General features: G+C 70.7%; 93 protein-coding genes and 2 tRNA genes (1 of these 95 running past the window's edge). 19 read left to right on the top strand and 76 right to left on the bottom strand.

Going from position 1 to position 110,627, the window contains the following annotated elements; genetic code table 11:
- Positions 1-162: 162 nt before the first annotated feature.
- The 3 genes from ACFV8T_RS05080 to ACFV8T_RS05070 all read right to left on the bottom strand — a co-directional run bounded on the left by ACFV8T_RS05080 (position 163) and on the right by ACFV8T_RS05070 (position 2,275).
- Complete coding sequence (locus tag ACFV8T_RS05080) at positions 163-402, bottom strand: DUF6243 family protein (protein ID WP_385324651.1); 240 nt, start codon at positions 400-402, stop codon at positions 163-165.
- A gap of 195 nt (positions 403-597) precedes the next feature.
- The gene (locus ACFV8T_RS05075) at positions 598-801 is read right to left on the bottom strand and encodes a hypothetical protein (RefSeq protein WP_385324648.1); all 204 of its coding nucleotides are present in this window, start codon (positions 799-801) and stop codon (positions 598-600) included.
- A 91-nt stretch (positions 802-892) separates the two neighbouring features.
- The gene (locus ACFV8T_RS05070; RefSeq protein WP_385324645.1) at positions 893-2,275 is read right to left on the bottom strand and encodes a glycine--tRNA ligase; all 1,383 of its coding nucleotides are present in this window, start codon (positions 2,273-2,275) and stop codon (positions 893-895) included.
- Between the two features lie 209 nt (positions 2,276-2,484).
- Between ACFV8T_RS05070 and ACFV8T_RS05065 the strand changes: the two genes are divergently transcribed.
- The 4 genes from ACFV8T_RS05065 to ACFV8T_RS05050 all read left to right on the top strand — a co-directional run bounded on the left by ACFV8T_RS05065 (position 2,485) and on the right by ACFV8T_RS05050 (position 5,655).
- Positions 2,485-3,438, top strand: a complete 954-nt coding sequence (locus tag ACFV8T_RS05065; RefSeq protein WP_385324644.1) for a metal ABC transporter substrate-binding protein — start codon at positions 2,485-2,487, stop codon at positions 3,436-3,438.
- 38 nt (positions 3,439-3,476) lie between these two features.
- Complete coding sequence (locus ACFV8T_RS05060) at positions 3,477-4,259, top strand: metal ABC transporter ATP-binding protein (protein ID WP_385324642.1); 783 nt, start codon at positions 3,477-3,479, stop codon at positions 4,257-4,259.
- A 2-nt stretch (positions 4,260-4,261) separates the two neighbouring features.
- Positions 4,262-5,155: a metal ABC transporter permease gene (locus ACFV8T_RS05055; protein ID WP_385324640.1), complete on the top strand. Its 894-nt coding sequence runs from the start codon at positions 4,262-4,264 to the stop codon at positions 5,153-5,155.
- Positions 5,156-5,220: 65 nt separating this feature from the next.
- Positions 5,221-5,655 (top strand): Fur family transcriptional regulator, encoded by a 435-nt coding sequence (locus ACFV8T_RS05050; protein WP_385324638.1) that lies wholly within the window; start codon positions 5,221-5,223, stop codon positions 5,653-5,655.
- Positions 5,656-5,688: 33 nt separating this feature from the next.
- Here ACFV8T_RS05050 and ACFV8T_RS05045 read toward each other — a convergent pair whose 3' ends face one another.
- The 4 genes from ACFV8T_RS05045 to leuA all read right to left on the bottom strand — a co-directional run bounded on the left by ACFV8T_RS05045 (position 5,689) and on the right by leuA (position 10,042).
- Positions 5,689-6,510 (bottom strand): isoprenyl transferase, encoded by an 822-nt coding sequence (locus tag ACFV8T_RS05045; RefSeq protein ID WP_385324636.1) that lies wholly within the window; start codon positions 6,508-6,510, stop codon positions 5,689-5,691.
- Positions 6,511-6,545: 35 nt separating this feature from the next.
- Entirely contained in the window at positions 6,546-7,292 is a 747-nt protein-coding gene (gene recO / locus ACFV8T_RS05040; RefSeq protein WP_072483560.1) for a DNA repair protein RecO, read from the bottom strand.
- 44 nt (positions 7,293-7,336) lie between these two features.
- Positions 7,337-8,014, bottom strand: coding sequence for a TerB family tellurite resistance protein (locus ACFV8T_RS05035; RefSeq protein ID WP_385324633.1), 678 nt, complete (start codon positions 8,012-8,014; stop codon positions 7,337-7,339).
- 240 nt (positions 8,015-8,254) lie between these two features.
- Positions 8,255-10,042: a 2-isopropylmalate synthase gene (gene leuA, locus ACFV8T_RS05030; RefSeq protein WP_385324630.1), complete on the bottom strand. Its 1,788-nt coding sequence runs from the start codon at positions 10,040-10,042 to the stop codon at positions 8,255-8,257.
- Between the two features lie 294 nt (positions 10,043-10,336).
- Here leuA and ACFV8T_RS05025 point away from each other — a divergent pair, with 294 nt between their 5' ends.
- Together ACFV8T_RS05025 and ACFV8T_RS05020 are read left to right on the top strand one after the other, a co-directional pair.
- The gene (locus ACFV8T_RS05025) at positions 10,337-11,413 is read left to right on the top strand and encodes a M4 family metallopeptidase (protein ID WP_385324627.1); all 1,077 of its coding nucleotides are present in this window, start codon (positions 10,337-10,339) and stop codon (positions 11,411-11,413) included.
- Between the two features lie 32 nt (positions 11,414-11,445).
- Complete coding sequence (locus tag ACFV8T_RS05020) at positions 11,446-11,712, top strand: protealysin inhibitor emfourin (protein WP_385324625.1); 267 nt, start codon at positions 11,446-11,448, stop codon at positions 11,710-11,712.
- Positions 11,713-11,789: 77 nt separating this feature from the next.
- Here ACFV8T_RS05020 and era read toward each other — a convergent pair whose 3' ends face one another.
- The 9 genes from era to ACFV8T_RS04975 all read right to left on the bottom strand — a co-directional run bounded on the left by era (position 11,790) and on the right by ACFV8T_RS04975 (position 20,348).
- Entirely contained in the window at positions 11,790-12,764 is a 975-nt protein-coding gene (gene era, locus ACFV8T_RS05015; RefSeq protein ID WP_385324623.1) for a GTPase Era, read from the bottom strand.
- A 62-nt stretch (positions 12,765-12,826) separates the two neighbouring features.
- Entirely contained in the window at positions 12,827-13,771 is a 945-nt protein-coding gene (locus ACFV8T_RS05010; protein WP_385324793.1) for a WxL protein peptidoglycan domain-containing protein, read from the bottom strand.
- An 83-nt stretch (positions 13,772-13,854) separates the two neighbouring features.
- Positions 13,855-15,210, bottom strand: coding sequence for a beta-xylosidase (locus ACFV8T_RS05005; protein ID WP_385324791.1), 1,356 nt, complete (start codon positions 15,208-15,210; stop codon positions 13,855-13,857).
- A gap of 241 nt (positions 15,211-15,451) precedes the next feature.
- Complete coding sequence (locus ACFV8T_RS05000) at positions 15,452-15,805, bottom strand: cytidine deaminase (RefSeq protein ID WP_072483567.1); 354 nt, start codon at positions 15,803-15,805, stop codon at positions 15,452-15,454.
- Positions 15,806-15,903: 98 nt separating this feature from the next.
- On the bottom strand, positions 15,904-16,257 hold the full coding sequence (locus tag ACFV8T_RS04995; protein WP_385324620.1) for an MmcQ/YjbR family DNA-binding protein: 354 nt from the start codon (positions 16,255-16,257) through the stop codon (positions 15,904-15,906).
- The gene (locus ACFV8T_RS04990) at positions 16,254-17,546 is read right to left on the bottom strand and encodes a hemolysin family protein (protein WP_385324617.1); all 1,293 of its coding nucleotides are present in this window, start codon (positions 17,544-17,546) and stop codon (positions 16,254-16,256) included. The genes ACFV8T_RS04995 and ACFV8T_RS04990 overlap by 4 nt, the downstream gene beginning before the upstream one ends.
- Complete coding sequence (gene ybeY, locus ACFV8T_RS04985; protein ID WP_072483570.1) at positions 17,543-18,040, bottom strand: rRNA maturation RNase YbeY; 498 nt, start codon at positions 18,038-18,040, stop codon at positions 17,543-17,545. The genes ACFV8T_RS04990 and ybeY overlap by 4 nt, the downstream gene beginning before the upstream one ends.
- Positions 18,041-18,052: 12 nt before the next feature.
- Positions 18,053-19,081, bottom strand: a complete 1,029-nt coding sequence (locus tag ACFV8T_RS04980; protein ID WP_385324614.1) for a PhoH family protein — start codon at positions 19,079-19,081, stop codon at positions 18,053-18,055.
- A 142-nt stretch (positions 19,082-19,223) separates the two neighbouring features.
- The gene (locus ACFV8T_RS04975) at positions 19,224-20,348 is read right to left on the bottom strand and encodes a carbohydrate kinase family protein (RefSeq protein ID WP_385324613.1); all 1,125 of its coding nucleotides are present in this window, start codon (positions 20,346-20,348) and stop codon (positions 19,224-19,226) included.
- 338 nt (positions 20,349-20,686) lie between these two features.
- Here ACFV8T_RS04975 and ACFV8T_RS04970 point away from each other — a divergent pair, with 338 nt between their 5' ends.
- On the top strand, positions 20,687-22,042 hold the full coding sequence (locus ACFV8T_RS04970) for an MFS transporter (protein ID WP_385324610.1): 1,356 nt from the start codon (positions 20,687-20,689) through the stop codon (positions 22,040-22,042).
- On the opposite strand, the gene ACFV8T_RS04965 is transcribed toward ACFV8T_RS04970, so the two are convergent.
- From ACFV8T_RS04965 to hrcA, 9 genes are all read right to left on the bottom strand, one after another.
- Positions 22,006-22,998 carry an adenosine deaminase gene (locus tag ACFV8T_RS04965; RefSeq protein WP_385324607.1) on the bottom strand — a complete coding sequence of 331 codons (993 nt, stop codon included), beginning with the start codon at positions 22,996-22,998 and terminating at the stop codon, positions 22,006-22,008. The two genes, ACFV8T_RS04970 and ACFV8T_RS04965, sit on opposite strands and share 37 nt — an antisense overlap.
- Before the next feature lie 48 nt (positions 22,999-23,046).
- Positions 23,047-23,955, bottom strand: a complete 909-nt coding sequence (locus ACFV8T_RS04960; protein ID WP_385324604.1) for a ribonuclease Z — start codon at positions 23,953-23,955, stop codon at positions 23,047-23,049.
- Between the two features lie 18 nt (positions 23,956-23,973).
- A complete protein-coding gene (locus ACFV8T_RS04955; protein WP_266419408.1) occupies positions 23,974-24,333 on the bottom strand; it encodes a histidine triad nucleotide-binding protein in 360 nt (119 codons plus the stop codon).
- A 217-nt stretch (positions 24,334-24,550) separates the two neighbouring features.
- Entirely contained in the window at positions 24,551-27,787 is a 3,237-nt protein-coding gene (locus ACFV8T_RS04950) for a S41 family peptidase (RefSeq protein WP_385324601.1), read from the bottom strand.
- Positions 27,788-27,867: 80 nt separating this feature from the next.
- Positions 27,868-28,353: a hypothetical protein gene (locus ACFV8T_RS04945; RefSeq protein ID WP_385324599.1), complete on the bottom strand. Its 486-nt coding sequence runs from the start codon at positions 28,351-28,353 to the stop codon at positions 27,868-27,870.
- 159 nt (positions 28,354-28,512) lie between these two features.
- Entirely contained in the window at positions 28,513-29,259 is a 747-nt protein-coding gene (locus tag ACFV8T_RS04940; RefSeq protein ID WP_385324596.1) for a 16S rRNA (uracil(1498)-N(3))-methyltransferase, read from the bottom strand.
- Entirely contained in the window at positions 29,256-30,332 is a 1,077-nt protein-coding gene (locus ACFV8T_RS04935) for a nitronate monooxygenase (protein WP_385324594.1), read from the bottom strand. The genes ACFV8T_RS04940 and ACFV8T_RS04935 overlap by 4 nt, the downstream gene beginning before the upstream one ends.
- 124 nt (positions 30,333-30,456) lie before the next feature.
- Positions 30,457-31,593, bottom strand: coding sequence for a molecular chaperone DnaJ (gene dnaJ / locus ACFV8T_RS04930; RefSeq protein WP_385324592.1), 1,137 nt, complete (start codon positions 31,591-31,593; stop codon positions 30,457-30,459).
- Positions 31,594-32,610, bottom strand: coding sequence for a heat-inducible transcriptional repressor HrcA (gene hrcA / locus ACFV8T_RS04925; RefSeq protein ID WP_266419393.1), 1,017 nt, complete (start codon positions 32,608-32,610; stop codon positions 31,594-31,596).
- Positions 32,611-32,808: 198 nt separating this feature from the next.
- On the opposite strand from hrcA, the gene ACFV8T_RS04920 reads away from it, so the two are divergent.
- Positions 32,809-33,531, top strand: coding sequence for an MBL fold metallo-hydrolase (locus ACFV8T_RS04920; protein WP_385324589.1), 723 nt, complete (start codon positions 32,809-32,811; stop codon positions 33,529-33,531).
- Between the two features lie 189 nt (positions 33,532-33,720).
- Entirely contained in the window at positions 33,721-34,542 is an 822-nt protein-coding gene (locus tag ACFV8T_RS04915) for a DUF3097 domain-containing protein (protein WP_385324586.1), read from the top strand.
- Positions 34,543-34,578: 36 nt separating this feature from the next.
- Here the strand turns inward: ACFV8T_RS04915 and hemW are convergent, their stop codons facing one another.
- From hemW to lepA, 4 genes are all read right to left on the bottom strand, one after another.
- A complete protein-coding gene (gene hemW, locus ACFV8T_RS04910) occupies positions 34,579-35,817 on the bottom strand; it encodes a radical SAM family heme chaperone HemW (protein ID WP_385324584.1) in 1,239 nt (412 codons plus the stop codon).
- Between the two features lie 72 nt (positions 35,818-35,889).
- The gene (locus ACFV8T_RS04905) at positions 35,890-37,815 is read right to left on the bottom strand and encodes a SpoIIE family protein phosphatase (protein WP_385324787.1); all 1,926 of its coding nucleotides are present in this window, start codon (positions 37,813-37,815) and stop codon (positions 35,890-35,892) included.
- A 210-nt stretch (positions 37,816-38,025) separates the two neighbouring features.
- Positions 38,026-39,915 (bottom strand): AMP-dependent synthetase/ligase, encoded by a 1,890-nt coding sequence (locus tag ACFV8T_RS04900; RefSeq protein WP_385324582.1) that lies wholly within the window; start codon positions 39,913-39,915, stop codon positions 38,026-38,028.
- 339 nt (positions 39,916-40,254) lie between these two features.
- The gene (lepA, locus tag ACFV8T_RS04895; RefSeq protein WP_385324579.1) at positions 40,255-42,129 is read right to left on the bottom strand and encodes a translation elongation factor 4; all 1,875 of its coding nucleotides are present in this window, start codon (positions 42,127-42,129) and stop codon (positions 40,255-40,257) included.
- A 215-nt stretch (positions 42,130-42,344) separates the two neighbouring features.
- Here lepA and rpsT point away from each other — a divergent pair, with 215 nt between their 5' ends.
- Positions 42,345-42,611 (top strand): 30S ribosomal protein S20, encoded by a 267-nt coding sequence (gene rpsT / locus ACFV8T_RS04890; RefSeq protein ID WP_124717766.1) that lies wholly within the window; start codon positions 42,345-42,347, stop codon positions 42,609-42,611.
- A gap of 342 nt (positions 42,612-42,953) precedes the next feature.
- On the opposite strand, the gene holA is transcribed toward rpsT, so the two are convergent.
- A complete protein-coding gene (gene holA, locus ACFV8T_RS04885) occupies positions 42,954-43,940 on the bottom strand; it encodes a DNA polymerase III subunit delta (protein ID WP_385324575.1) in 987 nt (328 codons plus the stop codon).
- 144 nt (positions 43,941-44,084) lie between these two features.
- Here holA and ACFV8T_RS04880 point away from each other — a divergent pair, with 144 nt between their 5' ends.
- Complete coding sequence (locus tag ACFV8T_RS04880; protein ID WP_385324572.1) at positions 44,085-44,330, top strand: hypothetical protein; 246 nt, start codon at positions 44,085-44,087, stop codon at positions 44,328-44,330.
- A gap of 128 nt (positions 44,331-44,458) precedes the next feature.
- Here ACFV8T_RS04880 and ACFV8T_RS04875 read toward each other — a convergent pair whose 3' ends face one another.
- From ACFV8T_RS04875 to ACFV8T_RS04835, 9 genes are all read right to left on the bottom strand, one after another.
- On the bottom strand, positions 44,459-45,343 hold the full coding sequence (locus tag ACFV8T_RS04875; RefSeq protein WP_385324569.1) for a YceI family protein: 885 nt from the start codon (positions 45,341-45,343) through the stop codon (positions 44,459-44,461).
- Positions 45,344-45,659: 316 nt separating this feature from the next.
- Entirely contained in the window at positions 45,660-48,278 is a 2,619-nt protein-coding gene (locus tag ACFV8T_RS04870) for a ComEC/Rec2 family competence protein (RefSeq protein WP_385324566.1), read from the bottom strand.
- Positions 48,275-48,730, bottom strand: a complete 456-nt coding sequence (locus ACFV8T_RS04865) for a helix-hairpin-helix domain-containing protein (RefSeq protein ID WP_385324563.1) — start codon at positions 48,728-48,730, stop codon at positions 48,275-48,277. Before ACFV8T_RS04865 ends, ACFV8T_RS04870 begins: the two co-directional genes overlap by 4 nt.
- An 863-nt stretch (positions 48,731-49,593) precedes the next feature.
- Entirely contained in the window at positions 49,594-50,439 is an 846-nt protein-coding gene (locus ACFV8T_RS04860; RefSeq protein WP_385324560.1) for a DegV family protein, read from the bottom strand.
- Positions 50,440-50,547: 108 nt separating this feature from the next.
- On the bottom strand, positions 50,548-51,273 hold the full coding sequence (locus tag ACFV8T_RS04855) for a hypothetical protein (protein WP_385324558.1): 726 nt from the start codon (positions 51,271-51,273) through the stop codon (positions 50,548-50,550).
- A gap of 162 nt (positions 51,274-51,435) precedes the next feature.
- Positions 51,436-54,309, bottom strand: coding sequence for a leucine--tRNA ligase (gene leuS, locus ACFV8T_RS04850; protein WP_385324555.1), 2,874 nt, complete (start codon positions 54,307-54,309; stop codon positions 51,436-51,438).
- Positions 54,310-54,689: 380 nt separating this feature from the next.
- A tRNA-Ala gene (locus tag ACFV8T_RS04845) sits at positions 54,690-54,762 on the bottom strand.
- Between the two features lie 141 nt (positions 54,763-54,903).
- Entirely contained in the window at positions 54,904-55,137 is a 234-nt protein-coding gene (locus ACFV8T_RS04840; protein ID WP_015608461.1) for a hypothetical protein, read from the bottom strand.
- A 292-nt stretch (positions 55,138-55,429) separates the two neighbouring features.
- The gene (locus ACFV8T_RS04835) at positions 55,430-56,881 is read right to left on the bottom strand and encodes an MFS transporter (RefSeq protein ID WP_385324552.1); all 1,452 of its coding nucleotides are present in this window, start codon (positions 56,879-56,881) and stop codon (positions 55,430-55,432) included.
- Positions 56,882-56,983: 102 nt separating this feature from the next.
- On the opposite strand from ACFV8T_RS04835, the gene ACFV8T_RS04830 reads away from it, so the two are divergent.
- On the top strand, positions 56,984-57,859 hold the full coding sequence (locus tag ACFV8T_RS04830; protein ID WP_385324549.1) for a helix-turn-helix transcriptional regulator: 876 nt from the start codon (positions 56,984-56,986) through the stop codon (positions 57,857-57,859).
- A gap of 42 nt (positions 57,860-57,901) precedes the next feature.
- Here the strand turns inward: ACFV8T_RS04830 and ACFV8T_RS04825 are convergent.
- From ACFV8T_RS04825 to ACFV8T_RS04795, 7 genes are all read right to left on the bottom strand, one after another.
- Positions 57,902-57,974: transfer RNA gene (locus ACFV8T_RS04825), tRNA-Ala, on the bottom strand.
- Positions 57,975-58,079: 105 nt separating this feature from the next.
- Positions 58,080-58,733 (bottom strand): histidine phosphatase family protein, encoded by a 654-nt coding sequence (locus ACFV8T_RS04820; RefSeq protein ID WP_385324784.1) that lies wholly within the window; start codon positions 58,731-58,733, stop codon positions 58,080-58,082.
- Positions 58,730-59,161 carry a ribosome silencing factor gene (rsfS, locus tag ACFV8T_RS04815; RefSeq protein WP_093542624.1) on the bottom strand — a complete coding sequence of 144 codons (432 nt, stop codon included), beginning with the start codon at positions 59,159-59,161 and terminating at the stop codon, positions 58,730-58,732. Before rsfS ends, ACFV8T_RS04820 begins: the two co-directional genes overlap by 4 nt.
- Before the next feature lie 114 nt (positions 59,162-59,275).
- Complete coding sequence (locus ACFV8T_RS04810; RefSeq protein WP_385324546.1) at positions 59,276-61,051, bottom strand: LCP family protein; 1,776 nt, start codon at positions 61,049-61,051, stop codon at positions 59,276-59,278.
- 19 nt (positions 61,052-61,070) lie between these two features.
- Entirely contained in the window at positions 61,071-61,688 is a 618-nt protein-coding gene (nadD, locus tag ACFV8T_RS04805) for a nicotinate-nucleotide adenylyltransferase (protein ID WP_124717753.1), read from the bottom strand.
- 38 nt (positions 61,689-61,726) lie between these two features.
- The gene (locus ACFV8T_RS04800) at positions 61,727-61,891 is read right to left on the bottom strand and encodes a hypothetical protein (protein ID WP_177328009.1); all 165 of its coding nucleotides are present in this window, start codon (positions 61,889-61,891) and stop codon (positions 61,727-61,729) included.
- 84 nt (positions 61,892-61,975) lie between these two features.
- Entirely contained in the window at positions 61,976-62,125 is a 150-nt protein-coding gene (locus ACFV8T_RS04795; RefSeq protein ID WP_385324543.1) for a hypothetical protein, read from the bottom strand.
- Positions 62,126-62,236: 111 nt separating this feature from the next.
- Here ACFV8T_RS04795 and ACFV8T_RS04790 point away from each other — a divergent pair, with 111 nt between their 5' ends.
- Positions 62,237-63,382 carry a M48 family metallopeptidase gene (locus ACFV8T_RS04790; protein ID WP_385324541.1) on the top strand — a complete coding sequence of 382 codons (1,146 nt, stop codon included), beginning with the start codon at positions 62,237-62,239 and terminating at the stop codon, positions 63,380-63,382.
- Here ACFV8T_RS04790 and ACFV8T_RS04785 read toward each other — a convergent pair.
- The 5 genes from ACFV8T_RS04785 to proB form a co-directional block, all read right to left on the bottom strand.
- Positions 63,294-64,436 (bottom strand): hypothetical protein, encoded by a 1,143-nt coding sequence (locus ACFV8T_RS04785; protein ID WP_385324539.1) that lies wholly within the window; start codon positions 64,434-64,436, stop codon positions 63,294-63,296. The two genes, ACFV8T_RS04790 and ACFV8T_RS04785, sit on opposite strands and share 89 nt — an antisense overlap.
- Positions 64,437-64,828: 392 nt before the next feature.
- Complete coding sequence (locus ACFV8T_RS04780) at positions 64,829-65,428, bottom strand: hypothetical protein (protein ID WP_385324537.1); 600 nt, start codon at positions 65,426-65,428, stop codon at positions 64,829-64,831.
- Between the two features lie 68 nt (positions 65,429-65,496).
- A complete protein-coding gene (locus ACFV8T_RS04775) occupies positions 65,497-66,780 on the bottom strand; it encodes a glutamate-5-semialdehyde dehydrogenase (RefSeq protein WP_385324535.1) in 1,284 nt (427 codons plus the stop codon).
- Positions 66,781-66,911: 131 nt separating this feature from the next.
- Positions 66,912-67,412, bottom strand: a complete 501-nt coding sequence (locus tag ACFV8T_RS04770; RefSeq protein WP_385324533.1) for a hypothetical protein — start codon at positions 67,410-67,412, stop codon at positions 66,912-66,914.
- Between the two features lie 144 nt (positions 67,413-67,556).
- Positions 67,557-68,642 (bottom strand): glutamate 5-kinase, encoded by a 1,086-nt coding sequence (gene proB, locus ACFV8T_RS04765; RefSeq protein ID WP_385324782.1) that lies wholly within the window; start codon positions 68,640-68,642, stop codon positions 67,557-67,559.
- 442 nt (positions 68,643-69,084) lie between these two features.
- On the opposite strand from proB, the gene ACFV8T_RS04760 reads away from it, so the two are divergent.
- A complete protein-coding gene (locus ACFV8T_RS04760; protein ID WP_385324530.1) occupies positions 69,085-71,124 on the top strand; it encodes a glycosyltransferase family 2 protein in 2,040 nt (679 codons plus the stop codon).
- A gap of 86 nt (positions 71,125-71,210) precedes the next feature.
- Positions 71,211-71,810 (top strand): dTDP-4-dehydrorhamnose 3,5-epimerase, encoded by a 600-nt coding sequence (gene rfbC / locus ACFV8T_RS04755; RefSeq protein ID WP_385324528.1) that lies wholly within the window; start codon positions 71,211-71,213, stop codon positions 71,808-71,810.
- A gap of 67 nt (positions 71,811-71,877) precedes the next feature.
- On the opposite strand, the gene ACFV8T_RS04750 is transcribed toward rfbC, so the two are convergent.
- The 23 genes from ACFV8T_RS04750 to ACFV8T_RS04640 all read right to left on the bottom strand — a co-directional run bounded on the left by ACFV8T_RS04750 (position 71,878) and on the right by ACFV8T_RS04640 (position 102,604).
- Complete coding sequence (locus ACFV8T_RS04750; protein WP_266419318.1) at positions 71,878-72,672, bottom strand: class I SAM-dependent methyltransferase; 795 nt, start codon at positions 72,670-72,672, stop codon at positions 71,878-71,880.
- Positions 72,673-72,828: 156 nt separating this feature from the next.
- Positions 72,829-73,713 carry a dTDP-4-dehydrorhamnose reductase gene (gene rfbD, locus ACFV8T_RS04745; RefSeq protein ID WP_385324525.1) on the bottom strand — a complete coding sequence of 295 codons (885 nt, stop codon included), beginning with the start codon at positions 73,711-73,713 and terminating at the stop codon, positions 72,829-72,831.
- Complete coding sequence (gene rfbB, locus ACFV8T_RS04740; RefSeq protein ID WP_266419312.1) at positions 73,710-74,696, bottom strand: dTDP-glucose 4,6-dehydratase; 987 nt, start codon at positions 74,694-74,696, stop codon at positions 73,710-73,712. Before rfbB ends, rfbD begins: the two co-directional genes overlap by 4 nt.
- Complete coding sequence (locus tag ACFV8T_RS04735) at positions 74,693-75,763, bottom strand: glucose-1-phosphate thymidylyltransferase (protein ID WP_072483610.1); 1,071 nt, start codon at positions 75,761-75,763, stop codon at positions 74,693-74,695. The genes rfbB and ACFV8T_RS04735 overlap by 4 nt, the downstream gene beginning before the upstream one ends.
- Positions 75,764-75,899: 136 nt before the next feature.
- On the bottom strand, positions 75,900-77,126 hold the full coding sequence (locus tag ACFV8T_RS04730) for a glycosyltransferase family 2 protein (protein WP_385324523.1): 1,227 nt from the start codon (positions 77,124-77,126) through the stop codon (positions 75,900-75,902).
- 142 nt (positions 77,127-77,268) lie between these two features.
- A complete protein-coding gene (locus ACFV8T_RS04725; protein ID WP_385324779.1) occupies positions 77,269-79,299 on the bottom strand; it encodes a hypothetical protein in 2,031 nt (676 codons plus the stop codon).
- A 147-nt stretch (positions 79,300-79,446) separates the two neighbouring features.
- Entirely contained in the window at positions 79,447-80,946 is a 1,500-nt protein-coding gene (locus tag ACFV8T_RS04720; protein WP_385324520.1) for a D-ribitol-5-phosphate cytidylyltransferase, read from the bottom strand.
- Positions 80,947-81,222: 276 nt separating this feature from the next.
- Complete coding sequence (gene obgE, locus ACFV8T_RS04715) at positions 81,223-82,659, bottom strand: GTPase ObgE (protein ID WP_385324517.1); 1,437 nt, start codon at positions 82,657-82,659, stop codon at positions 81,223-81,225.
- 178 nt (positions 82,660-82,837) lie between these two features.
- A complete protein-coding gene (gene rpmA / locus ACFV8T_RS04710; protein ID WP_018103204.1) occupies positions 82,838-83,095 on the bottom strand; it encodes a 50S ribosomal protein L27 in 258 nt (85 codons plus the stop codon).
- A gap of 14 nt (positions 83,096-83,109) precedes the next feature.
- Positions 83,110-83,430: a 50S ribosomal protein L21 gene (gene rplU / locus ACFV8T_RS04705; protein WP_030921216.1), complete on the bottom strand. Its 321-nt coding sequence runs from the start codon at positions 83,428-83,430 to the stop codon at positions 83,110-83,112.
- A gap of 361 nt (positions 83,431-83,791) precedes the next feature.
- Complete coding sequence (locus ACFV8T_RS04700; protein ID WP_385324514.1) at positions 83,792-87,673, bottom strand: ribonuclease E/G; 3,882 nt, start codon at positions 87,671-87,673, stop codon at positions 83,792-83,794.
- A gap of 231 nt (positions 87,674-87,904) precedes the next feature.
- A complete protein-coding gene (locus ACFV8T_RS04695; protein ID WP_385324512.1) occupies positions 87,905-88,687 on the bottom strand; it encodes a TIGR03936 family radical SAM-associated protein in 783 nt (260 codons plus the stop codon).
- Between the two features lie 122 nt (positions 88,688-88,809).
- Positions 88,810-90,000 (bottom strand): hypothetical protein, encoded by a 1,191-nt coding sequence (locus ACFV8T_RS04690; RefSeq protein WP_385324777.1) that lies wholly within the window; start codon positions 89,998-90,000, stop codon positions 88,810-88,812.
- An 88-nt stretch (positions 90,001-90,088) separates the two neighbouring features.
- Positions 90,089-92,014, bottom strand: a complete 1,926-nt coding sequence (locus ACFV8T_RS04685; RefSeq protein ID WP_385324510.1) for a TIGR03960 family B12-binding radical SAM protein — start codon at positions 92,012-92,014, stop codon at positions 90,089-90,091.
- 70 nt (positions 92,015-92,084) lie between these two features.
- A complete protein-coding gene (locus ACFV8T_RS04680) occupies positions 92,085-93,605 on the bottom strand; it encodes a CHAD domain-containing protein (RefSeq protein WP_385324507.1) in 1,521 nt (506 codons plus the stop codon).
- A 51-nt stretch (positions 93,606-93,656) separates the two neighbouring features.
- Positions 93,657-94,847, bottom strand: a complete 1,191-nt coding sequence (gene rodA / locus ACFV8T_RS04675; RefSeq protein ID WP_385324504.1) for a rod shape-determining protein RodA — start codon at positions 94,845-94,847, stop codon at positions 93,657-93,659.
- A complete protein-coding gene (mrdA, locus tag ACFV8T_RS04670) occupies positions 94,847-97,012 on the bottom strand; it encodes a penicillin-binding protein 2 (RefSeq protein WP_385324502.1) in 2,166 nt (721 codons plus the stop codon). Before mrdA ends, rodA begins: the two co-directional genes overlap by 1 nt.
- Before the next feature lie 61 nt (positions 97,013-97,073).
- A complete protein-coding gene (mreD, locus tag ACFV8T_RS04665; protein WP_385324500.1) occupies positions 97,074-97,736 on the bottom strand; it encodes a rod shape-determining protein MreD in 663 nt (220 codons plus the stop codon).
- An 11-nt stretch (positions 97,737-97,747) separates the two neighbouring features.
- A complete protein-coding gene (mreC, locus tag ACFV8T_RS04660) occupies positions 97,748-98,800 on the bottom strand; it encodes a rod shape-determining protein MreC (protein ID WP_385324497.1) in 1,053 nt (350 codons plus the stop codon).
- Between the two features lie 99 nt (positions 98,801-98,899).
- Complete coding sequence (locus ACFV8T_RS04655) at positions 98,900-99,919, bottom strand: rod shape-determining protein (RefSeq protein WP_277326176.1); 1,020 nt, start codon at positions 99,917-99,919, stop codon at positions 98,900-98,902.
- A gap of 288 nt (positions 99,920-100,207) precedes the next feature.
- On the bottom strand, positions 100,208-100,621 hold the full coding sequence (gene ndk, locus ACFV8T_RS04650; RefSeq protein WP_266419280.1) for a nucleoside-diphosphate kinase: 414 nt from the start codon (positions 100,619-100,621) through the stop codon (positions 100,208-100,210).
- A gap of 96 nt (positions 100,622-100,717) precedes the next feature.
- On the bottom strand, positions 100,718-101,077 hold the full coding sequence (locus ACFV8T_RS04645; protein WP_385324494.1) for a DUF4233 domain-containing protein: 360 nt from the start codon (positions 101,075-101,077) through the stop codon (positions 100,718-100,720).
- Between the two features lie 3 nt (positions 101,078-101,080).
- Entirely contained in the window at positions 101,081-102,604 is a 1,524-nt protein-coding gene (locus ACFV8T_RS04640; protein WP_385324491.1) for a bifunctional folylpolyglutamate synthase/dihydrofolate synthase, read from the bottom strand.
- 116 nt (positions 102,605-102,720) lie between these two features.
- Here ACFV8T_RS04640 and ACFV8T_RS04635 point away from each other — a divergent pair, with 116 nt between their 5' ends.
- The 3 genes from ACFV8T_RS04635 to ACFV8T_RS04625 all read left to right on the top strand — a co-directional run bounded on the left by ACFV8T_RS04635 (position 102,721) and on the right by ACFV8T_RS04625 (position 106,218).
- The gene (locus ACFV8T_RS04635) at positions 102,721-103,437 is read left to right on the top strand and encodes a response regulator transcription factor (protein WP_385324489.1); all 717 of its coding nucleotides are present in this window, start codon (positions 102,721-102,723) and stop codon (positions 103,435-103,437) included.
- A 202-nt stretch (positions 103,438-103,639) separates the two neighbouring features.
- Positions 103,640-104,815: a non-hydrolyzing UDP-N-acetylglucosamine 2-epimerase gene (gene wecB, locus ACFV8T_RS04630; protein ID WP_385324488.1), complete on the top strand. Its 1,176-nt coding sequence runs from the start codon at positions 103,640-103,642 to the stop codon at positions 104,813-104,815.
- A 32-nt stretch (positions 104,816-104,847) separates the two neighbouring features.
- Positions 104,848-106,218 (top strand): glycosyltransferase family 2 protein, encoded by a 1,371-nt coding sequence (locus tag ACFV8T_RS04625; RefSeq protein ID WP_385324485.1) that lies wholly within the window; start codon positions 104,848-104,850, stop codon positions 106,216-106,218.
- Positions 106,219-106,291: 73 nt separating this feature from the next.
- Here the strand turns inward: ACFV8T_RS04625 and ACFV8T_RS04620 are convergent, their stop codons facing one another.
- Positions 106,292-108,940 (bottom strand): valine--tRNA ligase, encoded by a 2,649-nt coding sequence (locus ACFV8T_RS04620; protein WP_385324482.1) that lies wholly within the window; start codon positions 108,938-108,940, stop codon positions 106,292-106,294.
- A gap of 140 nt (positions 108,941-109,080) precedes the next feature.
- On the opposite strand from ACFV8T_RS04620, the gene ACFV8T_RS04615 reads away from it, so the two are divergent.
- Complete coding sequence (locus tag ACFV8T_RS04615) at positions 109,081-110,124, top strand: hypothetical protein (RefSeq protein ID WP_385324480.1); 1,044 nt, start codon at positions 109,081-109,083, stop codon at positions 110,122-110,124.
- A gap of 72 nt (positions 110,125-110,196) precedes the next feature.
- Here the strand turns inward: ACFV8T_RS04615 and clpX are convergent, their stop codons facing one another.
- Positions 110,197-110,627, bottom strand: the final stretch of a protein-coding gene (gene clpX, locus ACFV8T_RS04610) for an ATP-dependent Clp protease ATP-binding subunit ClpX (protein WP_072483632.1). The gene runs 868 nt beyond the window's last position; only the last 431 of its 1,299 coding nucleotides appear in the window; its start codon lies beyond the right edge, outside the window — the gene reads right to left on this strand; the stop codon is at positions 110,197-110,199.

Below are 110,627 nucleotides of genomic sequence, written 5' to 3'. Positions count from 1 at the left end.
AGTGGACGAACCAGTCGGCCGACGAGCCCTCGACATAGCGGACGGGCAGGTCGCGGGGGGGGGGGAAGGTCTCGACCCGCAGCTGCGGCCCGCCTCCCGCCCCCCCCCCCCCCTACCCCCTCCCCCCCCCCCCCCCACGGTCGTACGGGTGGTGAGGGGACGTCAGCTCTGCGCCGGGGCGTCCCGCTCGGTCGCGTCCGGCTGCGCGGCGTCGTCCGGCGAGGACTCCGGGGCGGTACCCGACAGCGCGCGCTCACGCATCCTGCGCAGCAGCTCCTGCCTCTGGTCGGCCGCCGCCTTGCGGTCGGCGTCGCGCGCAGGGCCGGCGCCCTGCTGCTCGGCGCGGGACAGCTTCTTGCGCTGTCCGCCCACACCGAGCAGGTTGTTACGGCTCTTGGCCACGGCGTTCTCCGGTTCGTAGTGCGAAGTGAGGTCTCAAGCGACCTGGAATCGGTCCGGTGGGCGGCGGGTGGTCCGGCCCGCCGCGCTCTCACTCGTAGATCTGGAAGAACGAAGACATGCCGGAACCGTACCGCGGCCCGGCGGGCCTCCGCACCAGCTTTTCGGCCGGTCGCGTGCCGTGCCCCGCGCCGGGCCTCAGGACGCCGGGTCCACCGTCGCCCGGTGGGCCTCGGCGAGATGCTCCCCGGCCTTGAGCCAGGGCAGGAACTGCACCTGTTCGCTCCAGCCGCAGGTGTCGCAGCTCAGCTGCCGCCGCACCCCCGACTTCCGTACGTGGACGATGTGTTCACGGCCGTGCTGGTCCCATCTCCTGACCTTGCTGGTGGTCATGGACGGCATCGGGGCCTCCTGGGTGGGGGGTGCCCAGTGTGCAACGAAGCCCCCGGTTCCGTACGGGGAACCGGGGGCTTCGTCCAGCGGACTCGGTGGATCAGCAGCCGAGCAGGCGGGCGCCGAGGTAGGCCTGGATCTGGTCCAGGGAGACGCGCTCCTGCTTCATGGTGTCGCGCTCGCGCACGGTCACCGCGTTGTCGTCGAGGGTGTCGAAGTCGACGGTGACGCAGAACGGCGTACCGATCTCGTCCTGACGGCGGTAGCGGCGGCCGATGGCGCCCGCGTCGTCGAACTCGATGTTCCAGTTCTTCCGCAGGTCGGCCGCGAGGCCCTTGGCCTTCGGCGACAGCTGCGGGTTCCGGGACAGCGGCAGGACGGCGACCTTGACCGGCGCCAGGCGCGGGTCGAGACGCATCACGGTGCGCTTCTCCATGACGCCCTTGGCGTTGGGCGCCTCGTCCTCGATGTAGGCGTCGAGGAGGAAGGCGAGCATCGCGCGGCCGACACCGGCCGCCGGCTCGATGACGTACGGGGTCCAGCGCTCGCCGGCCTCCTGGTCGAAGAACACCAGGTCGGTGCCCGAGGCCTTGGAGTGCGCCTTGAGGTCGTAGTCCGTGCGGTTGGCGACGCCCTCCAGCTCACCCCACTCGCTGCCGCCGAAGCGGAAGCGGTACTCGATGTCGGCGGTGCGCTTGGAGTAGTGGGAGAGCTTCTCCGCCGGGTGCTCGTACCAGCGCATGTTCTCCTCGCGCATGCCGAGCTCCGTGTACCAGTTCCAGCGCTGGTCCATCCAGTACTGCTGCCACTCCTCGTCCTCGCCCGGCTTGACGAAGAACTCCATCTCCATCTGCTCGAACTCGCGGGTGCGGAAGATGAAGTTGCCCGGGGTGATCTCGTTGCGGAACGACTTGCCCATCTGGGCGATGCCGAACGGCGGCTTCTTGCGCGAGGTCTGCAGCACCTGGCCGAAGTTGGTGAAGATGCCCTGGGCGGTCTCGGGACGCAGGTAGGCAACCGAGCCGGAGTCCTGGGTCGGGCCGAGGTGGGTGGAGAGCAGACCCGAGAACTGCTTGGGCTCGGTGAAGGTGCCCTTGTTGCCGCAGTTGGGGCAGTTGAGCTCGGCGAGGCCGTTCACGGGCGGCTTGCCGTGCTTCTCCTCGTACGCCTCCTCCAGGTGGTCGGCGCGGAAGCGCTTGTGGCAGGAGGTGCACTCGGTCAGCGGGTCGCTGAACGTGGCGACGTGGCCGGAGGCGACCCAGACCTCGGGGGCGAGGATGACCGACGAGTCGAGACCGACCACGTCCTCGCGCGAAGTGACCATGTAGCGCCACCACTGGCGCTTGAGGTTCTCCTTCATCTCGACGCCCAGCGGCCCGTAGTCCCAGGCGGCCTTCTGGCCTCCGTAGATCTCACTGCACGGGTAGACGAAGCCACGGCGCTTGCTCAGGCTGACGATGGAGTCGATCTTGTCGGCGGCCACGGTGCTCTCTTCATTACGACGACGAAAACTGGACAGGGGATGGCGCGAAGCGCCTCGGTGGGGGGTGGTGATCAGGAGACGACGGGCGAATGCTTCAGATTACCGGCGGGCACGCCCCCTGGATCAAATCGATACCGGCGGCGTCGGTCGGGAAGTCATCTCATCAGCCTTGTTGACAATCGTTTCCAGTTTTGTTGAAAATGACTGTCATGAACGTCAGCCGCCTCATACCCACCGCCGCCGTCGCCGGAGCAGTCGCCCTCGGCCTCACCGCGCTCACCGCCTGCTCCTCCTCGGACGCCGCGGACCACAAGAACGGCGACAAACTGGACGTGGTGGCCTCGTTCTATCCGATGCAGTTCCTGGCCGAGCAGATAGGCGGGAAGCATGTCTCCGTCACCACGCTGACCAGGCCGGGCCTGGAGCCGCACGACCTGGAGCTCAGCCCGCGGCAGATCGGCGGGCTCACCGACGCCGACTTCGTCCTGTACCTCAAGGGCATCCAGCCCGCCGTGGACGACGCCATCGAGCAGTCCGGCGCGAAGGATGTCGTCGACGCCTCGAAGCTCACCACGCTGGAGGACCACGGCACCGAGACCGGCGGCGACGAGCACGGCCACGAGCACCACGGCGACGAGGCCGGGGCCGACCCCCACATCTGGCTGGACCCGGTGAAGTACGCCGAGGTCGCCAAGGGCGTGGGCGCGTCCCTGGAGAAGACCGACCCCGACCACGCCGCGGACTACCGGAAGAACACGGACGCGCTGGTCACCAAGCTCGACGGCCTGAACACGGCGTACGCGAACGGGCTGAAGAACACCGCCACCAAGACGTTCATCACCACCCACTCCGCCTTCGGGTACCTCGCCGAGCGCTACGGCCTCACCCAGGAGGGCATCGCCGGCGTCGACCCCGAGGCCGAGCCCAGCCCCGCCCGGATCAACGAGATCCACACCGTCGCGGAGAAGAACAAGGTCACCACCGTATTCTTCGAGACGCTCGCCAGCGACAAAACCGCGAGGACCCTCGCCAAGGACACCGGCCTGAAGACCGACGTCCTGGACCCGCTCGAAGGAATCACGGGCAAGTCCAAGGGCACCGACTACATCGAGGTCATGCAGTCCAACCTCGCCGCCCTCCAGAAGGCGCTCGGCGCGAAGTGACCCCCGCAACACCCGCCACAGCAGCATCGGAGGCACTCATGCCCGAGACCGGGAGCACCACGACCGACCCCGTGATAGCCCTGCGGGGCGCCACCGCCACGCTCGGCGCGCGTCCCGTGCTGCGCGGCATCGACCTGACCGTCCACCGCGGCGAGGTCGCCGCCCTGCTCGGCGCCAACGGCTCGGGCAAGTCGACCGCCGTACGCTCCGTCATCGGCCAGGTCCCGCTCACCGGCGGCTCCGTCGAACTGTTCGGCACCCCGCTGCGCCGCTTCCGCGACTGGGCACGCATCGGTTACGTACCCCAGCGCACCACGGCGGCCGGCGGCGTCCCCGCCACGATCCGCGAGGTCGTCACCTCCGGTCGGCTCTCCCGCACCAGGCTGGGCCTGCTCCGCAAGGCCGACCGGGCCGCCGTCGACCGGGCCATCGAGCTCGTCGGCCTCGCCGACCGGGCCAAGGACTCGGTGGACGCGCTCTCCGGCGGACAGCACCAGCGGGTGCTGATCGCCCGCGCGCTGGCCGCCGAACCCGAGCTGCTGATCATGGACGAGCCGATGGCCGGCGTCGACCTGGCCAGCCAGGAGATCCTGGCCGCGACCCTGCGCGAGCAGGTCGCGGCCGGCACCACGGTGCTGCTCGTGCTGCATGAGCTCGGCCCGCTGGAGCCGCTGATCGACCGCGCGATCGTGCTGCGCGACGGCTGTGTGATGCACGACGGGCCGCCACCGAAGGCGCTGGGCCAGCACGCCCTGCCCGGACACGACCACGTACACCCCCACGCGGCCTCCGAGCCCGTCCGGACGGGACTGCTGAGCTGATCATGGAATTCCTCAATCCGCCCTTCATGCAGCGGGCCCTGCTCGCCGCCGTGCTCGTCGGCGTCATCGCCCCCGCCGTCGGCATCTACCTCGTCCAGCGCCGCCAGGCCCTGATGGGCGACGGCATCGGCCATATCGCGATGACCGGTGTCGGTCTCGGCTTCCTGCTCTCCACCAGCCCGGTCTGGATGGCCACGGCGGTCGCCGTCGCCGGCGCCGTCGTGATGGAGCTGATCCGCTGGTACGGACGCACCCGCGGCGACATCGCGCTGGCCATGCTGTTCTACGGCGGCATGGCGGGCGGTGTGCTGCTGATCAACCTCTCCGACACCGGCTCCAACGCCAACCTCACCTCGTACCTCTTCGGCTCCCTGTCCACGGTCTCCTCCGAGGACATCACCTCGATCTGCGTGCTGGCCGCCTTCGTGCTGCTGGTGACGCTGGGGCTGCGCCGCCAGCTGTTCGCGGTCAGCCAGGACGAGGAGTTCGCCCGGGTCACCGGGCTGCCGGTGCGCGCGCTGAATCTGCTGGTCGCCGTGACGGCTGCGGTGACCGTCACCGTCGCGATGCGGGTCGTCGGGCTGCTGCTGGTCAGCGCGCTGATGGTGGTGCCGGTCGCGGCCGCGCAGCAGATCTCCAGGTCCTTCAGGGTGACGTTCGTGCTTTCGGTCGTCATCGGCACGGCGGTGACCCTGGCCGGCACCGTGACCTCGTACTACCAGGACGTCCCGCCCGGCGCGACGATCGTGCTGCTGGCCATCGCGGTCTTCATCGCCCTGACGCTGCTGGCGACCCCGCTGGCCAGAAACCGCGCACGCCGGAGCGAAGCGGCGTCCGAGGAGTGCACTCTGGAGGTACCGGCCTCCCGTCCGGCCCCGGACGCGCTCCGGGTTTGACCGCGACGGCCGGACGGGCTGGCACAATGGCCCGACACAGGTACGGGCGACACGAGGAGGCTGCTGTGGCGACGGCGCCGATCAGTGGAACGAACGCGGCCCCGGTACGCGGCCGGTCGACCCGGCAGCGGGCGGCGGTGGCGGCGGCGCTCGACGAGGTGGACGAGTTCCGCAGCGCCCAGGAGCTGCACGACGTGCTCAAGCACCGCGGTGACTCGGTCGGGCTGACCACCGTCTACCGCACCCTCCAGTCCCTCGCCGACGCCGGCGAGGTCGACGTGCTGCGCACCACGGACGGCGAGTCCGTGTACCGGCGCTGCTCGACCGGGGACCACCACCACCATCTGGTGTGCCGGATGTGCGGCAAGGCCGTGGAGGTCGAGGGCCCCGCGGTGGAGCAGTGGGCGGAGACCATCGCCACTCAGCACGGGTATGTGAACGTGGCCCATACGGTGGAGATCTTCGGTACGTGCGCGGAGTGCGCGGGCGCGAAGAAGTGAGGTCCGGGGGCGCTGCCCCCGGACCCCCCTCGCTCAGCCCGTCGGCTCCTGCGCCGCCTCCACCGCACCGCCGAAGCGCCGGTCCCGCTGGGCGAACTCCAGGCAGGCCCGCCACAGGTCGCGGCGGTCGAAGTCCGGCCAGAGCACGTCCTGGAAGACCATCTCGGCGTAGGCGCTCTGCCAGATCAGATAGTTGGACGTGCGCTGCTCCCCGCTGGGGCGGACGAAGAGGTCGACGTCCGGCATGTCCGGGTAGTAGATGTACTTCGCGAAGGTCTTCTCGTTGACCTTGGACGGGTCCAGCTTCCCGGCCGCGACGTCCTGCGCGATGCGCTGCGCGGCGTCGGCGATCTCGGCCCGGCCGCCGTAGTTGACGCAGAAGTACAGCGTCATCCTGTCGTTGTCCTTGGTCTGCTCCTGGGCGACCTGGAGCTCCTGGACCACGGACTTCCACAGCTTGGGCATGCGGCCCACCCAGCGGATGCGGATGCCCAGCTCGTCCATCTCGTCGCGGCGGCGGCGGATGACGTCCCGGTTGAAGTTCATCAGGAACTTCACTTCCTCCGGGGACCGCTTCCAGTTCTCGGTGGAGAACGCGTACAGCGAGAGGTTCTTGACGCCCATCTCGATGCAGCCCTTGAGCACGTCCATGACGACGCCCTCGCCGACCTTGTGACCCTCGGTGCGCGGCAGGCCGCGTTCCTTGGCCCAGCGGCCGTTCCCGTCCATCACGACGGCCACGTGCTTGGGCACCAGCTCGCCGGGGATCTTCGGGGGCGTGGCACCGGAGGGGTGCGGCTCCGGAGTCTTGTAGTCGCGCCGGTTACGGCTGCCGAGCATCCCGCGTACTGCCATGAACTGTCTCGCTCCCTGTGCCTGATCCGCCTGTGTCACTTCTCTACGTACCGCAGTGAGCGCAGCCCGCGCTCCAGGTGCCAGTGCAGATAGGCGGACACCAGTCCGCTCCCCTCCCTGACATGACGCGCCTCGCACGCGTCCGCCGTCTCCCAGTCACCGCTGAGCAGTGCGCTCAGCAGGGTGACGGCCTCAGCCGAGGGTACGACGCTGCCGGGCACCCGGCAGTCGCCGCATATGACGCCGCCCGCCGCGACGGAGAAGAACCGGTTCGGTCCGGGCATTCCGCACTTGGCGCAGTCCTCGAAGCTGGGTGCGTAGCCGTTGACGGCCAGCGAGCGCAGCAGGAACGCGTCGAGGATGAGATGCGGCTCGTGCTCGCCGCGGGCGAGGGTGCGCAGCCCGCCGACGAGCAGCAGGTACTGCTGGACCGCGGGCTCGCCCTCGTGGTCGGTGAACCGCTCGGCGGTCTCCAGCATCGCGGTGCCCGCGGTGTAGCGGGCGTAGTCGGTGACGATGCCGCCGCCGTACGGGGCGATCGTCTCGCTCTGGGTGCAGAGCGGCAGTCCGCGGCCGATCAGTTCGCTGCCGCGGGCGAAGAACTGCACGTCGACGTGGGAGAAGGGTTCCAGCCGCGCCCCGAACTTGGACTTCGTGCGCCGCACCCCGCGCGCGACGGCGCGTACCCGGCCGTGGCCGCGGGTCAGGATCGTGATGATCCGGTCGGCCTCGCCCAGCTTCTGCGTGCGCAGCACCACGCCGTCGTCCCGGAACAAGCTCATACGACCATTGTCCGGTACGGGAAGGGCCGGCGGGGCCGGGGCCGTCAGGAGGGGGTGCGCGCGGCCTCGGCGAGCAGTCGGGCCGTGTCCTGGGCGCAGAGCTGCAGCGCGCCGCCGACGGTGGTCAGCACCTCGCGCTCCGCCGGTCCGTACGGGCCGTCGGCGAGCGCGATCCTGGCGCCCTGAAGCAGGATCGATTCGCGTCCGGCGGGGGCCAGATGCGGGGCCAGGGGTTCCAGCGCCTCGTGCAGTTCGATGGAGAGGGCCGCTCCGCAGGCCTCGGCCGCGAGGTCGAAGGCGGAGCCGTGGCCGGTGTCGGCGGCGAGGACCTCGACGACGGTGCAGAGCTGTTCCTCGGTGCAGTCGTCGAACCCGGCACCGCGCACGGTGGCGGCCGCGGCCTCCAGCACCGTGCGGGAGGTGGTGCCGCCGGCCGCGAGGACGCCGAGCGTGACGGTGTGGACGGCGTCCCGGAGCATGGCGGAGAGCCGGGTGGTGGTGGGGTGGTCGAGCGCATCGGTGCCGAAGTGCTCCCGGCAGGCGGCGCATTCGACGACCGGGCCGGCGGTGCCGCGCGCCAGCATCGGCACGCCGAGCACCACGAACCGCCGGCGGCCGGTGAGACGGCGGTAGTTGCGGTCGCCGCCGCAGCCGGGGCAGAAGAACTCCCCGTCGCCGACGGGGTCCCAGACGGTGCGGATGCCGCAGATACGCAGCTTCATGGCGCGTTGTCCCAGGGCTGACCGCACGTCGCACACCTCCGTAACTCCCCCGTAGCCCTAAGGGCACGGGAGGTGCCCCCTCCGGCAACATTGCCGTGTGGACGTGATGTTAACCACAGTCGCGATGCGGCGTCAGCACCTCGCTCGTCACAACCGCCCGGAGATGGCCGAACCCCGCCCCCCGGATACGGGTGGACGGGGTCCTCGGCCGTGCGGCCCGGTGCCCTCTCGGGCGCCGGATCAGCGGGTGGCGCGGTTGACCGCGGAGACGACCGCCTTCAGCGAGGCCCGCGTGGTGTTGGCGTCGATGCCGATGCCCCACAGGACCTTTCCGTCGATCGCGCACTCGATGTACGAGGCGGCCTGGGAGCTGGCGCCCTCGCTCATGGTGTGCTCGGTGTAGTCCAGCAGCCGGGCGTCGATGCCGATGGCCTGCAGCGCCTCGAAGAACGCGGAGATCGGCCCGTTGCCGGTACCGGTCAGTACGGTGTCCGCGCCGTCCACGGTCGCCTCGACGGTGATCGTGTCCTGGCCGTCGGAGCCGGTCGTGGTCTGGCCGGTGCGCAGCTGTACGCGGCCCCAGGCGTTCTCCGGGTTGGGCAGGTACTCGTCGCGGAACGTGGACCAGATCTGCGTCGGCGTGACCTCGCCGCCCTCGGCATCCGTCTTGGCCTGAATGATCCGGGAGAATTCGATCTGCATCCGGCGCGGCAGGTCCAGCTTGTGGTCGTTCTTCAGGACGTAGGCGATTCCGCCCTTGCCGGACTGCGAGTTGACCCGGATGACGGCCTCGTAGCTGCGGCCGACGTCCTTCGGGTCGATCGGCAGGTACGGCACCGCCCATTCGAGGTCGTCGACCGTCCTGCCCTGGGCGGCCGCGTCGGCCTCCATGGCGTCGAAGCCCTTCTTGATGGCGTCCTGGTGGGAGCCGGAGAAGGCGGTGTAGACCAGGTCGCCCGCGTAGGGGTGGCGCGGGTGGACCTCCATCTGGTTGCAGTACTCGCTGGTGCGGCGGATCTCGTCGATCTGCGAGAAGTCGATCTGCGGGTCGACGCCCTGCGAGAAGAGGTTCATGCCCAGGGTGACCAGGTCGACGTTGCCGGTGCGCTCGCCCTGGCCGAACAGGCAGCCCTCGATCCGGTCCGCACCGGCCATGATGGCCAGCTCGGCGGCGGCGACGGCGGTGCCGCGGTCGTTGTGCGGGTGGACCGACAGGCAGACGAACTCGCGGCGCGACAGATTGCGCGACATCCACTCGAACCGGTCCGCGTGCGTGGACGGCGTCGAACGCTCCACGGTGGCGGGCAGGTTGAGGATGATCTCGCGGCCCTCCTCCGGCTGCCAGACGTCGCAGACCGCCTCGCAGACCTCCAGGGCGAAGTCCAGCTCGGTGTCGGTGAAGATCTCGGGGCTGTACTGGTAGCCGAACGTCGTCTCCGGGCCCAGCAGCTTCTCCGCGTACTCCATGACCAGCCGCGTGCCGTCCACGGCGATCTGCTTGATGTCGTCCTTGGAGCCGCGGAAGACGACCCGGCGGAAGGTGGGCGCCGTCGCGTTGTACAGGTGCACGGTGGCCCGGCGGGCGCCGACGACGGACTCGACGGTCCGCTCGATCAGGTCCTCGCGGGCCTGCGTCAGGACGGAGATCGTCACGTCCTCGGGGATCGCGCCCTCTTCGATGATGGAGCGGACGAACGCGAAGTCGGTCTCGCCGGAGGACGGGAAGCCGACCTCGATCTCCTTGTAGCCCATGCGTACGAGCAGATCGAACATCTCGCGCTTGCGGGCCGGCGACATCGGGTCGATCAGGGCCTGGTTGCCGTCGCGCAGGTCGGTGGAGAGCCAGCGGGGCGCGACGGTGATCCGCTTGTCCGGCCAGGTTCGGTCGGGGATGTCGACGGCCTCGTAGGTGCCGTACTTGTGGATCGGCATCCCGGACGGCTTCTGCAGCTGAGTCGCGTTGGTGATCGGCGTAGGACGGCCGACAGCGGTTTCAGCAGGGGTCTGAGCGGGATTTGCGTCGGTCATGGCGTACGGCTCCTCGGGGTCCAACCAGTGAGACGGCCGACTGTGTCGCTGCAACACCAGACTCCGCGGGGAGGGGGTCGGCCTACGACTACAGGCCCTCGCCGCGGCAGCTAAGAAGAAGCAGCCCGAAACGCATGATGCGACGAGACTAGCCGAGAGGCGCCTGATGCGTCCGTCCCGTATCAGTATGCGGGACCGGGCGCAGGAAACGCCCAACAGTGACCGATCACTCCATTTCGTCAATCCTGATCGCAACCAGTGACATCGCGATTACCTGGTGCCACAGTCGGCGGTATGCAGCCTCAGTCACCGCACGGGTTCCACCCCGTCTTCTGCACGATCGTGCCGCCTCATGTCCTCGACAAGCTGTCGCAGTCCGACAACCCCGATCTCGCCGGGCCCTCCCGTCGCACCCTGGAGAGCGACGCGGCCCGCCGCACCCGCCGCCAGATGGCCACGGTCGTCACCGTGCCCGTCACCCCCGCGACCGACGGGGAGGCCTCCGACAAGCCCGACCGGACGCTCTACGACTGCCGGCACCGCACCCGGCTGCCCGGCACCAAGGTCCGCGCCGAGGGCCAGGAGCCGACGCAGGACGCGAGCGTCAACCGCGCGTACGCGGGGCTCGGCGCCACCTTCGAACTGCTGCTCAAGGCGTACGGCCGCCGTTCGATCGACGGCAACGGACTGCCGCTGATCGGTTCCGTGCACTACGACGAGAAGTACAACAACGCCTTCTTCGACGGCGAGCAGATGGTCTTCGGCGACGGGGACGGCGAGATCTTCCTGGACTTCACCGTCGCCATCGACGTGATCGGCCATGAGCTGACCCACGGCCTGACCCAGTACACCGCCAATCTGAGCTACTACGGCCAGTCCGGCGCGCTCAACGAATCCATGTCCGACGTCTTCGGCTCCCTGGTCAAGCAGTACACGCTGGGCCAGACCGCCGACCAGGCCGACTGGCTGATCGGCGCCGGACTGCTGGCCCCCCGCGTCCAGGGCGTCGCGCTGCGCTCGATGAAGGCGCCGGGAACGGCGTACGACGACGACGTGCTGGGCAAGGACCCGCAGCCCGCGTCGATGGAGGACTACGTCCACACCAGCGAGGACAACGGCGGGGTGCACCTCAACTCCGGCATCCCGAACCGCGCGTTCTATCTGCTGGCGACGGCGCTCGGCGGCAACGCGTGGGAACGTGCCGGGCAGCTCTGGTTCGATGTGCTCACAGGTGGTCAACTGGCCGTGGACGCGGACTTCGCGTCCTTCGCCCGGCTGACGGTCGCCGCGGCCCGCAGCCGCTTCGGCGAGGGTGACGAGGCCGAGGCCGTCCTGAAGGCGTGGTCGGAAGTGGGCGTGCCGACCGCGTAGGGCACCGGGCGTCCGGCGTTGGAGGACATCGCATGCGGATTCAGGTCAGCAGGACCGGCGGCTTCGCCGGCATCGCACGCCAATGCGAGGTCGACACCGCCGGGCGGGACGACGCCCCGGAATGGGAGGCGCTGGCCGAATCGGCGCTGGCCGCGGGCCACGACACGCCTCCCAAGGGGGTGCCGGACGGCTTCCGGTATCGGATCACGGTCGGTGACCGGACGGTCCACTGCGCGGACCCGAGGCTGACCGACGCCCAGCGGGCACTGGTCTCACGCGTCCTGAAGGAGGGCGCGTGAGGCCGGTCTCCCGGTGACCCGGGGCACCGGCTCCCCCGTGACCCGGGTCCTTGCGGCCCGGGTCCCCGCGGCCCGGCTCAGAAGCCGAGCTTGCGCAGCTGCTTGGGATCGCGCTGCCAGTCCTTCGCGACCTTCACATGGAGGTCCAGGAAGACCGGTGTGCCGAGCAGTGCCTCGATGTGTTTGCGCGACTTCGTGCCGACGTCCTTCAGCCGCTTGCCCTTCGGGCCGATGATGATGCCCTTCTGGCTGGGGCGCTCGATGTAGACATTGGCGTGGATGTCGAGCAGCGGCTTGTCCGCCGGGCGACCCTCGCGCGGCAGCATCTCCTCGACGACGACCGCGATGGAGTGCGGCAGCTCGTCCCGTACGCCTTCGAGCGCGGCCTCACGGATCAGCTCCGCGACCATGACCATCTCGGGCTCGTCGGTGAGGTCGCCCTCCGGGTAGAGCGGCGGGCTCTCCGGGAGCAGCGGGGCGATCAGGTCACCCAGCAGCCCGACCTGGGTGTCCTTGACCGCGGAGACCGGGATGATCTCCGCCCACTCGAAGCCGAGCTCCTCGCCGAGGCGGGAGACGGCGATCAGCTGTTCGGCGAGCTGCTTGGAGTCGACCAGGTCGGTCTTGGTGATGATGGCGATCTTCGGGGTCTTCTTGATGCCCGCGAGTTCCTTGACGATGTACTTGTCGCCGGGGCCGAGCTTCTGGTCGGCGGGCAGGCAGAAGCCGATGACGTCGACCTCGGCCCAGGTGGTCCGTACGACGTCGTTGAGCCGCTCGCCCAGCAGTGTGCGCGGCTTGTGGAGCCCGGGAGTGTCGACCAGGATCAGCTGCGCGTCGTCGCGGTGCACGATGCCGCGCACGGTGTGCCGGGTGGTCTGCGGCCGGTTGGAGGTGATCGCCACCTTCTGGCCGACCAGAGCGTTCGTGAGGGTGGACTTGCCCGCGTTGGGGCGGCCCACGAAGCAGGCGAAACCGGCCCGGTGGGGGGCTTTGCCGGCGGCCTGGTGCGCAGCGGCTTCTGTGTCAGGTCGAACGCTCATGGCGCCCATTGTCCCCGATCCCGGCGGCCTCGCCGCACCAAGGGCAGCGGCGGGGCCTGTCGGATGTCCTCTCAGGCGGTGCGGGCACGGCTCCGACGGGCCCGTATCCACATCCCCGTACCCCCGCCGACGATCACCAGCAGGATCCCGGCCATCAGCCAGGGCAGGGCGAAGTACGAGACGGCGGCGGACTCGCGGGTCTCGCGGGCGCTCGCGGTCAGCCGGATCTCGCCCCATTCCAGCTGGGGCGCGCCGGCCCACTGCTCGGTCAGCCGGACCTCCTGGCGGGGCAGCAGCTCGGCGGGGATCCGCTTCAGGTCGCGGGCGAGCAGGGTGCGGCCGAAGAGCCCCTCGGCCTTGAGGGCGACCTTGGGACTGAGGGTGACATTGCCCCGGTTGTGGAGCGTGTACGAGATGACGGCCCGGCTCCTCCCGGTGCCCGGGACCAGCGGCTGGGTGTGCTCGACCCGGATGTCGTCCACGGAGAGCGCGGGCACGGTCGGTCCGTTCACCCGCAGATAGATCCGGGCGCCGACCGCCTTCCGGATGCCCACGGCGACGGCACCGGCGTCGGCGGGGTCGACGCGCTCGTCGAGTGCGACGAGGGCGCCGGGGTGGTCGCCCGGTTCGGCGTTCTCGGGGACGGTGATGGTGACCGGGACGGTGACCGAGCCGTGCGGCTCCACGGTGACCCGGTCGCGGTCGGTCCTCGCCCAGGCGCCGACCGAGCGCTGTCGCTCGTCGCGGGCCCGGACGGCGAACCCGCCGTCGCGGGCGGTGTTGTACGCGTCGGCCGCGTACAGCCGGAAGGTCTGCGGCCGGTCCGTCCTGTTGGTGACGGTGACCTTGTCGTGGAGCGTGGCGCCGGGGTCGGCCGAGAGGTAGAAGTACGGGCGCTGACCGGCCCGTTCGGTGGCCGGGTAGACCGACCAGCTGCCGTTGTCCGCGGCCTGGGCGGCGGGCGCGCCGATCAGCAGGAGAGCGCCGGTCAGGAGGAGCAGGTAGATCTTGCGCACGATGCGGTACCCCCGGGTGGTGGTCGGTACGGGCGGTCCGGGCGGGTGCGCGCCCGGTCCGCCGGTCGGTCGGGACCGCTCGGTCACGTGAGGGTGAGGGTGAGCACGCCGGAGTACGCGCCGGGGGCGGTGTACGCCGGTACGTTCAGCGCGAGCCGGGCGTCGACGGTGAACTCGCCGCCGGTGACGGTCCCGTTCGGCGTGGACGCCAGCGTGGCGCCCGCGCTGCCGACCGGTCCGCCGGAACCCGCCGCACAGGTGCTCGGGCTGCCGGCCTTCGTCGCGCAGACCGGCGTCCAGCCGAGTGCGGACGCGCCGATCGTCGCGCCGCCGGGGCCCTTGAAGTCGGTGACCTTTCCGGTCAGGGACCAGCCCGCGGGGCCGCCGCGGAAGTCCTCGACCGTCACCGTCTGCAGGGAGCCCCGGGAGGCGCCGCCGCGGCCGAAGTCGACCGCCGACATCTCGACGGTGTCCCCGGCCTGGACCATGGAGAGCGTGCCCGCCCTGACGGAGGCGTTGAGCTTCTGGCTGCCGTCCGGGGTCTCCCCGCCACCACCGGTGACGGTGTAGGCCTGCGGGCCCGCGCCCTTGGCCGGGTCCCAGCCGGCGCCCTCGTAGGCGACGATGCCGGTGGTCGCCGGGTCGTCGACGGTGAGCCGGCCGCTGAAGCCGCCGGAGCCGTCCGCCTTGGCGGTGGCCGTGTCGGCGGTCGGTGCGTCACCGGCCCGGCCGGCGAGGGTGATGTCCGCGCCCGGGGTGAACTTCGACCCGGTGACGGTGACCGTGTCGCCCGCCTTGCCGGACGCGGCGCCGAGCTGGATGGCGCGCTCGTTGACCTGGCCGCCGCCGTCCGTCGCGATGATCGTCTCGGAGACGGGTGCGGGCGGGTCCGTCACCGTGCAGGGAGTGTCCAGCTCCATGATGTAGCTGGTGTGGATGTTGTAGTCGCCGGGCGAGAGCGTGATCTGTCCGGGCGCGGTGACCGTGAAGGTGCCGGTCATCGAGAACGACGGGAAGGCGCCCTTGCCGGGTACCGGGTCGTTCTTCTTCGGGCCCGCGACGGTGACGCTCGCGCTCTGGGCGCCGCCGACGGTGACCTTGCCGGTCGGCGTCATGATGTCGGCGGGCAGCGCCAGATCGACCGGGTTGCTCGCGGCGGCTTCGACGACGGTGTAGGTGACCGTGACCGTGTCGCCCACCTCCGGGGCGGCGTTGTCTACGGTGATCTCGGCCTTCGTCGTCCCGTCGATCGGCGGGATGCCCGCGATGGCGGGCGGGATGCAGTGGGTGGGGAAGTCCACCGGCACCGAGGCGGTGGCCATGGCCTGCGCGGGACCCGCGAGCCCCCCTCCCCCGGCCACGACGAGCGCGCCGACACCCAGCGCGGCGGCCCAGCGGCGGCCGTGCCCCGGCCGACTTCGGGCACCGGATCTTCGCATGCTGATTCTTCGGACGGTCGGACGCATGGAGCCCCCTCCTGCGGATGCGGCGCAGCGGCTCTTCCGCGCCGACGGGGGCTCATTGACGGCCCCGGCCCCGAAGAAGTCAATGGGAGCGAAACGCTTCGGCTGATGACCCATCAGATGCTGTCAAGATCCGCGATTCCCGCACATGGTGTGCGAACGCCCCGCGCCGGTCGGCTGCGGGGCGTTCGTACACGGTGTGCGGATGTTGTCCGCGTCAGCCCGCCGTCACGCTGACCCGCAGGGTGCCGTCGGGGCCGGCGAGCAGGACGGGGGTGTCCGGGCCGCCCAGGTCCCGTACCGCGGCACGGTCCTCGTCCGACGGGGTCTCGGCCTCGGAGACGACCGCGGCCGCCTCCAGGGAGGTGGCCCCGCTGGCCACGGCCATCGCCACGGCGGTCTGCAGCGCGCTGAGCTTCAGCGACTCCAGCCGTACGGTGCCTGCGACATACGTACGTCCGGTCTCGTCCCGTACGGCCGCGCCCTCCGGCACACCGTTGCGGGCGCGGGCGCTGCGCGCCAGCGTGACGATCTTGCGGTCCTCGGCGCCGAGGTCGGTGCTCTCAGTCATGTGCCGAGCATACGAACCGGGCGCACCCGCCCGCGCACTGCCCGGGGCCTGTCCGGCGGATCGGGGCGCGACCCCGGCCCTGATCCGCCGGACAGGTCCTACGGCCGGTCGAGCCGCAGCCGGTCCGCCTTCGGCAGCCCCGCCACCACCAGGTCGTAGGAGTCCTCGACCAGTTCGCGGAACACCCGGTCCGGCACCCCGGAAACCGTCACCGTGTTCCAGTGCCGTTTGTTCATGTGCCAGCCCGGCACCACCGCGTCGTACTTCTCCCGCAGCCGCACCGCCTCGTCCGGATCGCACTTCAGGTTCACCGTCAGCGGCCGGGCGTCCAGCGTGCTGAGCGCGAACATCTTGCCGAGCACCTTGAAGACGGAGGTCCCGGGGCCGAACGGGAACTCCTCGGCACTCGCGTTGAACTCCAGGCAGAACGCCCTCAGCTGCTGCGGAGTCATCCCTCGCCCTCCCCCCGGGAAGCCACGGGCTCCACCAGCACCGTGACGATCTTGTTGCGGCGACCCGCCGGGGACTCCGCGGTCAGCCGCAGCCGACGGCCGTCCGGCAGGTCGACGACGGCCGACGCCCCGGCGATCGGGACCCGCCCCAGCGCCTTGGCCAGCAGTCCGCCGACGGTCTCCACGTCCTCGTCGTCGTACTCGTCGAGGCCGAACAGCTCCCCGAGGTCGCCGATGTCGAGGCGCGCGGTCACCCGGAAGCAGTCGTTCTCCAGCGCCTGGACGGGCGGGAGCTCGCGGTCGTACTCGTCGGTGATCTCGCCGACGATCTCCTCCAGGATGTCCTCGATGGTGACGATGCCCGCCGTGCCGCCGTACTCGTCGATCACGACGGCGACGTGACTGCGCTCCTGCTGCATCTCGCGCAGCAGGTCACCGGCGTTCTTGGTGTCGGGCACGAAGGCCGCCGGCCGCATCGCGGTGGAGACCAGATCGGCCTCCGACTCGCGGTTGATGTGGGTCTTGCGGACCAGGTCCTTCAGATACACGATGCCGACGATGTCGTCCTCGTTCTCCCCGGTGACCGGGATCCGCGAGAAACCGGAGCGCAGGGCCAGGGTCAGCGCCTGCCGGATCGTCTTGTAGCGCTCGATGCAGACCAGGTCCGTCCGCGGCACCATGACCTCGCGCACGAGCGTGTCGCCGAGCTCGAAGACGGAGTGCACCATGCGGCGCTCCTCGTCCTCGATCAGCGACTCCGCCTCGGCGAGGTCGACCATCGCGCGCAGTTCGGCCTCGCTGGCGAACGGTCCCTTGCGGAACCCCTTGCCCGGGGTCAGCGCGTTGCCGACGAGGATCAGCAGCTGCGGGATCGGGCCCATGACCCTGGCCAGCGGCAGCAGGACGTACGCCGCGGCGGTGGCCGTGTTCAGCGGGTGCTGGCGGCCGATGGTACGCGGCGACACGCCGATGGCGACGTAGGAGACGAGGACCATCACGCCCATGGCGACGGCCAGCGCCTCCCAGGTCCGGGGGAACTCCTTCAGACAGGCGTACGTGACGAGCACCCCGGCCGACATCTCGCAGGCGACCCGCACCAGCAGGGCGACGTTGAGATAGCGGGTCGGATCCGCCGCGACCTGTTCCAGCTTCCGGCTGCCGCGCCGCCCGGAGCGGACCGCCTCGGCGGCCCGGAAGCTGGAGACCCGGGCGATGCCCGCCTCCGCGCAGGCCGCCAGCCAGCCGACGACGACCAGCAGAACGGCACCCAGGACGAGAGGAACGCTCACGACACGGTGGGCGCGGGCGACGGGCCGGTCAGGCCGTGCTCGGCGCGCCAGCCGTCGACGATCGCGGCCTGGAGACCGAACATCTCGGCCTTCTCGTCCGGCTCCTCGTGGTCGTACCCGAGGAGGTGCAGCACTCCGTGGACCGTGAGGAGCTGGAGCTCCTCGTCCATGGAGTGCCGGGTCTCCGCGTCCTCGCCCTGCTTCTTGGCGACCTCCGGGCAGAGCACGATGTCACCGAGGAGCCCCTGCGGGGGCTCCTCGTCGTCCTTGGCCGGCGGACGCAGCTCGTCCATCGGGAAGGACATGACATCGGTCGGGCCCGGGAGGTCCATCCACTGGATGTGGAGCTGTTCCATGGCGTCGGTGTCCACCACGATCACCGAGAGTTCGGAGAGCGGGTGGATCCGCATCCGCGCGAGCGCGTAGCGGGCGATGTCGAGGATCGCCTGCTCGTCGACCTCGGTTCCGGACTCGTTGTTGACGTCGATCGACATGGTGCGCTGCGACTACTTCCGTTTGTGGCTGTCTCGGTTGTCGTACTTCTCGTACGCGTCGACGATACGGCCGACGAGCTTGTGCCGGACGACATCCTGGGAGGTGAGCCGGGAGAAGTGCACGTCCTCGACGCCGTCCAGGATGTCCTGGACCTGGCGCAGACCGCTCTTGGTGCCGTTCGGCAGGTCGACCTGGGTGACGTCGCCGGTGATGACGATCTTCGAGTCGAAGCCGAGCCGGGTCAGGAACATCTTCATCTGCTCGGCGCTGGTGTTCTGCGCCTCGTCGAGAATGATGAACGCGTCGTTGAGCGTGCGGCCTCGCATGTACGCCAGCGGTGCCACCTCGATCGTGCCCGCCGCCATCAGCCGCGGGATCGAGTCGGGGTCGAGCATGTCGTGCAACGCGTCGTACAGCGGGCGCAGATACGGGTCGATCTTCTCGTAGAGCGTGCCGGGCAGGAAGCCGAGCCGCTCGCCCGCCTCGACCGCGGGCCGGGTCAGGATGATCCGGTTGACCTGCTTGGACTGCAGGGCCTGGACCGCCTTCGCCATGGCGAGATAGGTCTTGCCGGTACCGGCGGGACCGATGCCGAAGACGATCGTGTGCTTGTCGATCGCGTCGACGTACCGCTTCTGGTTGAGCGTCTTGGGGCGGATCGTGCGACCGCGGCTGGAGAGGATGTTCTGGGTGAGCACCTCGGCCGGTGTCTCCTCGCCGTCCCCCTCGCCGCTCTCCGTCGCCCTGAGCATGGCGATCGAGCGTTCCACTGCGTCCTCCGTCATCGGCTGACCGGTGCGGAGCACCAGCATCATCTCGTCGAACAGGCGCTGGATCAGGGCGACTTCCGTCGCGTCTCCGGCGGCGCTGATCTCGTTTCCCCGGACGTGGATGTCGGCCGCCGGGAAGGCCGTCTCGATCACGCGCAGCAAGGCGTCGCCCGATCCCAGGACGGTCACCATCGGGTGGCTGGCAGGGACGGTGAAGTGGGCTCGCGCCTGCCTCGGCGCAGGGGTCTGGGCTGTGGGTGTCTGAGTCATGGGCCGGCTCTGTGGCCTGCACATACCTCCCGTTGCAAGGTTCTCGCCGATCGACAACCTCTCGGATTACCAAGCCTACGACTCCGCACCGACAACACCGAGGCCTTTTTCGCACACGCTCACGAACGGGTGTGCGCGGTCGTCAGGCGGGGTGCCGGAAGCCGATCGTCGGGACCGCCCGGCGCAGCGGCCAGGGCCGGGCGGCGGCGGGCAGCAGCTCCTCCAGGAAGGCGTACCGCTGGAGCGCGGCCGGGTCCTGGTCGACGAAGGTGCGGACCTGCTGCCACCAGGCGGCGATCTCCGCCCAGCCCGGCGCGGACAGCGATCCGCCGAACTCCTGGACCGAGAGCGCCGCGGTCAGTCCGGCGAAGGCCAGCCGGTCGGCCAGCGGCCAGTCCGCCAGGGTGCCGGTGACGAAACCGGCGACGAAGACGTCGCCCGCGCCGGTGGGGTCGAGCGCCTCGACCTCGATCGCGGGCACCTCGGCGCTCGCCCCGGTCGCCGAGTCCACCGCGTACGCGCCCTCCGCGCCCAGGGTGACCACGGCGAGCGGCACGCGTTCGGCCAGGGCGTGGGCGGCGGCGCGCGGGCAGTCGGTGCGGGTGTAGCGCATGGCCTCCTCGGCGTTGGGGAGGAAGGCCTGGCAGTGCTCCAGGTCGGCGAGGGCGTCCAGGTCCCAGCGGCCGGTCTCGTCCCAGCCGACGTCGGCGAAGATCCGGGCGCCGTTCCGGGCCGCGGTGGCGACCCACGGTTCGGTGCGGCCGGGGGCGAGCGAGGCGACGGCGGCGCGGGCGCGGGGCGGGCAGCGCGGGAACGGCGGTTCCCCGGTCGGGACGGCGGTGCCGTGGGTGCCTTCGGGGCCGGGGGCCTCGTGGCCGTGCGAGACCATCGTCCGCTCGCCCTCGTACGCCATCGACACGGTCACCGGCGAGTGCCAGCCGGGGACGGTGTGCGACATGGACAGGTCGATGCCCTCGCCCTGCTCCAGGGCGTCCCAGCAGTACTCCCCGTAGTGGTCGTCGCCGAACGCCGCGGCCAGCGAGGTGTGCAGACCCAGTCTCGCCAGGGCGGTCGCCATGTTGGCGACGCCGCCGGGGCTGGAGCCCATGCCGCGCGCCCAGGACTCGGTGCCGCGCACCGGGGCGCTGTCCAGGCCGGTGAAGATGATGTCGAGGAAGACGGTGCCGGTGAGGAAGACATCGCAGTCCGGGTCCTGCGGGGCGCGCAGCCCGTCCAGAGGGTCGATACCTGGATTGTCCGTGCTCACCTTGCACTCCCCGGTCGTGGCAGATCTGGCCAGTGTGCCCGATTCGCCACCGTAACCGGAGTGCGCGCGCCGCCGGTCCGGGCGGGCTCGTTCCGGCGTCCCGCACAAAGACGCCGACCTGCGCAAACATGCGCTGCTACCCCCGCCGTCGGAGCACAAACATACATGTGACCCAGATCACAGTGGGGTGCCTTTCGGGCGACTGGCCGCGGTTGATACAAATTGGCCCGCGAGCCCCTTCGGCGACGGTTGCCGACGAGTGGCCCGACTTCCCCGTATTTCCCGCATTGCCCTCCCCTGCCTTCTCTGCCGTCTCCGGCATGTCTTCAGGAACGCCCATGTCCTCGCGCCCTCGCGCCGCGTGGCCCCTGGTCGCCGTGTTCACCGCCGGCTACCTCGCCGCCTATCTGCTCCCCACCATCGTCGGGCGGCTCTCCGTCTGTCTCGGCCTCAGTACGGCGCAGGCCGGCCTGGTCGGCAGTGCCCTCCTGCTCAGTTCGGCGACCGCCGGGTTCACGCTGGCGGGCCGGGTCGAGACCTACGGGCCGCGGCGGCCGGCCCGGATCGGCCTGGTACTGGCCATGGCGGGGTACGGCTGCGCCGCCCTGGCCGGGTCGGTGCCGCTGGTGGTCATGGGGGTGGTGATCGGCGGCTTCGGCTCCGGTACGGCGACCGCGGTGGCCGCCTCGGGCATCGCGGCCCAGCGCGATCCGCACCGGACCTCGTCGCTCGGGCTGCTCAGCGTCTCCGCCACGGCGGGCGCCCTCTATCTGACGATCCCGCACCTCGGCGGCGGCCACCGGCTGCCGTTCGCCTCGATCGCCCTGGTCGCCCTGCTCGTCTGGCCCGCCACCGCACGCCTCGGCGGCGTCACGCCCACCGGCCCCGCCGCCCAGGTCGCCGGCCGGCTGCCGCACCGCCGTTCCGGTCTGGTGCTCGCGGGTGGCATGCTCATCTGGTCCATGGCGCAGAACGCGCTGTGGGGCGTCAGCAGCCGGATCGGGGTGGTCCAGGTCGGACTCTCCGAGGTCACCATCGGAGCGGTGTTCGCCGCCGCGCTCGGCGCGGGTCTGCTCGGGGTGATGGGCGCCGGGATGCTGGGTGCGAGGCTCGGCCGGGCGGTGCCGATCGGTCTGGGCACCGTGATCATCGCGGCGAGCATCGTGCTCAGCTCGTCGGCGGGGAGCCTCGGTCGATTCGCGACCGGCGAGATCCTGTGGAACACCGTCTACCCGGTGGTCCTGTCGTATCTGATCGGCCTGGCCGCCTCCCTGGACGTACGCGGCCGCTGGGCGGTCCTCGCGGGTTCCGCATCCTCCGTCGGGGTGGCCTGCGGTCCGGTCCTCGGCAGCGTGCTGTCCGAGCAGGCCGGCTACCCGGTCATGGGCCTGATCCTGGGCGCCGTCACGCTCCTGGTCGCGGCCCCGGTCACGGCCGTCGCCCTGCACACCGGTGGCCGCCCGCTGGTGCCGGGATCGGTGCGCCGCAGGGGTGGCGCCCCGGCCGCACTGCTCGCCGTCACCACCGGAGCGGTGCCCGGCGCCGTACCCAAGCTGGGCGCGCCCGAGCAGGCCGTCACGGAGATCAGCCTGCCGGTGCGCCGCAGGCGCCCGGTCCGGAACGCGTTCCGGACGGCCGGCCCGGCGGGCGGGGCCGGTCAGTCGAACTCGTACGCCTCGACCTCGGACAGATAACGCGCCCTGCGCTCCTCGTCGTGGTCGAGGAAGGCCGCCTCGAAGGAGTTGCGGGCCAGCGTGCGCAGCTGCTCCTGGTCCAGGCCGAGCGCCTCGTGGACGGCGTGGAAGGTGTCCCCGACGTACCCGCCGAAGTAGGCGGGGTCGTCGGAGTTCACCGTGCAGAGCAGCCCGGCGGCCATCATGGCCCGCAGCGGGTGGTCCTCCAGGGTGTCGATGGCGCGCAGCCGTACGTTGGACAGCGGGCAGAGGGTGAGCGGCACCCGGTCCGCGACCAGCCGCTGCACCAGGTCCGGGTCCTCCATGCAGCGCAGCCCGTGGTCGATGCGCTCGACCCCGAGGACGTCCAGGGCCTCCCGGATGTACTCGGGCGGGCCCTCCTCGCCGGCGTGGGCGACCTTGCGCAGCCCGAGCGCCCCGGCCGCCTCGTACACCTCACGGAACTTGACGGGCGGGTGGCCGACCTCCGCCGAGTCGAGGCCGACCGCGCTGATCCGGTGCAGGTACGGCTTCGCCGCCTCCAGGGTCTCCAGCGCCGAATCGGCCGACTGGTCGCGCAGGAAGCACATGATCAGCTGGATGGAGATGCCGTGCTTCTCCTCGCTGCGGTCCAGCGCCCGGCCGAGCCCCTCGACGACGGTGCCGATCGGGACGCCCCGGGCGGTGTGCGCCTGCGGGTCGAAGAAGATCTCCGCGTGCCGGACGCCCTGCGCGGCGGCGCGGGCGAGATACGCGTCGGCGAGCTCCTCGAAGTCCTCCTCGGTCCGCAACACCGCCATCAGCGCGTAGTACAGGTCCAGGAAGCTCTGCAGGTCGTCGAAGAGGTAGGCGGTGCGGAGCTCCTCGGTGTCCGCGTACGGCAGCCGCACGCCGTTGCGCTCGGCGAGCGCGAAGGCCAGCTCGGGTTCGAGGGTGCCTTCGATGTGGAGGTGGAGTTCGGCCTTGGGGAGGTGCACGGGTTATTCACGCTCACAGACGGTGGTGCTGATGTGGTGCTGGTGTGTTCAGAGGTGCCGGTTGGGCACGGGGACCCGGCCGAGGTCCTGGGCGACGGTCAGTTCGCCCTCGAACCCCGCTGCGCGGGCCTGGGTCTCGAAGGCGGCCGGGTCGTCGTACCGCTGCGAGAAGTGCGTCAGCACCAGGTGCCGTACGCCCGCGTCCCGGGCCACCCGGGCCGCCTGTCCGGCGGTCAGATGGCCGTGGTCGGTGGCGAGCCGTTCGTCCTCGTCGAGGAAGGTCGACTCGATGACCAGCAGATCGCAGCCCTCGGCGAGCACGTGCACGCCGTCGCAGAGCCTCGTGTCCATGATGAACGCGAACCGCTGGCCGCGCCTGCGCTCGGAGACGTCGTCGAGCGTGACGCCGCCGAGGGCGCCCTCGCGCTGGATCCGGCCGACGTCCGGCCCCTTGATGCCGTGCTCGGCGAGCTTCGCGGGCAGCATCCGGCGCCCGTCGGGTTCGACGAGCCGGTAGCCGTACGACTCGACGGGGTGCGAGAGGCGGTGGGTGCTGAGCGTGTACGCGTCGGTGGTGGCGAGCACCCCGTCGGCGGCGACCGGGGCCTCGGTCAGCTCGACGGACTCGCGGTAGGCGGTGGCGTACCGCAGCCGCTCGAAGAAGTGCTGCCCGCTCGCCGGGTAGTGCGCGGTGACCGGGTGCGGGACCTGGTCGAGGTTGATCCGCTGGATCACCCCGGCCAGGCCCAGCGAGTGGTCGCCGTGGAAGTGCGTGACGCAGATCCGGTCGATGTCGTGCGCGGCGACGCCGGCCCGCAGCATCTGGCGCTGGGTGCCCTCACCGGGGTCGAAGAGGATGCCCTCGCCGTCCCAGCGCAGCAGATAGCCGTTGTGGTTGCGGTGCCTGGTCGGGACCTGGCTGGCGGTGCCGAGGACCACGAGTTCGCGTACGGACACGGTGTGCGATCGACCGTTCTAGCCGGGGGGCCACTGCAGTCCGCGGCCGCCCAGGACGTGGGCGTGTGCGTGGAAGACGGTCTGGCCGGCGCCGGAGCCGGTGTTGAAGACGACCCGGTAGCCGCTGTCCACGATCTTCTCGTCGGCGGCGACCTGCCCGGCCTCACGCAGTATGTCGGCGGCGATCGTCGGCTCGGCGGCGGCGAGCGCGGCGGCGTCCGGGTGGTGGACGCGCGGGATGACGAGTACGTGGGTGGGGGCCTGCGGGTTGATGTCCCGGAAGGCGACGGTGGTTTCGCTCTCGCGGACGATGGTTGCCGGGATCTCGCCCGAGACGATCTTGCAGAACAGGCAGTCGGGCTGCGGTTCTCCCGCCATGGGGCTGGCTCCTCGGGTCGATGGTGATCGTTGTACGGCATGGTATCGGGCCGCCTGCGGCGGGCCTTGCCCCCTGCCCGGAGCACCGTTCGGCCCCTCCGGCGACTGAGGAGCGGGGGTCCGGGGGCGGAGCCCCCGGACACGGGAAGGGGCGGGCAGGGGAACGAGCCCGCCGCAGGCGCACCGCACTTCCTGCCCGCGCCCCGCCCCACTCCTCCTACGCCTCCGGCAGCTCCGGCAACTCCGGCGCCCGCATGGCCGGCGTCTGCGCCAACGAATCCAGCGCGATCCGGATCGCCTCGTCCAACTGCGGATCCCGCCCCGCCACATGGTCCTGCGGTGTCATCACGACCTCGACATCGGGATCGACCCCGTGGTTCTCCACGCCCCAGCCGTAACCCTCGAACCAGAACGCGAACTTGGGCTGGGTGACCGACGTCCCGTCCACCAGCCGGTACCGGCTGTCGATGCCGACCACGCCGCCCCAGGTACGGGTACCGACGACCGGCCCGATGCGCAGCGCCTTGATCGCGGCGTTCACGACGTCGCCGTCCGAGCCGGAGAACTCGTTGGCCACGGCGACCACGGGGCCGCGCGGCGCGTCCTGCGGGTAGCTGAACGGCTGCATGCCGCGCGGCATGTCCCAGCCGACGACACGGCGGGCGAGCTTCTCCACGATCAGCTGCGAGGTGTGGCCGCCGCGGTTCTCCCGGACGTCCACGACCAGCCCCTCGCGGGCCACTTCGATCCGCAGGTCGCGGTGGAGCTGGGCCCAGCCCGAGCCGACCATGTCGGGGACGTGGAGGTAGCCGAGGCGTCCGCCGGACCGCTCGTGCACATGGGCCCGCCGGTCGGCGACCCACGCGTGGTAGCGCAGCGCCTCCTCGTCGGCGACCGGTACGACGACGACATGGCGGGGGTCGCCGCCGTCCACCGGTGAGATGGTCAGCTCGACCGGTTTGCCCGCCGATCCGGTGAGCAGCGGTCCGGGCCCGGTCACCGGGTCGACCGGGCTGCCGTCGACGGCGAGGATCGCGTCCCCGGCGCGTACCGCCACCCCGGGCGCGGCGAGCGGCGAGTGGGCCTCCGGGTCGGAGGTCTCGGACGGCAGGATCCGGTCGATGCGCCAACTGCCCTCTTCGGTACGGGAGATGTCCGCACCGAGCAGTCCCTGCCGGGCCGAGTCGTCCCGCCATCCGCCGGGCGGGTTCACATAGGCGTGCGAGGTGCCGAGCTCCCCCTGCACCTCCCACAGCAGGTCCATCAGGTCGTCGTGGGTGGCGACCCGGTCCAGCACCGGGCGGTAGCGGTCCAGGACCCCGTCCCAGTCGAGGCCGCCCATGTCGGGGCGCCAGAAGTTGTCCCGCATGATGCGCCCGGCCTCGTCGTACATCTGGCGCCATTCGGCGGCCGGTTCGAGGGTCCGCCGGATCCGGGAGAGGTCGACGGTGACGCTGTCGCCGTCGTGGTCGTCGTCGGCCGGGGCCCGGCTGTCGGACGGTACGACGCGCAGCTTGCCCCGGGTGTGCAGGACGACCCGCCTGCCGTCGCCGCTGACCGCGAAGCCCCTGACGTCCGAGGCGAGTTCCTCGCAGTGCAGCTTCTCCAGGTCGTACCGCTCCAGGACGGTCTCGGGCCGCCCGGAGTCGGGCGTGGCGCCGCTCGTCCCGAGCACCCCGGCCACCGGGTGGCTCAGCCACAGCAGCCCGTCCTTCGCGGCGCGCAGCGTGGAGTAGCTGGCGGCCTCGACGGGCAGCGGCAGGATCCGGTCGGCGAGCCCTTCGAGGTCGATCCGGGTGACGGGCAGCGCGGTCGGGTTGTCCTGATCGCCCTCGCCGCCGCTCTTCTCCTTCTCGGTCGGGCGGCCGTGGCGCTGCGGCCCGAACGGGGAGGGCGTGGCGGCGGCGAGCGTCAGCAGATGCGGGCGGCAGGTGCCGATGAACGCCAGGTCGAAGACATGGGCGTCGTAGACCGGGTCGAAGGACCGCTCGGAGAGGAACGCGAGGTGCTTGCCGTCGCCGGTGAACGCGGGGGCGAAGTCCCGGAAGCGCAGCGGGGTGGCCTCGGCGACCGACAGATCGGCGAGGTGCGCGAGCTTGAGCTGGCTGAGCGGCTCGGGCCCGGGGTGGGACCAGGCGAGCCAGGAGGAGTCGGGCGAGAAGACGAGGCCGGAGGCGTCGCCGTGCTCGCTGCGGTCCACCTCGTGGACCTCGCCGCTCTCCCGCTCGACGATCAGGACCCGCCCGTCGTGCGCGGCGACGGCGAACCGGCTGCCGTCGGGGGCCGGGGCGAGGTCGAGGACCCTGCCGATCCGACCCGCGGCGAGGCGGCGCGGTACGGCGCCGGGGGCGGTGCCGGTGGCGGGTGCGCACTCCAGGGCGTCGTCGCCCTCGGCGTCGGTGACCCAGACGACGTGCTGGTCGCCGTCGGCCTGGAAGGTACGGGGCAGTCTGGCCCGTACCCCCGGTTCGACGGCGAGCGCGCGGGCCGGGCCCTCGCGGTGGGTGACCCAGTGGACGGCGCCGCGCGTCCCGACGGCGCTGCCGCGGCCCGTGCGGTCCGGGGACGCGCAGTCGAGGTGGCTGCCGGCGTGCACGGAGTGCGGCTGGAGGTCGGTGCGCTGACCGCCGAGCCGGATGTCGAGGCGGCGGGGTCCGTCGCCTTCGAGGTCGTCCAGCAGCCAGAGTTCACCGGCCGACGCGTAGGCGACGCGGCTGCCGTCGGTGGTCGCGTGGCGGGCGTAGAAGCCCTCGATGCCGGTATGACGGCGCAGGTCGGAGCCGTCGGGGAGCGAGGAGTAGACCGCGCCGACGCCTTCGTGGTCGGAGAGGAAGGCGACGCGCTCCCCCACCCACATCGGGCACTCGATGTTCCCGTCGAGCTCCGCGTGGAGCCGTACGAACTCCGCCGGACCGTCCGCCGGGGACTCCTGCTCGATCCACAACTTGCCTGCGGTGCCGCCCCGGTAGCGCTTCCAGGCGGCGGCCTCGCGCCCCATGGTGACCGCGAGCAGCAGGACCCGGCCGCCGGGCCCGTACGCGACGGAACCGACCGGCCCGTACGGCAGGGTCCGTGCGGGTCCGCCGTCGACCGGGACGGCCCTGGCCCAGGTGCGCCGGAGCGATGCCTGCCCCTGGGCGCTGATGGCCAGCACCTCGCCCCCGGGCGTCCAGCCGTGGACGGCGGTCCGCGCGTCGCCCCAGTAGGTGAGCCGCCGGGAGGGGCCGCCGTCGGCAGGCGCGATGTGTACCTCGGGTGCCCCGTCCCGGGTGGACGTCCAGGCGACCCGGGTTCCGTCGGGCGATATCCGTGGATGGGTGACAGGCCGGTTGTCGGCACTGACGCGCCAGGCTCGGCCGCCGTCCAGCGGCGCCAGCCAGACATCGTCCTCGGCGGTGAAGGCGATCGAATCGCCCTGGACATGGGGGTATCGGAGGTAGGCAGGCTGCGTCACATCGATCACCCTAGGCCGCGACCATGCTGTGCGTAACCGGGTTGGCCGGAGTCCGACGGGCCGCCGCGCGCCGGACCGACTCACTTGCTCATGGGCGTTTCGGTCACCGTCACCGTGACGGTGACCGCCGGCCGGACGCCGGAACCGCCGCCGGCCGGCGGCGGTGGATTCCACCCGGCGGTCGAGGGGACGGCGTCGCAGTTGCCGAGCACATCCGCCCGGAAGACGGCCTTCCCGCCGGTCTTCGCGGTCAGGTCCCCCCGCACGCACCGCCCGCCGAGCTCCTGGGTGACCTTGCCGGTGAGGGTGATGGCCTCGCCCTTCGCGGACTTGCCGGTGCAGTCGACGTCCGCGATCCGGCGTGCGGACGCGGCGGGCGACGCGCCCACGGTCCGGTCCCCGTCGACTCCGGCGGTGCAGTTCAGCCATTGCACGTCGACCCCGTTGCGCTCCAGTGCGCCGGTGCCGACCCGGTCGGTGGTCACGGCGATGGATGCGGAGTTCAGCCCGCTGGCGGGCTCACAGGCGACGGCACCCGCGACCGCCGCGACCACGAGTGCGGACACGGCCAGAAAGCGCCGATCTCTTCCCTGACCCCATGCCCTTGATGTCCCCATACGGGCAGCTTCCCACCGTTCGCCCGTGCAGCGGTAGACGGCTTGCGGCCAAAACCGCGGGCGGCTCCGGCGCGTGCGACGGGGCGCGTAGCGGGCTCACGACGGGGCTCACGACCAGCGGCCGGTGCGCCCCAGCAGCAGTGCCGTCGCCGCCGTGCCCGCCGTCGAGGTGCGCAGGACGCTCGCCCCGAGCCGGCAGGTCCGGGCACCCGCCGCGGCGAAGACCGCCAGCTCGTCCGGCGACACACCGCCCTCGGGGCCGACGACCAGCACGATCTCGCCCTCGGCGGGGAGCCGGACGGTGGCCAGCGGCTCACTGTTGTGCCCCCGGTCCTCGTGCAGGACGGCGGCGAAGTCCGCCGTGGCGACGAGCGCGGCGACCTGTTTGGTCGTCATCACGTCGGCCACATCGGGGAAGCGCACCCGCCGGGACTGCTTGCCCGCCTCCCGGGCGGTGTTGCGCCACTTCGCCAGGGACTTGAGGCCGCGGTCGCCCTTCCACTGCGTGATGCAGCGCGCTGCCTGCCAGGGCACGACCGCGTCGACACCGGTCTCCGTCATCGTCTCCACGGCGACCTCGCCGCGGTCGCCCTTGGGCAGGGCCTGGACGACGGTGATGCGGGGAGCGGGCCGGGGCTCCTCCCGGATCCCGGTCAGATCGGTGACGACGAGCCGGTCCTTGCCCTCGGCGGCCAGGACGATGCCTTCCGTCCAGTGGCCGCGCCCGTCGGTGAGCACGACGTCCTCACCGGCGCGCAGCCGCTTCACCGACACGGCGTGCCGGCCCTCGGGCCCCTCCAGGACGAACTCGGGCCCGCCGGGGACCTGTTCGACGACGAAGACCGGTGCGGTCACTGCGTACTCCCTGTGCTCACTGCCGTCCGTGCGGCATCCAGTTCTTCGGCGAGCAGCCGGACCAGCCGGCCGGCCGGCAGCTCGCGTGCCATCCGGTGCCCCTGGCCCGCCCACAGGGCCATGCCCTGCGCGTCCCCGGCCTTCGCCGCCGCCTTGCGCAGTCCGGCGGTCAGATAGTGGACCTGCGGGTAGGCCGCGGGGGCGTACGGGCCGTGCTCGCGCATGAACCGGTTGACCAGGCCGCGGGCCGGGCGGCCGGAGAACGCCCGGGTCAGGGCGGTCCGTACGAACAGCGGGTTGGTCAGCGCCTGCTTGTGCAGCGGACTCGCCCCGGACTCGGGGCAGACGAGGAACGCCGTACCGAGCTGCGCCGCCTCCGCGCCCGCGGCGAGCACCGCGGCGATCTGGGACCCGCGCATCAGCCCGCCCGTGGCGACGATCGGTATCTGGACGGTCTCGCGGACCTGGGACACCAGCGAGAGCAGCCCGATCCCGGCGCCGTCGGCCTGTGGGTCGTCGCGGTGGGTGGACTGGTGGCCGCCCGCCTCGATGCCCTGGACGCAGACCGCGTCGGCGCCCGCCCACTGGGCGGTCTGGGCCTCCTCGGGCGTGGTGACCGTCACGACGGTGTACGTGCCGACGCCGGCGAACGCGTCGAGGGTGTCGCGGGTCGGGCAGCCGAAGGTGAACGAGACGGCCGGGACCGGGTCCTCCAGGAGGATCGCCAGTTTGGCGTCGTAGTTGTCGTCGCCGCCGCTGGCGTCCGGGTCGCCGAGCGGGGTCTCGTACCAGGCGGCCTCGCCCGCGAGCTGGTGCCGGTACACCTCGACGGCGCTCGGGTCGGCGAGCGCCGGCTGCGGCATGAAGAGATTGACGCCGAAGGGCTGACCGGTCAGCCCTCGCAGCTGTTTGATCTCGTTGTACATGCCGTCCGCCGTCTTGTACCCGGCGGCGAGAAAACCGAGCCCGCCCGCCTCAGAGACGGCGGCGACGAGCTGCGGGGAGGACGTGCCCCCCGCCATCGGGGCCTGCACGATCGGATACCGGCAGAGATCGGTCAACGCGGATGACATGACCGCATCGTGTCACGTCCCGCGCGGCCCGGTGTGTGCGGGACGGGGTCCGCTTTGTACTCAAACGCCGGACGGGCCCGTCGAGCGGGCCCGTCCGGCGTCCGGGAACGGTGTGCCGGGTCGGTCAGCGGCCGTTGAAGGCGTCCTTCAGCCGGGAGAACAGCCCCTGCTGGCCGGGCTGGAACTGGCCGGTGGGCCGCTCCTCGCCGCGCAGCTTCGCCAGGTCCCGCAGCAGTCGCTCCTGGTCCGGGTCCAGCTTCGTCGGGGTCATCACCTCGACGTGCACGATCAGATCGCCGCGCCCGCCGCCCCGCAGGTGCGTGATGCCGCGTCCGTGCAGCGGGACCGACTGGCCGGACTGGGTGCCCGGCCGGATGTCGACCTCCTCCAGGCCGTCGAGCGTCTCCAGCGGCACCTTGGTGCCGAGCGCGCCCGCCGTCATGGGGATGGTGACCGTGCAGTGCAGATCGTCGCCACGGCGCTGGAACACCGCGTGCGAGAGCTCGTGGATCTCCACGTACAGGTCGCCGGCCGGGCCGCCGCCGGGGCCGACCTCTCCCTCGCCCGCGAGCTGGATGCGGGTGCCGTTGTCGACGCCGGCGGGGATCTTCACGGTGAGCGTGCGGCGCGACCGGATGCGGCCGTCGCCGGCGCACTCCGGGCACGGGGTCGGCACGACCGTGCCGAAGCCCTGGCACTGCGGGCAGGGCCGCGAGGTCATGACCTGGCCGAGGAAGGACCGGGTGACCTGGGAGACCTCGCCGCGGCCGCGGCACATGTCACAGGTCTGGGCGGAGGTGCCGGGTGCGGCACCCTCGCCGCTGCAGGTCGTACAGACGACGGCCGTGTCGACCTGGATGTCCTTGGTGGTGCCGAACGCGGCCTCGGCGAGATCGATCTCCAGCCGGATCATCGCGTCCTGGCCGCGCCGGGTGCGCGAACGGGGTCCGCGCTGCGACGACGTACCGAAGAACGCGTCCATGATGTCGGAGAAGTTGCCGAAGCCGCCCTGTCCGAATCCGCCCGCGCCCGCGCCGCCGGAGGCGGACAGCGGGTCGCCGCCGAGGTCGTAGACCTGCTTCTTCTGCGGGTCCGACAGCACCTCGTAGGCGGCGTTGATCTCCTTGAACCGCTCCTGGGTCTTCGGATCGGGGTTGACATCCGGGTGCAGCTCGCGGGCGAGCCGACGGAATGCCTTCTTGATCTCGTCCTGGGATGCGTCGCGGCGTACGCCGAGTACGGCGTAGTAGTCCGTGGCCACTTACGACTCCGCCAGGATCTGTCCGACGTAACGTGCCACTGCGCGTACCGCTCCCATCGTTCCGGGGTAGTCCATGCGGGTCGGTCCGACCACGCCGAGTTTGGCGACTGCCTCGTCGCCCGAACCGTAGCCGACCGCGACGACGGACGTGGAGTTGAGCCCCTCGTGGGCGTTCTCGTGCCCGATACGTACGGTCATGCCCGAGTCCTTGGCCTCGCCGAGCAGCTTCAGCAGCACGACCTGCTCCTCCAGTGCCTCCAGCACCGGCCGGATCATCACAGGGAAGTCGTGCCCGAAGCGGGTGAGGTTGGAGGTGCCGCCGATCATCAGCCGCTCCTCCGTCTCCTCGACGAGGGTTTCGAGCAGGGTGGAGAGCACGGTGGACACGGTTCCCCGGTCCTCGCTCTCGAAGGATTCCGGCAGATCCTGCACCAGCTGCGGGACGTCCGCGAAACGGCGTCCGACGACCCGGCTGTTGAGCCGGGCCCGCAGATCGGCGAGAGAGGTCTCGCCGAACGGGGCGGGGCAGTCGATCATGCGCTGTTCGACCCGGCCGGTGTCCGTGATCAGCACGAGCATCAGCCGGGCGGCTGCCAGCGACAGCAGCTCCACATGCCGCACCGTCGACCGGGTCAGCGAGGGGTACTGCACGATGGCGACCTGCCGGGTCAGCTGCGCGAGCAGCCGTACGGTGCGGCCCACGACGTCGTCGAGGTCGACCGCGCCGTCGAGGAAATTGTGAATGGCGCGGCGCTCCGGCGACGAGAGGGGCTTGACCCCCGCGAGCCTGTCGACGAAGAGCCGGTAGCCCTTGTCCGTCGGGATGCGTCCGGCACTGGTGTGGGGCTGGGCGATGAAGCCCTCGTCCTCCAGCACCGCCATGTCGTTGCGGACGGTCGCCGGGGAGACCCCCAGCTTGTGCCGCTCGGTGAGCGCCTTGGAGCCGACGGGCTCCTCCGTGCCGACATAGTCCTGGACGATGGCGCGAAGCACTTCGAGTCTGCGTTCGCTGAGCATCGCGCACACCTCCAGCTGTGTTTCCTCGTGGTTCTCGGGTCGTTCCTGTTCCTGTGCCCAGGAATCCGCTTGGCACTCGGTCAACGCGAGTGCCAGCAACCCCCCGGCCAGTGTACGGCGGCCGAGTGGGGGCCTAGCAAGGGCGACCGGCCACGCTACCGCGAGACCGTGCAGGTCGTTTGCCGATAGCGTCCCGGTATGGATGCCTCTTGGGAAGAGTTCGGATGGGAGCGACTCGGTCACGGAGTGGGCCGGCGGCGCCTTCCCGGGTGGGACGCGACCGTCGCACTGGTGGTCGGAACGGACGGAGTGCTCCTCTACGACACCGGATCGACGCTCCGTGAGGGTGCCGAGGTGCGGTCCCAGGCCCAGGCTCTGCTCGGCCGGAGGGTGACGCATATCGCACTCAGCCATCCCCATTTCGACCACGTCCTGGGCACCGCCGCGTTCTCCGGCGCCGAGGTGTACGGGGCGGTCGGCATGGCGGAGCTGCTGGAGCGGGCGGCGGACGATTTGCACAGCTCGGCGGTGCGCCACGGAGTCGGCGAGCACGACGCGGCGGAGGCCGTCGGCGCGCTGGTGGTGCCGCGGCACCAGGTGTGCGGCGAGCGGACGCTCGATCTGGGCGGCGGGCGCGAGGTGCTGCTGGCCGACGTGGGCCCCGCACACAGCAGCCACGACCTCGTGGCGGTCGTCCCCGGCTCCCCCACGATCGTGCTCTGCGGCGACCTGGTCGAGGAGTCCGGCGAGCCGCAGGCGGGCCGGGACGCGTTCCCGTCCCGCTGGCCGGCCTCGCTGGACCGGCTGCTGGCGCTGGGCGGCGAGGACGCGGTGTACGTGCCGGGGCACGGGGCGGTGGTGAACGCGGCGTTCGTACGGGAACAGCGCGAACAACTGGCCGTACGCTTCGGCGTGTCGTGACGCTCAGGGCCTGCCCGGCGGATCATGCCCGGGGCGCGACGCCTGGCACGGCGCCTCGCGGCGTTGCCGAAACGTCCGGATGGCTCCGCTGTCAAGACGCTCCGGCGCCTTGCGATGCACCGCACCAGCCGCCGCGCCCTGTCCGACCCTGATCCGCCGGACAGGCCCCAGTCGTCCTATCGTCGTCCGATGCGCAGCTACCAGCCGGACCTGACCCCGCCGTGGAAGAGGTCCGCCCCCGTTCCCGAGGTCCCCGCCGAACCCGATCTGGTCGTGGAGGAGGTCGCCACCGGATTCTGCGGTGCGGTGATCCGCTGCGAAAAAACGGCCCAGGGTCCGACGGTGACCCTGGAGGACCGCTTCGGCAAGCACCGGGTGTTCCCGATGGAACCGCGGGGCTTCCTGCTGGAGGGCCGGGTGGTCACGCTCGTACGCCCCTCGGCCGCCGCTCCGGTGCGCCCCGCCCGTACGGCCTCGGGTTCGGTCGCGGTCCCCGGGGCGCGCGCCCGGGTCGCGCGGGCGGGACGGATCTATGTGGAGGGCCGGCACGACGCGGAGCTGGTCGAGCGGGTCTGGGGCGACGACCTGCGGATCGAGGGCGTGGTCGTCGAATACCTGGAGGGCATCGACGACCTCCCCGCCATCGTGCGCGAGTTCTCCCCCGGTCCGGACGCCAGGCTGGGCGTCCTGGTCGACCACCTGGTGCCCGGCTCCAAGGAGTCCCGGATCGCCGCTCAGGTCTCGGACGCGAACGTGCTGGTGGTCGGCCACCCCTACATCGACGTGTGGGAGGCCGTGAAGCCGTCCTCCGCGGGCATCACGGCCTGGCCGGTGGTCCCGCGCGGCCAGGACTGGAAGACGGGCGTGTGCCGCGCGCTCGGCTGGCCGGAGAACACCGGCGCGGCCTGGCAGCGGATCCTGGCCACGGTCCACTCGTACCGGGACCTGGAGCCGGCCCTGCTGGGTTCGGTGGAGCACCTGATCGACTTCGTGACGGCGCCGACGCAGTAGCCCGCCGGTCCACGCCCCCGGCCCCGGCCCCGGCCCTCAGTCCACCAGGTCCCGCACCACCGCGTCCGCCAGCAACCGCCCCCGCAACGTCAGCACCGCCCGCCCCCGCTCGTACGGGCCGGGCTCCAGGAGGCCGTCCGCCAGGGCGCGGCGGGAAGCGGCCAGCCCGGCCGTGGCCAGGATGCCGAGGGGACAGCCGTCCGCGAGCCGGAGCTCCAGCAGGATCCGCTCGACCCGCCGGTCCTCCTCGGAGAGGATCTCGCGTCCGGCCCCCGGCGACCGCCCCTCGGCCAGCGCCTGGGCGTACGCGCCCGGGTGCTTCACGTTCCACCAGCGCACCCCGCCGACATGGCTGTGCGCCCCGGGCCCGGCGCCCCACCAGTCGGCCCCGCGCCAGTACAGCTCGTTGTGCAGGCACCGGCCCTCGGGCGTACGGGCCCAGTTCGACACCTCGTACCAGGAGAAGCCCGCCGCGGCCATCGCCTCGTCCGCGATCAGATACCGGTCCGCGTGCGCGTCGTCGTCGGTCATCGGGATCTCGCCGCGCCGGATCCGCCGGGCCAGCTGGGTGCCCTCCTCGACGATCAGCGCGTACGCCGACACATGGTCCGGCCCGGCACCGATCGCCGCGTCCAGCGAGGCCCGCCAGTCGTCGTCGGACTCCCCCGGCGTGCCGTAGATCAGGTCGAGGTTGACGTGCTCGAAGCCCGCCTCGCGGGCCTCGGCGACACATGCCTCGGGCCGGCCCGGCGTATGCGTACGGTCCAGGATCTTCAGCACGTGCTGCCGGGCGCTCTGCATCCCGAACGAGATCCGGTTGAAGCCGCCCTCCCGCAGCTCGGCGAGATACGCCGGACCGACGGACTCCGGGTTGGCCTCGGTGGTGATCTCGGCGTCGTCCGCGAGCCCGAACTCTTCACGGATCGCCCCCAGCATCCGGACCAGGTCCGCGGCGGCCAGCAGCGTCGGCGTACCGCCGCCGACGAAGACGGTGCGGACCGGACGCGGATCGTCGCCGAGGACCTTGCGGGCCTGGCGGACCTCGCCGATCAGATGCTCGGCGTAGTTGTCCCGGGAGGCCAGCGCGCCGCCGGAGCCGCGCAGCTCGGTCGCGGTGTAGGTGTTGAAGTCGCAGTAGCCGCAGCGGGTCGCGCAGTACGGCACGTGCAGGTAGAAGCCGAGCGGCCGGTCGGCGCCTTCCAGGGCATGGCGGGGCAGCGCCCCGTCGTCGGGTACGGGTTCACCATCGGGCAGTACGGAAGGCATACCGCCCATTGTCGCTCGCCGCCGGGGAACCCCCGGCCACGGCCGTGATCACGGAGGCCGCCCGTCCCCGGACGCGGGGCCTCACCCGGCCTGGAGCACCAGCAGCGCCAGATCGTCGTCGGGCGGACGCTCGGCGAATTCGTGCACCGCCCGCTTGATCCGGTCCGCGATCCCGTCCGCCGACAGCCCGGTGCAGCCGGCCAGCGCCTGGGCCAGTCCGTCCCCGTCGTCGAACATCAGCGGCCCGCAGCGCCGCTCCGTCACTCCGTCCGTGACGCACAGCAGGCTGTCGCCGGGCGCCAGCTCGAAGCTCTCGCTCTCGTACGCGACGTCGTCGAAGATCCCGAGCAGGATCTGCGGCTCGGCGGCCGGGCGCACCTCGCCGTCGGGCCGCAGCAGCAGCGGCAGCGGGTGGCCGGCGCTGGCCAGGGTGCAGCGCACACCGCCGCCGGGCAGCGGTACGAGCTCCCCGTACAGCAGGGACAGGAAGCGGGACTGTCCGGTGTCCGCCGTCTGCTGGCCACCGGCGGCGGCCACCATGAGCGCCGCCGCCTCGGCGGCCTCCATCGCGTCGTCGAGGAGCAGCCGGTTGAGGCGGTCCAGGACCTCGCCGACACCGAAGCCCTCGCGGGCCAGCAGCCGCAGCCAGGGCCGGGCGAGGCCGGTGACGACGGCGGCCTCGGGCCCGCTGCCCTGCACATCGCCGAGCACGAAGCACCAGCGGTCGCCGGGGCACGGGAAGATGTCGTAGAAGTCGCCGCCGACGACTCCGTCGTCACTGGGTTCGTACACCAGCGAGCTGGAGACCCCGGGTATGTCGGCGACCTTGCCGGGCAGCAGCGCGCGCTGCAGGATGCGGCTGATGGTGGCCTGCCGGGTGTAGGCGCGGGCCGCGCCGACGGCGAGGCCGACCCGGCGTACGAAGTCCTCGATGAGCGCGGTCACTTCGTCGGGGACACGGGCGAGGCCCTCCCGGCCGAGGAGTACGGCGCCGAGTGTCCGGCCGCCCGAGGTGATCCGGTAGGCGAGGGCGGACGCGGCGCGCTCCTCGGCCTCCGCGCCCTCCTCCTCGCCGCCGGGCCACGGCATGGAGACGGGCCCGGTGCCGACCCGCTCGGGGAGCCGGATCGGGGCGTGCTCCAGCACGGTGCGCAGCTGTCCGGTCTCGGCCTCGTCCCGGTGCCAGACGCTGGCGAGCCGGGGGACGGCCGAGGGGCCGCCGTTCTCGGGCTCCAGCCAGATCGCGCACCAGTCGGCGAGTCTGGGCACCAGTAACTGTCCGGAGAGCGCCGCGACGATGTCCTCGTCGAGCTGACCGGCGAGCAGGTCGGATGCCTCGGCGAGGAACGAGAGCGCGCCGCGGCCGGCCCAGTCCGCGTCGTCGCGCAGCGCGCGCCGGGCGGTGGGGGCGAGCAGCTCGGCGGCGCGCAGCCCCTGCTGGAATTCGGGCTCGGCCGCCGGTTCCGGGAACGGGTTCCAGTCGTCCACGGGAAGCCGGGCCCAGACGGTCTTGAGGCCGGTGCGATAGGTGATGCCCCAGCGCTCGGAGAGGGTGCCGACGAGCTGGAGCCCGCGACCGTACTCGGCGGGCTCGTCGGGGCCGACGAGCCCGACGCCCTCCGCCGCTTCGGCAGCGCTTCCGGTCTCCGGGCGGTCGCTGCGCACGGCGCGGGCCGGATGGTGGTCCGAGACCTCCAGCACCAGGGCCGCGACCTCGTCCTCGGTGGCCTCCTCCAGCCGGGCGAGCACTTCCACGTTGGTCCCGGCGTGCACGACCGCGTTGGTGACCAGCTCGCTGACGACCACCTCCGCGTCCTCGGCCACGCGCTCGCTGAAGCCCACGGCCGCCGGCAGTCCGAGCCCGGTCCACTCGCCGAGCGCGGCCCGGACGAACCGGCGGGCGGCGGAGGGTGCGAGGAGGTTCCCGGGCAGGGACGTATGGGCGACCGGCCGCGCGTCCGCACGGCCTGCGGGAATACCGGGACGCTGAACGATGTCCCGCTGCAAGGGAATGGGCCCCACGGTGCAGCTCCTGCCTGTTCTCGCTCTGTCTGTTCTCGTTGCTGTCTGTCTGTTCTCGTTGGGCGGCGCTGACGACACCGACAGAGTGACAGATGGACCATGCCCATAAGCAGCGAGTTGCCGAAGTGAGCGGAGAAAATGAGCGGGGAGGAACAGGAACAGCCACACCGTGCGGCCGGTCCGCGAGGACCTTGCTCAGGCCTCGCGGGTCCCCGCGTACATGTCGTCGATGAGGCCCTTGTACTCGCGCTCGACAACCGGCCGCTTCAGCTTCAGACTGGGCGTCAGCTCGCCGTGCTCGATGTCGAGGTCGCGGGGCAGCAGCCGGAACTTCTTGATGGTCTGCCAGCGCTGCAGGCCCTCGTTGAGCCGCTTCACATAGCCCTCGATGAGCGCGACGACCCGCGGGGAGGCCACCACCTCGGCGTACGGCTTCCCGCCCAGGCCGTTCTCGGCGGCCCAGCCGAGGATGGTCGGCTCGTCGAGGGCGATCAGGGCGGTGCAGAAGTTGCGGTCCGCGCCGTGCACCAGGATGTTGGAGACGAACGGGCAGACCGCCTTGAACTGTCCCTCGACCTCCGCCGGGGCGATGTACTTGCCGCCGGACGTCTTGATCAGGTCCTTCTTGCGGTCGGTGATCCGGAGATAGCCGTCCACGGACAGCTCGCCGATGTCGCCGGTGTGGAACCAGCCGTCCGACTCCAGCACTTCGGCGGTCTTCTCCGGCTGCCCGTGGTAGCCCTCCATCAGACCGGGGCCGCGCAGCAGGATCTCGCCGTCGTCCGCGATCCGTACCTCGGTGCCGGGGAGCGGCTTGCCGACGGTGCCGGTGCGGTAGGCCTCGCCCGGGTTGACGAAGGAGGCGGCGCTGGTCTCGGTGAGGCCGTAGCCCTCCAGGATGTGGATGCCGGCGCCCGCGAAGAAGAGGCCGATGTCGGGGGCGAGCGCGGCGGAGCCGGAGACGCAGGCGCGCAGCCGGCCGCCGAAGGCCTCGCGGATCTTGGCGAAGACGAGGGTGTCGGCGACCTTGTGCTTGGCGCCGAGCACGAACGGTACGGAGGCCGTGCCGGTGTGCCGGAAGTTGTCCTGCGAGACCGTCGCGTACTCCCGGGCGACCCCGGCCGCCCACTGGAAGATCTTGTACTTGGCCCCGCCGCCGGCCCGCGCCTTGGCGGCGACGCCGTTGTAGACCTTCTCGAAGATACGGGGCACGGCGGCCATGTACGTCGGCTGGACCACCGGCAGATTCTCGATGATCTTGTCGACCCGGCCGTCGACGGCGGTGACGTGGCCGACCTCGATCTGGCCGGAGGTGAGGACCTTGCCGAAGACGTGCGCGAGCGGCAGCCAGAGGTACTGGACGTCGTCCTTGGTGATGAGGCCGGTCGCCACGGTGGCCTTGGCCATGTACGACCAGTTGTCGTGCGGCAGGCGCACGCCCTTGGGGCGGCCGGTGGTGCCCGAGGTGTAGATGAGGGTGGCCAGCTGGTCGGCCGTGATGGCGGCGACCCGCTCCTTGATCGCCTCGGGGTGCTCCGCCAGGTACGCGGTGCCGCGGGCCTCCAGATCGGCGAGGGTGAGCACCCAGCCCTCCGGGTCGCCCTCGGCGGGTCCGGCGTCCTCGGGGTCGATGACCACGACATGGGCGAGGTCCGGCAGCTCGGCGCGGCGCTCGCGGGCCTTGGCCAGCTGGGCGGCGTTCTCGGCGATCAGCACCCGGCTCTCGGAGTCGGAGAGGATGAACGCCGACTCCTCGGCGTTGGTCGACGGGTAGATCGTGGTCGTGGCGGCGCCCGCGCACATCACACCGAGGTCGACGAGGATCCATTCCACTCGCGTACCGGCGGCGAGCGCGATCCGTTCCTCCGGCCGCACGCCCAGACCGATGAGCCCTGCCGCGACGGCGTAGACCCGCTCGGCGGCCTGCGCCCAGCTCAGCGACTTCCACTCATCGGGTCCCGCACCGGTGGCCGAGGGGACGGGGTAGCGGTAGGCCTCCCCGTCCGGGGTGGCCGCCACGCGGTCGATGAAGAGGTTCGCCACGGAGGGCGGTCGGTTCTCGATCAAGGTCAGTGTGTCGCTCACGACGTCCTCCGGGCCTGCGGGTGCTTCACGACCGGCTGCTGATTGCTGCTTGTTCCTACGGGTGTCTGCGTGCTTGATCCTGCGGCGCTTGTTCTGCGGGGCCTGTTCCGCTGTTCTGCGGGGCCTGTTCCGCACGAGGCTTGTTTAACTGGCGAGTAACTACGAAGCCGTGATCAGGGTAGAGCGCCCGCGTCCACCGCGTAAGAGGCAACAGGCCGCCGCTTCATAACAAACGGGCCCCTGTGTCGCGGGGTGCTGCGACGCAGGGGCCCGTTCGGGCTACCACCGGGTAGGGGCGGACGGAGCCGGACCTCGGGTCGCTGCTCCGGCCGGGGCGGGCTACTTCTTGCCCTTGCTGTCCCCGCCCGACTCGTCCGTGGACAGCACGGCGATGAAGGCCTCCTGCGGCACCTCCACGTTGCCGACCATCTTCATCCGCTTCTTGCCTTCCTTCTGCTTCTCCAGCAGCTTCCGCTTACGGGAGATGTCACCGCCGTAGCACTTGGCGAGGACGTCCTTGCGGATGGCGCGGACGGTCTCGCGGGCGATGACCCTGGAGCCGATGGCGGCCTGGATCGGCACCTCGAAGTTCTGCCGCGGGATCAGCTCGCGCAGCTTGGCGACGAGCCGGACACCGTACGCGTACGCCTTGTCCTTGTGCGTGACCGCGGAGAACGCGTCGACCTTGTCGCCGTGCAGCAGGATGTCGACCTTGACGAGGTGGGCGGACTGCTCGCCGGTGGGCTCGTAGTCGAGCGAGGCGTAACCCCGCGTCTTGGACTTCAGCTGGTCGAAGAAGTCGAAGACGATCTCCGCGAGCGGCAGGGTGTAGCGGATCTCGACCCGGTCCTCGGAGAGGTAGTCCATGCCGAGCAGGGTGCCGCGCCGGTTCTGGCAGAGCTCCATGATCGCGCCGATGAACTCGCTGGGGGCCAGGACCGTGGCGCGCACGACGGGCTCGTGCACCTTGTCGATCTTGCCCTCGGGGAACTCGCTCGGGTTGGTGACGGTGTGCTCGGTGCCGTCCTCCATCTCGACGCGGTAGACCACGTTGGGGGCGGTGGCGATGAGTTCGAGGCCGAACTCGCGCTCCAGCCGCTCCCGGATCACGTCGAGGTGGAGCAGTCCGAGGAAGCCGACACGGAAGCCGAAGCCGAGCGCCGCGGAGGTCTCCGGCTCGTACACCAGGGCGGCGTCGTTGAGCTGGAGCTTGTCCAGCGCCTCACGCAGGTCCGGGTAGTCCGATCCGTCCAGCGGGTACAGACCCGAGAACACCATCGGCTTGGGGTCCTTGTAACCGCCCAGCGCCTCGGTCGCGCCCTTGTTCAGGGAGGTGATGGTGTCACCGACCTTGGACTGCCGGACGTCCTTCACACCGGTGATGATGTAGCCGACCTCGCCCACGCCGAGGCCGTCGGCCGGGGTCATCTCCGGGGAGGAGACCCCGATCTCCAGCAGCTCGTGGGTGGCGCCGGTGGACATCATCCTGATGCGCTCGCGCTTGTTGAGCTGGCCGTCGACGACACGGACGTACGTGACGACGCCGCGGTACGAGTCGTAGACCGAGTCGAAGATCATCGCGCGGGCCGGGGCGTCCGCCCGGCCGACCGGGGCCGGGACGTCCCTGACCACCCGGTCGAGCAGCGCGTCCACGCCCACGCCGGTCTTCGCGGAGACCTTGAGCACGTCCTCCGGCTGGCAGCCGATGAGGTTGGCCAGCTCCTCGGAGAACTTCTCGGGCTGCGCGGCCGGCAGGTCGATCTTGTTGAGCACCGGGACGATGGTGAGGTCGTTCTCCATCGCCAGGTAGAGGTTGGCGAGCGTCTGGGCCTCGATGCCCTGCGCGGCGTCGACCAGCAGGACCGTGCCCTCGCAGGCGGCGAGCGAGCGGGAGACCTCGTAGGTGAAGTCCACGTGGCCCGGGGTGTCGATCATGTTGAGGACATGGGTGCGACCCTGGCCCTCGCCCGTGGTGGGCGCCCAGGGCAGACGCACGGCCTGGGACTTGATGGTGATGCCGCGCTCGCGCTCGATATCCATACGGTCGAGGTACTGAGCGCGCATCTGCCGCTGGTCGACCACGCCGGTCAGCTGGAGCATCCGGTCGGCAAGGGTCGACTTGCCGTGGTCGATGTGCGCGATGATGCAGAAGTTGCGGATCAGCGCCGGGTCGGTACGGCTCGGCTCGGGCACGTTGGTAGGAGTCGCGGGCACGCAGGGTCCTGATTCTTGAGACGCCGAACGCCGTGTCTCGGGTCGATGTCGGTTCGGTCGGATCGATACGTAGCCTCCATCGTCCCATGGTTGCGGGGCGGAGACCGGTTTGGGCCGGTCGGAGTGGGGCTGGTACAGTTGACAGCTGTGCCTCGCGACTCTCTCAGGCCGTGGGGCGCACATCGAAGATCCAACGAACCTGAAAAGGCTCTTTCGTGGCGAACATCAAGTCCCAGATCAAGCGGAACAAGACGAACGAGAAGGCGCGCCTGCGCAACAAGGCCGTCAAGTCCTCGCTCAAGACCGCTATCCGCAAGGCCCGTGAGGCTGCCGCCGCCGGTGACGTCGAGAAGGCCACCACGGCCGCTCGCGACGCCTCCCGCGCGCTCGACAAGGCCGTCTCGAAGGGTGTCATCCACAAGAACGCCGCCGCCAACAAGAAGTCGGCGCTGGCCTCCAAGGTTGCCTCCCTCCAGGGCTGAGCATTCTGATGTGATCGCCGGGACGGACCCAGCGGGCCCTCTCTCCCGCTCCTGACCGGCACCCCGCGCCGCACACCGAACCTGCGTTCGCCACGCGGGTGCGGCGCACCAAGCTTGAACCGAAGGCCCCGGCCTCCGCTCTCCCCAGAGCGAGAACCGGGGCCTTCGGCGTACGCGCTCCTGCCGGCGCATTCGGGTGTACGTGCATGCCAGGGCTTCGGCCCTCCGGCCCTTCGGCGTACATGCGCCTGCCAGGGCGTCCGGGGAACATGCTCCTGCCAGGGGCTTCGCCCCTTCGGCGTACATGCGCCTGCCGGACGGACGGCCCGCCCCGCGCCGGGGCTACCGGCCCGACCGCGCCGCCCGCGCCACCGCGACCACGGCCTTCTCCAAGGCGTACTCCGGGTCGTCGCCACCGCCCTTGACGCCTGCGTCCGCGTCCGCGACCGCCCGCAGGGCCAGGGCCACCCCGTCGGGCGTCCAGCCACGCATCTGCTGCCGCACCCGGTCGATCTTCCACGGCGGCATGCCCAGCTCACGGGCGAGGTCGGCGGGCCGCCCCCCGCGGGCCGAGGACAGCTTGCCGATCGCCCGTACGCCCTGCGCCAGCGCACTCGTGATCAGCACCGGCGCCACGCCGGTCGACAGCGACCAGCGCAACGCCTCCAGCGCCTCCGCCGCCCGCCCCTCCACCGCGCGGTCGGCGACCGTGAAGCTCGACGCCTCGGCACGGCCCGTGTAGTAACGGGCGACGATCGCCTCGTCGATGGTGCCCTCGACATCCGCGACGAGCTGCGAGACCGCGCTCGCCAGCTCCCGCAGATCGCTGCCGATGGAATCGACCAGCGCCTGGCACGCCTCGGGCGTGGCCGAACGCCCCAGCGCCCGGAACTCCGACCGTACGAACGACAGCCGCTCGGCCGGCTTGGTCGTCTTCGGGCACGCGACCTCCCGCGCCCCTGCCTTGCGCGCCGCGTCCAGCAGGCCCTTGCCCTTGGCGCCGCCCGCGTGCAGCAGCACGAGGGTGATCTCCTCGACCGGATCGCCGAGATACGCCTTGACGTCCTTGACCGTGTCGGCGGAGAGGTCCTGCGCGTTGCGCACGATCACCACCTTGCGCTCGGCGAAGAGCGAAGGGCTCGTCAGCTCGGCGAGGGTGCCGGGCTGGAGCTGGTCGGAGGTGAGGTCGCGGACATCCGTGTCGGGGTCGGAGGCACGGGCCGCCGCCACCACCTGCTGCACGGCGCGGTCGAGGAGCAAATCCTCCTGGCCCACGGCGAGCGTGAGGGGTGCGAGCGGATCGTCGGTGGAATTCCTTCTGGTGGCCATCGCCCTCCAGCATCCCACGCACCACTGACAGCCCGGACTCCGCGGACTCCCGCACTCGCCGCACTCGCCGGACTCCCTCGCTCACCGGGCGGTCCGGCTCCCGTCGTCGGCGGGGCGGTCCACGCCGTACGGGAGAATGGGCCGGTGAGCGATGTGAGACATGTGCTGGTGCTGCCCGACCGCGATGCCGCGGAGGAGGTGGCCGGTGAGCTGACCGACCGGTTCGGGGTCGCCGAGGAGCCCCAGCTCGTACGCGACGCACTGGCCGGCGAGGACGACGCCGAGGACGCCCAGTGGCTGGTGGTCGTGGAGGACCCGTCGGCACGACTGGACGCCTCGGCACTCGACGCCTTCGCCGCGGAGTACGAGGGCTGGCTCGAAGCGCCTTAGAACCTGTCCTGCGGCTCGGAGCTGTCCGGCGGGTCAGACTTGCCCGGTGGGTCAGAGCCCCTCCGGCGGATCGGCGGCGGGCACGAGGGCGCCCGGCTTCTGACGTCCCTGGGTGTCCGGCGGCGGGCTCAGCTCTTGGGGACGATCTGGATGTCCATGTCGATGGAGATGCTGGAGCCGACGGCCGCGATGCCACGGGCCAGCATGGTCTGCCAGGTCAGGGTGAAGTCCTCACGGTGCAGTTCCGTGGTGGCCCGGCAGGCGGCGCGGGTCTCGCCCTCCAGGCCGTTGCCCAGGCCGAGGTACTGGGTGTCCAGCGTGACCGTGCGGCTGACGCCGTGCAGCGTGAGCGCACCGGTCACGCCCCAGCGGGTGCCGCCCCGGTGGACGAAGCGGTCGCTGTAGAACTCCATCGTCGGGTAGCGCCCGACGTCGAGGAAGTCGCTGGAACGCAGGTGGTCGTCCCGCATCTGGACGTTCGTGTCGATCGACGCGGCGTCGATGATCACGTGCATGGCCGAGTCCTCCATGCGGTCGGCGATCCGCACCGCACCCGCGAAGGTGTTGAACCGGCCGTGAATGCGCGCGAGGCCGATGTGCCGGGCCGTGAAGCCGATCTGCGAGTGCGTCGGCTCGACCTCCCACTCACCCGGAGCGGGCAGCTGCGGAGGCGCGGACAGCTGAAGGGTCACGTCGCCGAGGCTCGCGTGACCGCCCTCGACCACCGTGGCCGAGCCATGGAACGGGGTGAAGCCCTCGGCAGTGACGGCCAACCGGTACTCACCGGCCGGGACGGTGGCCAGCACATTGCCGAACGGGTCCGTCTCACCGCCGAAGACCTTGCGGCCCGCGCCGTCCGTGACCGCGAACTCGGCCAGCGGCACGACCTCGTTGACGGGGTCGAGCACGCGGCAACTGAGCAGTCCGGCGGTGCGCGGCACCTCAAGTCCGGCAAGGGCGTTGCCCTGCGCGGCCCCCGCCGCTCGCCTGCTATTCAGCCAACGACCGAACATCTTCCACCTTCCCCCGGGGACGATTCACCTTGGGGCCCGGCGGCTGGACGTCTCTGTCGGAGCAGCGGCCCACCGACGAGCATGCATTCGATCACCATTGTGGCGTTCGAGGCAAACAGAGCAGCTCGCAGGGGCTTGGGTGGAGGTGTTACCGAAGGTCCGAATTGATCACTCCGCCGGTCAGAACCAAGGCCCTTCATTTCGCGCACACCCACCTTGCTCCGCATACGCCGTCTTGCTCCGTACCCGCCCCCTTGTTCCGTTTCCATACGCGCTGTTCCGTTTCCGTACGCGCCGCGTTTCTCGGGGGTCGCGGTCATGACCGGCCCACCGCTCGCAACCCAGGCCCGGCACCCGTCACGGCAATCGCGCCGTCGGTGTCCGTACGCAGCACCACGGCGCCGCTCGCTCTGAGCGCGTCGACAGTACGGGCGGCCGGGTGACCGTACGGGTTGTCCTTGCCCACGCTCACCAGGGCGAGCCGCGGGTGCGCACTGCGCAGCAGAGCCGGGTCCTGATAGGCCGAGCCGTGATGGGCGACCTTGAGCACATCCACCCGCGGCAGCACGGGATACCTGCGCAACAGCCCCTGCTGTGCCGGTGGTTCGAGGTCCCCAAGGAGCAACAGGGTCAACCCGCCGGCCCGGACGTACAGGGTGACGCTGGCATCGTTCGGCTCCAGCGGTACGGGCCCGGCGCCCCGGTCCGCCGATATTCCACCGGCCCCCTTGGCGTTCGCCGGCCAGAGAACCCGCCAGTCGAGCGCCCCGATCCGGCGGCGTTCCCCGGGGGCGGCCCGCACCAGGGGCACGTGCGCCCCGGCCGCCGTCCTCCGTACGAACTCGGCCTGGTCCGGGGGTTCGTCCAGGCTCGTCGTCTCGATCGCGCCCACCGCCCGGCCCCGCAGCACACCGGGCAGGCCCCGCACGTGGTCGGCGTGGAAGTGTGTGAGTACCAGGAACGGCACCTCCGTGATGCCGAGGTCGTGAAGGCACCGGTCGACGAGGGAAGGATCGGGTCCGGCGTCGACGACCACCCCCGCGCCGTCCCCCGCGGCCAGCACCAGGGCGTCCCCCTGTCCCACGTCGCATATCGCGAACGCCCAGTCCGGCGGCGGCCATCCGGTGAGCACGCGGGTGAGCGGCACCGGGCGCAACACCGCCAGGATCAACAGCAGTGCGGCGGCCGAACAGACCCAGGGATGGCGCACGATTCGACGGGCGAAGAGCACCACCAGAGCGGTCAGCGCGGTGAGCAGCACCGCCCCCTTCCCGCCGTCGGGCCAGTCGATCTCCGCTCCCGGCAGGGCAGCCCCGGTGTGGGCCACCGTGGCGATCCAGCCGGCCGGCCACCCCGCGATCCGGGCGAGCAGCTCCGCCACCGGCATGGCGACCGGTGCCAGGGCGAGCGCGGCGAACCCGAGGATCGTGGCCGGTGCGACCGCGATCTCGGCCAGCAGATTGCACGGGACCGCCACCAGACTGACCCGGGAGGCGAGTAGCACGACGACCGGCGCGCACACCGCCTGCGCGGCGGCCGCCGCGGCCAGCGCCTCGGCGAGCCGGGGTGGAACTCTGCGCCGTTGCAACGCGTCGCTCCATTTCGGCGCGATGGTCAACAGAGCGCCGGTGGCCAGCACGGAAAGGACGAAACCGTAACTGCGCGCCATCCACGGGTCGTAGAGCACCAGCAGCAGAACGGCGGCTGCCAGCGCGGGAATCAGCGATCTGCGCCGCCCCGTGCCGATGGCGAGCAGGGTGATCAGCCCGCAGGCCGCTGCCCGCAGAACGCTCGGCTCGGGTCGGCACACGATGACGAAGGACAGTGTGAGCCCGCCACCGAGCAGCGCCGTGAGCCGCAGCGGGATCCCCAACCGGGGTGCCAGCCCGCGGCGTTCGGCGCGAAGCGCCGTGCCGGGCGGTCCGATGAGAAGGACGAGCAGGATCGCCAGGTTGGCACCGGAGACCGCCATCAGATGGGTGAGATCGGCGGCCTTGAACGCCTCGTGCAGTTCGGGAGTGATCCGTGAGGTGTCGCCGACCACCAGGCCCGGCAGAAGGGCCCGCGCATCGGGTTCGAGCCGCTCGGTCGCCTGCCGCAGACCGCCTCGCAGCGCGCCTGCCGTGCGCTGGAGGAAGGAAGGAGGCCCGAGGATGTGAGGCGGGCCCTTGCCCTCGGGTCGGAGTACGGCGGCACTGCGCTCCCCGTCGTGCAGTGGTGGCGCCAATCGGCCGCCGACACGCAGGTGCGTGGAGGGCAGCAGCTGCTGCCACTGCCCCATCGATCCGCCGGGCGAGACGATCAGCAGAACTGGCGTACTCAACCTGGTGACCGCACCGCCGGGGCCGGTCAGCCGGGTGATCTCGGCGTCCACGAGGAGGGACGCGGGCGTGCTGTGGTCGCCGCGCACCCGGGGCAGGTTCCGCCGGGCGTCGGACGTCACCGTCACCTCCGCCTCGATCCTCGCGAACCGCTGGGCCAGCACGTGGACCGGCCCCTGCCGTACGTCCGCGCTGTGCAACCCGGCCGATGCGGCCCCGGCCGCCGCGCAGAGCAACGCCGCAGCGGTGGCGGTCGCCGTGGCCCGCGGCCGCCGCCGACCACGTACCGCGGCTCCGCTCTCCCCCTCGCTCTCTCCCTCCGCCGCCGCTCCCCCGGTGCCGGCGGACGGCCTGTGTGGCGTGGTGTCGGCGGGTCCCCCGCGCAGCGCATGGGTTGCCGAGGCTCCCGACGTGGCGAGGAGCACCATGGCCGCCCCCACGCAGAGCACCACGCTCGTGGTGGTCCACCGCCCCGGCGCGCTCAGTGCCAGCGCCGCTCCGGCCCAGGCCGCCATGGCCGGCGGGACCAGGCGAAGATCGACCGGGCCCTCCTGCCGCGGCTCGGAGGCGCCGAGCCGACGGCCCGACGCCGCATGGACGTCCAGGTGACTCATGGCCCCACCAGCGGCTGGAGGTCGGCAAACCGTCGGTCACCGATTCCGTTGACCTCACGCAGTTCATCGACGGACCGGAAGCCGCCGTGCTGTGCACGGTAGTCGACGATGTGCTGGGCGAGAACCGGTCCGACCCCGGGCAGCGTGTCCAGCTGCTCGACGGTCGCGGTGTTGAGGCTCACCGGGCCGGCCGAAGAGCTCCCGCCGCCGCCCACCGCCGCTCCTCCCGTCCCGCCGAAGGCTGAGGGGCCGGATGGGGCGCCCACCACGATCTGCTCCCCGTCCATGAGCACCCGCGCCCGGTTGAGCCCGGTGAGGTCCGCTCCGGCCCGGACTCCACCCGCCGCACGTAACGCATCGGCGACCCTTGCCCCGGACGGCAGTTGAAGGACACCGGGCCTTCGCACCTTTCCGCTCACGTCGACGACGATGTGTCCGCCCGGCCCTGTCATGGGCGGCGATCCCGCTGACGGCTCCGGCACTTCGGCGTCGTCCGACGCCGGGGGCGGTGTCAGAGGCGATGTCGGTGCGTTCGCTGCTTCGTTGACCGGATCGGGCGCGCGCACGGAGTGAGGGCGCGCGGACCAGAAGTGCACTGCGGCAAAGACTCCGGCCGCGACCAGAACAACCGCCAACGCGGCAAGGGTCTTTGGCTCCAGCCCGCATCTGAGCTGCAGCCACACCGGAATCCGCTCCCGCAACGCGAGAACCAGCCGCTCCCACCGCCGCTCTGACACACCGCCGGAAACCGGAACCTGGACCGTGGCCGAGGCCCGCGCAGAAGCGGGAGCGGCAGTTGCGGTATCGGCCGCAGCCGGGCTCGGGGGCGGGCTCGGGGGCGGGGGCGGGGTCGCAGCCGGGCCCGGAGTCGGGGCCGGGCCCGAAGCCGGAGCGAGCCCCAGCACGGGCCGCGCGCCCCGTCCGTCGTACGCACCTGCCGCACCTGCCGCACCTGTCATGAGGGCGTCGGCCCGACGGCGCGAAGCCGTGGCCAAGGCATTCGCACGCCCGCGCGACGACCGTCGCCGACCGGGCCCGAGGCCCGGCCCCGAGCCCGGTCCGACGCCGAGGTCTGGTCCACTGCCGGGGCCGCTACGAACACGACCGTCCGAGGCCGGGGCACGGCCGGGGCCACTGCCGCTTCCGCTGGTTGCACGATGTGATAGGGGAGCCATGCCTCAAGACGGTAGGCACATCTGCCCGAATCCGCTGAACAGGCCCAATTCCGGTGGACAACCAACCAGTTGTGGATAACTCGGCCACCCGGAGGAGTGACGCGCAAACGGCAGGAGGCAAGCAGGCCGACCGGCCGAGATCAGCGCGGCGAGACCACTGCGCCGAGCAGACCGGGCCCGGTGTGCGCACCGATCACCGCGCCCACCTCGCTCACATGCAGATCGACCAGACCCGGCACCCGTTCACGCAGCCGCTCGGCAAGCCGCTCGGCCCGCTCGGGTGCCGCCAGGTGGTGAACGGCGATGTCCACGCATCCGCTGCCCGCCCGTTCCGCGACGATCTCCTCCAGGCGCGCGATGGCCTTCGAGGCCGTGCGTACCTTCTCCAGCAGTTCGATACGGCCGCCTTCGAGCTGGAGCAGCGGCTTCACGGCGAGTGCCGATCCCAGCAGCGCCTGCGCGGCACCGATGCGGCCGCCGCGGCGCAGATAGTCCAGCGTGTCGACGTAGAAGTACGCGGAGGTGCCCGCAGCCCGCTTCTCCGCGGCGGCGACCGCCTCGTCCAGGCTTCCGCCCGCCTCCGCCGTCTCCGCCGCCGCCAGGGCGCAGAATCCGAGGGCCATGGCAACCATCCCGGTATCCACCACCCGAACCGGAACCGGCGCGTCCTTCGCCGCGAGCAGAGCGGCGTCGTACGTACCCGAGATCTCGGCCGAGAGGTGCAGCGAGACGACACCGGTGGCACCGGCCTCGGCCGCCGCACGGTACGCGGCGGCGAACACCTCCGGACTCGGCCGGGACGTGGTCACGGGACGACGCTTCTGGAGCGCCACCGCAAGGGAACGGGCCGAGATCTCGGTGCCGTCCTCCAGAGCCTGATCACCGAGGACGACGGTCAGCGGCACCGCGGTGATGCCGTGCCGCTCCATCGTCTCGGGCGGCAGGTAGGCCGTGGAATCGGTGACGATCGCGACATGGCGGGACATGAGCGGGAGGTTACCTGGCGAGTCCGTGTCTCGGCAGTCCGACCCCGACCGAATGACCTCTTCCGATGTCTTCGAACCGCGTCCGGTCACCGGCGGTCGTCGGACGTCTCAGTTCGTCGTTTCGGGCCGGGCCGCCTTCTGCCACGGGTATCCGGTCTGCAGTCGCGGGTCCGGGGCCGTGATCGCCTCGGCCACGCCGTCGGCCGGCCCGTTCCCCTGCTCCCGCCCCTGCCCCTGCTCGCTCGCAGCGTCCTGCGGCCGGCTCGGTCCCCGGACCGGCTCGTCCGGCTCCACCGTCCAGTGCCGAAGCGCCCCCGCCTCCACGTCGATCTGCGCGTTCAGCGCGTCCAGATCGTCGTCGATGAACTGCCGCGCCCTGTCACGGGCGGCCCACCGCAGCGAATCCGCGGAGTGCGTGATCCGCTCCGTACGCTGCTTCAGGCTGGGCAGCAGCGAGGCGACGGTCGCCCGGTCGGGCTCGCGCTCCAGCTTCTTCAGCTCTTCGTCCAGCTCCCGCCCGTGCACACTCAGCCGCTGGAAGAGGCCCAGCGACTCCGAGAGCGAGGCGTCCTCGGCGGCTCCCGCCCGCAACGCGTCCTGGGTGGCCCGCATGGATGTGCGCAGTGCCAGCCGCAACTGTGCCAGCTCTCCGCCCACACCCGCCTGGCCGTAGCTCTTCGCGCGCAGCGCGGTTTCCTCGACGGTGCGGCGCGCATGCGTGATCGTACGGTCCACACCGCGCTTCGCCGCGCCGACGGCTTTGACGCCCACGTACACGCCCAGGGCCACGAACGCGAAAAAGAGCAACCCCAGAATCAGGATCACGGCTTCCATGAGCGCCCCTCGGATGTCGTTTCGGCTGCCGGTGCCGGCTCCTCCACCGTAAACGGAAAAGGCAGGCCGAGGGTTCCTTCGGAACCCTCAACCTGCCCGTAGGGGAATGCCCCCACACCGCCGCGCGGGCGCGGTCGACGCCTCACCCAGGGCGCCGCGCCGTCACGCCGGGACGATATTGACCAGCTTCGGCGCCCGCACGATGACCTTGCGGATGCCCGCTCCGTCCAGCGCCGCCACCACGGCCGGGTCGGCCAGGGCCAGTGCCTCCAGCTCCTCGTCCGTGATCGAGGGGGAGATCTCCAGACGCGCCTTGACCTTGCCCTTGACCTGCACGACGCAGGTCACGGTCTCGTCCACGACGTACGCCGGGTCGGCGACCGGGAAGTCCTGGTGCACGACCGACCCGGTGTGGCCCAGCCGGCGCCACAGCTCCTCGGCGATGTGCGGTGCCAGCGGCGCCACCAGCAGCACCAGCGACTCGGCGACGGACCGGGACAGCGGGCCGCCCGACTTGGTCAGGTGGTTGTTCAGCTCGGTGACCTTGGCGATCGCCGTGTTGAAGCGCATCCCGGCCATGTCCTGGCCGACTCCGTCGATCGCCTTGTGCAGCGCACGCAGCGTGTCCTCGCCCGGCTCCGTGTCGACGACGGTGACCTCGCCGGTCTCCTCGTCGACGACATTGCGCCACAGCCGCTGCAGCAGCCGGTACTGGCCGACGACGGCGCGCGTGTCCCAGGGCCGCGACACGTCCAGCGGGCCCATCGCCATCTCGTACAGGCGCAGCGTGTCCGCCCCGTACTCGGCGCAGATCTCGTCCGGCGTGACAGCGTTCTTCAGGGACTTGCCCATCTTGCCCAGGACGCGGCTGACCTTCTCGCCCTGGTGGTAGAACTTTCCGTCCCGCTCCTCGACCTCGGCCGCCGGGACCGCGATGCCGCGGCTGTCCCGGTAGACGAATGCCTGGATCATGCCCTGGTTGTACAGCTTGTGGAACGGCTCGGCGGACGAGATGTGCCCCAGGTCGTGCAGCACCTTGGACCAGAAGCGGGCGTACAGCAGGTGCAGCACGGCGTGCTCGGCGCCGCCGACGTACAGGTCGACACCGCCGGTCGGCTGTCCCTCGCGCGGGCCCATCCAGTACTGCTCGATCGCCGGGTCGACCAGCTTCTGGTCGTTGTTCGGGTCCAGATAGCGCAGCTCGTACCAGCAGGAGCCGGCCCAGTTGGGCATGGTGTTGGTCTCGCGGCGGTACTTCTTCGGACCGTTGCCGTCGCCCAGGTCCAGGGTGACGTTGACCCAGTCGGCGTTCCGGGACAGCGGGGTCTCGGGCTGGGTGTCGGCATCGTCGGGGTCGAAGGTGCGCGGCGAGTAGTCGTCGACCTCCGGCAGCTCCAGAGGCAGCATCGACTCGGGCAGCGGGTGGGCGATGCCGTCCTCGTCGTAGACGATCGGGAAGGGCTCGCCCCAGTAGCGCTGGCGGCTGAACAGCCAGTCGCGCAGCCGGAAGTTGACGGTGCCCGCACCGACGCCGTGCGCCGTCAGCCACTCGGTGATCCTCGCCTTGGCGTCGACGACGCCCAGGCCGTCCAGCGAGATCTCGTCATTGGCGGAGTTGACCAGCTTCGCTTCGTACGAGCCGAAGGCGTCGTCCCACGTCGAGGTGTCCGTGCCGCGGTCGTCCGACGGCTCGACGACACAGCGCATCGGCAGCTCGAAGGCGCGCGCGAAGGCGAAGTCGCGCGCATCGTGCGCCGGTACGGCCATGATCGCGCCGGTGCCGTAACCCATCAGGACGTAGTCGGCGATGAAGACGGGGACCTTCTCGCCGCTGACCGGGTTGGTCGCGTACGCACCGGTGAAGACGCCGGTCTTGTCCTTGGCCTCGGCCTGCCGCTCCACGTCGGACTTGGCTGCGGCCAGCTTGCGGTAGGCGGTGACGGCCTCGGCCGGGGTCGCGTGTCCGCCGGTCCACACCGCATGGGTGCCCTCGGGCCAGGCGGCCGGAATGATCTGCTCGACCAGCTCGTGCTCGGGCGCCAGCACCATGTAGGTGGCGCCGAACAGGGTGTCCTGGCGGGTGGTGAAGACGGTGATGCTGCCTGCGCCGTCGACCGGGAAGTCGACGCGGGCGCCCTCGGAGCGCCCGATCCAGTTGCGCTGCTGCAGCTTGATGGCCTCGGGCCAGTCCAGCCCGTCCAGGTCGTTCAGCAGCCGGTCGGCGTAGGCGGTGATGCGCATGTTCCACTGGCGCAGCTTGGCCTTGAAGACGGGGAAGTTGCCGCGCTCGGAGCGGCCGTCGGCGGTCACCTCTTCATTGGCCAGCACGGTGCCCAGGCCGGGCGACCAGTTGACGGGCGCGTCGGAGGCGTACGCCAGGCGGTACTCGCCCAGGATGTCCGCGCGCTCGGCGGCGCTCAGCGCGCTCCAGTCACGGCCGTCCGGGGTGGGGCGTGCGCCGCTCTCGAACTGCGCGACCAGCTCGGTGATCGGGCGGGCCCGGTCGGCCTCGGTGTCGTACCAGGAGTTGAAGATCTGCAGGAAGATCCACTGGGTCCACTTGTAGTACTCCGACTCGATCGTGGCGAACGAGCGGCGCTTGTCGTGGCCCAGGCCCAGCCGGCGCAGCTGAGCGGTCATGTTCTCGATGTTGGCCTCGGTGGAGACCCGCGGGTGCGTGCCGGTCTGCACCGCGTACTGCTCGGCGGGCAGGCCGAAGGCGTCGAAGCCCAGGGTGTGCAGCACGTTGTGCCCGGTCATCCGCTGGTGGCGGGCGAAGACATCGGTGGCGATGTAGCCCAGCGGGTGACCGACGTGCAGGCCCGCACCCGAGGGGTACGGGAACATGTCCATGATGAACTTCTTCGGCCTGGCGGCCAGCTCCGGATCGCCCGCCAGGTCACCGGCCGGATTCGGCGCCTCGTACGTGCCCTCGGCGTCCCAGAAGTCCTGCCAGCGTGCCTCGATGTCGGCGGCCATCGCCGCCGTGTAGCGGTGCGGCGCAGCCGTCTCGGCGGCGGAATTCGTCTCGCTCATGATCCTCAAAGCTCCATCGATCGTCATCTGCCGGCGCCCATGTCTACGGACACGCGTCTACGGAAACGAAAAATCCCCTCGCACAGGAGGGGACGCCGCGCTGATTCCGACCAGGCATTCTCACCGGTCGGGACTGATCAGCGCGGCTCGCTAAGCAGAAGGCGTACGGCACGCATGGCGTCAGGGTACCGCACAGGCCCGGAATCGGGCCGGGCGCGACCGAACCATGGACAGGGGGCGGGAGCGACCGTACGGCGGAACTCCCGGCCTTCCGGCAGGTCGAGCGGCGGGGGCGCAGGGCACCGGGAGACACCGGCATACGCGTCACATACGAGAAGCGGGTCACTCTGTATGAGTGACCCGCTTCTCGTTCTTCACTGTGGAGCTAAGGAGAATTGAACTCCTGACCTCCTGCATGCCATGCAGGCGCTCTACCAACTGAGCTATAGCCCCGTGCTGTGTGCCGCCCGGTTTCCCTGGCGACATCGAGAACATTACCGGTGACCCCGCCGGTCCACCAAATCGATTCCCACCTGCGTCGATTTGGCCGATTTTGCCGCATCTGGTTCGCAATCGGCGGCGCCGCTGAAGGGGTCAGGCCGTGGCGAAGGAGTAGAAGCGCTTGAGCGTGCAGTGCTCCTCCAGCAGCCGACCGTAGATCGGCTCCCCCTCCAGCTCCCGATAGGTCTCGATCGGGTCGCCCTTTATGATCAGCGCCCGCGCGCACTCCTCGCACCAGTACTGGTACTCCGGATTGATCGGATCCATGTCCCTGACGATGGGCGTACCGCTGCCGCACCAGTCGCATTTCCGCCTGTGTGCACCCATGGGTCAGCTCCGGCTTTGGCCGCGGGCGGTGCACACACGGAGAGCTCCACCGCTCCCGCCGGGCATCCGGGCACCATCGGACGGACCGGAGGCACGGCGGCCGGCGCGGGCGCGGCTTCCGGCGGTTGCGGGAAATCCTGGAACGGGGAACTCACGAACAAGGAGCAGGTCCGGGACCTCGTGGCGGCTCGCAGGCATCGCGCACTCCCTCCCGTTCGGTCCGTCGCCCCCTCCGGCGCTCCGATTCTGCCATGACCCCGCAAGGGGGGCAGCCCGCCGGAGTTCCGGCCGCTCACCGACGCCGTACGAGACCCGCCGCCGCGCCTGCGGTCGCGGCAGCGGAGAGCCCGAGGGCGCATACCCACAACGCATGCCCCGACCCCTGCGCCCCTTGCGCATCAAGGCGGTTGAGATAGAGCGTGCCGAACACGGCGACCCCGGCCAACTGACCGAGTTGAGTGACCGTCACCAATACGCCGCTCGCGTCGGCCGCGTCGTCAGGACGTACGTCCGCCAGCGCCCTCGTGAGGGTGGGACTGAAGCCCAGCGCCAGACCGACGCCCATCACCGCAAAGGCTGCATACAGCGCGGGCCCGCCGTCGCCGCCGCCGCGCATCAACAGCCCGACCGCCACGACGGCGACGGCCACGAGCCCGAACCCGCCCGGCGCCAGGCCCCTTTGGAGCCCTGCGGACCACCGTCGCCAGGTCAGTCCGGTCGCGCCGAATACCAGCGCGGTCGGTGCGAACATCAGTCCCGCACGCAGCGGCGAGTAGCCCAACCCTCCCTGGACGTGCAGCGTCATCGCGAAAAGGAAGCCCGCGTTGATCGCCATCACCAGGAGAATACGCAGCGCCGCTCGGGCGATGCCGGGAACGCGCAGCACCCTGGGTGCGATCAGGGGCGCACCACCGCGCGCGGCCAGCCGTGACTCGTATCCGACGAAACCGGCGACGAACCCCGCGGAGGCCGCCAGGCAGACCCGGGACCAGACCGGCCAGTCCAGCTCCTGCCCGAGCACCAGGGGGACGGTGAGCAGTGTGACGGCGGCGGCGAGCAGCACCAGCCCCGGCAGATCGAGCCCGCGGGCCCGTGCCTGGACCCGTCCGGGCGCGGTGCGCGGTTCGCGCGGCAGCACACGGATGCCGAGCACCAGCAGAACGAGCCCGATCGGCACGTTCACCAGGAAGACCGGCCGCCAGCCGGCGCCGAACAGATCGGCGCTGACCAGCACTCCGCCGACCACCTGCCCGGCGGCCGCCCCGGTGGCGAGCACCGCGCTGTAGGCACCGAGCGCCCGCATCCGTGCCTCACCGGTGAAGTGGCGCTGGATGAGGCTGAGCACCTGCGGAATCATCACCGCCGCGGCTCCGCCCTGCACCAGTCGGAAGGCGATCAACTGCCCGGATCCCGCGGCGAGGCCGCAGGCCAGCGAGGCCGCGGTGAAGACCCCGAGCCCGGCCAGATGGGCCCGGCCGTGCCCGAACAGGTCACCGAGCCTGGCACCGGTGATGAGCAGCACGGCGTACGTGATGGTGTAGCCGGCCACGATGAGCTGCAACCCGGCGCCGGAAGCGCCGAGTTCGCTCTGGATCGTCGGGGCGGCGACATTGACGATGAAGATGTCGAGCAGTGCCATGAACTGAGCCGCGAGGACCAGGGCGAGCACTCTCCCGGAGCGGTTGTCAGTGATGGGGTCTTTACTGGTTGCGGAACGTGGAGTTGCCTCGGAGGCCGTCGTCATGACATCGAGCCTGGCCCCGGCCGCATACGGGTAACGAGAGCCCGCTGATGCTGGTACCGACAGCACCTGGCAACTCCCTTGCCGGGCACCGATCATGGGGGTGTGACTACGGTGACGACACATCAGTCGGCGCACCGGGCGGGCCGGCACCGTCGGCGTCCGGAGCTCGCGGCCTTTCTGCGCAATCGCCGGGCGCGGGTGACCCCCGCCGATGTGGGCATGGCACCCGGACTGCGCCGCCGCACCCCGGGCCTGCGCCGCGAGGAGGTCGCGCAGCTCTCCGGCGTCGGTGTCACCTGGTACACCTGGCTGGAACAGGGCCGTCCGATCAACGCGTCACCGCAGGTGCTGGACGCCGTGGCGCGCACGCTCCGGCTGGACGCGTCGGAGCGCGAACACCTCTACCACCTGGCGGAGGTGGCCTGCGCACCCGGCAGACAGGACGACGTCGTCGAGGTGGGGCCGGAGATCCAGGGCATCATCGACGCGCTCGATCCGCACCCCGCCGTGGTCTACAACACGAGATACGACGTCCTGGCCACCAACCCCGCCTATCGCGACCTGTTCGCCGTCCCCGAGATCATGGGAACGGGGATACGCAACGTGCTGTGGACGCTGTTCACGATGTCCGAGGAGTCCTGTCCCGTCGTCCACCGGGCACAGGAGCTGCCGATCATGGTGGCCACGCTGCGGGGCGCGTACGGGCGCCATACGGGCGAGCCCGCCTGGGAGTCGTTCGTCGAACAGCTCTCGGCCACCAGCCCGTACTTCGCCGAGCTGTGGCGCAGTGGGAACGTCGCCCTGCCCGGACCGCGGGTGAAGACCTTCCGGCACCGGGCGTCGACCGGGGAGATACGGATGACCTCGGTGTCGCTGTCCGTCAATGGGCTGCCGGAGTGCCGGATCGTGGCGTACACCCCGGCCGACGAGGAGAGCAAGGAGCGGGTGGCCGCGCTGCGGCGGCGCCGGGAGGGGTGAACGCAAAGATCCCGTCCCTTGCCGGGGACGGGATCTTGATTGTGGAGCTAAGGAGAATTGAACTCCTGACCTCCTGCATGCCATGCAGGCGCTCTACCAACTGAGCTATAGCCCCGCTGTTCACTGTGTTTCTCTGCGTTTCCGCGCTGCGAACAAGAAGAACTTTAGCCTGTGACCTGCCAGAAAGTGAAATCCGGCCGAGAGGTCCGAGCGAGAGAGCCTAGGTGTCGTCGCCGAGCACCGGCTCGGGCAGCGTGCCGGCGTTGTGCTCCAGCAGGCGCCAGCCTCGCGCGCCCTCTCCCAGCACCGACCAGCAGCAGTTGGAGAGCCCTCCGAGGCCTTCCCAGTGGTGCGCCTCCAGGCCCAGCAGCCGGCCGATGGTGGTGCGGATGGTGCCGCCGTGGCTGACCACGACGAGCGTGCCGTTCTCGGGCAGCTTGTCGGCGTGTCCGAGCACGACCGGGGCTGACCGGTCGGCGACCTCGGTCTCCAGCTCACCGCCCCCGCGGCGCACGGCCTCGCCGCGCTTCCACGCGGCGTACTGCTCGCCGAACTGCCCGACGATCTCCTCATGGGTGAGACCTTGCCAGGCGCCCGCGTAGGTCTCGCGCAGTCCCGCGTCGTGCGCGACTTCGAGGCCGGTGATCGCGGCGAGCTCGGCGGCGGTGGCCGCCGCCCGCTGCAGATCGGAGGCGACGATCGCGTCCGGTTTCAGCGAGGCCAGCAGCCGGGCGGCCCGCTGGGCCTGTCCGACTCCGGCCTCGGTGAGCGCGATGTCCGTGGAGCCCTGGAACCTGCGCTCCAGATTCCATGCCGTCTGGCCGTGGCGCCAGAGAACGATCCTGCGGCCCCTGCCGCTTCCGCTGCCGTTCAGCTCTGCTCACCTTCCGTGCTGCCGGTGAGCCGGGCGTGCTCCTCGGCCTTTCCGCGGGTCTTGACGGCATCCTCGGGAAGCGGGATCTCGGGGCAGTCCTTCCAGAGGCGCTCCAGCGCGTAGAAGACACGCTCCTCGCTGTGCTGGACGTGGATGACGATGTCGACGTAGTCGAGGAGGATCCAGCGCGCGTCGCGGTCGCCCTCGCGGCGTACCGGCTTGGCGCCGAGCTCCTTCTGGAGCCGCTCCTCGATCTCGTCGACGATCGACTTGACCTGGCGGTCGTTGGGGGCCGAGGCCAGGAGGAAGGCGTCCGTGATCGACAGCACGTCGCTGACGTCGTACGCGATGATGTCGTGCGCGAGCCGGTCGGCGGCCGCCTGGGCGGCGGCGTTGATGAGCTCGATGGAGCGGTCCGTGGCGGTCACATGCAGGCTTTCGTCGGCGGTCAGATAGACCTCTAGGGTCTCACGGACCGCCGACAGCCCACACAGTGAATGTTCGAAGATCGAATCGACCTCATCCGGGCGGCCGGACGCGGGTCATTTGATCTTGTAGTTCTGGCCCAGCAGGACGGACACATCGGCGTTCGCGGCGGGCTTGCCCTGTTTCACCGCGTCCGCCGGCAGGCCCAGGGTCTTGGCGACCTGCGTCGCCTTCTCCTTGTCCGCCGCGGTCTTGTAGACGACCTCGGACAGTGCCACGGTTTCGGCCGTTCCACCGCCGACGAAGGTGTAGCCGCCGTTGACCAGCTTGATCTGAGCGGACTCCGTGCTGTCCTTGTTCCCGGTGGCGTTCTTGACGCCGACCCGCACCGCCGCGTCCGCGTCCGGAGCCTTGACCGTGCCGCCCAGGATGTCCTTGACGACGCTCTCGGTGGCCGCGTCGGTGAGTGATCCGTCGGCCTGCACCGGCAGCAGCGCCGTCTTGTAGTCGCCGACCTTGGCGTGCTGGGCGAGCTTCGCCAGGGAGGCGCCCAGGTCCTTCTCGGGAAGCGACGGGTCGAGGATCTGTGCCAGCGTCTGCACGGTGACCGTGGCGGCCTTCGGGTCGTCCGAGATCTTCCGCAACACGCCCCGCATGACCTCCCCGAACCGCATGAGCTGCTTCGTCTCGGCCTCGCCCGGCCCCCGGTAGGTGGCGTACGCGACGGCCATCCGGCCGCTCAGGGTCTGCGCCTCGCCCTTCTTCACCAGGGGGGAGGCGTCCTTCTTCGTGTCGGGCACCTCGGTGTCGGTGTCGACCTCGATGTTGCCGACCAGATCGACGAGGGTCTCCAGATACGGGGTGTCGAGCCGCCACGTGCCGCTGATATCGGTGCCGAGCAGCGTGCCGATGGAGTCGCGGGTGCCGGTGGCGCCGTCGTCCTCGACGGACTTGCCGAGGGTGGTCGTGGCGCCGTCGTCGTCGGCGACCGCGAGCGAGTTGGGAAGCAGGACCGTGGTGCCCTGTTTGGTCGTCACGTTGTCGACGAGCAGCGCCGTGGAGGTGCCGCCCTTCTTGGTGTTGTGCAGATGGACCACGATGACGTCCCGCTGCTGCGGGCCCGTCGTCGCCGTGTTGTCCTTGTCCGAGCCGGACAGGCCCGGAATCTTTCCGGCGGACCAGAGGTAGCCGACACCGCCGACCACGACCAGGGCCACCACGACTATGAGCGCGACCATGCGGTTGCGGCCGCGACGCCGTGCCTCCTCGCGCCGCTCACTGCGGCTCTCGGTGAACTTCAGCCAGTCGATGACGTCTTCGGAGTCCTCGTCGGGCTCCTCGATGAAGGAGAACTGCTCGGTGCGGTAGTCGCGGTCGGCGCGGCGCTGCCCGGGGACGGCCGCGTCCGGCTCCGCGTCGGCGCCGGACCCGGGTGCGGGCTCGGGTTCCGGCGAGGCCGGTGCGGGTGCGGGCGGGGACGGCTGCGCGGCCGCCTGCTGCGGGATGTTCCACTGCTGGGCGGTGTCGACCGCGGCGGGCTGCCGGCCGGTGTCGTAGTCATAGCCCTCATAGCCGCCGTATGCCTGCTGTTGCGGCTGCTGGGGCTGTTGGGTCTGCTGCGGCTGCTGGGGCGCATACGGGTCGTACGCCTGCGGCTGGACCTGCTGCGGCTGCTGGGGCTGGGCGTACGGGTCGTAGCCGTACCCCAGGTCCGCCTGTTGCGGCTGCTGATGAGGTTGTTGGGTCTGCTGCGGCTGCTGGGGCGCATACGGGTCGTACACCTGCGGCTGGACCTGCTGCGGCTGCTGGTACACCGGCTGCCCGTACTCGTCGTAGCCGATGATCTGCGGCTGCTGGTAGTACGGGTCGTACGGATTCTGTCGGTCGTTCACCGGTGCCCCTCTGCGTCGCTCATTCGCCGCGGTACAGCTGGCGCTTGTCGATGTAGCGGACCACACCGTCCGGCACCAGGTACCAGACCGGATCCCCCTGCGCGACCCTCTCACGGCAGTCCGTGGACGAGATCGCGAGCGCGGGAACCTCCACGAGGGAGACCCCGCCCTCCGGCAGCCCGGCGTCCGTGAGCACATGCCCCGGCCGCGTCACACCGATGAAGTGGGAGAGCGAGAACAGTTCGTCGGCGTCCCGCCAGGTGAGGATCTGGGAGAGCGCGTCGGCACCGGTGATGAAGAAGAGGTCCGCGTCGCCGTGGATCGCACGCAGGTCCCGCAGAGTATCGATGGTGTACGTGGGTCCGCTGCGGTCGATGTCGCTCCGGCTGACCGAGAACTGGGGGTTGGACGCCGTCGCGATGACCGTCATCAGATATCGGTCCTCGGCCGGGGAGACGTGCTTGTGGCTCTTCTGCCACGGCTGCCCGGTCGGAACGAAGATCACCTCGTCGAGGTGGAACTGGGCGGCCACTTCGCTGGCCGCCACCAGGTGTCCATGATGAATCGGGTCAAACGTCCCGCCCATCACGCCGAGTCGGCGCTTTCCGCGGCCGGTAGGCACTTCCTGCTCTCCCATGCGTGCAGAGCCTACTGGCACAGCTGTACGCCTTCGCCTCAGCGGTCGCGGTTGAAGCGAGTGGTGATCCAGAGCAGGAGCAGCAGCGCGACGAACGCACCGCCCCCGGTGAGATACGGGCTGAGGCTTTCGTGGTTGCCACCGTGCTCGCCGCCCTCGGAGGCGAGAGTGACCAGCTGGTGCGCGGTGCTCGTGAGGCTCATCTTCGGCAGGACCTATCGATCGGGAGTCGGAAGGAAGACGTCGCGCACATCGTATGCGGGAGCCCCGGGCACGCTCACGCCGACTCAGTCGTTGTTGTCGTTGCGGTATCCGCGGAGCAGGAACCAGCCGAGCAGTACGGCTCCGACGAGCGAGGCGAGCAGCACGATGCGAAGCGTGTTGCCGGGCCCCTGCTCCCCGGACGCGGCGGCGAGCAGAGCAACGGTATGCGGCATGTCGGGCGTCTCCTCAGTTATCCACAGCCCCCCGCACACCGTAGCCCCAGCACCTACGCTGGGATTTGTCAGGGGGGCGAGCGACATCTCGTACGAACAGGGGGCCCATTCATGACCGAACGCAGCCACGAGAGCCACGAGAACGTGCCGAGCAGGCAGCGCAGGCGTTTCGCAGGGATCTCGTCCCGGGCCTACGAGCACCCGGCGGACCGCTCGGCCCTGGTGGCCCTGCGCAAGCTGAGCGGTTTCGACACCGTGTTCAAGACACTGAGCGGCCTGCTGCCCGAGCGCAGTCTCCGGCTGCTCTTCCTCTCCGACTCCGTCCGGGTGAGCGACGCGCAGTTCGCCCACCTCAACGACATGCTTCGGGACGCCTGTTACATCCTGGACCTGGAGAAGGTCCCTCCGATGTATGTCAACCAGGACCCGCAGCCCAACGCCATGTGCATCGGCCTCGACGAGCCGATCATCGTGGTGACGACGGGGCTGGTGGAGCTGCTCGACGAGGAGGAGATGCGGGCCGTCATCGGCCACGAGGTGGGACACGCGCTCTCCGGCCACGCGGTGTACCGCACGATCCTTCTGTTCCTCACCAGTATCGCGCTCAAGGTCGCCTGGATACCGCTCGGCAATGTCGCGATCATGGCGATCGTGACGGCGTTGCGCGAATGGTTCCGCAAGTCCGAGCTGTCGGCCGACCGGGCCGGGCTGCTCGTCGGCCAGGATCTGCAGGCGTCGATGCGCGGTCTGATGAAGATCGCGGGCGGCAATCATCTGCACGAGATGAACGTGGACGCCTTCCTCGCCCAGGCCGACGAGTACGAGAAGGGCGGCGACCTGCGCGACTCGGTGCTCAAGATCCTCAACCTGCTGCCGCGCTCGCACCCGTTCACCACGGTGCGTGCGGCCGAGCTGAAGAAGTGGTCCGAGACCCGCGACTACCAGCGGATCATGGACGGCCACTACCCGCGGCGCGACGAGGACAAGGACACCTCGGTGACCGACTCCTTCCGGGAGTCCGCGGCCCACTACGCGGACACGGTGCGCTCCAGCAAGGATCCGCTGATGAAGCTGGTCGGCGACATCGCCGGGGGCGCCGGGGACCTGGGCGGCAAGCTCCGCGACAAGTTCACCGGCCAGGGCGGGGGCTCGGCCGGCAAGGGCGGCGCTACGGACGGCTCCGCGGACTCTGCGAGGCCACAGGAGCCGGGGAACCCTGATGGACCGGGGACCGGGTCAGGGCCTGCGGGGAGCTGACCGCCAGGGTTCCGCAGAGCGCCGCGGTGGGCCGGCCCGTGGCGTACGGGTCGGTGCCCGCGGGGCCGCGGGAGGCGGCGTGCTGTCCGGCGAGCAGCGGTCGCAGCGCACCGGTGGTGTCCGCCGGGCACGCCTCCGGTCCGGCCTGGACGTAGCTGGTGCGCAGCTCCGCCCGGTGCAGCCGCAGGTCATCCCGGTCGAAGCGGAAGTGCAGCTCGCGCCGTACGGTGAAGAGCGAGGCGCCGCTCGCCTGTTGGGGTCCCGCGACGGCCGGGCGGAGCGTGTAGGTGAAGGTGTGGTCCGACACCACCTCCAGCGTGTCGGACCCCTCCTCGGCGTAGCTCAGGGTGCCGTGGACCCGGATGTCCGGACCGGCCAGTGCCACCTTCGCCGGGTCGAACCGCACCAGCCACCCGGTCGCGGCATGCTGTCCGTCGTCCTGCGGCCGGTTCATGCTGCGCTCGACCTGGGCCGTCTGATCCGGATCGAGCAGCATTTCCACCGGGCGTACCGCGGCGCCGGTGAGAACGTCGGGGTCGAGCGAGGAGGCCACCAGATAGTCCTTGACCGTGGTCAGGGCGGTCTCCACCTGGCTGTCCGAGAAATTGTCCGTCCGCCTGACCGCCGGCAGATTGATGCCCGCGGCACCTGTGCCGAAGTGTGCGGCGGGGCTCTTCGCGAGGAGGGCGGCGGCGGTTCCGGCCGGTACGGCGCCCTGCGGCGCCAGGGGTACGACGGTCGACCTCAGCGGCTCGGCCCGTCTGCCTGCGGGCGCTTCGTAGGGGTGGCGAAGGCCCATGTACACGGCCATTCCGAAGGCCAGCGCGATCAGCAGGACCAGGGCGATGGTCGCTCTCGATCCGGTGCGCAGGTGCCGGGCCGGCAGGCTGCGTACGGCAGGGGCGTGGTCCTGCATGCGCTCCTGGGCGGAGAATTCCTGCAGCCGGGCAGCGCGCACGAACGACTCGTCGAAGACGAGTGACCGGTACTCGTCCTCACCGCCGCCCGCCGGACTCTCGGGCGGACCTTCTGGTGGTTCTCCGCGGCCTGCCATGACTTCTCCCGACTCCACGTCACCGACCGGGGCCGAAACGCTTCGCTCTGCTTCGGCCGATCGGCTTCGGACAGGGCCTGCCCGTCATGAGTTCGTATGACGTCGCACGACTGCGCATGTACGGACGAGTGAGAAGCCCCCTCGAAGAGAGGGGTCACACCTTCAGGGTAGGTCGATTACGACCGGGGTAAACGCCCAGCCGCGAGAGAACCGGGAAGAACCGCGGGAGAACCGGCCGGGAGTCCCGCCAGAGCCCGTGGGCACGCCTTCAGGGCGTGCGTGGAATGCGAAGGGAGTGGGGCATACAAGAGCATTCGCGGATACCCGGGCACATCGGGTACGCGCGGGCATGCGCCGGCACACGAGAGCCCGCCCCGCTGTCGGCGCGCGCCTCAGTCCGTACGGGGGAACGCGGACACCGTGGGGCGCAGATAGCCCGTGGAGGCCGATGGAGCGGGGCCGGGGGCGGAGCCGGGAGCGCTGTCCACGCCGGTCGTGGCGGGCGGCGGGGCGGGGTCCTGGCGGCTGCCGGAGGAGTTGCGGTAGACGGCGCTGAAGGCCAGCGCGACCATGCCGATGCCCATCAGCACGGCGAGCAGCCAGGCCACCGGCCGGTGCCAGCGCGCCGCACCACGGTAGGGCCGCAGAGCGCCGCCGTGGCGCCCGTAGGGGCCGGTTTCGTACGCGTCACCATCGGGGTCCGGCGGATCGCCGTAGGCGCTCTGGCGGCCGTACGCGCCGGGGCCACACCCCTCGTCGTAGAGGTCGTCGTCCATGGGGCCGCCGCCCGCCGGCGCCCGGGAGGCCTCGGCCTCGGCACGCGCCTGGGCGGCTGCCAGCAGCCGCTCGACGGCGGTCGGCTCATGGATCTCGGCGGCCCGTACGAAGTCCTCGTCGAACACCACGGAGGCGAAGTCCTCGTCCGCGCCCCCGCGGTCGTCGTCGGGCTCCCAGCCGTCCGGGAACGGCCTGCCCCCCACGTCGTCCGGCACGGCTCCAGACTAGCCCCGCCGGGTCGTTCTGGGCAGGGCGCCCGCAAACATTCACCGAACCCGGAAGGTCACCGCACGTGGCCGTCGCCCGTGACGATGTACTTCGTCGAGGTGAGCTCCGGCAGGCCCATCGGGCCCCTGGCGTGCAGCTTCTGCGTGGAGATGCCGATCTCGGCGCCGAAGCCGAACTGACCGCCGTCGGTGAAGCGGGTGGACGCGTTCACGGCCACCGTCGTGGAGTCCACCAGCTGGGTGAAGCGGCGGGCCGCGGCCTGGGAGGTGGTCACGATCGCCTCGGTGTGGCCGGAGGACCAGAGGCGGATGTGTGCGACGGCCGCGTCCAGCGACTCCACGACGGCCGCGGCGATGTCGTAGGAGAGGTACTCGGTCTCCCAGTCCTCCGGCGTCGCCTCCACCACGGTGGCCTTGGAGCCCTCGGCGTATTCCAGCACCCGCTCGTCGCCGTGCACGGTCACGCCCGCGTCGGCCAGCGCGTCCAGGGCGCGCGGCAGGAACTGCGCGGCGACGTCCTTGTGGACCAGGAGCGTCTCGGCGGCGTTGCAGACGCTCGGGCGCTGCGCCTTGGAGTTGATCAGGATGTCCACGGCCATGTCGAGATCGGTCTGCGCGTCCACGTACACATGGCAGTTGCCGGTGCCGGTCTCGATGACCGGCACGGTGGACTCCTCGACCACGGTACGGATCAGCGAGGCGCCGCCGCGCGGGATGAGGACGTCGACGAGGCCGCGGGCCCGCATCAGTTCGCGTACCGAGTCGCGGTTCTCGCCCGGGACCAGCTGCACCGCGTCGGCCGGGAGCCCGGAGCCGCCGACCGCGTCGCGCAGCACCCGTACGAGTGCGACGTTGGAGGAGTGCGCGGAGGACGAGCCGCGCAGCAGGACGGCGTTGCCCGACTTCAGGCAGAGGGCCGCGGCGTCGACCGTCACATTGGGCCGGGCCTCGTAGATGATCCCGACCACGCCGAGCGGCACCCGGACCTGTCGCAGGTCGATGCCGTTGGGCAGGGTCGAGCCGCGGACGACCTCGCCGACCGGGTCGGGCAGCGCCGCCACGTCCCGCACATCGGCGGCGATGGCGCGGATCCGTTCCGGGGTGAGGGTGAGCCGGTCGATGATCGACTCGCTGGTCCCCGCCTCGCGGGCGCGGGCGACGTCCTCGGCGTTGGCCGTGACGATCTCGGCCGTCCGCACCTCCAGCGCGTCCGCGATCGCCAGCAGCGCGTCGTCCTTCGCCGCGCGCGGCAGCGGCGCGATGTCGGCGGCGGCGGAGCGTGCCCGGTAGGCCGCCTGGGCGACCGGGGACATGTTGTCGTACGGCGAGAGCGTGGTCATGCCCGCAGGGTAGTGCGCACACTGCGGGCATCCGTCACTTATCCCGTGATGCGAGACGGCCGTGGTGCGGGACGACCGTACTGCGGGACGACCGTGCTGCCGGGACGGCCGCCCCGGCAGCGGGTGTCCCGTCAGTACGGGTGCACTCCGACCGGAGCGGCCGGGGGCGGCCCGTACCCCTCGGCGACGCGCTGGTGGTACGTCTCGCGGTCGATGACCTCCAGGCCGACGATCTCCCAGGGCGGAAGCCTGGCCGTGGAGCGGTGTTCGCCCCACAGCCGCAGCGCGACGGCCGCCGCGTCGTGCAGATCGCGGGCCTCTTCCCAGTAACGGATCTCCGCGTGGTCGTTGGCGTACCTGCTGGTCAGCAGGAAGGGATGGTCGTGCGCGAGCTGTTCGAGTCCGCGTCTGATCTCACTCAGCGGAGTGGCGGCTCCCGAGACGCTGAGCGTGATGTGCCACAGCTTCGACGGGGTGCGTTCCTCCTTCACCACCGTCTGCTCGGGCCGGGTGGTCCGGTCGTCCCCTCGCTCCGTGGTCCGGTTCCTGTCGAAGCCGGAACCTGCTCCGACGCTGGTCAGGGCCCGGCCACCCGTTCCTCGGGGCGGCGCCCCCGGGCGCGCTCGTCTCACCGGCGGCCTCCTGTGAATGCGTTTGCTGTGCTGTTACCCCGCTGTTTCCCCGCTACAAAGTTGACCAGTCCGCGGCCGGGGATGGGGCGGTTTTCGTGAAGGTCTCTGCCCCAAGACTGGACTTTCAGCCGTTTCAGGGGTTTGTCAGGTGTGCAGTACGACCAGATCGTCCCTGTGTACGACCTCGCGCTCGTAGGCCGGACCGAGTTCCCGCGCCAGGTCGCGGGTGGAGCGGCCGAGCAGCTGCGGGATCTCCTTGGCGTCGAAGTTGACGAGTCCGCGGGCCACGGGCCGGCCTTCGAGGTCGCGCAGCTCCACCGGGTCACCGGCGGTGAACTCGCCCTCGACCGAGGCGATTCCGGCGGGCAGCAGCGAGCTGTGGCGTTCGACGACCGCCTGCACGGCCCCGTCGTCGAGGGTCAGTGAACCCTGCGGGGTGGAGGCGTGCGCGAGCCAGAGCAGCCGGTCCGCCGAGCGGCGTCCGGTGCGGTGGAAGTACGTGCCGGTGTCGCGTCCGGCCAGGGCGTCGGCGGCCCGGCTCGCCGAGGTGAGGACGACGGGGACCCCGGCGGCCGTGGCGATCCGGGCGGCCTCGACCTTGGTGACCATGCCGCCGGTGCCGACGCCCGCTTTCCCGGCGCTGCCGATGGTGACGCCCGCGAGATCCTCGGGGCCGGCCACTTCGGCGACCCGCGAGGTGCCCGGGGTGCTGGGGTCGCCGTCGTAGAGGCCGTCCACGTCCGAGAGGAGGACCAGCAGGTCCGCGCGGACGAGATGGGCGACGAGCGCGGCGAGCCGGTCGTTGTCGCCGAACCGGATCTCGTCGGTGGCGACGGTGTCGTTCTCGTTGACGACCGGGAGCGCGCCCATGTCCAGGAGCTGGTCGAGGGTGCGGTAGGCGTTGCGGTAGTGGGCGCGGCGGCTGGTGTCGTTGCTGGTGAGCAGCACCTGGCCGACGCGTACGCCGTACCGTGCGAAGGAGGCGGTGTAGCGGGCGACCAGCAGTCCCTGGCCGACACTGGCGGCGGCCTGTTGTCTGGCCAGGTCCTTGGGCCGGCGCAGCAGTCCGAGCGGGGCGAGCCCGGCCGCGATGGCGCCGCTGGAGACGAGCACGATCTCGCGCTCCCCGCCGCTTCTCACCTTGGCCAGTACGTCGACGAGCGCGTCGACACGGTCCGCGTCGAGGCCGCCCGCCGCGGTGGTGAGGGATGAGGAACCGACCTTGACCACGATCCTGCGGGCCTCTGTGACGCCCTGTCTTGCCCCTGACACGTCCATCCCCAATGATTCGGCCTCGCCAGCCCCCGCAATCTACGCGAGCGGCGAAAACGGCGCCTGTGTGTTCCGCCCTCTGGACCGCGTCCGCCGCACCCGTGATCACGGCCGGGCGGGCCGTGGCACCCCGGAACAGTGCTGCTCCGCGGTTCCACCGCACCGGTTTTTCGTCCGCGCGACCGCGCGCACATACCGAATGGCTATCGACTCCTCGGGCAGAATCGGCACACTGTCGGCAGAATCACGCTGCGCCGGAGCAGGCAACCATCGGGGCGTCTCGATCATCTAACAGCCGATAGGGTGCACGGCGGGTGGCTTCCTATGCCCATTTTCAGCACCGCAGGCCCCGCATCCGCCGCCGGCCAGAGGGACTTCTAGCAGACATGGGACAGCAGCAATGCCAGTCAAAGTAAGTGTCGTCATTCCTGTATACAACCCGGGCAAGTACATCGACCCCTGCATCGACTCGCTGCTGCGACAGACCCTCCCCGCAGGGGAATTCGAAGTTCTCTTCGTCAACGATGGCTCGACGGACGACACTCGTGAGCGGCTCGAGAAGCTGGCCGGGGAACACCCGCATTTCCGTGTCATCACCATCCCGAATTCCGGCTGGCCCGGAAAGCCCCGCAACATCGGTGTGGACGAGGCGAAGGGCGAGTACGTCCAGTTCGTCGACCAGGACGACTACCTCGCCTCCGGCGCCCTTCAGCGGCTGTACGACATGGGCCACCGCAACGGTTCGGACATCGTCATCGGCAAGGTGGCGAGCAACTTCCGCGGCGTCCCCCACGGCGTGTTCAAGAAGAACCGCGAGAAGTGCACCCTGCAGGACGCGCCCCTGTACGACAGCCTCACGCCGCACAAGATGTTCCGTACGGAGTTCCTCCGCGAGAACGGCATCGCCTACCCCGAGGGCAAGCGCCGGCTCGAGGACCAGCTCTACATGATGCAGGCGTACTTCCCCGCCAAGGTCGTCTCGATCCTCGGCAACTACACCTGCTACTACTACTCGCGGCGGGACGACGGCCAGAACGCCGGATCCGCGAAGATCGTCCCGTCCGGCTACTACGGCAACCTCCGTGAGGTGCTCGACGTCGTCGTGGACAACACCGAGCCCGGCGAGTTCCGGGACATGCTGCTGCGCCGCTTCTACCGCGTCGAGATGCTCGGCCGGCTCAGCGAGCCCGCCGTCCTCAAGTACGACCCCGCGTACCTGGACGAGATGTGCGACGCCGTCCAGGGCCTGGCCGCGGACTTCATGGACGACGGGGTGCACGACGGGCTCGGCCCGGTGCTCCGGCTGCGCTCCACGCTGCTGCGCAACGACGACCGCCAGGGCCTCGTCCGGATCTCCCGCTTCGCCGCGTCGGTCAAGGCGGTGGCCCGTCTGGAGAAGTTCGACTGGCGGCCGGACGGCAGGATCGACCTCACCATCAGCGGCCGCCTCGTCCACGGCGAGGACCAGACCCCGCTGACGCTGCTGCGCCGCGACGGGCGCTACTTCCTGCACCCCGACCTCACCGAGGGTCTGCTGCCGGACGGCGAGCTCCTGGACGTCACCGACGACATGTCCGGATTCTCCGCCGAGCTGTCGCTGCGCAACCGCGAGACCGCCGTGGAGTGGTCCTGCCCCGCGAGCTTCACCGCCCGGGTCGAGGAGCTCGGCGACGACGTCTGCGAGGTCGTTCTGCACGGCACCGGCCAGATCGGCTCGGAGGCGGTCAAGGGCCGCGGCCGGGTCTCGCGCGGCTTCTGGGACGTCTGGGTGCCGCTGCGCGGTCTCGGTCTGGTCCGCAAGGCCCGGCTCGGCGCCGACCGCGCCCCGGAGGTGGACGCCGCCTGCCTGCCCGCCTCGCTGGGTTCGCCGGCCCGTGCCGTCATCCCGTACTTCACCGACCCGCACGGCAACATCACCCTCGATGTGGCCCGCCGCGCCAAGCGGCTGGCCGAATACCTCGAAGGGCGTCCGGTCCGGCGCTCCCCCGGCGGCCGTACCGAACTGCGGCTCGATCTGTTCACCACGTCCGCCACCGCGCCCTCCGCGACCACGCTGGTCCTGAGCCCGGCGGACGGCTCGGACGGGCCGTCCCACCAGCTCCGCACCACCCTGCGCCCCACCGACGGCCGGGCCCACCTCACCGTGCCCGACCGCGCGCCGGGCGTCGCACCCGGCACCTGGAAGCTCGCGGTCCGGCTGGACGGCGACAAGAACCCCCCGTTCCACCTCTGCGACGTCACTGTCGGCAAGGGCGGCCGGATCACCGTCGCCCAGGACCTGCCCGCGATCGACGCCGAGATCATGCGGGGGATCGTCGGCAGGCGCAGGAAGGCGAAGCTCCGCCGCGCCCTGCGCACCGTCGGCGGCCCCATCGTGCGCAGGCTCCCCGCCAAGAGCCGCAAGCGGGCGCGTCGCCTCGCCGCCCGGTTCACCGGCTGACCCGCGCCCGTACCTCCGTACGCTTCCCACCAGCACACACCGGCCGAGTGCATCGGCCACGAGCACCAGAACAAGGACGTGATCGCATGCGGCAGCTCTCCATCGCAGGGGCCTGGGTGCATGAGCCCAAGGTCTTCCCGGACAGCCGCGGCAGCTTCCACGAGTGGTTCAAGGCGTCGGAACTCAGCGAGGCCGTCGGGCACACGCTGCGGCTGGCACAGGCCAACTTCTCCATTTCCAGCCGGGGAACGCTGCGCGGCGTGCACTTCGCCGACGTGCCGCCGAGCCAGGCGAAGTACGTCAAGTGCGTGCGCGGCGCGGTGCTCGACGTCATCGTGGACATCCGGGTCGGCTCCCCCACGTACAAGCAGTGGGAAGCCGTCCGGCTCGACGACGTCGACCACCACTCCGTCTACCTCGCCGAGGGCCTCGGCCACGCCTTCATGGCGCTGACGGACGACGCCTCGGTCGCCTATCTGTGCTCCGAGGGCTACGCGCCCGGCCGCGAGCACGGCATCAACCCGCTCGACCCCGAGCTGGGCATCGAGTGGCCGCAGGGGATCACCCCGCTGCTGTCCGACAAGGACGCCGCGGCGCCCTCGCTGGCCGAGGCCGAGGAGCAGGGCCTGCTGCCCACGTACGAGGCGTGCCAGGAGTACTACGCGCAGCTGCGCGCCCGCGGCTGAGCCACCGGTACGCCGAAGCCCCCGCGGTCCGTACGGATCACGGGGGCTTCGCGCCGTCCGGGTGGGGTCAGCCCGTCACTGCCTCGATGCGCGAGCGCAGCGGCGCGAACGCGGAGCGCGGGCGGCGCAGGTTGCGGGCGCGGGCCAGGGCCGGCCAGAAGTCGGCGCGGAGCAGCGTCTCGGGCCGGACGGCGTTCTTGCGGACCAGTACCTCCTGGGGCACGTCCTGCGGATCGGGTACGACGAACTCCTCGATGATCTTGTCGTACGCGTTCTTCAGGACATCGCTCTCCGGGTTGGCGCCGAACACGGCGACCACGCCGGTCGGTTCCGTGTCCACCTCGACGACCACCAGGTCGGGGCGGTAGCGGCGCAGCACCTGTACCACCTTGTACACATCACCGGTCCAGTACTTGGTGTGCCGGTCGCGGGCCGCCTCGTCGACGTCGCGCGGCAGCATGTCGTCCAGCACGATCACGCTCGACCAGCGGGCGTGCTTCTCCACGTTCATGAAGTCGCGCAGGGCGTACTCGAAGAGGTGCATGCCGTCGATGAAGGCGAGCTCCAGCTTCGGGTCCCCGCCGAGAACGTTGAGCGGATCGCGGCGGGCGAGGGCGCGGAACGGGTTGCGGCCGTTGCGCAGGTGCAGCAGAGGGTCCTTGCGGGCGAAGAAGTCGTCGCTCGTCGCCTTGACCAGATGGACGTCACAGCTGATGTCCGTCACGACCCGGAAGGCGGGGTCGACGGCGACGGAAGGGACCCGTGAGAGGGCCAGGCTTCTGCCGTCGTTGACCCCGATCTCCAGATAGTTCCGGGGACGGTAGACGCGGTGCAGATGACGCAGGAAGTCGTGGCGGTTCACGTGGAGCAGCCCTTCGCAGAAAACCAACTGGTCTGGTTCCCGGCGAAGTTACCTCATGACCGCACTGTGATGTAAGCGTTCTCCCCCATGTAAACCTTCGTCGTGAACATCTTTGAAATTCGACGAGATTTGACCGTCTGTACGATCAATTGATGATCATGGCCGCTCTGCTGCTACAAGCGCCGGAAATGATTCCTCCAACGCCGCCCGCCAGTCCCGGACCGGTTCGATCCCGGCCGCGGCCCAGCGGTCGTGGCCCAGCACGCTGAAGGCGGGCCGGGGAGCCGGCCGTACGAAGGCCTCGCTGGTCGTGGGACGGACCCGCTCCGGGTCGGTGCCGAGGAGCCGGAAGATCTCCCGGGTGAAGCCGAACCAGGTCGTCTCGCCGCCGCTGGTGCCGTGGTAGACGCCGGCGGGCGCGGTGCCCGTGCGGGCGGCCTGCCCGAGCCGGACCAGCCGGTCGGCCAGATCGACGGTCCAGGTGGGCTGACCGCGCTGGTCGTCCACCACGTCGAGGGTGTCCTTGATGCCCTCCAGCTTGATCATCGTACGGACGAAGTTGCCGCCGCCCGCGCCGTAGAGCCAGGCGGTGCGGACCACGTAACCGGTCTCCGGCAGGGTGCTCAGCACGGCCTGCTCGCCGGCCAGCTTGGTGCGGCCGTAGGCGCTGCGCGGTCCGGTCGGGTCGTCCTCGGCGTACGGCTTCTCGCCGTCACCGGCGAAGACGTAGTCGGTGGAGACCTGGAGGAGCACGGCACCGTGTTCGCGGCAGGCCTCGGCGAGGACCGCGGGGCCCGTGCCGTTGACCCGCAGCGCGGCGTCCTCCTGGGACTCGGCGTCGTCGACCGCGGTCCAGGCGGCGCAGTTCACCACCACGGCGGGGCGGTGCCTCTCGAAGGCCGCCCGCACCGACGCGGGGTCGGCGATGTCCACGGCCGCCCGGTCCGCGGCGACCGCGGTGACGTCCTCACCGGCGAGCCGGGCCAGGACGTCCTGGCCCAGCATCCCGGCGGCTCCGGTGACCAGCCAGACGGCGCTCACAGCGCGGCCCGGTCCTTCAGCGGCTCCCACCAGGCGCGGTTGTCGCGGTACCACTGCACGGTCTCGGCGAGGCCGGTGCGGAAGTCCTTGCGGGCCTCGTAGCCGAGCTCCTCGCGGATCTTGGTGCAGTCGACCGAGTAGCGGCGGTCGTGGCCCTTGCGGTCCTCGACGTACGTGACGCTGGTGTCCCAGTCGGCGCCGCAGGCGTCCAGCAGCAGGCCGGTGAGCTCCTTGTTGGAGAGCTCGGTGCCGCCGCCGATGTTGTAGACCTCGCCGGCCCGGCCCTTGGTGCGGACCAGCTCGATGCCCTGGACGTGGTCGTCGATGTGCAGCCAGTCGCGGACGTTGGCGCCGTCGCCGTAGAGCGGGACCGTCTTGCCGTCCAGCAGGTTGGTGACGAAGAGCGGGATGACCTTCTCGGGGAAGTGGTGGTGCCCGTAGTTGTTGGAGCAGCGGGTCACCCGCACGTCGAGGCCGTGGGTGCGGTGGTACGAGAGCGCGATCAGGTCGCTGGACGCCTTGGCCGCGGAGTACGGCGAGTTGGGCGCGAGCGGGTCGGTCTCGGGCCAGGAGCCCTCGTCGATCGAGCCGTAGACCTCGTCGGTGGAGATGTGCACGAAGGTCTTGATGCCCGCCAGGTGCGCGGCGTGGATCAGGGTGTGGGTGCCCACGACGTTGGTCCGGACGAACTCGGCGCCGCCGTCGATGGAACGGTCCACGTGGGACTCGGCGGCGAAGTGCACCACCTGGTCGTGCTCGGCCATCAGCTTGGCGACCAGCTCCGGATCGCAGATGTCACCCTGCACGAACCGGAAACCGGGGTGGTCGCGCACCTCGTCGAGGTTGGCCGGGTTGCCCGCGTAGGTGAGCTTGTCGAGCACGGTGACGGCGATGTCGCCGGGGCCCTCGGGGCCGAGCACCGTACGGACGTAGTGCGAGCCGATGAAGCCGGCGCCGCCGGTCACCAGGATGTTGGTGGTCATGAAGAGATCTGCACCTTGCTGTGGTCGCCGAGTACGAGTCGGTGGGCGGACGGGGATCGGGGCGCGGGGGTCACTTCGACGTCACGGCCGATGAGCGACGCCTCGACGCGGCGGACACCGGCGATGGAGGCGCCCCGCAGAACGATGGAGTACTCGATCTCGCTGTCCTCGATGCGGACGTCCTCCGAGACCGAGGTGAACGGGCCCACGTACGCGCCGCTGATCACCGAACGGGCGCCGATGATCACGGGCCCGACGATGCGGCTGCCGCTGACCTTGGCACCCGCCTCGATCCGCACCCGGCCGATGATCTCGCTGTCCTCGTCGACCTCGGCGTCCTCGTGGAACGGCTCGACGGCCTCCAGGACGGTCCGGTTGACCTCCAGCATGTCGGTGACGTTGCCGGTGTCCTTCCAGTAACCGTGGATCGTGGTGGAGCGCACGTCGCGCTTCTGGTCGATCAGCCACTGGATGGCGTGCGTGATCTCCAGCTCGCCGCGCCAGGACGGCTCGATCGAGCGGACCGCCTCGTGGATGGCGGGGGTGAAGAGGTAGACGCCGACGAGCGCCAGATCGCTCTTGGGCTCCTTCGGCTTCTCCTCCAGCGCCGCCACCCGGCCGTCGGCGTCGAGCTCCGCGACGCCGAAGGAGGTCGGGTTGGGCACCTGCGTCAACAGGATCTGCGCGTCGGGCTTGTCCGCGCGGAACTCCTCCACCAGACCGGTGATCCCACCGACGATGAAGTTGTCGCCGAGGTACATGACGAAGTCGTCGTCCCCCAGGAAGTCGCGCGCGATCAGCACCGCGTGGGCGAGGCCGAGCGGCTCGTCCTGCGGGATGTACGTGACCTCGATGCCGAGCGCGGAACCGTCGCCGACCGCCTCGCGGATCTCGGGCGCGGTGTCGCCCACGATGATGCCGACCTCGGTGATGCCCGCTTCCGCGATGGCTTCCAGGCCGTAGAACAGCACGGGCTTGTTCGCCACCGGCACCAGCTGCTTGGCCGAGGTGTGGGTGATGGGACGCAGGCGGGTGCCGGCCCCTCCGGATAGTACGAGAGCCTTCACGTGACCAGTCCCCATGGTGATCTGTCGGTCCTGTCGCGGGCGCGACGTCCGAATGATTTTACTGAGCTTCTCTTCGTGATCTTCGGTGAATCCGTCGTGCGGCGCACTCGGCGGCCGCCCGACGGTCGAGCGGCCGTCACTCCACGCTCAGCCGCTCCTTCCATCGCCTCAAGTCGCGGCGCATCCTGCGGGCCACCCGCCTGGACAGCGAGGCCCGGCGGGCGGCGGCCTTCGGCTGCTCGATGCGCTTGCCGTCGTGCCAGTCCGGCACGGTGACCTCGTAGTTGGATTCGGCCAGACCGGCCGACCTGTCGCGGAAGTGCGGGTACGCGAGGTAGAGCGTGTCACCGTTGCGCGAGCGGACCACGTCCGGGACCGTCTTCGCCCGGATGTACCGCACCACCTCGATGAGCAGATCCATTCTGCCCCGTGCCACACAGGCGAGACGCAGCCGCTCCGGCACCTTGATCAGCCGGGCCACGCCGTCGTGCCAGTACGTGTCCATCAGCGGAGCCGCGAGTTCTATCTTGCGCCGCCGGACTTCCTCGGAATCCTTCAGCACGACGGGGCCGAACTGCTGGAGCATCCCGACCGTGAAGGGACGGACCATCAGGAAATCCCGTTTCGGACCCGCGGGCTCGATCCGGTGAATGAGCGCCATCATGGCCCGCATCGAGTCGAAGCGCCATTCATAGGTGCCGCTCTTCGTGACGTGCTTCCCGTCGTCACGCCCCACCAGGTAATAGCAGACGTAATTGGAGATCACCGAGACCCCGGCACCGCGCAGATATGCCTCCATCGTGAAGAGGGCGTCCTCACCGGTTCTGAGATTCTCGTCGAACCTCAGGGAGAGACGCTCCAGGAGTTCACGCCGGAAGAGCTTCTGTGCGCTCAGGGTGTAAATGACCTTGGAATTGTAGACGTCGACACGTTCCTTGGTGGCCCGCCACATCGACTGCGGCGCCCCTCTGTTCACGCCGACCACCTTGCCGAGCACCACATCGGTGCCCGCCCGGTCGGCCATGGCCACCATCCGCTCCAGGGCCTCGTCGCCGAAGTAGTCGTCCGCGTCCAGAAAGAACACATAGCGGCCGCGGGCCAGACCGATCCCCACATTACGCGGACCACTGGGACCGCCGGAGTTCTTCTGCCTGACCACTCTGGTCGGAACTTTCGACTTCGCGGCGAATTCCTCCAGATACTCACCGGTGCCATCGGTGGAACCGTCGTCGACTGCGACGATTTCGATCCGATCCGCACCGATGGTCTGCGCCTCCACCGATTCGAGACAGCGTATGAGATAGGGCATCGCCTCATATGCACCGACAACCACAGTCACGTCAGGAATTTGCGTCTCGTTCACACAAACAGAAGACAGTCGGCCCGGTCCGTTGGTTGTCTGACGCCACACGACTAAATGGTGACACTCATCACAAAGGCCCGGCACAACCCTTTGGAGGGCTATGCCGGGCCTTACCCGATCATGTAATGGCGATGGTCGACTTTCAGCCGCCCACGGGCTCGCCCAGGCTCGTCGCCACTCCGGCGTTCCGCGCGTCGGACTTGGCCGCGAGCTCCGTCACGGCCGTGTCGAACTGCACGATCGAGGTGGGCTCGTCCGGGCCGAGGAGGTACTGCTTGAGCTCGCTCCTGGCATCCGCCAGGGTGTCCGCGGCCGGATCGGTCACCGCGGCGAGCAGGGCGTCCAGCTCGACCGCCGAGTTGGACAGGATCACCGCGGCGCGTACTGCGGTGTTATGCCGGCGGAACTCGTCCTCGCCCAGTTCGGCCGAGTCCGTGACCGCGTACGGCTTGCCGCTCGCGATGAAGTCGGACACCACGCTGGAGATGTCCGAGACCATGGCGTCCGACTCGTTGAAGCAGTCGTACAGCCGCATCTGGGCGCCGGTGATGACCCGGTGCTCCCACCAGCCCTGCGCACGCCAGGACGCCGCGTTCCACTCGTCCTTGAGCTTCGCCGTCTCGGCCTCGCGCGCCGGGTCGGCCAGCGAGTCCCGGGACAGTTCCGCCTCGTCCCGCGCGGTGCGCCCGCCGCCGGCCAGCTCGGCCAGCCGTGCCTCGATACGGGCCAGCTCGGCCCGCGCCTCGGCCTGCTCGCCCTGCAGCGCGGCCGACTGCTCCGCCCAGCGGGGGTCGGTGGCGCGCTGGGCGGCGGCCTGCTCGATCATCGCGGTGATGCGCAGGTGCACCGCCTTGGCCTTGGCGCTGCGGGTGCCGGTGAAGGGGTGCGGCTTGTAGAGCAGCCGGACCGGCTGCTCGGCCTTCAGCAGCCGCCTGACGATGTTCTCGCCGGCCAGCAGCAGGGAGGTGTTGCCCGGGTTGTCGTCCCAGCCCTCCCAGGTGGGGGCGTACAGCACGGTCGGGATCGGGTTCTTGCCCGTGCCGGACCAGGGCTGGATGGCGGCCAGCTGCGGGCGGCCCACCTCCACGATGTCCTCGTCGCGCACGCCTACGTCGGCCAGCGCGTAACGGTCGCGGCCGGCCCGGCCCGCGGTCCACACCTCGTCGTAGACCTTGCTGTACGGGTTGACGCTGGCGATCTTGTCGCTGTCGCCGTGGCCGATGAAGACATGCTTCATCGTCGGCACCCGGAGCAGGTGGATGTTCTTGCCGACGTTGGCCGCGTAGAGCGCGACCCGTACCGACGAGAGGTCCAGGTTCATCAGGTGCACGCCGCCGGGCACGCAGAGCACCGGCACCGAGGTCGTGGCGAGCTGCGGCAGGATGTTGCGCTCACGCAGCAGGATCATCGGCCGCCCGCCGAGCTGGGCCATCGTCTCCAGCCACATGTTGACCTGGTAGGCGGAGTCCTTGGAGCCGGAGAAGTACAGCATCACCGTCGGCCGGTACTCGGCGAGCCAGTCGCCCACCGCGTTGAGGACCTTGGTCTCCGGCGGTACGAGCCGGCTCGGCCGGACGTACGGCAGCAGCGCCGCCAGGTAGCAGACCGCGAGCACGAGCGTCAGGCCGAGGCCGACGTACGCGATGGCCTCCTTGCCGGTCTCGATCGCGACCAGCACGCCCACCATCGAGAAGACGTCCAGGTGCAGCATCTTCTCCGCGGGCCGGCTCATCAGGCGCTGCGGCGGGGCATCGGCGATCCGCACCGACGCCAGGTCGATGTTGCGGGTGACCACCGGAAGCTTGCGGCGCAGCCGGATCAGGGTGACCATCGCGCTCTGCGGCGCCTGGAGTCCGTAGAACGCCAGCAGACAGGCGACCGTGACGTAGAAGAGCGTCTCCTCGCCGTATCCCATGCGGGACAGCAGCAGGATGAGCAGCAGTTGCCGGACCAGGAAGCGGATCGAAAGCCCCGCCCGGACGGCGGCGAGCCGGTTGATCAGATAGCTGCCGCAGTGGTGCAGATACCGGTCCGCGAGATAGGTGACCGCGGTGGCCGCGGCGAAGAACCAGAGATTGGGGATTATTGCCGCGAGCATTATGCACGGGAACCCCAGAGCCACCAGGAGCGCGGCGGCCAGCTCCGAACCGCTGCCCACCCGAGCCAAGCGCATGGCTTTCGAAATCACGAAGTACCGCTCCCGAGGGTGCCGACTTTTTACCTTACGAGGGGATTGTGAAGACAGAGCTTCACGAATTCGGACCCCTGCAGTTCGCACATAGCGACTGCAGGGGTCCGAATAGTCGATTGTCAAGCAGTATTACACATCGGCCTGTCGGTCCAGGACAGCGGCAAGCGCCTGCTCGAAGCCGGACGCCTCGGAGGCGCCACGCGTCGGGTCCTGCTGGCGTACATCGATGACATGGCCGGTCATCTCGGAGAGCAGGACGTCGAGCGAGGTCCTGGCGACCGCCTCGGAGGAGAGCAGCGTGCCCGCGGGCTCGTCGCCGAACGCCTTGGTGCGCATCGGGGTGGCGGTGCGCTCGGGGTTCACGCAGTTCACCCGCACGCCGTCGGCCGCCCACTCGTCCGAGAGCGCCTGGGTGAGGTTCACCATGGCGGCCTTGGTCGACGAGTAGAGGCTGTACTCCGCGCGGCCCCGGGTGTAGCTGCTGGAGGTGTAGAGCAGCAGCTGGCCCTTGGTCTCGGCGAGGTACTTGTACGAGGCGCGGGCGATCTGCACGGGTGCCAGGTAGTTGACGTTGAGCGCTTCCTGGATGGTCGCGCTGTCCGTCTCGGCCAGCTTGCCGATGCGGAGCACTCCCGCGGTGTTGATCACGTAGTCGACGCGGCCGGTGTCGGCGTACGCCTTGGTGAGCGCCTCGTCGATGTGCTCCGGGTTCTCCACGTGCGTACCGGTGGTGGAGCGGCCCAGTGCGTAGACGGTGGCGCCGTAGGACTCGGCGAGCGTCGCGATGTCCGCGCCGATGCCGTACGAGCCGCCGAAGACGACGAGGGTCTTGCCGGTGAGCAGTTCGCGGTAGGCGGCGTCGTCGGTCGGCTGCGGGACGGCCGTGGAGGCCAGCTGGAAGAGCTTGTCCGCGATGAAGACGTCGACCGGCTGGGTGACCTTCATGTTGTACTCGTCGCCCGCCACGACGTAGATCGGGACGTCGGGGAGGTACTTCAGCACGACCGAGCAGTCGTCGGTCGCCTGGAAGTTCGGGTCTTCCGCGGCGACTTCGTACGCCCGGCGGATCGTGGAGAGCTTGAAGGCCTGCGGCGTCTGACCGCGGCGCAGCCGGGAGCGGTCGGGCACATCGGTGATGAACTCGCCGTCGCCGCCGTGGGTGCGGGTCACGATGATCGTGTCCGCGGACGGGATGGCGACGTCGACCGCCTGGTAGCGGTCCAGCGCGTCGACGCAGTCCTTGATGACGCGCTGCGAGAGCAGCGGGCGCACGGCGTCGTGGAAGAGGACGTTGCGGTCCTCGCCCTCGGCCAGGCCCTCGCCGAGGGCCGCGATGGCGCGCTCGGTGGTCTCGTTGCGCGTGGAGCCGCCCTCGATCACCCTGGTGACCTTGGTGAGCCCGGCCTTGGCGACGATCTTCTCCACGTCGGGCACGTAGCCCGGAGCCATCAGCACGATGACGTCGTCGATGGAGTCGGCCTGCTGGAAGATCGACAGCGTGTGCTCGATGACAGCCTTGCCTGCGATCTTCAGCAGCTGCTTGGGAATGGACAGACCCACGCGCTGGCCGGTACCGCCGGCGAGCACGACTGCTGTGGTTCGGGCTTTGGCTATGTGCTGAGCAGACACAGACGACCTACCTTGCGAGGGCTGGGAGATACAGCGATGGTTGCACTCTCCGTTACCGTCTCGCAAGGTGGACGTCGGCCACCGCATGCCGTATCGAAACCTTTTGTTGCCTTGCGATCAGGGCGAATACCGGAATTGCCGCTTCCCTGCCAGGTGACCGACGCCACACGAGTGAGCGGCATGGATCACCCTTGAGCGGGTTCGGTTCCCCCGGACGAATGACGCGGAGAGCGTGCACGGCCGCCGGAAGAGGCTCCTCCAGCGGCCGTTGCCCGTCTAGAACGGGTTGAAATCGTCGAACTCGCGCTGCGCCTCGTCGCGTTCCGACTCGCGGTCGCGGCGGCGCTGCGCCGCCGGACGCGGTGCTTCGAGCCGGTGGTCCTCGCCACGACGGCCGAGCATCTCCGCGCCCGCCGCCAGGGTCGGCTCCCAGTCGAAGACGACCGCGTTGTCCTCGGCGCCGATGGCGACGCCGTCGCCCGCACGGGCGCCGGCCTTCACCAGTGCGTCCTCGACGCCGAGACGGTTGAGCCGGTCGGCCAGGTAGCCGACGGCCTCGTCGTTGTTGAAGTCGGTCTGCCGGACCCAGCGCTCCGGCTTCTCGCCGCGCACCCGGTAGATGCCGTCCTCCTCCAGCGTGACGGTGAAGCCCGCGTCGTCGACGGCCTTCGGGCGGATGACGATCCGGGTCGCCACCTCCACCGGCTTGGCCGCACGGGCCTCGGCGATGATGCCCGCGAGCGCGAAGGAGAGCTCCTTCAGACCGGTACGGGCGACGGCGGACACCTCGAAGACGCGGTAGCCGCGCTCCTCCAGGTCCGGGCGGATCATGTCGGCGAGGTCCTGGCCGTCCGGGATGTCGACCTTGTTGAGGACGACGATGCGGGGCCGGTCCTCCAGGCCCCCGTACTGCTTCAGCTCCTCCTCGATCATGTCGAGGTCGGAGACCGGGTCGCGGTCGGACTCCAGCGTCGCGGTGTCCAGCACGTGCACCAGTACCGAGCAGCGCTCCACGTGCCGCAGGAACTCCAGGCCGAGGCCGCGGCCCTGGCTGGCGCCCGGGATCAGACCCGGGACATCGGCGACGGTGTAGACGGTGCTGCCCGCGGTGACCACGCCGAGGTTCGGGACGAGGGTCGTGAAGGGGTAGTCGGCGATCTTCGGCTTGGCCGCCGACAGAACGGAGATCAGCGAGGACTTGCCAGCGCTCGGGTAGCCGACCAGCGCGACGTCGGCGACGGTCTTGAGCTCCAGGACGATGTCCCGGGCCTCGCCGGGCTCGCCGAGCAGCGCGAAGCCGGGGGCCTTGCGCCGGGCGGAGGCCAGCGCGGCATTGCCGAGGCCGCCCCGGCCGCCCTGGCCGGCGACGAACGTGGTGCCCTGGCCGATCAGGTCGGCGAGCACGTTGCCGTTCCCGTCGAGCACGACCGTGCCGTCGGGCACCGGCAGCACCAGGTCCTGGCCGTCCTTGCCGGAACGGTTGTCGCCCGCGCCGGGCTGGCCGTTGGTGGCCTTGCGGTGGGGGTGGTGGTGGTAGTCGAGGAGCGTGGTGATCGCCTGGTCGACGACCAGGGTCACATCGCCGCCGCGCCCGCCGTTGCCGCCGTCCGGACCGCCGAGCGGCTTGAACTTCTCACGGTGTACGGAGGCACAGCCGTGGCCCCCGTTACCCGCGGCGACATGCAGCTCGACGCGGTCCACGAAGGTGGTCATGGTTGAAACCTCCAGTTACATACGTGCAGAAATATCTCACTCGTGCTGTCCCGCCGGCTCGTGCCGTACTGCTGGGGGACAGCCGTCTCTCATGGGAGAAACACGCGAAAGGCGGACCCGCTTCCCGTACGGGAAGTGAGGTCCGCCTCCGCAGAAACCGCTCGACGAGCGCCGAAAATCAGCCGGCGATCGGAACGATGTTCACGACCTTGCGGCCACGGTGCGTGCCGAACTCGACCGCACCGGCGGCGAGTGCGAACAGCGTGTCGTCGCCGCCACGGCCGACGCCCGTGCCCGGGTGGAAGTGCGTGCCGCGCTGGCGGACCAGGATCTCACCGGCGTTGACGGCCTGACCGCCGAAGCGCTTCACGCCGAGCCGCTGAGCATTGGAATCGCGCCCGTTCCGGGTGGACGATGCGCCCTTCTTGTGTGCCATGTCTCCTCAGTCCCTTACTTCGCAGCCGCGGGGATACCGGTGACCTTGATCGCCGTGTACTGCTGGCGGTGACCCTGGCGACGGCGGTAGCCGGTCTTGTTCTTGTAGCGAAGGATGTCGATCTTCGCGCCCTTGTGGTGGTCCACGACCTCGGCCTGGACCTTGATCCCGGCCAGCACCCACGGGTCGCTGGTCACGGCGTCGCCGTCGACCACGAGCAGGGTCGAGAGCTCGACCGTGTCGCCAACCTGGGCAGTGGAAATCTTGTCAACCTCAACGATGTCACCGACAGCAACCTTGTGCTGGCGGCCACCGCTGCGCACGATGGCGTACACGCGGATCTCACTCTCGCTCGGAACGAAGCCCCTGATGCCAGCCGCTCACACGGGCCGGGGCCCGAGGTGATCCGAATGGACGAGCGGCCTCTCACCTGTGAAGGGAGGGGGTTGCTCAGGGACAGGCGCATGGAAACACGCCGAAGGGCAAGATTACGGGCCGCCGTCCGGAGGGTCAAACCGGGCCCTGTGTCCTTCCCCGTCGCTCCCCCGTTCATTCCTGCCGACGCGGCCGATGGGTCCGCGGCGGGCCGGAACGGCCGGTGGGCCACACCCCTGTCGGAGTGTGGCCCACCGGCCCTCGTGCTGCGCCGTACGGCCGCGGAGGAGGCCTCCGTGACCGCGGGGGCCGCCCTGTCGCCTACGCCTCGGTGTCGGCCGAGACGGCGGGCTTCGACGACTGCTCCGCGGCGACCGTCTTCTTCGTCGCCGCCTTCTTGGCCGTCGTCTTCTTCGCGGCGGTCTTCTTGGCAGCCGTCTTCTTGGTGGCCGCCTTCTTCGCGGTGGCCTTCTTGGCGGTCTTGCGGGCCGCCTTCTTGACCGGGGCCTCCGCCTCGGCGGACTCGGCCGCCTCGGCGTCGGGCTTCGGCTCGGCCGAGCCGGTCACCACGACGACCTCCGCACCGTCCGCACCGGCGGGCGAGCCCGCGGGGGCGGTGACCTTGCGGGTCACCCGGCGGCGCGCACGCGGCGGGGCGGCCTCGGCGGCCGGCTCCTCGGGTGCGGCCTCGGGCTGCACGGCCTCGGCGACGGGCTCCGGCTGCTCGGCCGGCTCGGCGGCCTGCACCGGGGCGACCGGCTCGGCCGGGGCCGGCGAGCCCGCCGGGGCGGTCGCCTTCCGGGTCGCCCGACGGCGCGTACGGCCCTGGGGCGCCTCGGCCGCGGGGACCTCCTCGACCACCGGGGCCGGTGCCTCGGCGGCCGGCTCCGGCTCCACGACCGGCTCGGGCTCCGCGACCACGACCGGCTCCGGCTCGACGGCCGGGGCGACAGCGGCAGCGGCCTTCGGTGCGCCGGCCGGGGCCGTCGCCTTGCGGGTCGCGCGGCGTCGGCCGCGACCGCGCGTGGCGGCCGCCTCGGCCTCGGCCGGGCTGCTGTACAGCTCCTCGTCCGGGACGAACTCCGGCTCGGGCAGCGCCACGGGGGCGGCCACCTCGGCAGCCAGCTCGGCCTCGGTCTCGACCTCTGCCACGGCCTCGGTCTCGGCCACGTGCTCGTGGTCCACGCCGCCCCGGCCGCGCTTCTTGGAACGCTTGCCGCCGCCACCGACCGAGGTCGGCTGCTCCATGTGCACGATCACGCCGCGCCCGTTGCAGTGGACACATGTCTCGGAGAAGGACTCCAGCAGACCCTGGCCCACCCGCTTGCGGGTCATCTGGACCAGGCCCAGCGACGTGACCTCGGCGACCTGGTGCTTCGTACGGTCGCGTCCCAGGCACTCCAGCAGGCGCCGCAGCACCAGGTCCCGGTTGGACTCCAGCACCATGTCGATGAAGTCGACGACGACGATGCCCCCGAGGTCGCGCAGCCGCAGCTGGCGCACGATCTCCTCGGCCGCCTCCAGGTTGTTCTTGGTGACGGTCTCCTCAAGGTTGCCGCCCTGACCGGTGAACTTGCCGGTGTTGACGTCGACGACGACCATCGCCTCGGTCTTGTCGATCACCAGCGAGCCGCCGCTCGGCAGATAGACCTTCCGGTCCAGCGCCTTCATCAGCTGCTCGTCGATCCGGTACGTCGCGAAGATGTCGACCTCGGAGGTCCACCGCGACAGGCGGTCCGTCAGATCGGGCGCCACCTGCGAGACGTAGCCGTGGATGGTCTCCCACGCGTCGTCGCCGCTGACGATGACCTTGGAGAAGTCCTCGTTGAAGATGTCGCGGACAACCCGGACGGTCATGTCCGGCTCGCCGTAGAGCAGGGTCGGCGCGTTGGAGCTGCCGGTGCTCTTCGACTTCTTCTGGATGTCCTCCCACTGCTGCTGCAGCCGCTCGACGTCGCGGCGCAGCTCGTCCTCGCTCGCGCCCTCCGCGGCGGTACGGACGATGACGCCCGCGTCCTCGGGGACGATCTTCTTGAGGATGGTCTTCAGCCGGGCCCGCTCGGTGTCGGGCAGCTTGCGGCTGATGCCGGTCATCGAGCCCTCGGGCACGTAGACCAGGTAGCGGCCGGGCAGCGAGACCTGGCTGGTCAGGCGGGCGCCCTTGTGGCCGATCGGGTCCTTGGTCACCTGGACGAGGACGGACTGGCCAGACTTGAGCGCGGTCTCGATCCGGCGCGGCCCGTGGGCCATGCCGAGCGCCTCGAAGTTCACCTCACCGGCGTAGAGCACGGCGTTGCGGCCCTTGCCGATGTCGACGAAGGCGGCCTCCATGGACGGCAGTACGTTCTGCACCTTGCCCAGGTAGACGTTGCCGACGTAGCTGGTGGCCTGCTCCTTGTTGACGTAGTGCTCGACGAGCACGTTGTCCTCAAGAACGCCGATCTGGGTGCGCTCACCGTTCTGGCGGACGACCATGACCCGCTCCACGGCCTCGCGGCGGGCCAGGAACTCGGCCTCGGTGATGATCGGGACGCGACGGCGACCCTGCTCACGGCCCTCGCGGCGGCGCTGCTTCTTGGCCTCCATACGGGTCGAGCCCTTGATGGACTGGACCTCGTCGAAGCCGGTGCCGGGCTCGCGCTCGGCTTCCTTCCGCCGGGGCTCGCGGACCTTGACGACCGTACGCTCCGGGTCGTCCGTGCCGTTGTCCGCCTCGGCGGAGACATCCCCGCTGCGACGACGACGGCGGCGCCGACGACGGCTGCTGCTCGATCCGGAGGCGGACGCCTCGTGCTCCTCGTCCTCCTCCTCGGACTCCTGAGCGCGCTCCTGCTCGTCCTCGGTGTGGTCGGCGGCGGCCTCGTCGCCGTGCTGCTCCGCTGCCTCGTCACCCTCGTTGGCCTCGCCACGACGGCGGCGACGGCCTCCGCGACGGCGACGGCGCGAGGGCCGGTCCCCGTACTCGTCCGTCTCGTCGCCCTCGTGCTCGGCGTCGCCCTCGTGCTCCGGCTCGTGCTCCTCCTCGGCCTGCTCCTCCACCGCGGGAGCGGCGGGGGCGGCGGCCTGCTCGGGCTCTGCGGCCTCACCGCGACGGCGGCGACGGCGGCGCGAACCGCCCTGCGGCGCGGCTTCGGCGGCCGGGGCCTCGACGACGGCCGTCGGCTCCTCGACCGTCTCGGCCTCTTCCTCGGCCTCGATCTCGGCCTCGTCGTAACGCGACGCCGCAGCAGCCGCGGCCGCGGTCTCCGGGGTCTGGAACATCGGCTCGGCGAAGACCGGCGCCTGGAACACGGCCACGGCGGGACGCTCGGCGCGGCGGCTCTTGCGTACGGGCTCCTCGGCCTTGCCGGTGAACTCCGGCCGGCCTGCGGCGGCGGTGGCCCGGCGGCGCTGACGGCCGCGCGGTGCGGCGTCCTCGACCTCGGCGGGCTCGGCGGCGGGCTCCTCGGCGGCGGCCTCGGGCAGGCTCTCGCCGGTGTCCTCGGTGCCTTCGGCGGCCTGCGGCGCACCGGCGGGAGCGGTCGCCTTGCGGACCGCACGACGACGGCCGCGCGGGGCCTCGACGACCTCGGCGGGCTCGGTGGCCTCTTCCTCCGCGGCCACGACGGTTTCGGCGGTCGCGGCAGGCGCTTCGGCGGCCTGCGGCGCACCGGCCGGGGCAGATGCCCGGCGCCGGGTGCGACCGCGGGGTGCGGCGGGCTCGGGCTCGGCGGCCTCGGCGGCCGGCTCGGGCTCGGCCACGGCCGGTGCCTCCTCGACGATCTCCACGGCTTCGGCGGCCTGCGGCGCACCCGCCGGGGCCGTCGCCTTGCGGACCGCACGACGACGCGGACGCGCGGGCGCCGCCTCCGCCGGGACCTCGGCCACGGGCTCGGCCTCCACGGCAGGCGCGGCGGCCTCGGTCACCTCGGCGGCCTGCGGCGCACCCGCCGGAGCGGTCGCCTTGCGGACCGCACGACGGCGCGTACGGGCGGGCGGGGCGGCCTCTGCCGACGCGGCGTCGGCGTTGCTGTCGGACACTGCGGCGTCAACGGCCGGTATGGCCGGCGCGGCCGCTTCCGCGGCTGCGCCCTGCGCCTCCGCGACCGGCGGACCGGCCGGGCGGGACGCTGCGCGGCGCCTGCGGCGCGGCGGCAGCTTGTCGCCGGGTGCGTTGTTCTCTTCGGCGTTCCCGGTCGTGCCGGGTTCGTTGGACTGGGGCATGCGGGCGGTTCTCCCGTCAGGCTCCCGGGCGCCGCGCCTGGTTCCGGTCCGGCACGGTCCGCGTGATGTACGCGGCTCCGCCGTCCGGGGCGCGGGCGCCGCACGGGAGCTCAATGTCTGGCTCGCCGGTTCCGTACGCGAGATGCGTACGGCCTGGCGAAAGTCTTATGGGTCATCGCGCGGCCCGAACCGGATGGCTCCCGAGTCGAAGGCTGCGCTGCAACGACCGCCTTACGCGGAACCTGCACCTTCCGGCGCCGTCGCGACGGCGGTCCCGGTGGCCGCGGGTGGTGCGGCCGGGGCTGCCTCGCGGTCGGGCGCGAGCGGGTCGGTCACCGTGCCGGACTCCTCGTCGAAGAGCCCCTGCGCCAGCCTGGTCACCGCTGCGGGGACCGGCGGCGCCAGGTCGGCCACAACGCGGAGACCGGACAGGACGTCGTCAGGTCGCACGGCAGGTGTCACGTGCCGAACAACCAGCCGCAGTATCGCACAGGGCCTGTCCTCGGGCCTATCAGCCTGCGGATCAAGGGCCTGCAGGTCGACCACGGCGGCGCGGGCGTCGAAGGTGCGCATGCCGTTCTTCGCGCGGCGCTGGACCTCGACGGTCTCCGCCTCGTTGAAGGCGGCCACGGCCTCGGCCGCGTCCGCCACGGCGACACCGTCGAGGCGCAGCTCCCAGACGGAGGCGGTCAGCCGGTCGGCGAGACCCGAGGTACGGGCCTCCACGGCATCGGTGATGTCGAGGCCGTCCGGCAGCGAGTCGTTGAGCAGATCCCGCAGGACGGCCGGATCGCGGGCCTCGGTGAGGGCGATCTCCAGGAATTCGGCCTCGCTGCCCGTGCCGGTCGGGGCGGCGTTGGCGTACGACACCTTCGGGTGCGGGGTGAAGCCTGCCGAGTACGCCATGGGCACCTCGGAGCGGCGCAGGGCCCGCTCGAAGGCGCGCTGGAAGTCACGGTGACTGGTGAACCGGAGGCGGCCGCGCTTGGTGTAGCGCAGTCGGATGCGCTGCACTGCCGGTGCGGGCGGCGGGCCTTCGGGCTGTCGCTTGCCCAGTGGTTCTTCTCCTCGGTGCGGGGCGGACGCGGTGGCGCACCGCCCTCGAAATGCGGGTGGCCCGGGGTGTCCGGTCCGGCTCACCCCCGCTCGGCGTTCTTCTCTCCGAGCGAGGAGATCTCTGGTTCGGGCGCCACGCTGGGCACAGTCGTTGTACTACCCAGAGTACGCGCAAGGGGCGTCCTCAGTTCCCTGGGCTCGGGCACCCGCGGCCCGCCTACCAGGGCCCGCCATGCGTCGCGGCGTGCCTGGCGCACGGTCTCGCGCGCCGAGCGCAGCGCCGACCGGGCCGTGCGACCGGCCTCGGCGGCGGCGCGCCTGGCCGGGGCCCAGACCTGGTCGCGCACGAAATGCCCCACCGGTGTGCAGACCGTGCGGTAGACCCAGGTCACCGGCGCCCCGACCAGATGCCATGCCAGCCAGGCGATGGCCCGGCCGACGGCCCGCGAGATGTACCCCGCGACGCGCCAGGCGACGCCGAAGGCGGCGGCGATCTCCCGGCCGACCGGGGCCAGGACCCGCCGGTACAGCCGGCGGAGCGGTGCGACCAGCAGGGTCGTGACCAGCCACACCGTCGCCGTCCACAGACCGGTCGCGGCGGCCGCGATTCCGCGCGCCAGCAGGTCGAGCAGCCAGGTGATGCCATGGCCGAGCGGGGTGAGCGCCTCCCGGTACACCCAGCCCAGCGTCCGTACGACCAGGTGCTCGGCCAGCCAGGCGGCAGCGAGCGCGAGGGGCACCAGGACGTACCGCCACAGGCCGGTCACCGGCCAGACGAGCAGAGCGGTGAGAACCCAGCCGACAGCCGTACGGAACCCGCGCCCGGCAGGTGCGAGCAACGTCCGGTACGCCCACCGCAGCCCGCGCCCGAGCGGGGTGAGCACCGACTCGTACAGCCACACCACCGGCACCACCAGCCCGTACCGCACCCCCGGCACCAGCACATACCGCCAGAGCGCGACCCACGGCCACACGAACACCGCCGCGGCCAGCCACCGCAGCGCATACCCGAGCGGGGTGAGCACCGACTCGTACAGCCAGCCGGCGGGGGTCACCACCAGCGTCGCGAACAGCCAGGACAGGGCCCGGCCCAGCGGGCGCAACAGCGTCCGGTCGACGGCGCGACCCGTCACCACCAGGGCGTCCCAGACCATCCGTACGGGCAGCACGACGACCAGCACCACGATCCGTACCGGGATCCGGATCAACGTGGTCAGACAGCCCTCGCCCGCTTCGTACCGCACGGGGGCCTGGTGCTCGCCGTAGTCCATGCCGTACATGACGCGAGGACCCGGTCCGGGGTTTCCCGCACCGGGCCTTCGTCACCCAGCCGTCACCTGACGGGACGGTCGCGGGCAGCTACTTGACGACCGACAGCGGCAGCAGCTTCTTGCCGGTCGGGCCGATCTGGATGCTGGTGTCCATCTGCGGGCAGACGCCGCAGTCGAAGCACGGGGTCCAGCGGCAGTCCTCGACCTCGGTCTCGTCGAGCGAGTCCTGCCAGTCCTCCCAGAGCCAGTCCTTGTCGAGGCCGGAGTCCAGGTGGTCCCAAGGCAGGACCTCCTCGTAGGTCCGCTCGCGGGTGGTGTACCAGTCGACGTCCACGCCGTACTCGGGCAGCGTCTTCTCGGCGGCGGTCATCCAGCGGTCGTAGCTGAAGTGCTCGCGCCAGCCGTCGAAGCGGCCGCCGGACTCGTAGACCGCGCGGATGACGGAGCCGACGCGCCGGTCGCCGCGCGAGAGCAGGCCCTCGACGATGCCGGGCTTGCCGTCGTGGTAGCGGAAGCCGATGGAGCGGCCGTACTTCTTGTCGCCGCGGATCTTGTCGCGGAGCTTGGTCAGCCGGGCGTCGGTCTCCTCGGCGCTCAGCTGCGGGGCCCACTGGAACGGGGTGTGCGGCTTGGGCACGAAGCCGCCGATGGAGACGGTGCAGCGGATGTCGTTCTGCCCGGAGACCTCGCGGCCCTTGGCGATCACGTTGACCGCCATGTCGCCGATCTGGAGGACGTCCTCGTCGGTCTCGGTGGGCAGGCCGCACATGAAGTACAGCTTCACCTGGCGCCAGCCGTTGCCGTACGCGGTGGCGACGGTACGGATGAGGTCCTCTTCCGAGACCATCTTGTTGATGACCTTGCGCATGCGCTCGGAGCCGCCCTCGGGGGCGAAGGTGAGACCGGAGCGGCGACCGTTGCGGGTCAGCTCGTTGGCCAGGTCCACGTTGAACGCGTCGACGCGGGTGGACGGCAGCGAGAGGCCGATCTTGTCCTCGGTGTACCGGTCGGCGAGGCCCTTGGCGATCTCGCCGATCTCGGTGTGGTCCGCGGAGGAGAGCGAGAGCAGGCCGACCTCCTCGAAGCCGGTCGCCTTGAGGCCCTTCTCGACCATCTCGCCGATGCCGGTGATGCTTCGCTCCCGCACGGGGCGCGTGATCATGCCGGCCTGGCAGAAACGGCAGCCGCGGGTGCAGCCGCGGAAGATCTCGACGGACATCCGCTCGTGGACGGTCTCGGCGAGCGGCACGAGGGGCTGCTTCGGGTACGGCCACTCGTCGAGGTCCATCACGGTGTGCTTGGACACCCGCCACGGCACGCCCGACTTGTTGGGCACGACGCGGCCGATGCGCCCGTCCGGGAGGTACTCGACGTCGTAGAAGCCCGGGACGTAGACGTTGCCGGTCCTGGCGAGGCGGAAGAGCACCTCCTCGCGGCCACCGGGGCGGCCCTCGGCCTTCCAGGCGCGGACGATCTCGGTGATCTCCAGGACGGCCTGCTCGCCGTCGCCGATGACCGCGCAGTCGATGAACTCGGCGATCGGCTCGGGGTTGAACGCGGCGTGGCCGCCGGCCAGCACGATCGGGTCGTCGACGGTGCGGTCCCGGGCCTCCAGCGGAATGCCCGCGAGATCCAGGGCGGTGAGCATGTTGGTGTAGCCGAGCTCGGTGGAGAAGCTCAGCCCGAAGACGTCGAACGCCTTGACCGGGCGGTGGCTGTCCACGGTGAACTGCGGGACCTTGTGCTCGCGCATCAGCTCCTCGAGGTCCGGCCACACGCTGTAGGTGCGCTCGGCGAGGACGCCCTGGCGCTCGTTGAGCACCTCGTAGAGGATCATGACGCCCTGGTTGGGGAGCCCGACCTCGTACGCGTCCGGGTACATCAGTGCCCAGCGGACGTCGCATTCGTCCCACGGTTTGACGGTGGAGTTCAGTTCACCGCCGACGTACTGGATGGGCTTCTGCACATGCGGGAGCAGAGCTTCGAGCTGTGGGAAGACCGAATCGACAGACATCGCGAACTTTCGAGAGCCGGCAAGGGTGACCATCAAGCGTACCCCGGCCCTCGGCCTCCCAGCGCCGCCCTCAGCCTCCCAGCGCCGCCCGCAGCTCCGCCCGCGAAGCCCGCTCCCACACGGCCGGAAGCTCCCGTTCCCGGGCCGCGGCCGTCGCCTCCTCCCGTCCGTGGAGCAGTCCCCAGGTGAAGGCCGACTCCCCCGCCGCGTGCGCCTGGACGGCCAGGGTACGCAGGGCCTCGCGGGCCACCACGCTGTCCTGGTGGTCGCCGAGGAGGCTCTGTACGGCCTTCATCCGTTTGGCGAAGCGCTTGGCGGGCCTGCCGAGCGCGGGGCGGGCCGCCTCCGCCGCGTACCGGGCGCGTTTGGCGGCCTTGCGGGCCTCGTGCATGGCCAGGTCCCGGTCCTGGCCGGGCGGGAGCTCCAGGGCATGGCCGACGCGGGCCGCGAGGCGCCCGTACTCCTTCAGCACGGCGCGGGGCAGCGCCCGCCCCGGCGCACGGGACGCGGCGGGCAGCAGGGGCGGGGCGGCGAGCAGGGTGTCGAGGCTCTCCAGGAGTGCCAGATACCGCTTCCCGTCGAGCACGGCGACGGTGCGGCGGCGGGAGCCGTTCCGCCGGGCCGCCGACCAGATCCGGAGCCGCCCGCGGACCGGGCCGAGGACCAGGGTGCGGGGCAGGCCGTCGAGGCGGGCGCGCAGCCGGGCGTCGAGCACCTCCTGGTCGCGGTCGATGCCCAGCTCTGCGGCCAGCCACTTCAGCTCGTCGCCGACCGGGTCGGTGACGCCGCGGTCGAGGATCTTCCGGTACGTCCGCAGTGCGCTGCGCAGCCTGCGGGTGGCGACCCGCATCTGGTGCACGGAGTCGGGGAGGTCGCGGCGCACGGCGGGGTCGAGGGCGACGATCGCCTCGTTCTGGTGCCGGATGTACGCGAGGACGTGGTCGCCCGCGGTGGGCCGCCGGGCCCTGCCGTCGGGGTTCCTCTTCCGCTTCGGTGCGGTCTCGGCGAGCGCCCTGGCCAGCTTGGACGGGGACGCGGACGGGCGGATCCCGGCCTTGCGCAGCCGGCGCTCCACGGCGTCGAGGAAGGCGGGGTCGCCGTCGTCGGCGAGTTCGGCCTCGATCTCGGTCCAGGAGGCCGTGCCGTCGCCGCCCGTCAGCCGCTCGGCCCGCACCCGGTCGACGCTGACCTCGGCGAGCAGGGCGCCGTCGGAGTCGAGGAGGTGGTGGACGTCGCGGGCGGAGACCAGCCGGACGACGGGAACGAGTGCGCGCTCGCGGACCCGGGAGCGCAGCAGCCCCGCGAAGGAGCGCGGCAGGGTGTCGGAGAGCGGTTCCCGCAGCTCGTCCCGGATGCCGGAGGCGACCGGGAACTTGAGGTGCCAGCCGGCGTCGCCGCCGCCGGTGCGGCGGCGCAGGGTGAGGGAGTCCGCCGCGAGCCGGAGGTCCTCGGTGTCGTAGTAGACGGCGTCCAGTTCGCTGACGCCCCGGTGGGCGACGGCCGAGACCCCGGCCACCCGGCTCAGGTCCGGGAGCCGGGTCTCCGCGGTGGCTTCGTACTTCCGCTCGATCTCACGCTTCGAGTCCGCCATGAACCGAATCTAGACGTGTTGTACGCGAATGGGCAGTGCTCCCGCACCGGCTCAGGCGCTTATCGGCCGCTGCAGCCTGATCGACTGGAGCAGGCCGACGGCCACCCAGACGGCGAACATCGAGGACCCTCCGTACGACACGAACGGCAGCGGGAGCCCGGCGACCGGCATGATGCCGAGCGTCATCCCGATGTTCTCGAAGGCCTGGAAGGCGAACCAGGCGATGATTCCGGCGGCGACGATCGTGCCGTACAGCTCGGTCGTCTCGCGGGCGATCCGGCAGGCGCGCCACAGGACGACACCGAGCAGGACGAGGATCAGCCCGGCGCCGAGGAAGCCGAGCTCCTCGCCCGCGACGGTGAAGACGAAGTCGGTCTGCTGCTCGGGGACGAACTGGCCGGTGGTCTGGGTGCCGTGGAAGAGGCCCGTCCCGGAGAGGCCGCCCGAGCCGATCGCGATGCGGGCCTGGTTGGTGTTGTAGCCGACGCCCGCCGGGTCGAGCGCGGGGTTGGCGAAGGCGGCGAAGCGGGCGATCTGGTACTCGTCGAGCAGGCCCAGCTGCCAGATCGCGATGGCGCCGGCCACGCCCGCGCCGAGCAGACCGGCGATCCAGCGGTTCGACGCGCCGGAGGCGAGGAGCACGCCGAGCACGATGACGACCATGACCATCACGGAGCCGAGGTCCGGCATTCCCATGACGACGGCCATCGGGACGGCCGCCAGGCCGAGGGCCTTGGCGACGGTCCGGTGGTCGGGATGGAGCTGGTCGCCCGCGTCGACGCGCTCGGCCAGCAGCATCGCCATGATCAGGATGATGGTGATCTTGGTGAACTCGGAGGGCTGGAGCGAGAAGCCGCCGCCGATGATGATCCAGGCGTGGGCGCCGTTGACGGTGGCGCCGAGCGGGGTGAGCACCGCCAGCACCAGGAGCACCGAGAGGCCGTAGAGGATCGGGACGGCGCCGCGCAGGGTGCGGTGGCCGAGCCAGATCGTGCCGACCATCAGGGCGAAGCCGATGCCGGTGTTGAGGGCGTGCCGGAAGAGGAAGTAGTACGGGTCGCCGTGGGTGAGCGAGTCACGTCCCCGGGTCGCCGAGTAGACCAGCAGCGAGCCGATGAAGGAGAGCGCGAGCGCGGACCCGAGCAGCGGCCAGTCGAGTTTGCGTACGAGGGAGTCGCGGGCGGTGAGTTTGCCCCAGGCGGAGCGTTCCGGGGCGTACCGCTGGACGGAGAAGCCGGCCATCAGTCGCGCCTCCCCAGCGTCGCGGCGAGGGTCTGTTCCTCCGGGGTCTTCTGCGAGTCCGGGTCGTAGGGCTTGATCTGCGGGGCGTCGATCGAGCCGTCCTGCTGGATCTTCGGCAGGGACTTCTGCGGGGTGGGCAGCAGCGCCTTCTTAAGGTCCTGCTTGCCGGAGTCGTCGAGACCGTAGAGGGCGTCGTAGATGTTGCGCACGGCGGGCCCGGACGCACCGGAGCCCGTACCGCCCTGGGAGATCGTCATGACGATCGAGTAGTCCTTGGTGTACGTGGCGAACCAGGAGGTCGTCTGCTTGCCGTAGACCTCGGCCGTACCCGTCTTGGCGTGCATCGGGATCTTGTCCTGCGGCCAGCCGCCGAATCGCCAGGCGGCCGAACCACGGGTCGCGACTCCCGCGAGGGCGCTGTCGATCTGGTTGCGGGTCTTGCGCGTGAAGGGCAGCTTGCCGTGCGACTTGGGCTTGATCTCCTCGACGGTCTTGCCGTCGCCGCTGACGATCGCCTTGCCGACGGTGGGGTCGTAGAGCGTGCCGCCGTTGGAGATGGCTGCGTAGATGGTGGCCATCTGTATCGGCGTGACGAGGGTGTCGCCCTGGCCGATCGAGTAGTTGACGGAGTCACCGGCGCGCATCTTGTCGCCTTCGAGGCAGTTCTCGTACGCGATCTTCTCGACGTACGAGCCGTCCTTCTTGCCCTGCTTGCACCAGGCGTCCTTGTTCGCCTTGTAGAAGTCCTGCTTCCACTTGCGGTCGGGGACCCGGCCGCTGACCTCGTTGGGGAGGTCGATGCCGGTCTCCTTGCCGAGGCCGAACTGGTGGGCGGTCCTGTAGAACCAGTCCTTGGCGTTCTTCTTGGGCTTCATCCCGCCGTCCTTCAGCCACTCCTTGTGCGCGATGCCGTAGTACACGGTGTCGCAGGAGACTTCGAGGGCCCGGCCGATGGTGATGGAGCCGTAGCCCTGGGACTCGAAGTTCTTGAAGGTCTGCCCGCCGACGTTGTACGAGCTGGGGCAGGGGTAGTTGCCGTTGAAGGGGTAGCCGGCGTTGACCGCGGCGGTCGAGGAGATGACCTTGAAGATCGAGCCGGGGGCGGCCTGGCCCTGGATGGCCCGGTTCAGCAGCGGGAAGTTGGAATTCTTGCCGGTGAGCTTGGCGTAGTCCTTGGCGGAGATGCCGCCGACCCAGGAGTTGGGGTCGTAGTTCGGCAGGGAGGCCATCGAGACGACGCGGCCGGTCTTGGCCTCCATGACGACGACGGCGCCGGAGTCGGCCTTGTAGTTCTCCCCGGTGTTCTTGTCGAACGACTGACGGGCCGTCTTCATGGCCTGGTTGAGCTCGTACTCGGCGACGGCCTGGACCCGGGCGTCGATGGAGGTGACGACGGTGGAGCCGGGCTCCGCCTTGTCGTTCTTCGCCTGGCCGATGACCCGGCCGAGGTTGTCGACCTCGTAGCGGGTGACGCCGGCCTTGCCGCGCAGCTCCTTGTCGTAGGTGCGTTCCAGGCCGGAGCGGCCGACCTGGTCGGAGCGGAGGTACGGCGAGTCGGTGTCCTGGGCCTTGGTGATCTCCTTGTCGGTGACCGGCGAGAGGTAGCCGAGGACCTGCGCGGTGTTGGCCTTGCCGGGCGCCCCGTACCGGCGTACGGCGGTGGGCTCGGCGGTGATGCCGGGGAAGTCCTCGGCACGTTCACGAATCGTGAGGGCCTGCTGGGTGGTGGCCTCGTCGGTGACCGGGATCGGCTGGTACGGCGAGCCGTTCCAACAGGGCTGCGGCGTCTTGGAGTCGCAGAGCCGGACCTTGTCGATGACCTCCTTGGGCTTCATGCCGAGGACGCCGGCGAGCCGGGTCAGGACGCTCTTGCCGTCGTCCTTCATCTTCATCAGCTCGGTGCGGCTGGCGGAGACGACCAGCCGGGTCTCGTTGTCGGCGAGGGCCACACCGCGGGCGTCGAGGATGGAGCCGCGGACGGCGGGCTGGACGACCTGCTGGACGTGGTTGTTCTTCGCCTCGTCGCTGTACTCCTGGCCGTTGCGGATCTGGAGGTACCAGAGGCGCCCGCCGAGGGTGAGCAACAGGGAGAAGACGAGGACCTGGATGACGATGAGACGGATCTGGACCCGTGGGGTCCGGCCGGTCTCGGGGATGTTGGTCACGGGGCGCCCCCGGTGGTGGTCGGGCCGGAGGTACGCGAGGTGGCCTGGCTGCGGTGCGGCCTCACAGTCGCTTGACCCCCTTGATGCGTCCGGCGCGGGCCGCGCGGTTGCGGGCGGCCTTGACGCGCAGTCCGCCGCGCTGGCCGCCGATCCGCAGTCCGGTGCCGGAGGCGAGCCAGCCCGCGGCCACGTCCCCGCCGCCGGAGGTGTCGGCGAGCGGATCGTTCACCGTGCGTCTGGCGACGGCCATGATCAGCGGTACGACGAAGGGCGCGAGGAGCAGGTCGTAGACGGCCGCGGTGAACAGCAGGCTGCCGAGGCCGACGTGACGGGCCGCCGTGTCCCCGACGAGCGCGCCGACCAGCGCGTACAGCAGGGTCGAGCCGATCGCCGCGGCGACGACCCCGAGCATCGGGACCATCGCCGACTTCAGCTGTCCGTTCTCGGGCTTCACCAGCCCCGCGAGGTAGCCGATGACGCAGAGGACCAGCGCGTAGCGTCCGGCGGCGTGGTCGGCGGGCGGTGCCAGGTCGGCGAGGAGTCCCGCGCCGAAGCCGATGAGGGCGCCGCTGACATGCCCGTACACGAAGGCGAGGCCGAGGACGACCAGGAGCAGCAGGTCGGGCACCGCGCCGGGGAGCTGGAGGCGGGCGAGCACGGAGACCTGGACGACGAGGGCGACGACGACCAGGACGGCGGAGAGCAGAATCCGGTTCAAACGCATGGGAATCAGCTCTACCTCTGCTCGTTGACCGCGGTGCCGGCGTCCGGTGTGGCGTTCGCAGTGCCGTCCGGGTCCGGGCTGTTGCCGGGGTCCGGACTCTCGTGGATGTTCCCGACGACGTTTCCTTCGGTGTCGACGATGTCGCCGTTGGGCGAGATCGTGACGGTGACGGTGGGCGTGGGCTTCGGCTTGGCGGGCTTGGCCGGCTGCTTCGGCAGGACCATGTCGCGCGGGTCCTCGCGCGGGGCCTGGACCACGACGCCGACGATGTCGAGCTTGGTGAAGCCGACATACGGGCGGACGTAGACCGTACGGGTCAGACCGCCGCCGGACGGGTCGACCCGGACGACCTCGCCGACCGGGACGCCGGGCACGAAGGGCTTGTCCTTGCTGGAGCCGAAGGTGACGAGCCGGTCGCCCTTCTTCACCTTGGCCTTGCCGTTGAGGAACTGGACGGACAGCGGCCGGGAGCCCTGGCCGGTGGCGAAGCCGAGTTCGTCGGTCTTCTCCATCCGGGTGCCGACGGTGAAGTCGGGGTCGTTGGCGAGGAGCACCGTGGAGGCGTCCGGGCCGACGGTGGTGACGCGGCCGACCAGGCCGTCGCCGTTGATGACGGTCATGTCGCGCTTGATTCCGTCGTTGGAACCCGCGTCGATGGTGACCGTCCAGGAGAAGCCCTGGGCCGCTCCTATGGCGATGACCTCGGCGCCCTTGATGCCGTACTGTCCGGCGGCCGACTTCTTCAGCATCCGGTCGAGCTCACGAACCCTGTTGCGGTTGCGGTCGTCGCTGCCGAGCTTCGTCTTGAGCGCGGCGTTCTGCTGTTCCAGCTCGGCGATCCGGTTGTGCCGTGTCCCGGAGTCGCGAACCGCCCCTATGGCGTTGCCCACCGGGTCGACGGCTGCCGCGACGCCGTTCTCCACCGGCCCGAAGGCCGCTGCGGCGGCCCGCCGGGCGCCGTCCACCGGCGACTCCTCACCACCGCGGATGTCCACCGTGATCAATGCGAACGCGATGGCGATCAGCAGCACCAGGAGCAGCCGGCTCTCTCGTGTGTCCCTCACGTGCGGCGGCCGTGCCTTCCTCGTCGGAATATTCGTGCCTGTATATCAACGATCGGCCGTACGGAGCGGCAGCGTCCGTACAGCAGACCGATGGGTTGTTCACCTGCGGGGCTGGGCGTCCAGTACCTGCTGGAGCGCCTCGAACTCCTCGACGCACTTGCCGGATCCGAGGGCCACCGAGTCCAGCGGGTCCTCCGCGATGTGGATCGGCATGCCGGTCTCGCGGCGCAGCCGCTCGTCCAGTCCGCGCAGCAGCGCGCCGCCGCCGGTGAGGACGATGCCGCGGTCCATGACATCGCCGGAGAGCTCCGGCGGGCACTTGTCGAGCGTGGTCTTCACCGCGTCGACGATCGCGTTGACCGGCTCCTCGATGGCCTTGCGGACCTCGGCGGCCGAGACGACCACGGTCTTGGGCAGTCCGGAGACCAGGTCACGGCCTCGGATCTCGGTGTGTTCGTCCTTGTCCATGTCGTACGCCGAACCGATCGTGATCTTGATCTGTTCCGCGGTGCGCTCGCCGAGGAGGAGCGAGTACTCCTTCTTGATGTGCTGGATGATCGCGTTGTCCAGTTCGTCGCCGGCGGTCCGGATCGACTGGGCAGTGACGATTCCGCCGAGCGAGATGACCGCGACCTCGGTGGTGCCGCCACCGATGTCGACGACCATGTTGCCGGTGGCCTCGTGGACCGGCAGCCCGGAGCCGATGGCCGCCGCCATGGGCTCCTCGATGATGTGCACCTGGCGCGCGCCGGCCTGCGTCGACGCCTCGATGACGGCGCGTCGCTCGACCCCGGTGATACCGGAGGGCACGCAGACGACGACCCGCGGGCGGGCCAGGTAGCGGCGCTTGTGGATCTTCAGGATGAAGTAGCGGAGCATCCGCTCGGTGATCTCGAAGTCGGCGATCACGCCGTCCTTCAGGGGCCGTACGGCAACGATGTTGCCCGGTGTACGCCCGATCATCTTCTTGGCCTCGGAGCCGACCGCCAGGATGCCGCCGGTGTTGGTGTTGATGGCCACGACGGACGGCTCGTTCAGAACGATGCCGCGCCCCCTGACGTACACCAGCGTGTTGGCAGTCCCGAGGTCGATAGCCATGTCACGGCCGATGAACGACATTGAGTTCCCCTTGTTCCCCATGAGGATGCGTCGGGCCTTCCAAGAAAGCGATGTGGCTTGTTCTGGTCGGCGAGGTGAGCGCGGCGGGCGTGGAAGATTCCATCGTAGTGCCGTAATGGCGGACGCCGCGCGAGGGTCCTTCGCCATTGTGGGCGGAACGGGTGGCCGTTCCACTCATGGTGACGTTATGTCGGAGGGATGCGTTCCCGCGATCCCGGACCCTATACCGAAGGGCGACCGAATTAATTCGGTCGCCCCAGGTCTGAGCGCTGTTCGGCTGATCGGCGGTCAGGCGAGTCCGGGGAAGAAGAGCTTCAGTTCCCGCTCCGCGGACTCCTCGGAGTCCGAGGCGTGGATGAGGTTCTCCCGGGTGATGGTGCCGAAGTCGCCGCGGATGGAACCGGGCGCGGCGGCGATCGGGTCGGTGGGTCCGGCCAGCGTCCGGATGCCCTCGATGACCCGCTCGCCCTCGGCGACCAGCGCCACGATCGGACCGGACTGCATGAACTCGACGAGCGGCTCGTAGAACGGGCGGCCGACGTGCTCGGCGTAGTGCTGCTCCAGCGTGGCGCGGTCGAGGGTGCGCAGCTCCAGTGCGGTGATCCGCCAGCCGGCCTTGCGCTCGATCCGCCCGACGATCTCGCCGACCAGTCCGCGCCGGACAGCGTCGGGCTTGAGGAGAACGAGGGTGCGCTGGGTCATGGTGTGCGGCTCCTTGCAGGCATGCGGGTGCGGTGAACCGAGGCTACAGGGGTACGGAGCCGGGCCGGCGGCCGGGTTTGGCCACCGGGTACCGGGTCAGCCACCGGCCGGGGCCCCGGCCGCCTCCTGTGCCGCCGCCCAGCGGGCCTTCGCCTCGTCGATCTTGCGGCCGTAGTGCACCGAGGCCCACCACAGGCCGGCGAAGACCACGCCGAGGATGAACATCATCGGGACGACGAAGCCGCTCAGCACCAGGGCGATCTGCAGCGCCCAGCCGAGCTGTATCCCGCCGGGGCGAGTGATCATCCCGCAGAGCAGCACGGAGAGCAGCATGCCGATGCCGCAGACCGTCCAGACCGTGGCACCGGTCAGGTCGTCGGACTTCATCGCGACGAGTCCGGCGAAGCCGATCACGAAGAACTCGCCGATCAGCGTGGAAGCACAGAGCGTACGCATGGGTCAGTGCCTTCCCAGAAGCAGCCGGGCCTCGCCGACCGTGATCACGGAACCGGTCACCAGGACACCGGCGCCCGCGTACTCGTCCTCCTCCTCGGCGAGGGTGATCGCCGCCTCCAGGGCGTCGTCCAGCCGGGGCTCCACCTGGACGCGGTCCTCACCGAAGACCTCGACCGCGAGGGCGGCCAGCTCGTCGACATCCATCGCGCGGGCGGTGGAGTTCTCTGTGACGACGACCTCGGCGAAGATCGGCTCGAAGGCTTCGAGGAGTCCCTTGACGTCCTTGTCGGAGCTGGTACCGACCACACCGATCAGCCGGGAGAAGCCGAAGGCCTCGGAGATCCCGTCGGCGGTGGCACGGGCGCCCGCCGGGTTGTGTGCCGCGTCCAGGACGACGGTGGGGCTGCTGCGGACCACTTCGAGGCGGCCCGGGGAGATCACCGAGGCGAAGGCCCGGCGGACCGTGTCGACGTCGAGCGAGCCGGGCTGCTCGGCGCCGATCCCGAAGAACGCCTCCACCGCGGAGAGCGCCACCGCGGCGTTGTGCGCCTGGTGGGCGCCGTACAGCGGGAGGAAGATCTCCTCATACTCGCCACCGAGGCCGCGCAGCGTCAGCAGCTGGCCGCCGACGGCGATCTCGCGCGAGACGACGCCGAACTCCATGCCCTCGCGGGCGACCGTGGCGTCGACCTCGACGGCCTTCTTCAGCATGACCTGCGCGGCGTCCACCGGCTGCTGGGCCAGGATGACCGTGGCGCCCTGCTTGATGATCCCGGCCTTCTCGCCGGCGATCTCGGCGGGTGTGTTGCCGAGCCGGTCGGTGTGGTCCAGCGAGATGGGGGTGACGACGGCGACCGAGCCGTCGATGACGTTCGTCGCGTCCCAGCTGCCGCCCATGCCGACCTCGACGACCGCGACATCGATCGGCGCGTCGGCGAAGGCCGCGTAGGCCATGCCCGTCAGCACCTCGAAGAAGGAGAGCCGGTACGGCTGCTGGGCGTCGACCATCTCCACGTACGGCTTGATGTCCTGGTACGCCTCGATGAACCGCTCGGGGGCGATCGGGGAGCCGTCCAGGCTGATCCGCTCGGTGATCGACTGGACGTGCGGCGAGGTGTAGCGGCCGGTACGCAGGTCGAAGGCGCCGAGCAGCGCCTCGATCATGCGGGCCGTGCTCGTCTTGCCGTTGGTCCCGGTGATGTGGATCGAGGGGTACGCGCGCTGCGGCTCGCCGAGCACGTCCATCAGCGCGGCGATGCGCGCGACGGAAGGCTCCAGCTTGGTCTCGCCCCAGCGTCCGGCGAGCTCCTGCTCCACGCCGCGCAGCGCCTTGTCCACCTCGGGGTCGGCGGGGCGGGCCGGGACCTCGTCGCCCTGCGGCGGTCCGGAGCGGGTGCGCAGCGTGCGGCTCCCGGCCTCGATCACCGCCAGGTCGGGGTCGCGCTGGGTCTCTTCGTCGACGATCTCCGCGAAGGTGTCGTCGGAATCGGAGTTGTCGTGCCGGTCGGAAGGGCGGGGCTCACTCACGGGGCCAGTCTACGGATGGGCACGGACATCGCGCGCGGCACCCGGTGGCGGACACCGATCACCCGCGCCGGGACCACGGTCGGCATGTCGTGCCGAGCGGGCGCATGGTGGGAAGTGTGCGCCCCCGTCCTCTGATCCTGATCGCCGCACCCGACGGCCTGCACCCGGCGTTCGCCCGGCTGACCGCCGATCCGCGGTACGAGACGCTGGTCGTCCGCACCGGTGAGAGCGCGCTGCGCGCCCTGTACGAATACCGCCCCGACGGCCTGATCCTCAGCCTCCGGCTGCCCGGCCTCGATCCGTGGGAGGTGCTGAGCCGGGTGCGGGACATGAGCGATCTGCCGATCGCGGTGGTGGACCGGACGTACCGGGTGACGGACGCCGCCCGCGCGCTGGAGGCCGGGGCCGACGACTATCTGACACCCGAGCTGTCCAGCCGGCTGTACGTGCCGCTGCTGCGGGCCCGGCTGCGGCGTGCGGCCGACGCCCCGCCCGGGGCCGAGTCCGTCATCGAGGACGGTCTGCTCACCCTGGACCCGGGTACGCACGAGGCCGTCCTGTCGGGGCACCGGCTCGACCTCACCCCGATCGAGTTCGCCCTGCTGGTCGCGCTCGCCCGCCATCCCGGGCAGGTCCTCTCCGCGGACCGGCTGCTCCGGATGGTGTGGGACGTGCCGGTGGGCAGCGATGCCTCGCGGGTGAAGTACACGGTGCTGCGGCTGCGCCGGAAGATCGCCGGCACGACCGGTGCGCCGGCGCCCATCGAGACCGTACGGGGTGTGGGGTACCGCTACCCCCCGGCGGCCGGTCCGCAGCGGCCGGGTCGGGACTGAGGTCCCGGTCCGGACCCGGGCCGGAGGACCCGTCCTCCGGCGCCCCTTCCGGGCACAAGGTCCCGGACCCAGGTCCCCACCGGCGCGGGCCGGCCGCGCTGCACCCCGGCTGCAACCCACCCACACCGGTTCTGCCACCGCTGTCGCCCACGCTGGTCCTCCCCCCACCAGGCCGGGAACGGCGAGAGGAAACAGAACACCCATGAACAGCGCACTGCCCGCCCGCTCCGTCGCCGTGGTTCTGGGCACCCGGCCCGAGCTGGTGAAGCTGGCGCCCGTCATCCACCGGCTCGGTGACGCCACCCGGCTGATCCACACCGGCCAGCACTGGGACGACGCCATGTCGGGCCGGTTTCTCCAGGAGCTGGGGCTGCCCCGTCCCGAGGTGCTCAGCAGCATCGGCGGCACCTCGCGTGCCGTGCAGATCGGCCGTTCGCTGGAGCAGCTGGACGCGCTGTTCACCGGGGACCGGCCCGCCGCCGTCGTCGTCCAGGGCGACACCAACGCCACCCTGGCGGGCGCGCTGGCCGCCAACGCGCGGGCGATCCCCCTCGTCCACGTCGAGGCCGGACTGCGCAGCCACGACGTGGCGATGCCGGAGGAGCACAACCGCGTCCTGGTCGACGCGATCTCCGACGTGCTCTGCGCGGCGACCCCCGAGAACCGGGCGAACCTGCTCGCCGAGGGCATCGGCGCCGACCGGATCTCCGTCACCGGCAACACCGTCGTCGAGGCCGTCCGGCGCCATCTGCCCGGGGCCGGGCGGCGCACCGCGCTGCTGGCCCGGCACGGGCTCGTCCGCGACCGCTACGTACTCGCCACCGTGCACCGCCCGGAGAACACCGACGGCCCGGCGACGCTGCGCACCGTCCTCTCCGAGCTGGCCGCCCTCGCCACCGACGAGGTCCCGGTCCTGCTCCCCCTCCACCCGCGCACCCGCGCCCGCGTCGAGGCGGAGCGGCTGGGCGATCTGCTGGCCGGCGTCCGGGTGCTGGAGCCGCTCGGGTACGGGGACTTCCTGGCGCTGGCCCGCCATGCCGCGCTGCTGGTCTCCGACTCGGGCGGCATCCAGGAGGAGTGCACGGTGCTGGGCCGCCCGCTGGTCGTGGTCCGCCGTTCCACCGAGCGCCCCGAGTCGATGGCCGATTTCGCCGATCTCGTGGCCCCCGGCCCGGAGCTCGGCCGGCTGGCGCGCCTGCGGCTCGCGGAGGGTGACCGGGGGCTGCGCCGGCTGGCCGCGCTGCCCAGCCCGTACGGCGACGGTCTCGCCGCCGAGCGGATCGCGCGGCTCGTCGCCTCGGCCGCCGAGCCCACAGGGCCCGCAGAGTCCGCCGGGCCCGCCGGGTCCGCCGGGTCCTCGCCGGCGCTCGCCGCCTGACCTGCCTTCCCGCCGTCGTCAAGGAGGCAGCCATGCCCGTCTCGTCCACGTCCGCCCTGGTCGTCTATCCCTTCGTCCTTCTGCTGGGCTTCCTGCTCTACTGGGCGGGGGCCCGCTGGGCGTATCTGCGCCGTTCCCCGGTCGTGCCCGGTGACGCTTCCCTGCTCGACTGGCACTTCTTCGTGCCGTGCCGGGACGAGGAGGCGGTCGTCGGCACGACCGTGACCCGGCTGCGCACCGACTTCCCGGCGGCGGACGTCTGGGTGATCGACGACGACAGCGAGGACGGCACGGGCGCCGTCGTCGCGGCGCTCGCCGCCGACGACCCGCGGGTGCATCTGGTCCGGCGCCGCCGTCCGGACGCCAGGACCGGGAAGGGCGCCGCGCTCAACGCCGCGTACGACCGGCTCGGGGCGTTCCTGCCGGAGGGCACCGACCGTTCACGGGTGGTCGTCTGTGTCGTCGACGCGGACGGACAGCTCGACCCGCGCGCCCTGGAGCTGGTGTCGGGCCCCGGGGCGTTCGGCGATCCGGACGTCGGCGGTGTGCAGATCGGCGTACGGATGCGCAATGCGGGCGACCGTCGGCCCTTCCCGGAGCGCGGGCGCCTGGTGAACGCCGCGGCGCGGGTCCTGGTGCGGGTGCAGGACATGGAGTTCGCGGTCTCCAACGCCGGTATGCAGCTGCTGCGCAACCGCACGGGCTCCACCGGCCTCGGCGGCAACGGCCAGTTCACCCGGCTCGGTGCGCTGGACCGGATCGGCGAGGCCGAGCGCCGCCCATGGCGGCAGGGGGCGCTCCTGGAGGACTACGAGCTGGGCCTCCACATGCTGCTGGCCGGCTACCGCACGACGCATGTCGCCGACACCTGGGTCTCCCAGGAGGCGCTGCCCAGCGCCCGCCGGCTGCTGACCCAGCGCACCCGCTGGGCGCAGGGGAACCTGCAGTGCGTGCGCTACGCGCCCCGGATCGTCTCGTCCCGTCATGTCCCGGGCCGCGGGGTGCTGGAGACCCTGTACACCTTCGTCCAGCCGTTGGCCCATCTGGTGACCCTGGCGCTGACCGTGCTCGTCCTCGGCGTGCTCGCCGTCGGCACGGTCCGGGGACAGGGCTCGGACGGGGCGGCGGCCCTGCTGGACCAGTGGCCGCTGATGCTGGTGCTGGCCGCGGTGTCGATCGCGCCGTTCGTGCTGTGGGGCCCGGTCTACCGCCGTGAGCACGCCCCCGACGCGTCGTTCGTCAGGTCGCTGCTGTGGGGTCTGGCGCTGTGGCTGTACGCGTACCACCTGTTCGTCGTCTCGGCGCGGGCCTTCGTGCGCATGCTGCGCGGCCGCAACGGCTGGGCGAAGACGCGGCGCAACGCGGAGCCGGTGACCGCGGGCCCGGTGGCGCTGGAGTCCTGAACCGTACGCGGAAAAGGGCGAAGCCCCCGTCCCCCTGGTCGGTCAGGGGAACGGGGGCTCCGTGCTCAGGTCATCAGCTCTGCGGCAGGTTCGCCAGCTGACCGGAGATCCGCTCGATGTCGGCCTCTGCCTTGGCGAGCCGGCCGCGGATCTTGTCGACCACATTGTCCGGGGCCTTGCCGAGGAACGCCTCGTTGGAGAGCTTGCCGACCGCCTGGGCCTTCTCCTTCTCGGCGGCACCCAGGTCCTTCGTCAGGCGCTTGCGCTCGGCCTCGACGTCGATAGTGCCGGACAGGTCGAGGGCGACCGTGGCGCCCGCGACCGGCAGCGAGGCGGTGGCGTGGAAGCCCTCCTCGGCCGGCTGGAGCCGCAGCAGCTGGCGGATGGCCGCCTCGTGCGGAGCGAGCGGCGTGCCGGTCAGGGTGAGCTCGGCCGGGACCTTCTGGCCGGGCTGCAGTCCCTGGTCGGAGCGGAACCGGCGGACCTCGGTCACGACCTGCTGGACGAGCGCGATCTCCTGCTCGGCCGCGTCGTCGCGGAATCCGCCCGGGGCGTCAGCCCCAGGAACGGACGCAGCCTTCGGCCAGTCGGCGATGACGATGGACTCCCGGCCGGTGAGGGCCGTCCAGAGCGTCTCCGTGACGAACGGGACGACCGGGTGCAGCAGTCGCAGCATCACGTCGAGGACCTCGCCGAGGACCCGGCCCGAGACCTCGGCCGGCCTGCCGCCCGCGAAGAACGTGGTCTTGGACAGCTCGACGTACCAGTCGAAGACCTCGTCCCAGGCGAAGTGCCGCAGCGCCTCGCTGAGCTTGGAGAACTGGAAGTCGTCGTAGTACGCGTCGACTTCGGCGACGGTCTTGTTGAGGCGGGACAGGATCCAGCGGTCGGTCACCGACATCTCGTCGGCGGACGGCAGCTCGCCCTCGATCGTCGCGCCGTTCATCAGCGCGAAGCGGGTGGCGTTCCAGATCTTGTTGGCGAACTTGGCGGAGCCCTGGACCCACTCCTCGCCGATCGGGACGTCGACGCCGGGGTTGGCACCGCGCGCCAGGGTGAAGCGCAGCGCGTCGGAGCCGTACTTGTCCATCCAGTCCAGCGGGTTGACGACATTGCCGAAGGACTTCGACATCTTCTTGCCGTGCTCGTCGCGGACCATGCCGTGCAGGACGATGGTCTCGAACGGCGGGACGCCGTCGTTGACGTACAGGCCGAACATCATCATCCGGGCGACCCAGAAGAAGAGGATGTCGTAGCCGGTGACCAGGACGGAGTTGGGGTAGAACTTCGCGAGGCTGTCGGTCCGTTCGGGCCAGCCGAGCGTGGAGAACGGCCACAGCCCGGAGGAGAACCAGGTGTCCAGGACATCGGGGTCCTGCGTCCAGCCCTCGCCGGTGGGTGCCTCGTCGTCCGGTCCGACGCAGACCATCTCTCCGTCGGGTCCGTGCCAGACGGGAATGCGGTGCCCCCACCACAGCTGGCGCGAGATGCACCAGTCGTGGAGGTTGTCGACCCAGTCGAAGTACCGCTTCTCCATCTCCTGCGGGTGGATCTTGACCTTGCCGTCGCGGACGGCGTCACCGGCCGCCTTGGCGAGCGGGGCGACCTTGACCCACCACTGCATGGACAGCCGGGGCTCGACGGTGGTCTTGCAGCGCGAGCAGTGGCCGACGGAGTGGACGTACGGCCGCTTCTCGGCGACGATCCGGCCCTCGGCGCGCAGCGCGGCGACGATCGCGGAGCGGGCCTCCAGCCGGTCCAGGCCCTCGAACGGACCGGGGACGGTGATGACCGCGCGCTCGTCCATGACCGTGAGGAACGGCAGGTCGTGGCGCGTACCGATCTCGAAGTCGTTCGGGTCGTGCGCGGGCGTGACCTTCACGGCGCCGGTGCCGAACTCCGGGTCGACGTGGTGGTCGGCGACGACGGGGATCGTGCGGTCGGTCAGCGGCAGCCTGATCCGCTTGCCGACGAGGTGCTTGTAGCGCTCGTCGTCGGGGTGGACGGCGACGGCGGTGTCACCGAGCATCGTCTCGGCGCGGGTCGTGGCGACGACGATGGTCTCGTCCCCGTCCCCGTACGTCATCGAGACCAGCTCGCCGTCGTCGTCCTGGTACTCGACCTCGATGTCCGAGATCGCCGTCAGACAGCGCGGGCACCAGTTGACGATGCGCTCTTTGCGATAGATGAGCTCCTCGTCGTACATCCGCTTGAAGATGGTCTGGACGGCGGTGGACAGGCCTTCGTCCATGGTGAAGCGCTCACGGGACCAGGCGACGCCCTCGCCGAGCCGGCGCATCTGACCGGAGATCTGGCCGCCGGACTCGTTCTTCCACTTCCAGACACGCTCGACGAAGGCCTCGCGGCCCAGGTCGTGGCGGGACTTGCCCTCCTTGCCGAGCTCGCGCTCGACGACGTTCTGGGTGGCGATGCCGGCGTGGTCCATGCCGGGCTGGTAGAGCGCCTCGAAGCCCTGCATGCGCTTGCGGCGGACCAGGGCGTCGATCAGCGTGTGCTCGAAGGCGTGCCCGAGGTGCAGGCTGCCCGTGACGTTCGGCGGCGGGATGACGATGGAGTACGGCGGCTTCTCGCTGTGCTCGTCGGCTTCGAAGTAACCCCGCTCTACCCAGCGCTCATACAGCTTCCCCTCTACCTCGGCCGGTGCGTACTGGGTCGGCAGTTCGGGGTTGCTGGCTGGCGTCTGCTGAGTGTTCTCGGTCACGGGGGACAGTTTAGGGCCGTCACAGTCATGCACTGAAACCGGTTTGTTGAGTAACGGTGTGACGCCCGGTGCTCCATACGGGCGACCCTTCCGCCAGGATGTTCGGAACGCATAAGCATGACGAACAGGGGACACCGCAGATGAGCTACAACCAGCCGGGCCCGTACGGCGGCCAGCCGCCCCAGGGCCAGCCGGGTCCGTACGGCGGCCAGCCGCCCCAGGGTCAGCCCGGACCGTACGGGCAGCAGCCGCAGGGCCAGCCCGGCCCGTACGGCCAGCAGCCGGGCCCGTACGGCGGCCAGCCGCCCCAGGGCCAGCCCGGTTACGGCTACCCCCAGCAGGCCCCCCAGGGTGTCCCGCCCCAGCAGCAGCCCCAGCCGGGCTACGGCTACCCGCAGGCCCAGCAGCCCGGCCCGTACGGCCAGCAGCCCCCCACTCCCCCGTACGGCGGCCAGCCCCCGTTCCCCCCGGCCGAGCCGAAGAAGAAGACCGGCCTGATCATCGGCGGCGTCGTCGTGGCGCTGGCGGTCATCGCGGGCGGGGTGTACTTCCTGACGTCGGGCGGTGCCAGCAACAGCGACGTGGCGGACTCCACCAAGGGGTACAAGCTGACGCCGGCTGCGGCTGTGGACGACTACAAGAAGAGCGACGACAGCAGCGACACCAAGACCGGACCCATGACGGGCGAGGACAAGGCCAAGACTGAGGCCATGGGCATCAAGTCACCGAATGAGGCGAGCGCCGGGTACACCAGCGGTGACCTGAATAAGAACCCGCTCACCTCGAAGATGCTCATGCTCAAGGGACTGTGGGGCGAGGTCGAGGACCCGGAGAAGACGCTCGACGCCGCGTTCGCGAGCGCCAAGATGGCGATGGAGAAGGCGGACGACGACGACACCAAGGTCTCCCTCGTCGGCTCTCCCGAGGTCTTCCAGCCCTCAGGCTTCAAGGGCGCCCTGATGAAGTGCCAGGTCCTCAAGTCGGTCAACCAGAAGGCCGACGGCACTGTGCAGAAGGGGCCCAAGGAGCTCCTCACCCCAGTCTGCATCTGGGCCGACTACAGCACCGTCGGCATTGTCTTCGCCGTCGACTTCGGCGCGGCCATGACCAACAAGGCCACGCCGACCGAGGATGTCGCCGCCCTCGCCGCCAAGCTCTACAACACCTCCCGCACCAAGATCTGACCCACGCAACGCGAAGGGGCGCCCGGCCGGCTGAACCGGCGGGCGCCCCTTCGCGTACGTACGAAACCGCCGCTACGCGGACTTCTCGTGCCGCCCGCCGTCACCCTTGCCGATCGTCCGCGGCTCGCGCGGGACCAGCGTCGGGTTCACGTTGTTGCGGACGACGTCCGCCGTGATGACGACCCGGGCGACGTCCTTGCGGGACGGCACCTCGTACATCACGGACTGGAGGACCTCCTCCATGATGGCCCGCAGGCCACGCGCGCCGGTGCCGCGCAGGATCGCCTGGTCGGCGATGGCCTCCAGGGCCGGGCGGTCGAAGTCCAGCTCGACGCCGTCGAGTTCGAACAGCCGCTGGTACTGCTTCACCAGCGCGTTGCGCGGCTCGACGAGGATCTGCAGCAGCGCCTCACGGTCCAGGTTGTGGACCGAGGTGAGGACGGGCAGCCGGCCGATGAACTCCGGGATCATCCCGAACTTCACCAGGTCCTCCGGCATGACCT

The organism is Streptomyces sp. NPDC059832 (genome assembly GCF_042731715.1).
In the GTDB taxonomy this organism is placed as follows: Bacteria; Actinomycetota; Actinomycetes; order Streptomycetales; family Streptomycetaceae; genus Streptomyces.
Note: the sequence above shows the minus strand (reverse complement) of the source record. Positions and strands in the feature narration are given on the sequence as shown.

Bases quoted from the DNA above. Each gene is read 5' to 3' on its own strand.
- ACFV8T_RS05075 (WP_385324648.1), bottom strand. From the start codon at position 801: ATGCCGTCCATGACCACCAGCAAGGTCAGGAGATGGGACCAGCACGGC.
- ACFV8T_RS05065 (WP_385324644.1), top strand. From the start codon at position 2,485: ATGAACGTCAGCCGCCTCATACCCACCGCCGCCGTCGCCGGAGCAGTC.
- ACFV8T_RS05060 (WP_385324642.1), top strand. From the start codon at position 3,477: ATGCCCGAGACCGGGAGCACCACGACCGACCCCGTGATAGCCCTGCGG.
- ACFV8T_RS05055 (WP_385324640.1), top strand. From the start codon at position 4,262: ATGGAATTCCTCAATCCGCCCTTCATGCAGCGGGCCCTGCTCGCCGCC.
- ACFV8T_RS05045 (WP_385324636.1), bottom strand. From the start codon at position 6,510: ATGGCAGTACGCGGGATGCTCGGCAGCCGTAACCGGCGCGACTACAAG.
- recO (WP_072483560.1), bottom strand. From the start codon at position 7,292: ATGAGCTTGTTCCGGGACGACGGCGTGGTGCTGCGCACGCAGAAGCTG.
- ACFV8T_RS05035 (WP_385324633.1), bottom strand. From the start codon at position 8,014: ATGAAGCTGCGTATCTGCGGCATCCGCACCGTCTGGGACCCCGTCGGC.
- leuA (WP_385324630.1), bottom strand. From the start codon at position 10,042: ATGACCGACGCAAATCCCGCTCAGACCCCTGCTGAAACCGCTGTCGGC.
- ACFV8T_RS05025 (WP_385324627.1), top strand. From the start codon at position 10,337: ATGCAGCCTCAGTCACCGCACGGGTTCCACCCCGTCTTCTGCACGATC.
- ACFV8T_RS05020 (WP_385324625.1), top strand. From the start codon at position 11,446: ATGCGGATTCAGGTCAGCAGGACCGGCGGCTTCGCCGGCATCGCACGC.
- era (WP_385324623.1), bottom strand. From the start codon at position 12,764: ATGGGCGCCATGAGCGTTCGACCTGACACAGAAGCCGCTGCGCACCAG.
- ACFV8T_RS05005 (WP_385324791.1), bottom strand. From the start codon at position 15,210: ATGCGAAGATCCGGTGCCCGAAGTCGGCCGGGGCACGGCCGCCGCTGG.
- ACFV8T_RS05000 (WP_072483567.1), bottom strand. From the start codon at position 15,805: ATGACTGAGAGCACCGACCTCGGCGCCGAGGACCGCAAGATCGTCACG.
- ACFV8T_RS04995 (WP_385324620.1), bottom strand. From the start codon at position 16,257: ATGACTCCGCAGCAGCTGAGGGCGTTCTGCCTGGAGTTCAACGCGAGT.
- ybeY (WP_072483570.1), bottom strand. From the start codon at position 18,040: ATGTCGATCGACGTCAACAACGAGTCCGGAACCGAGGTCGACGAGCAG.
- ACFV8T_RS04980 (WP_385324614.1), bottom strand. From the start codon at position 19,081: ATGACTCAGACACCCACAGCCCAGACCCCTGCGCCGAGGCAGGCGCGA.
- ACFV8T_RS04970 (WP_385324610.1), top strand. From the start codon at position 20,687: ATGTCCTCGCGCCCTCGCGCCGCGTGGCCCCTGGTCGCCGTGTTCACC.
- ACFV8T_RS04955 (WP_266419408.1), bottom strand. From the start codon at position 24,333: ATGGCGGGAGAACCGCAGCCCGACTGCCTGTTCTGCAAGATCGTCTCG.
- ACFV8T_RS04935 (WP_385324594.1), bottom strand. From the start codon at position 30,332: ATGTCATCCGCGTTGACCGATCTCTGCCGGTATCCGATCGTGCAGGCC.
- hrcA (WP_266419393.1), bottom strand. From the start codon at position 32,610: ATGCTCAGCGAACGCAGACTCGAAGTGCTTCGCGCCATCGTCCAGGAC.
- ACFV8T_RS04920 (WP_385324589.1), top strand. From the start codon at position 32,809: ATGGATGCCTCTTGGGAAGAGTTCGGATGGGAGCGACTCGGTCACGGA.
- ACFV8T_RS04915 (WP_385324586.1), top strand. From the start codon at position 33,721: ATGCGCAGCTACCAGCCGGACCTGACCCCGCCGTGGAAGAGGTCCGCC.
- hemW (WP_385324584.1), bottom strand. From the start codon at position 35,817: ATGGGCGGTATGCCTTCCGTACTGCCCGATGGTGAACCCGTACCCGAC.
- holA (WP_385324575.1), bottom strand. From the start codon at position 43,940: ATGGCCACCAGAAGGAATTCCACCGACGATCCGCTCGCACCCCTCACG.
- ACFV8T_RS04875 (WP_385324569.1), bottom strand. From the start codon at position 45,343: ATGTTCGGTCGTTGGCTGAATAGCAGGCGAGCGGCGGGGGCCGCGCAG.
- ACFV8T_RS04870 (WP_385324566.1), bottom strand. From the start codon at position 48,278: ATGAGTCACCTGGACGTCCATGCGGCGTCGGGCCGTCGGCTCGGCGCC.
- ACFV8T_RS04865 (WP_385324563.1), bottom strand. From the start codon at position 48,730: ATGACAGGGCCGGGCGGACACATCGTCGTCGACGTGAGCGGAAAGGTG.
- ACFV8T_RS04860 (WP_385324560.1), bottom strand. From the start codon at position 50,439: ATGTCCCGCCATGTCGCGATCGTCACCGATTCCACGGCCTACCTGCCG.
- ACFV8T_RS04855 (WP_385324558.1), bottom strand. From the start codon at position 51,273: ATGGAAGCCGTGATCCTGATTCTGGGGTTGCTCTTTTTCGCGTTCGTG.
- leuS (WP_385324555.1), bottom strand. From the start codon at position 54,309: ATGAGCGAGACGAATTCCGCCGCCGAGACGGCTGCGCCGCACCGCTAC.
- ACFV8T_RS04840 (WP_015608461.1), bottom strand. From the start codon at position 55,137: ATGGGTGCACACAGGCGGAAATGCGACTGGTGCGGCAGCGGTACGCCC.
- ACFV8T_RS04835 (WP_385324552.1), bottom strand. From the start codon at position 56,881: ATGACGACGGCCTCCGAGGCAACTCCACGTTCCGCAACCAGTAAAGAC.
- nadD (WP_124717753.1), bottom strand. From the start codon at position 61,688: ATGGGAGAGCAGGAAGTGCCTACCGGCCGCGGAAAGCGCCGACTCGGC.
- ACFV8T_RS04800 (WP_177328009.1), bottom strand. From the start codon at position 61,891: ATGAGCCTCACGAGCACCGCGCACCAGCTGGTCACTCTCGCCTCCGAG.
- ACFV8T_RS04795 (WP_385324543.1), bottom strand. From the start codon at position 62,125: ATGCCGCATACCGTTGCTCTGCTCGCCGCCGCGTCCGGGGAGCAGGGG.
- ACFV8T_RS04790 (WP_385324541.1), top strand. From the start codon at position 62,237: ATGACCGAACGCAGCCACGAGAGCCACGAGAACGTGCCGAGCAGGCAG.
- ACFV8T_RS04785 (WP_385324539.1), bottom strand. From the start codon at position 64,436: ATGGCAGGCCGCGGAGAACCACCAGAAGGTCCGCCCGAGAGTCCGGCG.
- ACFV8T_RS04775 (WP_385324535.1), bottom strand. From the start codon at position 66,780: ATGACCACGCTCTCGCCGTACGACAACATGTCCCCGGTCGCCCAGGCG.
- ACFV8T_RS04760 (WP_385324530.1), top strand. From the start codon at position 69,085: ATGCCAGTCAAAGTAAGTGTCGTCATTCCTGTATACAACCCGGGCAAG.
- rfbC (WP_385324528.1), top strand. From the start codon at position 71,211: ATGCGGCAGCTCTCCATCGCAGGGGCCTGGGTGCATGAGCCCAAGGTC.
- rfbB (WP_266419312.1), bottom strand. From the start codon at position 74,696: ATGACCACCAACATCCTGGTGACCGGCGGCGCCGGCTTCATCGGCTCG.
- ACFV8T_RS04725 (WP_385324779.1), bottom strand. From the start codon at position 79,299: ATGCGCTTGGCTCGGGTGGGCAGCGGTTCGGAGCTGGCCGCCGCGCTC.
- obgE (WP_385324517.1), bottom strand. From the start codon at position 82,659: ATGACCACCTTCGTGGACCGCGTCGAGCTGCATGTCGCCGCGGGTAAC.
- rpmA (WP_018103204.1), bottom strand. From the start codon at position 83,095: ATGGCACACAAGAAGGGCGCATCGTCCACCCGGAACGGGCGCGATTCC.
- ACFV8T_RS04700 (WP_385324514.1), bottom strand. From the start codon at position 87,673: ATGCCCCAGTCCAACGAACCCGGCACGACCGGGAACGCCGAAGAGAAC.
- ACFV8T_RS04690 (WP_385324777.1), bottom strand. From the start codon at position 90,000: ATGGACTACGGCGAGCACCAGGCCCCCGTGCGGTACGAAGCGGGCGAG.
- ACFV8T_RS04685 (WP_385324510.1), bottom strand. From the start codon at position 92,014: ATGTCTGTCGATTCGGTCTTCCCACAGCTCGAAGCTCTGCTCCCGCAT.
- ACFV8T_RS04680 (WP_385324507.1), bottom strand. From the start codon at position 93,605: ATGGCGGACTCGAAGCGTGAGATCGAGCGGAAGTACGAAGCCACCGCG.
- rodA (WP_385324504.1), bottom strand. From the start codon at position 94,847: ATGGCCGGCTTCTCCGTCCAGCGGTACGCCCCGGAACGCTCCGCCTGG.
- mreD (WP_385324500.1), bottom strand. From the start codon at position 97,736: ATGCGTTTGAACCGGATTCTGCTCTCCGCCGTCCTGGTCGTCGTCGCC.
- ACFV8T_RS04655 (WP_277326176.1), bottom strand. From the start codon at position 99,919: ATGTCGTTCATCGGCCGTGACATGGCTATCGACCTCGGGACTGCCAAC.
- ndk (WP_266419280.1), bottom strand. From the start codon at position 100,621: ATGACCCAGCGCACCCTCGTTCTCCTCAAGCCCGACGCTGTCCGGCGC.
- ACFV8T_RS04645 (WP_385324494.1), bottom strand. From the start codon at position 101,077: ATGCGTACGCTCTGTGCTTCCACGCTGATCGGCGAGTTCTTCGTGATC.
- wecB (WP_385324488.1), top strand. From the start codon at position 103,640: ATGAACAGCGCACTGCCCGCCCGCTCCGTCGCCGTGGTTCTGGGCACC.
- ACFV8T_RS04625 (WP_385324485.1), top strand. From the start codon at position 104,848: ATGCCCGTCTCGTCCACGTCCGCCCTGGTCGTCTATCCCTTCGTCCTT.
- ACFV8T_RS04615 (WP_385324480.1), top strand. From the start codon at position 109,081: ATGAGCTACAACCAGCCGGGCCCGTACGGCGGCCAGCCGCCCCAGGGC.